Source organism: Halopseudomonas sp. (assembly GCF_036960865.1).
In the GTDB taxonomy this organism is placed as follows: Bacteria; Pseudomonadota; Gammaproteobacteria; order Pseudomonadales; family Pseudomonadaceae; genus Halopseudomonas.
On the sequence record NZ_JBALWE010000001.1, the window covers coordinates 399,688 to 503,301 of the forward strand.

The 103,614-nt window shown below is 59.9% G+C and carries 111 protein-coding genes and 1 pseudogene (1 of these 112 only partly in view); 35 read left to right on the top strand and 77 right to left on the bottom strand.

Annotation, left to right across the window (positions count from 1 at the left end; all coding sequences use genetic code 11):
* On the top strand, positions 1-96 hold the 3' end of the coding sequence (locus V7747_RS01880; protein ID WP_335614359.1) for a pilin assembly protein. 249 nt of this gene lie to the left of the window's left edge; only the last 96 of its 345 coding nucleotides appear in the window; its start codon lies off the left edge, out of view; its stop codon occupies positions 94-96.
* A gap of 73 nt (positions 97-169) precedes the next feature.
* Here V7747_RS01880 and mazG read toward each other — a convergent pair whose 3' ends face one another.
* The 4 genes from mazG to cysM are packed head-to-tail and all read right to left on the bottom strand — an operon-like array spanning position 170 to position 5,507.
* Entirely contained in the window at positions 170-988 is an 819-nt protein-coding gene (mazG, locus tag V7747_RS01885; RefSeq protein ID WP_335614360.1) for a nucleoside triphosphate pyrophosphohydrolase, read from the bottom strand.
* A complete protein-coding gene (gene relA / locus V7747_RS01890) occupies positions 985-3,231 on the bottom strand; it encodes a GTP diphosphokinase (protein ID WP_335614361.1) in 2,247 nt (748 codons plus the stop codon). Before relA ends, mazG begins: the two co-directional genes overlap by 4 nt.
* Positions 3,232-3,261: 30 nt before the next feature.
* Positions 3,262-4,608, bottom strand: coding sequence for a 23S rRNA (uracil(1939)-C(5))-methyltransferase RlmD (gene rlmD, locus V7747_RS01895; RefSeq protein ID WP_335614362.1), 1,347 nt, complete (start codon positions 4,606-4,608; stop codon positions 3,262-3,264).
* Positions 4,605-5,507: a cysteine synthase CysM gene (cysM, locus tag V7747_RS01900; protein ID WP_335614363.1), complete on the bottom strand. Its 903-nt coding sequence runs from the start codon at positions 5,505-5,507 to the stop codon at positions 4,605-4,607. Before cysM ends, rlmD begins: the two co-directional genes overlap by 4 nt.
* Before the next feature lie 102 nt (positions 5,508-5,609).
* Here cysM and V7747_RS01905 point away from each other — a divergent pair, with 102 nt between their 5' ends.
* Entirely contained in the window at positions 5,610-8,387 is a 2,778-nt protein-coding gene (locus tag V7747_RS01905; RefSeq protein WP_335614364.1) for a response regulator, read from the top strand.
* Here V7747_RS01905 and acpS read toward each other — a convergent pair.
* The 13 genes from acpS to rpoE form a co-directional block, all read right to left on the bottom strand.
* Positions 8,376-8,756 (bottom strand): holo-ACP synthase, encoded by a 381-nt coding sequence (gene acpS, locus V7747_RS01910; RefSeq protein WP_335614365.1) that lies wholly within the window; start codon positions 8,754-8,756, stop codon positions 8,376-8,378. The genes V7747_RS01905 and acpS overlap by 12 nt on opposite strands.
* Positions 8,753-9,496: a pyridoxine 5'-phosphate synthase gene (gene pdxJ / locus V7747_RS01915; RefSeq protein ID WP_335614366.1), complete on the bottom strand. Its 744-nt coding sequence runs from the start codon at positions 9,494-9,496 to the stop codon at positions 8,753-8,755. The genes acpS and pdxJ overlap by 4 nt, the downstream gene beginning before the upstream one ends.
* A gap of 49 nt (positions 9,497-9,545) precedes the next feature.
* On the bottom strand, positions 9,546-10,232 hold the full coding sequence (gene recO, locus V7747_RS01920) for a DNA repair protein RecO (protein WP_335614367.1): 687 nt from the start codon (positions 10,230-10,232) through the stop codon (positions 9,546-9,548).
* Positions 10,233-10,247: 15 nt separating this feature from the next.
* Entirely contained in the window at positions 10,248-11,150 is a 903-nt protein-coding gene (gene era / locus V7747_RS01925; RefSeq protein WP_335614368.1) for a GTPase Era, read from the bottom strand.
* Positions 11,143-11,832, bottom strand: a complete 690-nt coding sequence (gene rnc, locus V7747_RS01930; RefSeq protein WP_335614369.1) for a ribonuclease III — start codon at positions 11,830-11,832, stop codon at positions 11,143-11,145. The genes era and rnc overlap by 8 nt, the downstream gene beginning before the upstream one ends.
* The gene (locus V7747_RS01935) at positions 11,829-12,206 is read right to left on the bottom strand and encodes a DUF4845 domain-containing protein (protein ID WP_335614370.1); all 378 of its coding nucleotides are present in this window, start codon (positions 12,204-12,206) and stop codon (positions 11,829-11,831) included. The genes rnc and V7747_RS01935 overlap by 4 nt, the downstream gene beginning before the upstream one ends.
* Before the next feature lie 53 nt (positions 12,207-12,259).
* Entirely contained in the window at positions 12,260-13,141 is an 882-nt protein-coding gene (lepB, locus tag V7747_RS01940) for a signal peptidase I (RefSeq protein WP_335614371.1), read from the bottom strand.
* A gap of 18 nt (positions 13,142-13,159) precedes the next feature.
* Positions 13,160-14,959, bottom strand: coding sequence for a translation elongation factor 4 (gene lepA, locus V7747_RS01945; RefSeq protein ID WP_335614372.1), 1,800 nt, complete (start codon positions 14,957-14,959; stop codon positions 13,160-13,162).
* Between the two features lie 163 nt (positions 14,960-15,122).
* Positions 15,123-16,550 carry a DegQ family serine endoprotease gene (locus V7747_RS01950; RefSeq protein WP_335614373.1) on the bottom strand — a complete coding sequence of 476 codons (1,428 nt, stop codon included), beginning with the start codon at positions 16,548-16,550 and terminating at the stop codon, positions 15,123-15,125.
* 46 nt (positions 16,551-16,596) lie between these two features.
* On the bottom strand, positions 16,597-17,067 hold the full coding sequence (locus tag V7747_RS01955; RefSeq protein WP_335614374.1) for a SoxR reducing system RseC family protein: 471 nt from the start codon (positions 17,065-17,067) through the stop codon (positions 16,597-16,599).
* A complete protein-coding gene (locus V7747_RS01960) occupies positions 17,064-18,011 on the bottom strand; it encodes a MucB/RseB C-terminal domain-containing protein (protein ID WP_335614375.1) in 948 nt (315 codons plus the stop codon). The genes V7747_RS01955 and V7747_RS01960 overlap by 4 nt, the downstream gene beginning before the upstream one ends.
* A 2-nt stretch (positions 18,012-18,013) precedes the next feature.
* Entirely contained in the window at positions 18,014-18,631 is a 618-nt protein-coding gene (locus V7747_RS01965; RefSeq protein ID WP_335614376.1) for a sigma-E factor negative regulatory protein, read from the bottom strand.
* Positions 18,632-18,689: 58 nt separating this feature from the next.
* Positions 18,690-19,265: an RNA polymerase sigma factor RpoE gene (rpoE, locus tag V7747_RS01970; protein ID WP_092288001.1), complete on the bottom strand. Its 576-nt coding sequence runs from the start codon at positions 19,263-19,265 to the stop codon at positions 18,690-18,692.
* A 288-nt stretch (positions 19,266-19,553) separates the two neighbouring features.
* On the opposite strand from rpoE, the gene nadB reads away from it, so the two are divergent.
* Positions 19,554-21,167 carry an L-aspartate oxidase gene (gene nadB, locus V7747_RS01975; protein ID WP_335614377.1) on the top strand — a complete coding sequence of 538 codons (1,614 nt, stop codon included), beginning with the start codon at positions 19,554-19,556 and terminating at the stop codon, positions 21,165-21,167.
* On the opposite strand, the gene V7747_RS01980 is transcribed toward nadB, so the two are convergent.
* A complete protein-coding gene (locus V7747_RS01980) occupies positions 21,136-21,588 on the bottom strand; it encodes a hypothetical protein (protein ID WP_335614378.1) in 453 nt (150 codons plus the stop codon). The two genes, nadB and V7747_RS01980, sit on opposite strands and share 32 nt — an antisense overlap.
* Positions 21,572-21,826, bottom strand: coding sequence for an FAD assembly factor SdhE (locus V7747_RS01985; RefSeq protein ID WP_335614379.1), 255 nt, complete (start codon positions 21,824-21,826; stop codon positions 21,572-21,574). Before V7747_RS01985 ends, V7747_RS01980 begins: the two co-directional genes overlap by 17 nt.
* A 126-nt stretch (positions 21,827-21,952) precedes the next feature.
* Here V7747_RS01985 and ygfZ point away from each other — a divergent pair, with 126 nt between their 5' ends.
* Positions 21,953-22,963, top strand: a complete 1,011-nt coding sequence (gene ygfZ, locus V7747_RS01990; RefSeq protein WP_335614380.1) for a CAF17-like 4Fe-4S cluster assembly/insertion protein YgfZ — start codon at positions 21,953-21,955, stop codon at positions 22,961-22,963.
* 20 nt (positions 22,964-22,983) lie between these two features.
* Positions 22,984-23,817 (top strand): HDOD domain-containing protein, encoded by an 834-nt coding sequence (locus tag V7747_RS01995; RefSeq protein ID WP_335614381.1) that lies wholly within the window; start codon positions 22,984-22,986, stop codon positions 23,815-23,817.
* 16 nt (positions 23,818-23,833) lie between these two features.
* Here the strand turns inward: V7747_RS01995 and V7747_RS02000 are convergent, their stop codons facing one another.
* From V7747_RS02000 to V7747_RS02055, 12 genes are all read right to left on the bottom strand, one after another.
* A complete protein-coding gene (locus V7747_RS02000; RefSeq protein ID WP_335614382.1) occupies positions 23,834-24,649 on the bottom strand; it encodes an enoyl-CoA hydratase in 816 nt (271 codons plus the stop codon).
* A gap of 26 nt (positions 24,650-24,675) precedes the next feature.
* A complete protein-coding gene (gene ung, locus V7747_RS02005) occupies positions 24,676-25,368 on the bottom strand; it encodes a uracil-DNA glycosylase (protein ID WP_335614383.1) in 693 nt (230 codons plus the stop codon).
* Positions 25,369-25,370: 2 nt separating this feature from the next.
* Positions 25,371-25,700, bottom strand: a complete 330-nt coding sequence (locus V7747_RS02010) for a hypothetical protein (RefSeq protein ID WP_335614384.1) — start codon at positions 25,698-25,700, stop codon at positions 25,371-25,373.
* Positions 25,701-25,712: 12 nt separating this feature from the next.
* Entirely contained in the window at positions 25,713-26,993 is a 1,281-nt protein-coding gene (locus tag V7747_RS02015; RefSeq protein WP_335614385.1) for a flavohemoglobin expression-modulating QEGLA motif protein, read from the bottom strand.
* A 150-nt stretch (positions 26,994-27,143) separates the two neighbouring features.
* Positions 27,144-28,649, bottom strand: coding sequence for a lysine--tRNA ligase (gene lysS / locus V7747_RS02020; protein WP_335614386.1), 1,506 nt, complete (start codon positions 28,647-28,649; stop codon positions 27,144-27,146).
* Between the two features lie 61 nt (positions 28,650-28,710).
* A protein-coding gene (gene prfB, locus V7747_RS02025; protein WP_335614387.1) for a peptide chain release factor 2 occupies positions 28,711-29,806 on the bottom strand; the annotation gives its coding sequence in 2 pieces (ribosomal slippage) (positions 28,711-29,733 and positions 29,735-29,806; 1,095 coding nt in all).
* Between the two features lie 162 nt (positions 29,807-29,968).
* The gene (locus tag V7747_RS02030) at positions 29,969-31,591 is read right to left on the bottom strand and encodes a methyl-accepting chemotaxis protein (RefSeq protein ID WP_335614388.1); all 1,623 of its coding nucleotides are present in this window, start codon (positions 31,589-31,591) and stop codon (positions 29,969-29,971) included.
* A gap of 310 nt (positions 31,592-31,901) precedes the next feature.
* Positions 31,902-32,312: a hypothetical protein gene (locus V7747_RS02035; protein ID WP_335614389.1), complete on the bottom strand. Its 411-nt coding sequence runs from the start codon at positions 32,310-32,312 to the stop codon at positions 31,902-31,904.
* A gap of 39 nt (positions 32,313-32,351) precedes the next feature.
* Positions 32,352-34,607 (bottom strand): EAL domain-containing protein, encoded by a 2,256-nt coding sequence (locus V7747_RS02040; protein ID WP_335614390.1) that lies wholly within the window; start codon positions 34,605-34,607, stop codon positions 32,352-32,354.
* Positions 34,608-34,748: 141 nt separating this feature from the next.
* Complete coding sequence (gene recJ / locus V7747_RS02045; RefSeq protein WP_335614391.1) at positions 34,749-36,473, bottom strand: single-stranded-DNA-specific exonuclease RecJ; 1,725 nt, start codon at positions 36,471-36,473, stop codon at positions 34,749-34,751.
* A gap of 5 nt (positions 36,474-36,478) precedes the next feature.
* Complete coding sequence (locus V7747_RS02050) at positions 36,479-37,018, bottom strand: YaeQ family protein (RefSeq protein ID WP_335614392.1); 540 nt, start codon at positions 37,016-37,018, stop codon at positions 36,479-36,481.
* Between the two features lie 80 nt (positions 37,019-37,098).
* Positions 37,099-37,602 carry an MgtC/SapB family protein gene (locus V7747_RS02055; protein WP_335614393.1) on the bottom strand — a complete coding sequence of 168 codons (504 nt, stop codon included), beginning with the start codon at positions 37,600-37,602 and terminating at the stop codon, positions 37,099-37,101.
* A 157-nt stretch (positions 37,603-37,759) separates the two neighbouring features.
* Between V7747_RS02055 and V7747_RS02060 the strand changes: the two genes are divergently transcribed.
* On the top strand, positions 37,760-39,112 hold the full coding sequence (locus tag V7747_RS02060) for a diguanylate cyclase domain-containing protein (protein ID WP_335614394.1): 1,353 nt from the start codon (positions 37,760-37,762) through the stop codon (positions 39,110-39,112).
* Here V7747_RS02060 and V7747_RS02065 read toward each other — a convergent pair.
* A complete protein-coding gene (locus tag V7747_RS02065) occupies positions 39,081-39,995 on the bottom strand; it encodes a DUF808 domain-containing protein (protein ID WP_335614395.1) in 915 nt (304 codons plus the stop codon). The two genes, V7747_RS02060 and V7747_RS02065, sit on opposite strands and share 32 nt — an antisense overlap.
* Positions 39,996-40,198: 203 nt before the next feature.
* Here V7747_RS02065 and V7747_RS02070 point away from each other — a divergent pair, with 203 nt between their 5' ends.
* From V7747_RS02070 to V7747_RS02080, 3 genes are all read left to right on the top strand, one after another.
* Entirely contained in the window at positions 40,199-41,515 is a 1,317-nt protein-coding gene (locus tag V7747_RS02070; RefSeq protein ID WP_335614396.1) for a methyl-accepting chemotaxis protein, read from the top strand.
* A gap of 126 nt (positions 41,516-41,641) precedes the next feature.
* Complete coding sequence (locus V7747_RS02075; protein ID WP_335614397.1) at positions 41,642-42,016, top strand: Rho termination factor N-terminal domain-containing protein; 375 nt, start codon at positions 41,642-41,644, stop codon at positions 42,014-42,016.
* A gap of 67 nt (positions 42,017-42,083) precedes the next feature.
* The gene (locus V7747_RS02080; protein WP_335614398.1) at positions 42,084-43,280 is read left to right on the top strand and encodes a CaiB/BaiF CoA transferase family protein; all 1,197 of its coding nucleotides are present in this window, start codon (positions 42,084-42,086) and stop codon (positions 43,278-43,280) included.
* Between the two features lie 286 nt (positions 43,281-43,566).
* Here V7747_RS02080 and V7747_RS02085 read toward each other — a convergent pair whose 3' ends face one another.
* The 6 genes from V7747_RS02085 to V7747_RS02110 all read right to left on the bottom strand — a co-directional run bounded on the left by V7747_RS02085 (position 43,567) and on the right by V7747_RS02110 (position 51,149).
* Positions 43,567-44,772 (bottom strand): pyridoxal phosphate-dependent aminotransferase, encoded by a 1,206-nt coding sequence (locus tag V7747_RS02085; RefSeq protein WP_335614399.1) that lies wholly within the window; start codon positions 44,770-44,772, stop codon positions 43,567-43,569.
* Positions 44,773-44,788: 16 nt separating this feature from the next.
* Positions 44,789-46,198: an amidase gene (locus V7747_RS02090; RefSeq protein ID WP_335614400.1), complete on the bottom strand. Its 1,410-nt coding sequence runs from the start codon at positions 46,196-46,198 to the stop codon at positions 44,789-44,791.
* 59 nt (positions 46,199-46,257) lie between these two features.
* Positions 46,258-47,208, bottom strand: a complete 951-nt coding sequence (locus V7747_RS02095) for a D-2-hydroxyacid dehydrogenase (RefSeq protein ID WP_335614401.1) — start codon at positions 47,206-47,208, stop codon at positions 46,258-46,260.
* Positions 47,205-48,458, bottom strand: a complete 1,254-nt coding sequence (locus V7747_RS02100; RefSeq protein WP_335614402.1) for an aspartate aminotransferase family protein — start codon at positions 48,456-48,458, stop codon at positions 47,205-47,207. Before V7747_RS02100 ends, V7747_RS02095 begins: the two co-directional genes overlap by 4 nt.
* Positions 48,459-48,547: 89 nt before the next feature.
* Positions 48,548-49,684, bottom strand: a complete 1,137-nt coding sequence (locus V7747_RS02105) for an isocitrate/isopropylmalate dehydrogenase family protein (RefSeq protein ID WP_335614403.1) — start codon at positions 49,682-49,684, stop codon at positions 48,548-48,550.
* A 4-nt stretch (positions 49,685-49,688) separates the two neighbouring features.
* Positions 49,689-51,149, bottom strand: coding sequence for an NAD-dependent succinate-semialdehyde dehydrogenase (locus tag V7747_RS02110; protein WP_335614404.1), 1,461 nt, complete (start codon positions 51,147-51,149; stop codon positions 49,689-49,691).
* Positions 51,150-51,483: 334 nt separating this feature from the next.
* On the opposite strand from V7747_RS02110, the gene V7747_RS02115 reads away from it, so the two are divergent.
* The 4 genes from V7747_RS02115 (at position 51,484) to mdoH (ending at position 55,979) form a co-directional block, all read left to right on the top strand.
* Positions 51,484-51,906 carry a DUF4399 domain-containing protein gene (locus V7747_RS02115; protein WP_335614405.1) on the top strand — a complete coding sequence of 141 codons (423 nt, stop codon included), beginning with the start codon at positions 51,484-51,486 and terminating at the stop codon, positions 51,904-51,906.
* A gap of 169 nt (positions 51,907-52,075) precedes the next feature.
* Positions 52,076-53,620 carry a glucan biosynthesis protein gene (locus V7747_RS02120; RefSeq protein WP_335614406.1) on the top strand — a complete coding sequence of 515 codons (1,545 nt, stop codon included), beginning with the start codon at positions 52,076-52,078 and terminating at the stop codon, positions 53,618-53,620.
* 8 nt (positions 53,621-53,628) lie between these two features.
* Positions 53,629-53,877: a hypothetical protein gene (locus V7747_RS02125; protein WP_335614407.1), complete on the top strand. Its 249-nt coding sequence runs from the start codon at positions 53,629-53,631 to the stop codon at positions 53,875-53,877.
* Positions 53,877-55,979 carry a glucans biosynthesis glucosyltransferase MdoH gene (mdoH, locus tag V7747_RS02130; RefSeq protein WP_335614408.1) on the top strand — a complete coding sequence of 701 codons (2,103 nt, stop codon included), beginning with the start codon at positions 53,877-53,879 and terminating at the stop codon, positions 55,977-55,979. The genes V7747_RS02125 and mdoH overlap by 1 nt, the downstream gene beginning before the upstream one ends.
* A 60-nt stretch (positions 55,980-56,039) precedes the next feature.
* Here the strand turns inward: mdoH and V7747_RS02135 are convergent, their stop codons facing one another.
* Positions 56,040-56,180: a hypothetical protein gene (locus V7747_RS02135; RefSeq protein WP_335614409.1), complete on the bottom strand. Its 141-nt coding sequence runs from the start codon at positions 56,178-56,180 to the stop codon at positions 56,040-56,042.
* Between V7747_RS02135 and V7747_RS02140 the strand changes: the two genes are divergently transcribed.
* Positions 56,179-56,508 (top strand): hypothetical protein, encoded by a 330-nt coding sequence (locus V7747_RS02140; protein ID WP_335614410.1) that lies wholly within the window; start codon positions 56,179-56,181, stop codon positions 56,506-56,508. The genes V7747_RS02135 and V7747_RS02140 overlap by 2 nt on opposite strands.
* A gap of 354 nt (positions 56,509-56,862) precedes the next feature.
* The gene (locus V7747_RS02145) at positions 56,863-58,173 is read left to right on the top strand and encodes a sensor histidine kinase (RefSeq protein WP_335614411.1); all 1,311 of its coding nucleotides are present in this window, start codon (positions 56,863-56,865) and stop codon (positions 58,171-58,173) included.
* Here the strand turns inward: V7747_RS02145 and V7747_RS02150 are convergent, their stop codons facing one another.
* Entirely contained in the window at positions 58,174-58,830 is a 657-nt protein-coding gene (locus tag V7747_RS02150; protein ID WP_335614412.1) for a YoaK family protein, read from the bottom strand. It abuts the gene before it with no gap.
* 144 nt (positions 58,831-58,974) lie between these two features.
* Between V7747_RS02150 and V7747_RS02155 the strand changes: the two genes are divergently transcribed.
* Entirely contained in the window at positions 58,975-59,691 is a 717-nt protein-coding gene (locus tag V7747_RS02155; RefSeq protein WP_335614413.1) for a YebC/PmpR family DNA-binding transcriptional regulator, read from the top strand.
* Between the two features lie 30 nt (positions 59,692-59,721).
* Here the strand turns inward: V7747_RS02155 and V7747_RS02160 are convergent, their stop codons facing one another.
* The 3 genes from V7747_RS02160 to V7747_RS02170 are packed head-to-tail and all read right to left on the bottom strand — an operon-like array spanning position 59,722 to position 62,229.
* Positions 59,722-60,327: a rod shape-determining protein gene (locus V7747_RS02160; RefSeq protein ID WP_335614414.1), complete on the bottom strand. Its 606-nt coding sequence runs from the start codon at positions 60,325-60,327 to the stop codon at positions 59,722-59,724.
* A 25-nt stretch (positions 60,328-60,352) separates the two neighbouring features.
* Positions 60,353-61,429 (bottom strand): mechanosensitive ion channel family protein, encoded by a 1,077-nt coding sequence (locus tag V7747_RS02165; protein WP_335614415.1) that lies wholly within the window; start codon positions 61,427-61,429, stop codon positions 60,353-60,355.
* A gap of 32 nt (positions 61,430-61,461) precedes the next feature.
* On the bottom strand, positions 61,462-62,229 hold the full coding sequence (locus V7747_RS02170) for a helix-turn-helix domain-containing protein (protein WP_335614416.1): 768 nt from the start codon (positions 62,227-62,229) through the stop codon (positions 61,462-61,464).
* Between the two features lie 166 nt (positions 62,230-62,395).
* Here V7747_RS02170 and V7747_RS02175 point away from each other — a divergent pair, with 166 nt between their 5' ends.
* The 7 genes from V7747_RS02175 (at position 62,396) to ypfJ (ending at position 68,667) form a co-directional block, all read left to right on the top strand.
* A complete protein-coding gene (locus V7747_RS02175) occupies positions 62,396-62,665 on the top strand; it encodes a YiaA/YiaB family inner membrane protein (protein WP_335614417.1) in 270 nt (89 codons plus the stop codon).
* A 5-nt stretch (positions 62,666-62,670) separates the two neighbouring features.
* A complete protein-coding gene (locus V7747_RS02180) occupies positions 62,671-63,369 on the top strand; it encodes a PspA/IM30 family protein (protein ID WP_335614418.1) in 699 nt (232 codons plus the stop codon).
* A gap of 147 nt (positions 63,370-63,516) precedes the next feature.
* Positions 63,517-64,410 (top strand): MBL fold metallo-hydrolase, encoded by an 894-nt coding sequence (locus V7747_RS02185; protein WP_335614419.1) that lies wholly within the window; start codon positions 63,517-63,519, stop codon positions 64,408-64,410.
* A 2-nt stretch (positions 64,411-64,412) separates the two neighbouring features.
* Positions 64,413-65,234 carry a LysR family transcriptional regulator gene (locus V7747_RS02190; protein WP_335614420.1) on the top strand — a complete coding sequence of 274 codons (822 nt, stop codon included), beginning with the start codon at positions 64,413-64,415 and terminating at the stop codon, positions 65,232-65,234.
* A gap of 126 nt (positions 65,235-65,360) precedes the next feature.
* Complete coding sequence (locus V7747_RS02195; protein ID WP_335614421.1) at positions 65,361-66,782, top strand: MATE family efflux transporter; 1,422 nt, start codon at positions 65,361-65,363, stop codon at positions 66,780-66,782.
* A 43-nt stretch (positions 66,783-66,825) separates the two neighbouring features.
* A complete protein-coding gene (locus tag V7747_RS02200; protein WP_335614422.1) occupies positions 66,826-67,659 on the top strand; it encodes a CHAD domain-containing protein in 834 nt (277 codons plus the stop codon).
* 99 nt (positions 67,660-67,758) lie between these two features.
* On the top strand, positions 67,759-68,667 hold the full coding sequence (gene ypfJ, locus V7747_RS02205; protein WP_335614423.1) for a KPN_02809 family neutral zinc metallopeptidase: 909 nt from the start codon (positions 67,759-67,761) through the stop codon (positions 68,665-68,667).
* A gap of 3 nt (positions 68,668-68,670) precedes the next feature.
* Here the strand turns inward: ypfJ and V7747_RS02210 are convergent, their stop codons facing one another.
* Positions 68,671-69,546 carry a carboxylate/amino acid/amine transporter gene (locus V7747_RS02210; RefSeq protein ID WP_335614424.1) on the bottom strand — a complete coding sequence of 292 codons (876 nt, stop codon included), beginning with the start codon at positions 69,544-69,546 and terminating at the stop codon, positions 68,671-68,673.
* Positions 69,547-69,698: 152 nt separating this feature from the next.
* On the opposite strand from V7747_RS02210, the gene V7747_RS02215 reads away from it, so the two are divergent.
* Both V7747_RS02215 and V7747_RS02220 read left to right on the top strand, forming a co-directional pair.
* Positions 69,699-70,163: a MarR family winged helix-turn-helix transcriptional regulator gene (locus V7747_RS02215; RefSeq protein WP_335614425.1), complete on the top strand. Its 465-nt coding sequence runs from the start codon at positions 69,699-69,701 to the stop codon at positions 70,161-70,163.
* 145 nt (positions 70,164-70,308) lie between these two features.
* Positions 70,309-70,734, top strand: coding sequence for an organic hydroperoxide resistance protein (locus V7747_RS02220; protein WP_335614426.1), 426 nt, complete (start codon positions 70,309-70,311; stop codon positions 70,732-70,734).
* Between the two features lie 19 nt (positions 70,735-70,753).
* Here the strand turns inward: V7747_RS02220 and V7747_RS02225 are convergent, their stop codons facing one another.
* Genes V7747_RS02225 through coxB form a run of 4 tightly spaced genes read right to left on the bottom strand, consistent with a single transcriptional unit; the run spans position 70,754 to position 75,048 of the window.
* Entirely contained in the window at positions 70,754-71,554 is an 801-nt protein-coding gene (locus tag V7747_RS02225) for a cytochrome c oxidase assembly protein (protein WP_335614427.1), read from the bottom strand.
* Positions 71,551-71,904: a hypothetical protein gene (locus V7747_RS02230; RefSeq protein WP_335614428.1), complete on the bottom strand. Its 354-nt coding sequence runs from the start codon at positions 71,902-71,904 to the stop codon at positions 71,551-71,553. The genes V7747_RS02225 and V7747_RS02230 overlap by 4 nt, the downstream gene beginning before the upstream one ends.
* Positions 71,904-74,420, bottom strand: coding sequence for a cytochrome c oxidase subunit I (gene ctaD, locus V7747_RS02235; RefSeq protein ID WP_335614429.1), 2,517 nt, complete (start codon positions 74,418-74,420; stop codon positions 71,904-71,906). Before ctaD ends, V7747_RS02230 begins: the two co-directional genes overlap by 1 nt.
* A complete protein-coding gene (coxB, locus tag V7747_RS02240) occupies positions 74,413-75,048 on the bottom strand; it encodes a cytochrome c oxidase subunit II (RefSeq protein ID WP_335614430.1) in 636 nt (211 codons plus the stop codon). The genes ctaD and coxB overlap by 8 nt, the downstream gene beginning before the upstream one ends.
* A gap of 120 nt (positions 75,049-75,168) precedes the next feature.
* On the opposite strand from coxB, the gene V7747_RS02245 reads away from it, so the two are divergent.
* Positions 75,169-75,675: a DUF2231 domain-containing protein gene (locus V7747_RS02245; protein WP_335614431.1), complete on the top strand. Its 507-nt coding sequence runs from the start codon at positions 75,169-75,171 to the stop codon at positions 75,673-75,675.
* Positions 75,676-75,683: 8 nt separating this feature from the next.
* Here the strand turns inward: V7747_RS02245 and V7747_RS02250 are convergent, their stop codons facing one another.
* The 11 genes from V7747_RS02250 to ffh form a co-directional block, all read right to left on the bottom strand.
* Positions 75,684-76,115, bottom strand: a complete 432-nt coding sequence (locus V7747_RS02250) for a CopD family protein (protein WP_335614432.1) — start codon at positions 76,113-76,115, stop codon at positions 75,684-75,686.
* A gap of 60 nt (positions 76,116-76,175) precedes the next feature.
* Complete coding sequence (locus V7747_RS02255; protein ID WP_335614433.1) at positions 76,176-76,760, bottom strand: exopolysaccharide biosynthesis protein; 585 nt, start codon at positions 76,758-76,760, stop codon at positions 76,176-76,178.
* A gap of 51 nt (positions 76,761-76,811) precedes the next feature.
* Positions 76,812-78,221, bottom strand: a complete 1,410-nt coding sequence (gene thrC, locus V7747_RS02260; protein ID WP_335614434.1) for a threonine synthase — start codon at positions 78,219-78,221, stop codon at positions 76,812-76,814.
* 101 nt (positions 78,222-78,322) lie between these two features.
* The gene (locus tag V7747_RS02265) at positions 78,323-79,627 is read right to left on the bottom strand and encodes a homoserine dehydrogenase (protein ID WP_335614435.1); all 1,305 of its coding nucleotides are present in this window, start codon (positions 79,625-79,627) and stop codon (positions 78,323-78,325) included.
* Positions 79,628-79,698: 71 nt separating this feature from the next.
* Positions 79,699-80,421, bottom strand: coding sequence for a bifunctional protein-disulfide isomerase/oxidoreductase DsbC (gene dsbC, locus V7747_RS02270; protein WP_335614436.1), 723 nt, complete (start codon positions 80,419-80,421; stop codon positions 79,699-79,701).
* A gap of 47 nt (positions 80,422-80,468) precedes the next feature.
* Positions 80,469-81,389 carry a site-specific tyrosine recombinase XerD gene (xerD, locus tag V7747_RS02275; RefSeq protein ID WP_335614476.1) on the bottom strand — a complete coding sequence of 307 codons (921 nt, stop codon included), beginning with the start codon at positions 81,387-81,389 and terminating at the stop codon, positions 80,469-80,471.
* A gap of 92 nt (positions 81,390-81,481) precedes the next feature.
* A complete protein-coding gene (rplS, locus tag V7747_RS02280; RefSeq protein ID WP_088273285.1) occupies positions 81,482-81,829 on the bottom strand; it encodes a 50S ribosomal protein L19 in 348 nt (115 codons plus the stop codon).
* A 32-nt stretch (positions 81,830-81,861) separates the two neighbouring features.
* Entirely contained in the window at positions 81,862-82,611 is a 750-nt protein-coding gene (gene trmD / locus V7747_RS02285) for a tRNA (guanosine(37)-N1)-methyltransferase TrmD (protein WP_335614437.1), read from the bottom strand.
* A gap of 3 nt (positions 82,612-82,614) precedes the next feature.
* Entirely contained in the window at positions 82,615-83,157 is a 543-nt protein-coding gene (rimM, locus tag V7747_RS02290) for a ribosome maturation factor RimM (protein ID WP_335614438.1), read from the bottom strand.
* 2 nt (positions 83,158-83,159) lie between these two features.
* Positions 83,160-83,408, bottom strand: coding sequence for a 30S ribosomal protein S16 (gene rpsP, locus V7747_RS02295; RefSeq protein ID WP_092287943.1), 249 nt, complete (start codon positions 83,406-83,408; stop codon positions 83,160-83,162).
* Between the two features lie 149 nt (positions 83,409-83,557).
* The gene (gene ffh, locus V7747_RS02300) at positions 83,558-84,970 is read right to left on the bottom strand and encodes a signal recognition particle protein (RefSeq protein ID WP_335614439.1); all 1,413 of its coding nucleotides are present in this window, start codon (positions 84,968-84,970) and stop codon (positions 83,558-83,560) included.
* 167 nt (positions 84,971-85,137) lie between these two features.
* On the opposite strand from ffh, the gene V7747_RS02305 reads away from it, so the two are divergent.
* Together V7747_RS02305 and V7747_RS02310 are read left to right on the top strand one after the other, a co-directional pair.
* The gene (locus V7747_RS02305; protein WP_442909165.1) at positions 85,138-85,938 is read left to right on the top strand and encodes a cytochrome C assembly family protein; all 801 of its coding nucleotides are present in this window, start codon (positions 85,138-85,140) and stop codon (positions 85,936-85,938) included.
* A gap of 35 nt (positions 85,939-85,973) precedes the next feature.
* On the top strand, positions 85,974-87,299 hold the full coding sequence (locus V7747_RS02310; RefSeq protein ID WP_335614440.1) for an HlyC/CorC family transporter: 1,326 nt from the start codon (positions 85,974-85,976) through the stop codon (positions 87,297-87,299).
* Here V7747_RS02310 and V7747_RS02315 read toward each other — a convergent pair.
* The 5 genes from V7747_RS02315 to V7747_RS02335 form a co-directional block, all read right to left on the bottom strand.
* Positions 87,233-87,916, bottom strand: a complete 684-nt coding sequence (locus V7747_RS02315) for an SGNH/GDSL hydrolase family protein (protein WP_335614441.1) — start codon at positions 87,914-87,916, stop codon at positions 87,233-87,235. The two genes, V7747_RS02310 and V7747_RS02315, sit on opposite strands and share 67 nt — an antisense overlap.
* Before the next feature lie 74 nt (positions 87,917-87,990).
* Entirely contained in the window at positions 87,991-89,175 is a 1,185-nt protein-coding gene (purT, locus tag V7747_RS02320) for a formate-dependent phosphoribosylglycinamide formyltransferase (RefSeq protein ID WP_335614442.1), read from the bottom strand.
* Complete coding sequence (locus V7747_RS02325) at positions 89,172-89,390, bottom strand: DUF1289 domain-containing protein (RefSeq protein WP_335614443.1); 219 nt, start codon at positions 89,388-89,390, stop codon at positions 89,172-89,174. The genes purT and V7747_RS02325 overlap by 4 nt, the downstream gene beginning before the upstream one ends.
* Entirely contained in the window at positions 89,390-89,914 is a 525-nt protein-coding gene (locus V7747_RS02330; protein ID WP_335614444.1) for a gamma carbonic anhydrase family protein, read from the bottom strand. Before V7747_RS02330 ends, V7747_RS02325 begins: the two co-directional genes overlap by 1 nt.
* Before the next feature lie 13 nt (positions 89,915-89,927).
* The gene (locus V7747_RS02335; RefSeq protein ID WP_335614445.1) at positions 89,928-90,521 is read right to left on the bottom strand and encodes an NUDIX hydrolase; all 594 of its coding nucleotides are present in this window, start codon (positions 90,519-90,521) and stop codon (positions 89,928-89,930) included.
* A gap of 212 nt (positions 90,522-90,733) precedes the next feature.
* On the opposite strand from V7747_RS02335, the gene V7747_RS02340 reads away from it, so the two are divergent.
* Together V7747_RS02340 and V7747_RS02345 are read left to right on the top strand one after the other, a co-directional pair.
* A complete protein-coding gene (locus V7747_RS02340) occupies positions 90,734-91,285 on the top strand; it encodes an NUDIX hydrolase (protein WP_335614446.1) in 552 nt (183 codons plus the stop codon).
* A complete protein-coding gene (locus V7747_RS02345) occupies positions 91,282-91,770 on the top strand; it encodes a L,D-transpeptidase family protein (protein WP_335614447.1) in 489 nt (162 codons plus the stop codon). Before V7747_RS02340 ends, V7747_RS02345 begins: the two co-directional genes overlap by 4 nt.
* 18 nt (positions 91,771-91,788) lie before the next feature.
* Here V7747_RS02345 and V7747_RS02350 read toward each other — a convergent pair whose 3' ends face one another.
* A complete protein-coding gene (locus V7747_RS02350) occupies positions 91,789-92,112 on the bottom strand; it encodes a YqfO family protein (RefSeq protein WP_335614448.1) in 324 nt (107 codons plus the stop codon).
* Positions 92,113-92,225: 113 nt separating this feature from the next.
* Here V7747_RS02350 and V7747_RS02355 point away from each other — a divergent pair, with 113 nt between their 5' ends.
* Positions 92,226-92,552, top strand: coding sequence for a hypothetical protein (locus tag V7747_RS02355; RefSeq protein WP_335614449.1), 327 nt, complete (start codon positions 92,226-92,228; stop codon positions 92,550-92,552).
* A gap of 3 nt (positions 92,553-92,555) precedes the next feature.
* Here the strand turns inward: V7747_RS02355 and V7747_RS02360 are convergent, their stop codons facing one another.
* Positions 92,556-93,203: a TetR/AcrR family transcriptional regulator gene (locus V7747_RS02360; RefSeq protein WP_335614450.1), complete on the bottom strand. Its 648-nt coding sequence runs from the start codon at positions 93,201-93,203 to the stop codon at positions 92,556-92,558.
* Between the two features lie 75 nt (positions 93,204-93,278).
* Between V7747_RS02360 and V7747_RS02365 the strand changes: the two genes are divergently transcribed.
* Positions 93,279-94,385, top strand: coding sequence for a DUF2855 family protein (locus V7747_RS02365; protein ID WP_335614451.1), 1,107 nt, complete (start codon positions 93,279-93,281; stop codon positions 94,383-94,385).
* A gap of 223 nt (positions 94,386-94,608) precedes the next feature.
* The gene (locus V7747_RS02370) at positions 94,609-95,565 is read left to right on the top strand and encodes a hypothetical protein (protein WP_335614452.1); all 957 of its coding nucleotides are present in this window, start codon (positions 94,609-94,611) and stop codon (positions 95,563-95,565) included.
* Positions 95,566-95,837: 272 nt separating this feature from the next.
* On the opposite strand, the gene V7747_RS02375 is transcribed toward V7747_RS02370, so the two are convergent.
* The 5 genes from V7747_RS02375 to V7747_RS02395 all read right to left on the bottom strand — a co-directional run bounded on the left by V7747_RS02375 (position 95,838) and on the right by V7747_RS02395 (position 98,791).
* Positions 95,838-96,194, bottom strand: coding sequence for a DMT family protein (locus V7747_RS02375; RefSeq protein WP_335614453.1), 357 nt, complete (start codon positions 96,192-96,194; stop codon positions 95,838-95,840).
* A 114-nt stretch (positions 96,195-96,308) separates the two neighbouring features.
* Positions 96,309-96,758, bottom strand: coding sequence for an SRPBCC family protein (locus V7747_RS02380; RefSeq protein WP_335614454.1), 450 nt, complete (start codon positions 96,756-96,758; stop codon positions 96,309-96,311).
* Between the two features lie 86 nt (positions 96,759-96,844).
* Positions 96,845-97,177, bottom strand: a complete 333-nt coding sequence (locus tag V7747_RS02385) for a YnfA family protein (protein WP_335614455.1) — start codon at positions 97,175-97,177, stop codon at positions 96,845-96,847.
* An 88-nt stretch (positions 97,178-97,265) separates the two neighbouring features.
* A complete protein-coding gene (locus tag V7747_RS02390) occupies positions 97,266-98,162 on the bottom strand; it encodes a DNA ligase (protein ID WP_335614456.1) in 897 nt (298 codons plus the stop codon).
* 203 nt (positions 98,163-98,365) lie between these two features.
* Positions 98,366-98,791, bottom strand: coding sequence for a helix-turn-helix domain-containing protein (locus V7747_RS02395; protein ID WP_335614457.1), 426 nt, complete (start codon positions 98,789-98,791; stop codon positions 98,366-98,368).
* Between the two features lie 75 nt (positions 98,792-98,866).
* On the opposite strand from V7747_RS02395, the pseudogene V7747_RS02400 reads away from it, so the two are divergent.
* Positions 98,867-99,358 (top strand): annotated as a pseudogene (locus tag V7747_RS02400) (DUF2938 domain-containing protein).
* Positions 99,359-99,483: 125 nt separating this feature from the next.
* On the opposite strand, the gene V7747_RS02405 reads toward V7747_RS02400, so the two are convergent.
* The 6 genes from V7747_RS02405 to V7747_RS02430 form a co-directional block, all read right to left on the bottom strand.
* Positions 99,484-99,861, bottom strand: a complete 378-nt coding sequence (locus tag V7747_RS02405) for a septal ring lytic transglycosylase RlpA family protein (protein WP_335614458.1) — start codon at positions 99,859-99,861, stop codon at positions 99,484-99,486.
* A gap of 180 nt (positions 99,862-100,041) precedes the next feature.
* The gene (locus V7747_RS02410) at positions 100,042-100,728 is read right to left on the bottom strand and encodes a nitroreductase (RefSeq protein WP_335614459.1); all 687 of its coding nucleotides are present in this window, start codon (positions 100,726-100,728) and stop codon (positions 100,042-100,044) included.
* Positions 100,729-100,895: 167 nt separating this feature from the next.
* A complete protein-coding gene (locus tag V7747_RS02415) occupies positions 100,896-101,354 on the bottom strand; it encodes a DUF4112 domain-containing protein (RefSeq protein ID WP_335614460.1) in 459 nt (152 codons plus the stop codon).
* Between the two features lie 177 nt (positions 101,355-101,531).
* Complete coding sequence (locus V7747_RS02420; RefSeq protein WP_335614461.1) at positions 101,532-101,879, bottom strand: DUF3024 domain-containing protein; 348 nt, start codon at positions 101,877-101,879, stop codon at positions 101,532-101,534.
* Positions 101,880-102,089: 210 nt separating this feature from the next.
* Complete coding sequence (locus V7747_RS02425; RefSeq protein ID WP_335614462.1) at positions 102,090-102,629, bottom strand: metal-dependent hydrolase; 540 nt, start codon at positions 102,627-102,629, stop codon at positions 102,090-102,092.
* 119 nt (positions 102,630-102,748) lie between these two features.
* Positions 102,749-102,994, bottom strand: coding sequence for a DUF2164 domain-containing protein (locus V7747_RS02430; protein WP_335614463.1), 246 nt, complete (start codon positions 102,992-102,994; stop codon positions 102,749-102,751).
* Between the two features lie 299 nt (positions 102,995-103,293).
* Between V7747_RS02430 and V7747_RS02435 the strand changes: the two genes are divergently transcribed.
* Positions 103,294-103,614, top strand: a 321-nt coding sequence (locus tag V7747_RS02435) for an IS110 family transposase (RefSeq protein WP_335614464.1), incomplete at its 3' end; no start/stop codon positions are given.

The following is a 103,614-nucleotide window of genomic DNA, read 5'->3' on the forward strand; positions in this document are numbered from 1 at the left end:
CTGTACAAGGACGAGGGCCCTACGCCGCGCTATCTGGCGCTGAGCCGCAAGCACCTGCAAGAGTTGATCGAGCAACAGCAGGAAATTCAGCACTGAGCTTTTGACCGGCGCTGCGGACCGCACGTCCGCAGCCGTAAGGTATACGCACAATCAACCGATCATGGTGTAATCAGAGGCCCCGAGCCTTCGCTTCATCCCAGAGCGTATCCAGCACAGCCAGATCGCTTTGCTCGACCGTGGCGCCCTGTTCGCGCAGTGCCTTTTCAATGTAACGAAAACGGCCTTCGAACTTGTGATTACCTTCACGCAGGGCATTTTCCGCATCCACGCCCAGATGCCGGGCTAGATTAACGACGCAAAACAGCAAATCGCCCAGCTCCTCGGCTACTGCGTCGGTATCTCCGCTTTTCAAGGCCTCACGCACCTCATCCAGCTCTTCGGCGATCTTGTCGACCACAGGCGCAGCGTCGGGCCAGTCAAACCCGGCACTGGACGCGCGCTTCTGCAACTTCTGCGCACGGCTCAACGCGGGCAGCGCCTGCGGCACGTCATCCAGCAAGGACAGTTGCTCCGGGCGCGCTGCCTTCTCTGCGCGCTCCTCTGCCTTGATCTGCTCCCAACGCTGTTTGATCTGCTCCGGGGCCAGAGTCAGACTACCCGGCGGCGTGCGCAGCTTGCCGTCGGGAAAGACGTGCGGGTGACGTCGCACCAGTTTGCGCGTGATGCCATCCACTACCGCCGCCCAGTCAAAACGCCCCTCTTCCTGCCCCAGCTGGGCGTAATACACAACCTGAAATAGCAGGTCACCCAATTCGCCCCGCAACTGATCAAAATCCCCCTGCTCAATCGCGTCGGCCACTTCGTAGGCCTCTTCCAGCGTGTGCGGCACTATGCTGGCGAAGTTTTGCTCAAGATCCCACGGGCAGCCATGCTGCGGATCCCGCAACCGCGCCATGAGATACAGCAGGTCATCAAGCTGATAACTCACCCGCGCCCCTCCTGACGGTTGCGCCGCGCCTCGATGACATTGGGCAACTGGCTGATGCGCCCCAGCAAACGGCCCAGCAGGTTGAGATTAGGGATTTCGATGGTCAGCAACATGGCCGCGTAGTTATCGTCCTTGTTGGTGCGGGTGCTGACCTCCAGCACATTGATCTTTTCGTTGGCCAGCATCAGCGAGACGTCGCGCAGCAGACCCGAGCGGTCATAGGCCTTGATATAAATTTCAACCGGATAGGTTTGCACCGGCGCTCCGCCCCAGCTGACTTCAATCAGGCGCTCCGAGTCGCGATCTTGCAGCTGCATGGCGTTGGCACAATCGGCGCGGTGTACGGTAACGCCGCGCCCAAGAGTGATATAGCCAATGATGGGGTCGCCCGGTACCGGCTGACAGCAGCCAGCCAGCTGGGTCATCAGGTTACCGACGCCCTGAATGTAGACATCGCCACGGCGCCCGACCTTGCTTGGCTTCTTCGGAATCAGTTCCAGCTGCTCGCTGTGGCGATCCGGCTCAACCAGTTGATGGGCCACGCCCACCACATGGGCCAGCCGCATGTCGCCCGACCCTACGGCGGCAAACAGGTCTTCCTGGCCCTTGATGCCCAAACGGTCAATCAACTGCGCGTAATCTGCCCCATTAAGCGCCAGACGGGTCAGTTCACGCTCCAGCATCAGCTTGCCGGCCTGCACGTTCTGCTCACGTGCCTGCTGCTTGAACCAATGCTGCACCTTGGCCCGCGCACGCGAGGTGTTGACGTAGCCTAGGTTCGAGTTGAGCCAGTCACGGCTGGGATTGCTGTGCTTGCCGGTGATGATTTCAACCTGCTCGCCGGTCTGCAGCACGTAGTTAAGCGGCACAATGCGGCCATTGACCTTGGCGCCACGACAGCTATGACCGATCTCGGTGTGCACCCGGTAGGCGAAATCCAGAGGTGTAGCGCCCTTGGGCACATCCAGCACGTGGCCATCGGGGGTAAACAGATAAATTCGGTCCGGCTCGAAGTCGACGCGCAGCTGATCGGCCAGGCCTCCGATATCGCCCATCTCCTCATGCCATTCCAGCACCTGACGCAACCAGGCGATCTTGTCTTCATAGGCATTGGAGGAGCTGTCGGTATCGGTACCCTTGTAGCGCCAATGCGCGCACACCCCCAGCTCGGCCTCTTCATGCATGGCCTGGGTACGAATCTGTACCTCCAGCACCTTGCCGTGCGGCCCAACCACAGCGGTATGCAGCGAGCGATAGCCATTTTCCTTGGGATTGGCGATGTAGTCGTCAAATTCATTGGGAATATGCCGCCACAGGCTGTGCACTATCCCCAGCGCGGTATAGCAGTCACGCACCTGAGGCACCAGAATGCGCACCGCGCGCACGTCATACACCTGGCTGAAGTCGATGCCCTTGCGCTGCATCTTCCGCCAGATGGAATAGATATGCTTGGCACGCCCGGTGATGTCGCCAAAAATCGAGGCCTCTTCCAGCGCCGCGCGCAACTGCCTCATCACGGTATCAATGTATTCCTGGCGATCCAGTCTACGCTCGTCCAGCAACTTGGCGATCTGCTTGTACTGGTTGGGCTCAAGGTAGCGGAACGAGAGGTCTTCGAGCTCCCACTTGATATGGCCGATACCCAGCCGGTGCGCCAGCGGGGCGTAGATATCGAATACCTCACGGGCAACCCGATAGCGCTTCTCTTCAGGCGCGTCCTTGACGGCACGAATGGCGCAGGTACGCTCCGCCAGCTTGATCAGCGCGACCCGCACATCGTCTACCATGGTGACCAGCATCTTGCGCAGGTTCTCGACCTGCGCATGGGGGCTGAACACGGTGTTCTTGCCGGTATTCTGCGACACGCTGATGGCCGCCATGCGCTGCACGCCGTCCACCAGTTGGGCGACGACCTCGCCGAAGCGATGCTGCACTTCCGCCAGATCGGTCTTGCGTTCACGCACCGCCCGATACACCACGGCGGCGACCAGCGAGTCCTGATCGAGCTTGAGATCAGCAAGAATTTCGGCCATTTCCAGACCGGTCAGGTAGCTACTGGCACCGTCCGCCCAGATATTTTCGGCAGCAATCGCCGCCCGCTCCAGATCACGCGACCACTCGCAGGCCTCACGCAATACCTCGGGCGCCGTGAGATGCAGGCGTTGATCGATGCGCTCGATCCAAGCGTCGATATTGATGCTGCCGTCGTGATTGGTCGGGTGTTCCGCTCTGACCTGTACCATCTTGTTTTCCTCGTCCGGCGCACCAGTGCGCTAGTGCTTCCGGAACAGTGCCATGGCTTCCACGTGCGAGGTTTGCGGGAACATGTCCATCACCCCCGCTCTGACCAGGCTGTAGCCTTTGGCCGCCAATATGCCTGCATCCCGCGCGAGCGTTGCCGGGTTACAGGAAATGTAAAGTATGCGCTCGATACCCAAGGCCGCCAGGTCCACGACCAACTGCTGCGCGCCATCGCGTGGTGGGTCGAGCAGCGCCGCCGAGTAGCCTGAGAAATCCGTCGGCAATTCAAGGGGCTTCGACAAGTCTGCCGAGAAAAAGTGCAATCCCGCCAGACCATTGGCCGAGGCATTGGCACGGGCCCGCGCCACCATCATTTCACTGCCTTCGATACCGGTTACCTGCGCGCCCTGCCGCGCCATCGCCAGAGCAAAGTTGCCGACCCCGCAGAAAAGGTCGAGTACCCGCTCGTCCGCTTGCAGCGCGAGCCAGTCCAGCGCCTGGTTGATCATCGCCTGGTTTACTTCGGCGTTGACCTGCGTAAAGTCCCCAGGGGCGAAGCGCAGATGCAAGTCCTGATCCACGAGCCGATACGAGGGCTCCTTTGCGTTCGAGGTGATCGCCTGCAGCTCGCTATTCTCACCCTGCAACCAGCACACCAGGCCGTGCTGCCCGGCAAAGTCGATGAGCACCTGCCGATCGGCCTCGCCCAGCGCGCGCAGGTGGCGCACCACCATGGCCGGCTCTTCGCCACCGATCAATTCAACATGACCGATCTCCCGAGCCGCGGTGAGTGTCTCCAGCATGGCGGCCAGCTGTGCGATCACCGGTTGCAACTTCGGCACCAGTACGGGGCACTCCTGCACCTGTACCAGCTCACTGCTGGCGCGCTGGCGAAAGCCGACCTCCAGCCGCGCAGCCTTGGGCTGCCAGCGCACCGACACGCGCGTGCGCTGCCGATAACCATAGGCAGCGCCTTGCAGCGGAGGTTGCCAATGCTCGGGCTGGACACCGGCAAAATGCGTCAGCTGCTGATTAAGCGCCTGCTGCTTGAACTCCAGCTGCCGGCTGGACGGCATGTGCTGCACGCTGCAGCCACCGCAGAGCTCGGCGTGGCGGCAAACCGGCTGCAGTCGCTCAGCACTTGCACGCAGTACCTGCTCTTGGCGCGCCTCGATCAGCTTGCTGCGTGCCCGTACGACGCGCGCCTGCACCTGCTCATCCGGCAGGCCACCTTCGACAAACACGGTACGCCCCTGCCAGCGACCAATACCCCGACCATCGTGGGTCAGGCGTTCCAGGCTGAGCTCGATACGCTGGCCAATGGCTGCCGGCGCGTCCGTACTCGGACGTCGCGGCTTACGCTGGCGAGGCCGGTTCATACGTCGCCGTCGTAGATGCCGGTCGACAGATAACGGTCACCCCGGTCGCAGATGATCGCGACGATAACCGCATTCTCTACCTCGGCACTCAGGCGCAGCGCTGCTGCTACCGAGCCGCCAGAGGAGACGCCGCAGAAGATGCCCTCTTCCCGGGCCAAGCGCCGCATGGTGACTTCCGCCTCGGCCTGACCCATATCGATTACCCGATCTACTCGGGTCTGGTCGAAAATGGTCGGCAAATACTCTTTAGGCCAGCGGCGAATGCCGGGGATGGAGGCGCCTTCAATGGGCTGCAGACCTACGATCTGAACCGCCGCATTCTGTTCCTTGAGATAGCGTGAGGTGCCCATGATAGTGCCCGTGGTGCCCATGGAGCTGACAAAATGCGTGATGCTGCCACCGGTATCGCGCCAGATTTCCGGTCCGGTACCTTGGTAATGCGCTTCGGGATTGTCCTGATTGCCGAACTGGTCCAACACTTTGCCCTTGCCATCGGCCTGCATCTGCAAGGCCAGGTCACGCGCGCCTTCCATACCCTGAGACTGGGTCACCTCAATCAGCTGCGCGCCATAGGCAGTCATGGCTGACTTGCGCTCGGCACTCATGTTGTTCGGCATAATCAACACCATGCGGTAGCCCTTCATGGCCGCGACCATGGCCAGCGCGATGCCGGTATTGCCGGAGGTGGCTTCAATCAGCGTATCGCCGGGCACGATGTCGCCACGCTGCTCGGCACGTTCGATCATCGACAGGGCCGGGCGGTCTTTCACCGAGCCCGCCGGGTTGTTGCCTTCCAGCTTGACCAGAATGGTGTTGCTGGTGGCGCCGGGAAGCCGCTGCAGGCGCACCATGGGAGTGTTGCCGATGCACTCGGCAATGGTTGGATATTTGATCGTCATTGTTCACCCTGGGAGCCTGGGCGCGGAGCAATTCAGTCGCCAAGGCTGCGCTTTCTGTTCAGGCAGCCTATGATACCGGCAACGGCGTGGCGGATATACACAATGAACGAGATCGGCATCAAGACCCGTATCCTGCTGATGACACTGGTCCCCAGCGGCCTGTTGGCGCTGGCATTGGGTGGCTATTTCAGCTGGCAGCAGTTGCAAGATCTGGAGCAACAGCTGCTGGAGCGCGGACAGATGACCGCTGAACACTTGCAAGGGCCCGCCACCGAAGCCTTGCTCGCCGGACAGCCAGAGCGTCTGCGCGGCCCGCTGGCGCGCGCACTGAACTACCAGGACGTGCGGGCGGCGGCACTCTACGACAGCGAGCGCCGGCTGCTGGAGCACAGCGGGCCACAGATGCAGCCCACCGAGCGCACTCTACCGGAAAGCAGCCTTGCCGCTGGAACCGGCCTGCAGATTCAGGCCAGCAAACACAGCACCCGCTTCACCCTGCCCCTGCTGGCCAGCCCCGGACTACTGGAAAAGGCCAACCGCCCAGACCTGGAAGCCGATGCACTGCTCGGCTGGTTGGAAGTCGAGCTGAGCCATGGCAATACGCTGCTGCGCAGCTATCAGAGCCTGCTGACGACTCTGGTGCTGATTTTGATCGGTCTGGTGGTAACCGGCCTATTGGTCAGCACCATGGGCCGCCGCATCATCGGTCCGGTGGCCCAGATCAACCAGGCTATCGCCCGCATCAGCAAAGGCCAGCTCGATGTCCGCCTGGCCGAACAGGGCAGCCGCGAGCTGGATGATCTGGCCAGTGGCATCAACACCATGGCGCAGGCACTGCAAAGCGCACAGGGGGAGCTGCAGCAGAACGTCGATCAGGCGATCGAAGACCTGCAACAGACGCTGGAAACCATCGAGGTGCAGAACATCGAGCTCGACATGGCCCGCAAGACGGCGCAGGAAGCCAATCGTATCAAGTCCGAATTCTTGGCCAACATGAGCCACGAACTGCGTACCCCCCTGAACGGCATTCTTGGTTTCAGCAATCTGCTGGAACGCACCGAAATGAGCCCGCGGCAGGAAGAGTATCTGGGCACCATCAGCAAATCGGCGGATAACCTGCTGGCGATCATCAACGAGATTCTCGACTTCTCCAAGATCGAAGCCGGAAAGCTGGTACTGGAGAACATGCCGTTCAATCTGCGTGACCTGGTTCAGGACACCCTGACCATGCTCGCTCCGGCAGCCCACCAGAAAGGCGTCGAGTTGGTCAGTCTGATCTATCGCGATACCCCGCTCAGTCTCAGTGGCGATCAGTTGCGCCTGAAGCAGATACTGTCGAACCTGATCAGCAATGCGATCAAGTTTACCCATGAGGGCTCGGTGTGCCTGCGAACCATGCTGGAGGACGAGGATGACGACCAGGTCACCCTGCGTCTCAGCGTAACCGATACTGGAGTGGGTCTGACGCCGTCACAGCAGAAGTCCCTGTTCAAGGCATTCAGCCAGGTGGACAACTCATTATCACGCCAGCCCGGCGGCACCGGTCTGGGCTTGGTCATCACCAAGCGATTGGTCGAGCAGATGCAGGGCGAGATCGGCCTGAAAAGCGTCGCGGGCGAAGGATCGGAGTTCTGGCTGACCCTGCGACTGAACAAGTCCAGCCAAGCCAGTGACGATCTACCCGCCCAACCGCTGCTGGGATTCCGGGTAGCGGTCTGTGAGCCACAGCCACTCAGCCAGCAGGCGCTCATCCATTGCCTGCAGGATTTAGGCCTGGAGATCAGTCTATTTCCCAGTCTGCATGCGCTCAGTACTGCACTGGCCAGCACCGACGGCGACAACATCAAACTCGTTGTACTGGGCAGTCCCCCGGCCGGCACCCCACTGTCGCCCGTGATCGCCTGCATGCGCGAATGGGCCGACAGCGGCCGCTGCAAAAGCATCCTCATGGCCAGCACCACCGAGCAAAACGAGCATTTGGAAAATCTCCCCAGCGCCCATTGCATGGTGCTTTCCAAACCGCTGTGCACGCGCAAGCTGTTCCGCGCCGCCACCCACCTACTGCAGCCGCGCAATGAGCCTGCCAACCTGATACAGGGCCCAGCGTTCGAACGTCGCGCGAACCCGGATTCGGTAGGCGTACTCTGTGTTGACGACAATCCGGCCAACCTCAAGTTGGTGGAGACGTTCCTGCGCGAGATGGGCACCCGGGTATTGACAGTCAGTAGCGGCGAGCGCGCGCTTGAAGTCCTGCGAGAGCAGCGTTTCGACCTGATCTTCATGGATGTGCAGATGCCTGGCATGGACGGGCGACAGACCACGGAAGAGATTCGCCTTGGAGAGTCACTCAGCGGCCAGAGCCCCACACCCATAATCGCCCTCACCGCGCACGCGCTGGCGGATGAACGTAGGCGTCTGCTCAAGTGCGGCATGAACGACTATCTGAGCAAGCCGATCAGCCCCGCTCAACTGCGCGAATGTCTAAAGAAATGGACCGGATATCAGGTGGGCCAGGCCGCCTCGGACGAAACGCCCCCCTCCGACGCGCCGCCCGCTCCGTTGGTATTGGATCCGGAAGAAAGCCTGCGCCTGGCCGCCGGCAAACAAGATCTCGCCGCTGACATGCTGGATATGCTACTGACTGACCTGCCGTCAGTGCGCACCCGCATAGCGCAGGCGGCGGATCACAAGGATCTGAACGAGCTGCTGGAAGCCGTGCACAAGTTGCACGGCGCCACACGCTACTGTGGCGTGCCCGAGCTGCGCCAATGCTGCCTGCGCGCTGAAACCAGATTAAAAGAAGGCGGCAGTGCTACCACAGAGATCACTGCGCTGATGCAGGCGATAGAACGCCTGCTGGAAACGGCTTCAGTCGAGTGACCAGACTGCGAAGGCCAGCGCCTGCTCCCTCTCGTCACTGAGCGACAACAGCATACGACCGCCGCCACCCTGGGCAAGGAGCTGCGCGGCGACCGCCGTCAAGCGCACCATCGGCGCCCCAGCGGGGTCGTTATCAATCTGCATGTGCTGCCAAGAGAGCCCGTTTGCCAAGCCGGTTCCCAGCGCTTTCAGGATCGCCTCCTTGGCGGCAAACCGCTTGGCCAGAAAACGTGCCGGCTGGCGGTGAGAGGCAAACCGTAGGAACTCGTCCGGCGTGAGAATGCGCTGCGCAAAACGCTCGCCTTGCCTCCCCAGTACCGCCTCTATGCGAGACACCAGCACCAGATCGGTTCCAATGCCACGAATCATGCGCGACCCGCAGCACCCAAGACTAGCGCACGCATATCCTTGACCGCCTGTGCCAACCCCGAGAAAAGGGCGCGAGCGATGATCGCGTGACCAATGTTCAGTTCATTGATACCGGGAATGGCCGCGATCGGCTCGACGTTGTGGTAATGCAGGCCGTGCCCGGCGTTCACCACCAGACCTAGCTTGCGTGCGTAATTGACAGCGACCTGAATGCGCTTCAGCGCCTGCGCCTGCTCATCCCCTTCGGTATCGGCGTAATGCCCCGTGTGCAGCTCGATCACCGGCGCGCCCACTCGCTTGGCCGCCTCAATCTGCCGTGCATCAGGGTCGATGAACAATGACACCTCGGACCCAGCAGCAGCCAGACGCTCAACCGCTACCTGCACTCGCGCCTCATTGCCGCAGACATCCAGCCCCCCCTCAGTGGTCAACTCCTCACGCCGCTCCGGCACTAGGCACACATGTGCTGGCTTGAGCCTCTCCGCGAAGGCAATCATTTCGTCGGTCACCGCCATTTCGAAGTTCATGCGAGTCTGCAGTACCGCCGCCAGCAGCTCAACGTCTCGCTCCTGAATATGACGACGATCCTCCCGCAAATGTACGGTGATGCCATCGGCACCAGCCTGCTCCGCCTCGATTGCCGCTTGTACCGGGTCAGGATAACGGGTGCCCCGCGCCTGCCGCAGCGTGGCTACGTGGTCGATATTCACTCCGAGCAACACACGACTGCTCTGGCTCATGTTTGCACTCTCCTGTCATCGGCGGCGAACAAACGGCGCCGCAAAAAAATTAGGGCTTGCCAGCAAACAGCTGCCGACTGAACAGCGGACGATCGCCAAGATGCACCGCGAGCGCCTTGCGCATCAGGCGCTTGGCTGTGTGCAAGGCAGCAGGATGCTGCCAATCGCCATTGGCCATGGCCAACAGGCCAGAACCGGGCAGTAGGCCGGGTTGGTCGTGCTGGGAGCTTCGCAAACCATGTTCGGCATCCCACTGATAAAGCGCTTGCGGTTGTAACGGCGCGCCGGCGGCATCAACTTCCAAACTGAAACCGTATCCCATCAACTCAAGTAATTGCCATTCGAACTCGCGCAACACCGGCTGCACAGCACGCTCAGTCGCCAATTGCTCAAGCGCGGTTTGATAGGCGGAAAACAGAAGGGTCTGTGGGTCACCACTAGAAAGCAGGCGAACCAAAAGCTCATTGAGATAAAGGCCGCTGAATAGCGCTTCGCCCTGCAGCCGCAGGTGGCTGCCGGCCACCTCTGCTTGCTGCAGGGTTTTCAACTCGCCACGGCCGTAGAGGCTCAACAACAACGGCGTGAAGGCCTGCGGCTTGACGCCGCGCCCCCGCTTTGCACCCCGCCACACTACCCGCTGCATACCGTCTCTCAGCGTTAGCAGGTCAACCAGAGCGCTACTGTCCCGATATGGACGGCTGTGCAGCACATAGGCCGGCTGCAGGTCGAGTGACATGACGTCGGCGTCGCTTCAGTCGTCGAATCGGTAGCCCAACGATCCCAGGGCCCGTTCGTCATCCGACCAGCCGCGACGCACCTTGACCCATAGGTGCAACATGACCTTGCTGCCGAACAGCTTCTGCATGTCCAATCGCGCTTCCTGACCAATCTTCTTCAGACGCTCGCCACTGTCCCCGATGATGATTTTTTTCTGACCGTCGCGCTCAACCAGAATCAGCGCGTGGATATGCAGAATCTTGCCTTCCTGCTTGAACTGCTCGATCTCGACCGCCACCTGATAAGGAATCTCAGCCCCCAACTGACGCATAACTTTCTCACGCACCAGTTCAGCCGCCAGGAAGCGCGAGCTGCGATCAGTCAGTTGATCCTCCGGATAGAAATGCTCGCTCTCCGGCAGGCGCTCGGCTATCAGCTGTTCGAGTACTTCAATATTGCGGCCATGCAGTGCCGAAACAGGCACCACCTCGGCGTTGGGCAGCTGCGCTGCCAACCACTCTAAGTGCGGGAGAATATCGCTCTTGTCGTCCATGCGATCAACCTTGTTGACCACCAGCAATATCGGGCAGGTAACGTACTGCACACGTTCAAACACCATCTGGTCTTCGTCGGTCCAACGTGTACGGTCAACCACAAAGAGCACCACATCCACATCACGCAGCGCCTGACTTGCACTTTTGTTCATGAACCGGTTGAGTGCTTTCTCATTTTCTTTGTGCAGGCCTGGCGTATCCACGTAAATCGCCTGAACCTCACCCTCAGTTTTGATGCCGAGCATGGTGTGGCGCGTGGTTTGCGGCTTGCGCGAGGTAATGGCCAGCTTTTGACCAAGAATATGGTTGAGCAAGGTCGACTTGCCCACATTGGGACGCCCCACAATGGCGACATAGCCACAGCGGCTGACTGCTTCAGTCATCTGCTTTCTCCACACCCAGTGCAATCAGGGCAAGCTGCGCAGCCTGCTGTTCGGCCAGGCGACGACTATTGCCTTCACCGAAAGTCCGCTCGGACAGCAGGTCCACCTGACAATCGACTTTGAAGGTACGGCAGTGGGCTTCGCCGCTGCTTTCGATAACCTCATAACGGGGCAAGTCACTTTGCCGCGACTGCAGAAACTCCTGCAAGCGGGTTTTGGGATCCTTGTTGTTGTCCACCAGCGTCAGCGTCGCAATATGCCCGCCGAGCCAATGCAACACACGCTCACGTACCGCTTCCAGACCGCTGTCCAGATAGATCGCACCAATAATGGCCTCGGTGGCATCTGCAAGAATAGATTCGCGGCGAAAACCGCCGCTTTTTAGCTCCCCAGAGCCCAGACGCAAATACTCGCCAAGGTCAAAGCCCTTGGCCAGCTCAGCCAAGGTAACGCCCTTGACCAAGCGAGCCCGCAAACGAGAGAGCTGCCCTTCACGGGCCTGGGGGAAGTGTTGAAAGAGCATCTCGGCAGCTACAAAATTAAGAATCGAGTCGCCCAGAAACTCCAGGCGCTCGTTGTTGCGGCCACCGAGGCTGCGGTGGGTCAAGGCCAGCACCAACAGGTCCTTGTCCTTGAACTGATAGCCTATCTTGCGTTCCAGTCGGTCTAGCTTATTGCTCACTTTAAGGGTCTGACAATATGGGTTTCATCAAAATGAACCAGCAGGTCCACTGTATTGAGCAACGGCGCGCGTTGCTCGTATTTGATAACGACCGTGTAGGCATTATTGCCACTGGCCGTCACCTTGATCGCTTCTTTGGGATTGATGTCGCGAATACTGTTGACCCGCAAACCCTTTTCGATATGCGAATTAAGATCACGTAGCGATCGGATCTTGATTGTGGGGTCTTCATTAATCGATGTAACAATGTCACGCAGCGCGTAATGATCCATATAGATAGGAACCAGCTTCATCGCAATGACCATAGCAAATATCAGTAGCGCAATAACCGCCAACCAGCCAAAAAACGATGCCCCTTTCTGAGAGTGGCGCATAATAACCTCGTACGTCCGTTGTTGATGTTATGTTGACAACTGCCACCCGCGCCTCAATGGATCAAGGCAACACTCGAAAAACTCGGCAGATTGCTCAGCTTGGGTTCAGGCCAATGCATCCAGACTGCGAAGGCCTTGCCCACAATATAGTTGTCCGGAACCATTCCCCACAACTCCCTGGGCATATCATCTGCATGCCAGTAACGACTGTCATTGGAGTTGTCCCGATTGTCGCCCATCATGAAGTAATACCCCTGCGGCACTACCCACTCTTTTTCAGGCGGCGTCTGTGACAACTGCTTCTGACGAATCAGATGGCTTACCTCACCCAGTTGCTCACGATATATAGCCGCATTAGCCAAAGCCTGCAACGGATGGCCTGCCGGCACCTCGTCATCGGGGATGATGTCAACCAGCTCGTGCTCCACCTTTTTACCATTCACATACAACTGTTTTTCAGCATAGCGAATGTGATCCCCGGGCAAGCCAATGACGCGCTTGATGTAATTGATGGAAGGATCATTGGGGTAACGAAACACCATGACGTCGCCGCGTTGAGGGTCGCCGATGGGGATCACCTTGGTATCGGCGACCGGCAAACGAATGCCGTAAGCGAATTTATTGACCAGAATAAAATCACCGACTTCCAGTGTAGGCTTCATTGAACCGGATGGAATCTGGAATGGCTCGACCAGGAAGGAACGCAACACTAGAACCACCGCCAGCACTGGAAAGAACGACTTGCCGTATTCAACCAGCAGAGGTTCCTTGTTCAGGCGCTCTATCGTTTGCGGGTCTGCAACATCCACCTGAGATTCATAGGCGGCCAGCGCGCGACGACGGCGAGGCGCAAGAAACAACAGGTCGATAAGAGCAAGAAAACCGCTGATGGCCACAGCCAGCACCAGTACCAGCGGGAAATTAATATGCGTCATTGTGTGCGCTTCACGTCCCTAGTTGTCTACTTTCAGCACTGCCAAGAAGGCATCCTGCGGAATTTCTACGCTGCCCACCTGCTTCATGCGCTTCTTACCCGCTTTCTGCTTTTCCAGCAGCTTCTTCTTCCGGCTCGCGTCGCCACCGTAACACTTGGCAAGAACGTTCTTGCGTAGCGCCTTGACGGTAGAGCGCGCAACAATCTGGCCACCCATGGCAGCCTGGATAGCCACATCAAACATCTGGCGAGGAATCAATTCACGCATTTTCTCGACCAGTTGACGCCCTTTGAAGGCCGCGTTGTCCCGGTGCACGATCAAAGCCAGGGCATCTACCTTCTCGTTATTGATAAGTACATCCAGGCGCACCAGCTTGGCTGGCTGAAAGCGATCAAAGCTGTAATCAAGCGAAGCGTACCCGCGGCTCACCGACTTCAGACGATCAAAGAAATCGAGTACCACCTCGTTCATCGGCAAATCGTAGGTAACCTGTACCTGAGTGCCAAGAAAAATCATGTCGTGCTGCACGCCACGCTTGTCGATACAGAGGGTGATAACGCTGCCAAGGTGATCCTGTGGTACCAGAATGTTGGCCCTCACGATCGGCTCGCGCATCTCTTCGATGACCGACGGGTCAGGTAGGTGCGAGGGGTTATCGACGTAAATGATTTCGCCGTCTTTCTTAACCACCTCGAATACCACGGTAGGCGCAGTAGTAATCAGATCCAGGTCATACTCGCGCTCCAGCCGCTCCTGGATGATTTCCATGTGCAACATGCCCAAGAAGCCGATGCGAAAACCAAAACCTAGCGCCTCGGAGCTTTCCGGCTCAAATTGCAGCGCCGCGTCGTTGAGAGTCAGTTTCTGCAAAGCTTCGCGAAAGTCCTCGAAATCATCCGAACTGACAGGGAAAAGCCCAGCATAGACTTGTGGCTTCACTTTCTGGAAGCCGGGCAGCATCGCCACATCGGGCGTAGCGGCCAGGGTCAAGGTGTCGCCTACGGGAGCACCGTGAATGTCCTTGATGCCCGCGATGATAAAGCCCACCTCACCAGCCTTGAGGTCCGGAGTTTCCGAATGCTTGGGGTTGAATACACCAACGCTGTCAACTTGGTGCAGCTTGCCGGTTGACTTGACCAGCACCTTATCGCCCTTCTTGATACGGCCATGCTTGACTCGCACCAAGGAGACGACACCCAGGTAGTTATCGAACCAGGAGTCGATGATCAGCGCCTGCAAGGGAGCATCAATCTCTCCGACAGGACAAGGAATGGTCTTGATCAGGCTTTCCAGCACGTCTTCGACGCCAATCCCGCTTTTCGCACTACACGCCACTGCATCCGTCGCGTCAATACCGATCACGCTTTCGATCTCGGCCTTGACCCGTTCTGGCTCCGCTTGGGGCAGATCAATCTTGTTGAGCACGGGCATCACTTCCAGCCCCTGCTCGATCGCGGTGTAACAGTTTGCCACCGACTGCGCCTCGACGCCTTGCGCCGCATCGACAACCAGCAGTGCGCCCTCACAAGCGGCAAGCGAGCGACTTACCTCGTAGTGAAAGTCGACATGGCCGGGGGTATCGATAAAATTCAGCTGATAGGTCTTGCCATCATTGGCTGTGTAATACAGCGTCACACTATGTGCCTTGATGGTAATGCCACGCTCACGCTCCAGGTCCATCGAATCTAGCACCTGAGCAGCCATCTCGCGCTCGGTCAGCCCGCCACAAAGCTGGATAAAGCGGTCTGCCAGCGTCGACTTGCCATGGTCGATGTGGGCAATGATGGAAAAATTACGTATTAAGCTCAGGTCACTCACAGCGCGGATCATCCAGACGTGGTTGCCAGACATGGCGATGGACGGGAAATATCCCCGAAAACAGCCGGCGAGTGTACCTGATTACAGGAGACGGTGCTATCGCAGCGCCACCCGCTGACGGAGCCTAACGGCGCCGTACAGCGGACAGCATCAGTGCAGAGAATTACTCCGCCAGGCGGAAAGTAATGTAGCTGGCGCGACCCTGACGAATCACGCGCATAGAGACCGAACGATTGCTCGGCAGATCCTTGGCAATGCTCTCGAAGCTGCTGACAGAGTCAACCGACTGGTTATCCAGATTGGTGATGATATCGCCTGCGCGCAAGCCCACCATGGCCCCAGGGCCCTTGGTCACTTCGCGCACCACAACACCGGTGTGGATATCCAAGTTTTTCTTCTGCTCGGCACTCAGCTCAACCACGCTCACACCCAAGCGGTTGTCGGTATTGGCAGGTGTCACCGAGTCGGAGTCACCCAGCGCCGCAACACTGTCGTCTTCCGGCAGGCTACCGATCTTCATGGTCAGCGTCTTGCGCGACTTGTCGCGCATCACGACCATACTAGCCTCGCTGCCAGGGCGAACCCGACCAACGGCGTGCGGCAGATCGGAAGAGCGACTGATCTCCTGGCCATTAAACTCCATGATGACATCACCCACCTTCAAGCCGCCTTTGTCAGCCGGGCCGCCGGGCATGATTTGGGCCACCAGTGCGCCAGCGGGCTTGGGTAGCTCAAACGACTCAGCAAGGTCCTTGTTGACCTCCTGAATCACGACCCCGAGCCACCCACGCTGCACAGTGCCGGTGGCCTTGATTTGCTCAACCACGTCCATTGCAACATCCATGGGGATGGCAAATGATAGCCCCATGAACCCGCCGGAACGGGTGAAAATCTGCGAATTGATACCTACCACCTCACCATCCAGATTAAACAGCGGGCCACCAGAGTTACCAGGATTGATGGCCACATCCGTTTGGATGAAGGGCACGTAGTTCTCGTTTGGCAAGCTACGCCCCTTGGCGCTCACGATACCTTGCGTAACCGAGTAGTCAAAACCGAAAGGGGAGCCAATAGCCAGCACCCACTCCCCGGGCTTGAGGTCTGCAGACTTGCCAATCTTGACCACGGGTAGGTCATCCCCAGCTTCGATCTTAAGCAGCGCCAAATCGGAGCGAGGATCAGCACCAATCAGCTTTGCTTCCATTTCGCGACGATCAGACAAACGCACGTATATCTCATCAGCGTCGGCGATTACGTGGTTATTGGTCAATACGTAACCATCTTTGGAGATGATAAAACCAGAGCCTAACGATTGAGGTGCCGAATGCTCACGCGGCGAAGGCGACTGCGGAAAACTGCGCTCAAAAAACTCGCGAAACAGCGGTGGCATCCCTTCCAGATCCGGCATGCCTTGTGGTCCTGCAGTCGGAGTAGCAGAAGCAGCCTGCTTAGTGCTGATGTTAACGATGGCCGGAGAGGCCTCTTCAACCAACTCGGTAAAGTCCGGCAGATCAACCGCCAAAACCATTGACTGCCACCCCAGCAGAGCGGCACCTGCGGTAGCTACAACCCAACGTCGCACTGAGAACATATGCGTGTCTTCTCCTATTGATCAAACGAGAGAAACTGAAGTGATACTACCCCTCCTGGGCGCGCGTCTCCCATGCCACAGCCCCGCCTGCACGGCCAATAACCTGAGGCTGCAAACGCAGGTCGCCTTGCGCCCGGCGGCTATACCAGCGCACCACCAAAAAGCCAATCAGCAGCCCTGCTGCTGCGGCGAGAATCACAGCGGGCTCGGCCCAGCCGAGCCCCTGCGCAAACAACGCGGCACCAAACAATCCGAAAAGGGGAACCAAATAGACCCAGAACGCACTGCGTACCAGGGCATCTTCAGGAATTCCCACCATAACTTCGTCGCCGACCTGCCATGACTGCCCAGTCAGCGCGCGGACAAAACCCTGAGATGAGCCCGAACCCAGCTTTTGCAACAAGGCCTGACCACAACCGGCCTTTGCCTGACAGGTACCGCAGGTGCTGGAGCGGATCGTCGCCACCCAAACAGCACCTGGCTCGGTACTCAGAACCCGGCCACGCTCTTCAATCACTGCGCTGACTCCGCGTCAGGCTCGAATGAAGCCGCTATACGTTCAGCAGTCTCAGGCGGAATCTCGCCAACTACCGTCGCCAGAAAGACACCATCGCCGGCATTAAGCTTGCGGCTCACCGCTACCGTCGGGCCGAGCTGGGCGCGCAGGTCATTCGCCAACCGATCTTCACCCAGCGGCTCGAAAAACACCGTGAAGCGGGCAATACCATCGCTGTAAACGCGACTGGAAACCGCCGGCTCGTCAACCGAGAAGGCACGCACATCTATCGGCCCGCCAGTGAACCCTGGCGGCAACCAGCCAGGCTGCCAGTCAGTCTGCCCTTGCTCGCCTTTTAACGTCACGCCGAGTTGCAGGCAAGCTGCACCGGGCTCCAGGTTGGCGTCAGCAATGTCGGAGTAAGCCAAATTGGTAAACTGAAAACGTTCCAACAGGGTGCCGCGCTCATTGATCAACAAAGACTTGAGCAGCAAGCCTGTTTCAGTGTCGAGATAGAGTTCATAGGCGTAGCGGAAATTGTCACGGGGTTTGACTGAGACCACAGTCGTTGCGTGGTCGGCAACGCGCGTAGTACCAAGCACTTCAAGGGAGTACCACTGCCCCAGCGAGTCAGGATCCTGTGAAGCCTGGGAGGCCGAGTCCCATACAGGACCTGCAGAATAAGAACTGGCGCATTGCACGTGTCCGTCACGACGAACCCATTCGTGGGGCTCACCGTCGGCCTGCAGCAGACGCTCGGTGATTACGTCACCATCAGCTCGATGCCAGACCTGATGGGTAGAGAAACTGCCGGAGCGTTCGTAAACGAACGCTCCGTTGTAACTTACTTGGTTAGCTGCTTCGGACATCCGCTGCAGCCAAGTTACTGCGTCATCGGCCAGCGCTGAGGGCGAGACCAGAAGAGCTGCAAGATAGCCGCAGCCCAAACCGCGCTTCGATATCACTACTATCGTCCTTCTATACTGGCCGCACGCGCGTAGGGAACCAGTTGCGGTGAGGAGAACTGAGCGCTGTTTTCCGCGTGCTCACGCAGATAACGACCAATGCGCTGCTCATGCCAGGCAGACGGCGCCTGCGCAGTCGCGATTGGCTCAGCACCTACACCCGGTGACTGGGAGTAGCCTGCCAGAACCGCCCCAGATCGCGCGGCACTTACAGCAAAGCTTGGCGCAACAACAGGGGTGTCAGCCGCCAAGGTAGGCTGAGCCGGCACATCGCCTTGGTTGACCATTCGCACGCCTACCAACACCGCCATGGTGACGGAGGCGGCCACAGCCACCCGTGTCATGTTGCGCCACAAGCCGGAACGCGCAGGTGCTGTCGCCTGATCCTGCATTTGCAGCTGAGGCTCATCACGCAAGGCTGCAGCGATGCCGGCAGACAAGTCTACCGAACCCTGCCAATGCTCCTTGTGCAGTACCGAGCGCGCTATCTGATAACGCTCCCAAGTACCGCGCAGAGCGGAATCCTGTTCGGTGGCCTGGAGAACACGGCGCACTTCCAGATCATCAGCCTCGTTATCCATGAGTGCGGAAAGAGACTCCTGCAAGACTTCGCTTCTCATTGCTGTACCCCTACTAATGGCCCAAAGGGCTCGCTGCGTTACGCGGCTGACCTACCCATCATGCTTCCAGCAAGGGCTTCAGCGCTTTGTCTATTGCCTCTCGTGCCCTGAAGATACGAGACCTTACGGTACCGACCGGGCAATCCATTACGTTGGCAATGTCTTCATAACTCAGACCCTCAAATTCACGCAGGGTCAAAGCCGTTCTCAAATCATCCGGTAATTGTTGGAGCGTGCGATTGACAACTTGTTCAATCTCATCGCGCAACATTTCCCGCTCAGGTGACTGATTGTCCTTGAGGATGCTGTCACCCTCGTAAAACTCAGCCTCATCCGCCGCTATGTCGGAGTCAGGTGGCCGACGATTGCGCGCCACCAGGTAATTCTTTGCCGTATTGATCGCAATCCGATACAGCCAGGTATAAAACGCGCTATCACCTCGAAAATTCGGCAATGCCCGATACGCTTTGATAAAAGCTTCTTGAGCAACGTCCTGCGCTTCATGGCTGTCGTGCACGAAACGCGTTACCAATGCCAGAATCTTGTGCTGGTACTTAAGCACCAACAGATCAAATGCCCGCTTGTCACCTTTCTGAACACGTTCGACCAACTGCTGGTCGCTGTGCTCAGTCATGTCCAGGCTCCTGTGCGCAACAGGCCAGCCAGACAGCGTTGTTATGGTAGACCCAAGATGTAACCAAAAGTTCTCCCCTCACTCAGGTACAGAAATAGGAGCCAGCTCGTCACGAAAAGTTCCGCACTATAGTATGCAAAAGAGTACAAATTGCCATCACTCCACTCGCACTCTTTCACAGCACGACGCTGACGCCAGCAGCAGGCAGTATTGTGAGACAGACGGCTTCTATATACTAGGTCGTCGTACCCGCCTCTTCAGCACGACCCAACAGCAAGACGAGAAACTATGACGCAGCAACACGAATATGACGTATTGGTGATCGGCAGTGGCGCCGCCGGACTGACCTTGGCATTGCATCTGGCAAGTGACCTGCGGGTAGCTGTACTTAGCAAGGGTCAGCTTTCGGAAGGTTCAACGTTCTGGGCCCAGGGCGGCGTTGCTGCCGTACTGGACGACAGTGACACCGTTGACGCCCACGTGCAGGATACCTTGATCGCAGGCGGCGGGTTATGCCACGAAGCGGCGGTGAGGCAAATAGTGGGAGACAGTCGCGAAGCCATAGGTTGGCTGGTTGAACAGGGTGTGCCCTTTACCCGTGAGCGTCGCGAAGATGGCAGTGAAAGCGATGATTTTCATCTGACGCGAGAAGGCGGGCACAGCCATCGTCGTATCATTCACGCTGCCGACGCTACCGGGGCCGCCATATTCAACACGCTACTCAAGCGCGCCGAAGCGCATGCAAACATTGAGCTGCTGGACAACCGCGTCGCCGTCGACCTGATCACCTCACAAAAGCTGGGCAGGCCAGGTCAGCAATGCCTCGGCGCGTACATATTGAATCGCTCCAGCGGGCATGTCGAAACAGTTGCCGCCCGGTTTACGGTGTTGGCCACCGGCGGCGCGAGCAAGGTCTACCTGTATACCAGCAACCCCGATAGCGCCTCCGGCGACGGCATTGCCATGGCCTGGCGCGCCGGCTGCCGCGTAGCCAACCTGGAGTTCAATCAGTTTCACCCTACCTGCCTGTACCACCCCAAGGCCAAGAGCTTTCTGATCACCGAAGCGCTGCGTGGCGAAGGCGCTGTGCTGCGGCTGCCGAACGGTGACCGCTTCATGCCGCGATTTGACGCACGGGCCGAACTGGCTCCGCGCGATATAGTGGCACGTGCCATTGACCATGAGATGAAGCGCCTTGGCCTAGACTGCGTGTATCTGGACATCACCCACAAACCGGCAGAGTTCATCCGCAGCCATTTCCCGACGGTGCACGAGCGCTGCCTGGCGTTCGGGATCGACATCACTCGCGAGCCAATTCCCGTGGTACCGGCAGCGCACTATACCTGCGGCGGCGTCATGGTCGAGGCAAACGGCCGCACCGACGTGCAACAGCTCTATGCAATTGGCGAAACCAGCTTTACCGGCCTGCACGGCGCCAACCGCATGGCCAGCAACTCACTACTCGAGTGTATTGTCTATGGCCGCTCGGCAAGCCGCGACATACTGGCTCAGCTTGACCAGGTGAGCATGCCGAAGAAGCTACCGCATTGGGATGAAAGCCAGGTTACCGACTCCGACGAAGACGTCATCATCTCGCACAACTGGGACGAACTGCGGCGCTTCATGTGGGACTACGTGGGTATTGTTCGTACCTCGAAGCGCCTGCAGCGTGCCAAGCATCGGGTGGATATGTTGCGCGGGGAGATTCACGAGTTTTACAGTAATTACCGGGTAAGTCGCGACCTGCTCGAACTGCGCAACCTAGCGCAGGTGGCCGATCTGATCATCACCTCAGCCATGCAGCGTCAGGAGAGCCGCGGACTCCATTACACGCTGGACTACCCCGCCCAACTGGACGAGGCCCTGGACACTATTCTGCAGCCGCCCAGCGCTGCCGACTGAACCGCAACCGCAACCGCAGACGACGCAGGCTTTCTTCCGAAGCCGCGTCACTGGCCAGCACCACCGAGACTGCACGCCAGCGGCCCTGCTCACGCAGCCGCACCACTGTGAGCATGGCGCTCACATAGGTATCGGCCAGCAGCTTGGCGGCGGCTTCGGAGCCATCGCGGCGCAGAATATGCCAGCCTTCACTATCAAAGCGCAGCCCAGTTACCGAGTGTGGATGCTGCAGGCTGATCTGGCGCGGCCAGATCCACAAGCCATAACTGCATACCAGCAGCATGCACAGCACACTGGGTAGCATGCTAAGCGCACTGTGGTACACCGCCAGGCACGCCAGCAAGCTGCTGCCCAGCAACAACAACGCTAGCCAGCGAGAAGGCTGGCGTTGCATGATGAGGTAATCAGTCTGGCTGTACACGATCTAATATGATCCTCACGATACGTTTCAAATCCGGGTCGTCCGGTTCATTGCGCTGCATAAACCAGCCAAACATGTCCTGATCTTCGGATTCCAGCAGTTGCCGGTAACGATCCTTGTCTGCGTCGTCCAGCGTTGGGTAGGCCTCTTGTAGAAAAGGCACCAGCAACACATCCAGCTCCAGCATGCCGCGGCGGCTGTGCCAGTACAAACGCTTCACTTCTATATCGGCCGACATCGGCAACTCCACACTGAGGATTGAACTACGGGACAAAAGCACCATTATAACGGCTAGGGATGCCTGACAAGTACCCAGCATAGCCCCTATGATGTACCACTGACCCCCGAGGGAACAATCTTCAGCATGACAGCACTCTCCACTCTCGCCACCGAACTGACCAACCGCTTCGGCACGCCAGCCGCCGAGAACACCGGCACCAGCCTTTGTTGGCTGACACACGAGGGCGTGGTCGCCGTGGATGGGGCCGACGCAGAACGCTTCCTGCAAGGCCAGGTGACCTGCGATGTTGCTCGCCTGGGCACAGCCCAGACTACCCTAGGCGCACGCTGCAATCCCAAGGGCCGCATGCAGTCGAGCTTTCGACTTCAGCGCAGCGAAAGCGGATTCCTACTGAGTATGGCACGCGAGCTGATCGCGCCGCAGCTGGCTGACCTCAGCAAGTACGCGGCCTTTTTCAAAACCACCCTGTCTGACCAAACCGAAAAGTGGGTACGCCTTGGCCTCTGGGGCGAGTCTGTGGCACAGGCGCTGGCAGCCGTTGAGCTGCCACAGCCTACCGACAACCAGTTGCTGATCACAAACCATGCTCGCCTGATTGGCCTGCCCGACGGTGCTGTCGAAATCTGGCTGGCAGCCGACCACGCGCTGAAGTTGACCGATCAGTTACTCGAACACTGCAGCGCCGACAACACCAACAACTGGCTGTTACGCCAGATTCAGGCCGGGATAGGCCAGGTGACCGGCCCGACGCTTGAGCTATTCATTCCGCAAATGCTGAATTTGCAACAACTCGGTGGCGTCAGCTTCAAGAAAGGCTGCTACACCGGCCAGGAAATTGTCGCCCGCATGCAGTATCTCGGCAAACTGAAGCGCCGAATGTATCGCCTGCTGCTGGCTGGTGACGTCGCCCCCGATCCAGGCACCCCGATTGTTGATCGCGATAGCGGCAAAAGCGTTGGTGAGGTGGTACTCGCTGCCAACGGGCGGAAACTGGTAGAAATGCTGGCCGTGTTGCAGAAGGATGCGGCACAATTAGCGACATTGAGCGCAGGAAATGGCCAAGGGCCACTACTTACCCTGGGCGACCTGCCTTACGACTCGGAAATGGCAGCCACTGAAGAGGCTGCGCAGTAGCAATCACCAAGGGACTACCCATGACAGATCTGGCACAACGCGTACAAGAAGAGCTGATCCAGGCGATTGAAAAAGACCAACTGGTACTGCCAACCCTTCCGGAAGTGGCGCTGCGCGTGCGCGAAGCGGCAGAGGACCCGGATGTCAGCATCCCGCATCTGGTAAAAGAAATCAGCACCGATGCGGCGCTCAGCGCGCGCCTGATCAAAGTGGTCAATAGCCCGTTGCTACGCAGCCGGCAGGAAATCACCGATCTGTCGATGGCCGTCAATCGCATGGGCATCACCTACACCGCCAACCTCGCCACCGGGCTGGCCATGTCGCAGATGTTTCAGGCTACTTCTGACGTGATTGATCGCAAGATGCGCGAGGTATGGAATCGCAGCACCGAAGTGGCCGGCATCAGCCACGTGCTTTGCCGTCACTACACACGCCTCAAGCCGGATCAGGCCACGCTGGCGGGCCTGGTGCATCAGATCGGCGTACTGCCAATTCTGAGTTACGCCGAAGAGAATAATCAACTACTGCGCGATTCCATCAGCCTCAATCTGGTGATCGAGAAAATCCATCCGGTACTGGGTGATCGCATTCTCCAGGCTTGGGACTTTCCCGAGCCACTGCGACACGTGCCGACGGAACATCTGAACTTCGCTCGAGATTCCAGCGCGGTGGATTACGCTGACGTGGTACAGGTCGCGGTACTTCAGTCACTGGCCGGCAGCGCGCATCCTTATGCGCAGATGGACTGGAGCACCATCTCGTCCTTTGCCAAGCTCGGTCTCAACCCGACCGAGGAGCAAGAGGACGAAGACCTGTCAGCGGAAATGGAAGCCGCCATGCAGCTGCTGGGCTAGTCTCCCAGCAGCACCGCTATTTGCCCGTCCATTGCGGCGGGCGCTTGTTGAGAAATGCATCCACCCCTTCGCGGGTATCCTCCAGCGCAAAAAGATCCACAAAACGCTCACGTTCACGCGGCAGCATACTGTTCATTGGCTGCTGTCTGGCCCCCTGAATCAGCTCCTTGCAATAGCGCACTGCAGTGGGGCTCTGCCGACTTACCCGAGCCGCCAAGTGCAGGGCCGCGCCTAGCGCCTGGCCCTGCTCAACACACTCTTCCACCAGACCAATCCTCTCGGCCCGCACGCCGTCGACCCGCTCGCCACACAGAATCATGCGCTTGGCCCAACCTTCGCCGACCAACCAGGCGAGGGCCTGGGTGCCGCCTGCGCAAGGCAAGAGGCCAACACTGGTCTCGGGCAGGCACATCACAGCCTGGCGTTCGGCAATACGCACATCGCAGGCCAGGGCACACTCAAGGCCGCCACCCATGGCGTAACCGTTGATCGCCGCAATGGATACACCGGGAAAATCGCGCAGCGCCTCGAAGGCCTCCCCAAAAAGTCGCGACAGCTCACGGGCTCGGGCTGCATCTCCGTCGGCAAAAAGCTTGAGATCGGCGCCAGCGGAGAAGAACCTCTCTCCACGACCGGTAATAACCAACGCGTAAATCTCGCTGTCTCTAGCCAGGTGCCTGACCAGCTCGGGCAGACCGTGCAGCGTATCGCTATCCCAGGTGTTGGCCGGCGGATTGTCGATGGTCACCAGCGCGGTGTGGCCGACCTTTTGCACCACCAGCTTGTCGGTACGCGGGACCAAAGCGGTATAGGGTTGCAGTGCGTGTTCCATAACACCTCCAGAACGAACCAGACAGGTTATTCGACAGCAGGCAGGCGCCAGTCCACAGGCGTCATGCCGTGTTCTACAAGATAGTCATTGGCAGCAGAAAAGTGTCCATTGCCGATAAAACCGCGATGCGCCGACAGCGGCGAAGGATGCACCGATTTGAGGATGCAGTGCCGCTCGGCGTCTATCTGCTGGCCCTTGCGCTGCGCATAGCTGCCCCAGAGCATGAACACGCAATGACTGTGATGGTGATTGATTACCTCGATCACTTTAGAGGTAAAAACCTCCCACCCGCGGTTGGCATGCGCACCCGCGTTGGCTTGCTCTACAGTGAGCACCGAGTTCAGCAGCAGCACCCCCTGCTCCGCCCAGGACTGCAAACAGCCATGGGCCGGTATCGGCAAGCCTAGGTCGCGCTCCAGCTCCTTCAGCATGTTCTTCAATGAGGGCGGCTGGCGCACGCCCGGCGGCACGGAAAAGCTCAGGCCATGCGCCTGCCCCGGGCCGTGGTAAGGGTCCTGACCAAGAATCACTACCTTGACCTTGTCGAGCGGCGTTGAATTCAGCGCGTTGAAGATCAGCGGGCCCGGCGGGTAGATCTGCTTGCCAGCGGCTTTCTCCGCCTGCAAAAACGCGCGCAGCGACTGCATATACGGCTGCTCGAACTCACCCTCCAGCGCCGCCAACCAACTCGGCTCAAGATCAATGCGTCGCTCAGCCATGCTTACTGCGCCGCCGGGACTGTCTGCTCTATACAGCGCACCACGCGGTCACGGCTGTCCTTGAGAACACCGGCCAGGCCGTTCATATGACTGGCGTGCAGCACCAGAATGCCGTCGACGCATTCGGCCTCGTGCTTGGCGGGATTGCTGCGCAGCTGGCCGGCGTCTTCGGAGCCCACGGTCACCAGACGGTAATCCTCCAACTCCAAGCCCTCTTCCGGCTTGGCAAAATTCAGATAGCCGTACAAGTGCAGCACCACTACGGTGAAAAAGATGCTAGCCATCGCGGTGAGAATCAACGGCAACTTGTTTACTTCACGGGACTCCGACATCAACAGCTCCAGTTACAGGATATTCGCGTAGTCAGCTTCGACTCGCTCAAGACTCAGGTTGTTCAGGAACCCGGAAAAACACATCCAGGCACTCAGGGCATTCAGGTCGGCAAAGGGCGCGGGCAGGTAGCGTGGCGGTACCACCAGACCTTCCTCTACCAGTTGGTTCAAGGTACGCATATCCTCCAGCGTGGTCTTGCCGCAGAACAGTAGCGGAATCTGCTGCAACTTGCCCTTGCGCACTGCCAGTTGGATGTAGTTGTAAGTGAGGATAAAACCTTTGAGGTACACCAGATCTTTGGTAAACGGCAAACCGGTACTGCTGGAGCCACGAAATACGCGACTGGCGTTGTTGTAACCGTCCTCACGCGAATAACCCTCGTCGCGGTAGAACTGGAACACATCCATGAAGTCGCCGCCGGTTTCGGCAATCTGAATGGCGCGAGTGCGACCGGTCAACTTGCGCAGGCGCGCAGGGTAAGAGGCAAAGGTCAGCACCTCCATCAGAATCGCCAGGCCTTCCTGGGTTACGGTAGAAGAAGGCGGGCCCTTGGCCAGGAACGTACATATCGGTTGATGCTGGCCGTTCAGACTGGTCGCCACGTGCACCATACCCTCGTGCACCGCAAGAATGTTCAGATCGCGCTGATTGAACTTGGCGTCACTGCGAATCTTGATGTAATCGGCACCCGCGGCGGCATCTGCCACGATGCCATCCGACTCGAACACCCGCACAGCCTGGTCATCAGGGAAGGCGTCGTTCATGCGCGCCTGCAGGATCTCCACCGCCTCGGGCGCAGCAATCGTCTTGGGTTCGCGGGCGATTTCGGTGCGCGCGATGTTGCTCAAGGATTCGCTCAAAGCAATGCCAAGGTCAGTCAGCGTCGGATCACCGGCGTGAAATGCATCAGAGGCAGCACCGTACAGCTCCTGCGAGATCAGGCCGAAATCCGGATTACCGCGCGCTTCGAGCATGCGAATCACCATGCGGTATTCACGACACATGCGCCGCATGATCTGCCCAACAGGGTTGAATGTACCAAGCTGTCGAGTAATGTCACGCTCGATATCTTGGAACACCTGGCGCAACTCGCCGGGGCTATACCCCAACGGCCGCTGGGCGTAGTAATCGGCCGTGATATCCGGCAGAGCCTTGCAGCGCTTCTGAAAAAAAGCGTCGCGAACACTGTCATCCCACTTGATGGCATCCAGCACCCGAATCGGTGCTTGGGCCTCGACAATGCGATCCGAAAGACTACGAATAACCAGTTGATACTGTTCGTTCTGTTTCACGACGGCTCCCTTCGAACGCAACTGTATGCTGCAAGTACCAAGCTACAAGCGGTTCCCACATTCTGACAGCCTTGCCCGCTGCCGGGAACAACGAACACGCCTCAACTCCGTGCGCGGGCAAATGCCGCGTACAGCTTGCCGCTGACGTGGTTAAACCGCTTCCGGACGCATATGCGGAAACAGAATCACATCTCGGATCGAAGGCGCATCGGTCAGCAGCATCACCAGACGGTCGATACCGATGCCCTCACCTGCGGTCGGCGGCATGCCGAACTCCAGCGCGCGAACGAAGTCGGCATCAAAGTGCATGGCTTCGTCGTCGCCTGCGTCTTTGTCCTTGACCTGGGCGTGGAAGCGCTCGGCCTGGTCTTCCGCGTCGTTAAGCTCCGAGTAGGCATTGGCGATTTCACGACCACCGATGAACAGCTCGAAACGGTCGGTCACACTCGGGTCGTCGTCGCTGCGGCGGGCAAGCGGCGACACTTCGAATGGATAGCGCGTGATGAAGGTCGGCTGCTCCAGACGGTGCTCTACCAGTTCTTCAAAGATCATGGTCTGCAGCTTGCCCAGACCTTCGAAGCCTTTCACGTCGGCACCGGCTTGCTTGGCGATGGCGCGTGCCTTGTCCAGATCGCGCAGGTCGGCAGCGCTGATGTCGTCGTTGTACTTGAGGATGGAATCGAATACCGACAAGCGCGCAAAGGGCTCGCCGAAGTGGAACACCTTGCCCTGGTAAGGCACATCGGTGCTGCCAAGAACCAACTGCGCCAACTCGCGGAACAGCTCTTCGGTCAGGTCCATGTTGTCTTCGTAATCGGCGTAGGCCTGATAGAACTCCAACATGGTGAATTCGGGGTTGTGACGGGTCGAAACGCCCTCGTTGCGGAAGTTGCGGTTGATCTCGAACACCCGCTCAAAGCCACCAACCACCAGGCGCTTGAGATACAGCTCAGGGGCAATCCGCAGGAACATGGGCAGGTCCAGCGCGTTGTGATGCGTCTCGAACGGCTTGGCCGCGGCGCCACCCGGAATGGTTTGCAGCATCGGTGTTTCCACTTCGAGGAAGTTGCGCTCGTTGAGGAACTTGCGGATATGGCCGATGACCTTGGAGCGCACCATGAAGGTGTTGCGCGTATCTTCATTGACGATCAGATCGACATAGCGCTGACGATAGCGCTGCTCGGTGTCGGTCAAGCCGTGATGCTTGTCGGGCAAGGGGCGCAGCGATTTGGTCAGCAGTGTGACCGCCGTCATGTGCACGTACAGGTCGCCTTTGCCGGAACGCGCCAGGGTGCCCTCGGCGGCAATGATGTCGCCCAAGTCCCAGTGTTTGATGTCTTCCAGCGTCTCCGCCGGCAGCCCCTTGCGGTCCACATACACCTGCAGGCGCCCGCTCATGTCCTGCAGCACAATAAAGGCGCCACGGTTGAGCATGATGCGGCCAGCGATTTTTACCGGTATAGCGCTTTCGGCCAGCTCTTCCTTGCTCTTGTTGGCATAAGTCTTTTGCAGCTCGCCGCAGTAGCTGTCGGGACGAAAATCATTGGGGAAGACCGCACCCTTCTCACGTGCGGCGGCCAGTTTGGCTTTGCGCAGTGCGATGAGCTGGTTTTCTTCCTCGTGTTGCGCTTGCGGGTCTTGCTGCTGATCGGTCATGTCGGTGAAATCCCGGAAAATCAATTCAATAGGTTGGCCGCGAAGACGTTACGCGCGACGACTACAGGCCCTGCTTCAGACTGGCTTCGATAAACTCGTCCAGATCGCCGTCCAGCACCGCATTGCAGTTGCTGTTCTCGATGCCGGTACGCAAATCCTTGATGCGCGACTGGTCCAGCACGTAGGAGCGAATCTGGTGGCCCCAGCCGATATCGGATTTGGTGTCTTCCAGAGCCTGCGCTGCTTCGTTGCGCTTCATCATTTCCAGCTCGTACAACTTGGCCCGGAGCATCTTCATCGCGGTATCGCGGTTGGCATGCTGGGAGCGCTGGTTCTGACAGCTAACCACGGTATTGGTCGGCACGTGGGTGATACGTACGGCCGAATCGGTGGTGTTAACGTGCTGACCACCAGCGCCGGAGGAGCGGTAGGTGTCTACGCGCAGATCCGAGGGGTTGATATCGATTTCGATGTCATCATCGATTTCCGGCGCGGCAAACACGGCGGAAAACGAGGTGTGCCGGCGGTTACCTGAATCGTAGGGGCTCTTGCGCACTAGGCGGTGTACGCCAATTTCGGTGCGCAACCAGCCAAAGGCGTATTCGCCCTTGATGTGCACGGTGGCACTCTTGATGCCGGCCACTTCACCTTCGGAGAGCTCGACGATCTCGGTCTCAAAACCGCGCTGATCGGCCCAGCGCAGGTACATACGCAGCAGCATATTGGCCCAGTCCTGCGCTTCGGTGCCGCCGGAACCGGCCTGAATATCCAGATAGCAGTTGCTGGCATCCATCTCGCCGCTGAACATGCGACGGAACTCCAGCTTCTCCAGTGCGACCTGTAGACGCTCCAGCTCGACCACCACATCATCCACGGCGCCCTGGTCTTCTTCTTCGGCTGCCATTTCCAGCAGGTCCGAGGCGTCGGCTAGGCCGCTGCTCATCTGATCCAGGGTTTCCACGATCTGCGCCAGCTGCGCGCGCTCGCGGCCCAGGCTCTGTGCCCGCTCGGGTTCGTTCCAGACGCTGGGGTCTTCCAGTTCGCGCTCTACTTCGATCAGCCGTTCGTGCTTTTGATCGTAGTCAAAGATACCCCCGAATGGTTTCGGAGCGACTACGCAGATCTTTGATGGTGTTCAGAATCGGATTGATTTCCATGTTGACTCGTCCCGGCAGGAAAAAGCCGCCATTGTAGCGGAAATCGGCCGCTGAGTGCAGCGTCTGCTTGCCTGTTGCACAAGCACGCCACACTCACTCGGGCCGCATCGTACAGCCCTCAGGCCAGCACGCGCCGGCCTGGGAACACTAGCTACCTGGGTACTATAGCTTGAAGCGGGCAACCAGCTGGCTCAAGGTCACGGCCAGACGCGAAAGCTCCTGGCTCGCCGTATTGGTCTGCTCGGCACCGGCGGCGGTCTGCATCGACAGATCACGAATATTAACGAGATTGCGGTCCACCTCTCGAGCGACCTGAGCCTGCTCTTCGGAAGCACTGGCAATCACCATATTGCGCTCGTTGATAGAACCCACAGCGCGAGTGATGTCTTCCAGTGCCTCACCCGCCGCTTGTGCCAGCCCCAAGGTGTCATTAGCCTGCCCCATGCTCTTCTGCATCGCGGTGACCGCACCGGCAGCGCCCTGCTGCACCACCGAAATCATGCGCTCGATTTCCTCTGTCGACTGCTGTGTGCGGTGCGCTAGAGCCCGCACCTCGTCAGCCACCACGGCAAAACCACGCCCCTGCTCGCCGGCCCTCGCCGCTTCGATGGCCGCATTCAGCGCCAGCAGGTTAGTCTGCTCCGCCACCGCGCGAATGACATCTAGAACCTGGGAAATGTTGTGGACATCCTTAGCCAGCCCTTCAACGCTGTCGGCGGTCGCAGTCACGTCTCCAGCTAGAGCGTTGATGGAGGCCACCGTCTGACGTACCTTTTCACCGCCATCACGAGCATTATGATCGGTCTCGCGGGAAGCTTCGGAGGTACTTACCGCATTGCGTGCAACTTCTTCTACGGCTGCGGTCATTTCGTTTACCGCCGTTGCCGCCTGCTCCATCTCATGGTTCTGCTGACGCAAGCCACGGGTAGCATCTTCGGTGACCGCATTCAGCTCTTCAGCAGCCGATGCCAGCTGCGTCGAAGAGTTACTGATGCCCTGAATGGTCTCACTAAGGCTGCGCTGCATGTCGCGCAGCGCGCTTAACAGCTGCGCTGGCTCATCGCGACCTGCGATATCGAAGCGCTGAGTCAAATCGCCAGCGGCAATCACCCTGGCAACGCCCAGCGCTTCAGCCAGCGGGCGAACGATGCTACGCGTTAGTAGCAGCGCCAGACCCACAGTCAACAGCAAGGCGGTGAGCGACAGGCCCACCACTATCATCAAACCGCGTTTGTAGCCCTCGTCAGTCGCCTTGGCAGCGGCGGCGGCACCCTGCTGATTGAGCTCAGTGAGATGCCTCAGCTGCAACATCATCTCGTCGGCATACTGATTCAACCCACCAGTGACCGCAGCCTCGGCCTCTTCCTGTCGACCCGCTTCGACCAAGCCGACGACCAGGCGCTGCTGGCTCATGTAACGCTCAGAAGCGGCCTTGAACTGTTCATACGCCATGCGCTCCTGCTCCGAAGCAATTAGCGCTTCGTAGCGTTGCTCAGCAGCCAGCATCTCGCTTTCGGCGCTCTGCACACGCTGCAGTGTATCGGCAAGCTCAGTGCTGCTGAGCGTCATTGCGCGCAACGTCAGAGCACGCACCCGCGCACTGGCGAGCCCCATGTCATTGGTTTCAACAATCGCAGGCAACCAGTTCTCATCTACCTGTTTGGCCATCTGGTCCATACGCTGCATCTGAACCAATGACATTACGCCGAGCATAATCATTAAAAGGGCGAGAACGGCAAAGCACGCAGCGGCTCTCAGGCCAATACTGCTGTTTCTGATCCACATAGTTCCTCCAATCATTGTTCAACAACCCGACAGCATCGGTTGCCAAGCACTCGGGTCAGAGATGGCTTCGAAGCCCGCCCTTTGCCAACAGCATAGGCCAGCCCGTGCCACACGAGCGGAAATGGCCGTGGCCCGCACAGAGCCGCGGCGTTATAACACAATTAGCCGGCGGCGCTTTGCTTATCCATTACGCATGCAAAAAATGCCGCCCACGTGAGTCCGAAAGACCAGTATGAGAGACATTTAGCGTGATAAAGGAGGAACTGTGCCCACCGTTTTCACCAAGGCTCGGCACAATGCCTGAGAAAAGTTATCGCCCGAAACAGCGCAGAAACACCAGTGTGCCAACGCCCCAGAAGCCATTGAGGATAAAACCGATGATGAAACGCGCGGGTAACTGCGCCAAGTTGAAGCCATAGCCCTTAAGGGGGAACACCACCAATAGCGCCACCACCGTCAGAGCGATACCTCCGAATAGCGCAGCCTTCAACCAGACCAGCTGACTACCCAGGCGAGCCAGTACCCACACTAGCACCAGCCCCCAAAGCCCGCCCCAAAAGCTGGCCGACAGCACCGCCGGAACGCCAAGCGGCGCGGTGGCTGCCAACGAAAATGGCGCAAAGGGCACAATGCCAGCCGAATGCAGCAGCCCCAGAGCAACCTGATGAAAACACAGAACCGCCAGAAATCCCGCCGTGAACGCCAGTAGCCAATGTCGCATGAATCACCTCTGATCAATGATTACTGACTATAGCAGCGTTCAGCCAAGCAGCACCTCTTCAGCCGGCGAGGCGTCATAAGCCACCGCTGACAGCTTTACCAGCACCGGGTGAATCATGCTCGCTGACTGAGGGCGACTGAACCAGTATCCCTGCACGAAGTTGCAGCCTTCGGTATGCAGAAAGTCCATCTGCTCCGGGGTTTCAATACCCTCAGCGATCACGTCCATTTCCAGGCCCCGCCCCAGGCCGATAATGGCCCGGCTGATGGCCTTGAGACGGTCGTCATCCGGTGCCTTGGTAATAAAGCTCTTATCAACCTTGATGATGTGCAGGGGATAGCGATGCAGGTAGCCCAGGGAAGAGAATCCGGTACCGAAGTCGTCCAATGCAATGCGCACGCCCATGCTTTCCAGTTCACGCAGCGTAGCGAGGGTATCGGGGACATCTCGCATCAGCAGACTTTCGGTAATTTCCAGCACCAAGCTGGCAGCTGGCAAACCGGTTTGCTGCAATATGCTCGCAACCCGCTGAGCAAAGCCCTCTTCCTGCAGCTGCCGACTGGACAGGTTTACCGAGCAGCGCAACCCCGGCAGGCCGTTCTGCTGCCAGTGTTGCACCTGGGTGCAGGCCTGTTGTAACACCCAGTCACCCACTTCGACAATCTCACCCGTTTCTTCCAACGCAGGAATAAACTCATCCGGCGGCACCAGGCGCTCGCCCTGCCACCAGCGCAGCAACGCCTCGACGCCCACTACATGCGAACGCCCCGCCGATACCTGCACAATTGGCTGGTAATAAAGTTCAAACTGCTGACGCGCCAGCGCCTCGCTCAGCGCGTTCTCCAGGTTAAGGCGCTGATGCACTTCTTCTTGCAGACTGTCGTTATAAAGCGCCAGCTGCGCCTTGCCAAAAGCCTTGGCCCGATACAGCGCAAGATCGGCTTCGCGCAGCGCATCTTGCTGCTCGCCTTCGCCCTTCAGCGGAGCCACGCCAATGCTGACACTGACGCTGAGACGGCGTGAACCGGCAATAATCGGATAGTGCAAGGCGTGCATGATACGTTTGGCCACCAGCTCGGCATCATGCGCCAGCGCCATGTCATCCAGCAGCACAACAAACTCATCCCCGCCAAAACGACACAGGTGATCACCGGGACGCAGGCAGCGCTCGATGCGCTTGGCCACCTGAATCAGCACCTGATCTCCCGCCTGGTGGCCCAGACTGTCATTAATCAGTTTGAAGCGGTCCAGGTCAATGAACAGCACGGCGGCATGCCGCGCACCCGGCTTGGCTTGGCGCTGTAAGGCCTGCGCAATCAGCTGGCTGGCACTTTGCCGGTTAGGCAGACCGGTTAGACTGTCGTGCAGCGTAGCGTGCGCCAACTCCTGCTCGGCCTGCTTGCGTTGACCAATATCTGTCTGCGATCCCGCCAGCAACCGCTGACCATACACGTCAGTACTGACTACACCACGGATCAGCACCCAGACCAGTTGCCCCCAACTATCACGCAACTGGCACTCCAGATGAAGAAAGGCCTGGCGTCCCTCCAGGTGCGCCTGCACGGCCGAACGAAAGCCCAGGCGCTGCGCCTCCGGCATGAGCATGGCCCACTGCTGCAAAGTAACCGGGGCACGCTGACTATCGAGGCCCAACATCGCCAGCCAACGCTCGGATAGATGCAGACGATCATCATCCACATGCCACTCCCAGATGCCATCGTTAGCCCCGCGCAACGCTCTGGAATAGCGATCCTGGCTGTCCTGCATTGCCATCTTGTCGGCGCTGGCGTAGCTATCCACGGTCAGCGCGATGTCAAAAAACGCCGCCTTGAGCAAGCTGGCGTAAAGCTGCTCGGCCACCGCTGGCTGCTCAGCCCAAGTACGACGAATGGCGGCGTGCATGTAATCGAGGTAAAAGTGGAAGGCGCCGAGATACCATTTCAGGTCAAGACCATGGCGCTGATGGGTCAGACCGACCAGCAAGCGCAACCGGGCATATTGCAGATCGTAGGGGCCACGCAGCATCTGACTGAAGTAGCGCTGCTGCTGCGCTTTGAGATACTGCAGACGCTGTGGTTCGCGCAGCTTCTGCGCCGGTGGTTCGAACCCATCAAGATGGGCGAAGAGAGCCTGAACGCAATCAATATGCAGCGCATCCAGCTGCCGCAGGTGGGCGTGTAGCGCCGGCAAACCAGCCTCATTGATCAGCAGCAGCCGCAGGCGCTGACGAATGTCGTCATGGCCCAGCCCAAGACTGCGCTGCATCGTAACCAATTGTTGTTTGAGGTCCGGCACCCGAGACTTCCTTGAACGTGCGTTTTTTCATGTGCCACAGTCAGACTAGGCACCAAACCGTGACGCACTTGGCATTTTTGTACCATCATCAAAGCGGAAAGCAGGCTAGGCGTCAATCCCCCTATTGAGAAGTATACCCATTTAGGTATCGGCCAATGCTTCGACATGGCGCACCATCAGTTGCAGGCTCTGGCGCCCCCGGAACTCATTGATATCCAAGGTATAAGCTACACGAACCGAGGTAGCGTGCGGATTGGGCCAGCACTGCAAATCGATGTTGAAGGCAATAGCATCGTACAAGTCGCTGCCGCCCGGCAACTGTAATAGCATTTTGAGATGACGCTCACCCACAAGGCGCTGCTGCACCAGTTTGAAATCGCCATTGAACAGAGGCTCAGGAAAGTGCTGCCCCCAGGGACCAGCCTCGCGTAATTGCCCTGCGGTCTGCATGCAAAGCTCGTGGCCCTGCAGGTCGCCGTCGGACAGCAACCGACCGGTCAGATCAGCCGCGCTCAACTGGCGTCGCACCTCGGTATCAAAGGCCTGGCGGAAAGCGTCGAAATGCTCGACAGCCAGCGACAAACCGGCCGCCATGGCGTGACCACCAAATTTGCTGATGAGCTGCGGGTGCTGTGCCGCGACTGCATCCAGCGCATCGCGAATGTGCAGGCCCGCGACCGAGCGCGCGGAGCCCTTGATCTGCCCCCCGCCAGCATCGGCGAAAGCGATGACCGGGCGGTGAAAGCGGTCCTTCAGACGGGACGCCAGAATGCCGATAACACCCTGGTGCCACTCGGCGTCAAACAGGCACAGCCCAAAGGGCAGATCAGCCTCATCCAACTGCATGGCATCAAGGGTTTGCAACGCCTGTTGTTGCATCTCCCGCTCGATGCTCTTGCGGTCCCGATTGAGGCCGTCGAGTTCACGCGCCATATCCAGCGCCAGCCCCTCGTCTTCCGTCAGCAGGCACTCAATCCCCAAACTCATGTCATCCAGCCGCCCAGCCGCATTCAAACGCGGGCCAACGATAAAACCCAGATCGGTAGAGACCAGTTTATCCGCGGCGCGCCCAGCGACTTCCAGCAAGGCGCGAATACCCGGTCGGCAGCGTCCGGCGCGAATCCGGGCTAGCCCCTGATGCACCAGGATGCGGTTATTCGCATCCAGTGGCACCACATCCGCCACGGTGCCCAGGGCAACCAAGTCCAGCAACTCCGCCAGATTCGGTTCACCCCCGCCGCCAAACCAGCCCCTGTCACGCAAGGCCGCGCGCAGCGCCAGCATCACGTAGAAGATCACCCCAACCCCGGCCATCGCCTTGCTGGGAAAGCCGCATCCGGGCTGGCTCGGATTGACGATGGCATCAGCCTGTGGCAATTGCTCGCCAGGCAAATGGTGATCCGTCACAACAACCTGCAGTCCCGCCGCTTTCGCCGCGGCCACACCTTCGATACTGGAAATACCGTTATCTACGGTCACCAACAGATCCGGCTTGCGCTCCAGCGCAACAGCGACAATTTCCGGGGTCAGGCCGTAGCCATACTCAAAGCGATTGGGTACCAGATAATCAACACTGGCAGCGCCAAGCGCACGCAGCGCCAGCACCGCGACACTGCTTGCGGTGGCGCCATCAGCGTCAAAATCACCGACAATCAGAATGGACTGGCGCTCAACCAACGCTGTTTGCAATACCTGAACCGCAGCATCGATACCGCGCAGCTGTTGATAGGGCAGCAACGCCTGTAAACGGCGATCGAGCTCGCCGGCATGGGCGACGCCCCGGGCGGCGTAGAGCCGGGTCAGCAAGGGAGGAAGACCACCCAGATCAGGCAGTTGTTCAGGACACGGGCGGGGCTCAATCAACATACAGCTCAGCGCTCACCCAGCAGCCACTCAAGCGCCAGCTCGTGCTGCGCTTCGCCATCACTCACGTAGAGCACCCCGTCGCTGATCATCACGCCCCAGTCGATGGTGCGCACCATGTTCTCGGCCAGCGCATCCAGCTCTTCAACCGGCAACGCGGCGATGTTCAGGTTCTTCAGGCCAGCGACCGCAGGCAACTGTTTGGTTGCCCAGACCTTGGTGTTGCCATAGGCCAGCAATGAGACTTTTTCGGCGCGGCGCGAGCACCAGATCAGCCGTTCCGAGTCCGGCTGTCCGACTTCAATCCAGTGTTCAATTCGATCGTCCAGGCTTTTGTGCCACAGTGCTGCCTCATCCACATCAGAGAGCCCACGGCCGAAGGCCAGCCGCTCCTGATACCACAGTGCGTAGGCCAAAATACGCGTGGCCAATCGCTGCTCGGTCTCCGAAGGGTGGCGCGCCACGGTCATGCGGACGTTTTCATACACGCCCAAATCGGTATCGGTGATATTGAGCTGAACCTTGTAGGGAGTTGCCTGCTGCGCCATGGAAAGAGCTTCCTGAATCGAATAGGGCAGCAGTGTAACCCAACTGCTAGCTGAGCCAGAGCGACTGACGAAAGAATCCGCTACTGGTCATCAGGCGCGGAGGGACGCTTAATTAACAGCGGCACCAGATGCAGGATGATAAACGCCATTCCGGCTGCCAACAGGGCTGTCGCCTCGTGACCAAGGCCGATGGTGACGCCGATCGCGGCGGTGAGCCAGATACCTGCCGCCGTCGTAAGCCCCTTGACCTCATCGTTTCCGTTGCGCTTCAGAATCGTCCCCGCGCCGAGAAAGCCAACACCCGCCACAACGCCTTGAATAACGCGGCTCATGGCATCATCCATGGCGCCGGCGATATCCGGCACCAGCACAAACAGCGCCGCACCCAGCGACACCAGCATGTGGGTGCGCACACCAGCCTCCTTGCCTTGCTGCTCGCGCTCCAGGCCAAGCAAGCCACCCAGCAGCACGGCGAGCACCAGGCGCAAGGTAATGCGCGTGCCCTGCTCGATGTCCGCCAGGTCGGAGAATTCGTCCAGCAGCGTATTACCAATAACCGTCAGCGTTTCCTGCGTCCAGGCCATGTTTATATCCCTTTTACCATTGCTACTGGGTAGTCAGAGTAACCTTAGCACTCAAGGTTCAGCCGTCGCGCGAGCGATACCAAAAAGCCAGTATTTGATCGCGACGCCCCGGTTCATGGGTATACTGGGTTGAAGCACAGCGAAACGACGTCTTCCAATGAACCTGTTTTTGATTGCCTGCGCAGTGTTGATAGCCCTTGGCGCTACCGGCTGGATTCTGCATGCGCGGCGCCAACTGAAACGCTACCGCGCGCTACTCGACATGTCGCCCAATGGCATGCTGATGCTCGACGCAAAGCGCAACGTCATCTGGCATAACCCGGCCGCAGCCAAGCTGCTCAACTGTCGTCGCCAGTCATTGACCGGCAGCCCTCTCAGTCGCTTCCTGCCCATGCTGGACACCTTGCCTGCGCCAATGCAGCGCCAGGAAACCCTGGCGCAGAGCCCACAGGGCGAGCGCCAGCAAGTTGATATAACACGCCTGCCGGACGTTACCCGGCGCACCGCGGTAATACTGATTCATCCCGACCCGGCACACCAAGCCAGCAACGAAGCAATGGAGCGGCTCAAGCGTAGCCAGTACTTTGCCCAGATCGGCACCTGGGATTGGGATATCGGTACCGATCGACTGTACTGGTCAGAAGCCATCTACGGCATGTTCGGCTACCAGCCAGGGGAGGTAGTACCCAGCTACCAGCTGTTCTGTGACAGTGTGCATCCGGACGACCAGGAGCGCGTACTCGAGGGTGAGCGACGCTGCATCGAAACCGGCCAGAACCATGACGAAGAGTACCGGGTGGTTTGGCCCGATGGCAGCGTGCACTGGCTACGCGAGACCGGGAATGTGATCAGCAATGCGCAGGGCAAGCCGTTCAAGATGATGGGGGTGGTACGCGATATCACCGAAGACAAGCGCTCAACCCGTGCGCTGGAGCAGTTAGCCCATCATGACGCCTTGACCGGGCTGCCCAACCGCGTGGCGCTGGAGCAGCAGCTGCAGCAAGCGCTCACCCTGGCGCACAAGCAACAGAGCCGCGTGGCGCTGGTGTTCATGGACCTGAACAACTTCAAGTACATCAACGACCAGCATGGCCATGCCACTGGCGACCAGGTGCTGATAACCGTGGCCAAGCGTCTGCGCACCGCACTGCGCGCCAGCGACATGGTGGCGCGTCTAGGCGGCGACGAGTTTGTGATACTGATGGAGGGCCTGTCGCAGCAGCTTCGTCTTAACGATGAAGCCCATGCTCTCTGTGAAAAGCTGTTTACCGAGCTGGCGGCGCCAGTATTAGTGGAAGGTCGGCAGCATCGTATAGGCGCTAGCCTCGGCGTTGCGATGTTTCCGGACCATGCGCTGACACTGGACAAACTGATTCACGCCGCAGACCTGGCCATGTACGCAGCCAAGCGCAGCGGCAACAATCAGTATCGCCTGGCCAGCGACGTGACCACGCACGCCCATACGTCTGCACTGGAGGTTAACCGCGCCGCAGGCGGCCAATCAGAGTAATCAAACCGAGTATCACCACCCCGGCGACGATGCCGATCCCCGCGTTCATCAGCGTCGGCAACAAGCCGCCCAGCACCGTCCCCACAAAGGGCAGGTCGGTCGCCGAAGCCGCGCTGTGTTCAATCCAGTGGTGAACCACACCCACGCCATGGGCGAGAATCCCCCCGCCCACCATGAACATGGCTGCGGTACCCACGACCGACAAGGTGCGCATCAGCCAAGGCGCAAACCAGAGAATACCGGCGCCCAGTTTCTGCGCTGCCGCACTGGCTTGCCGGGTCAGCGCCAGACCTGCATCGTCCAGCTTGACGATACCGGCGACCAGCCCGTACACCCCTGCCGTCATCACCAGCGCAATCCCCGAGACCACAATCACCTGCTGCATAAACTCCGCCTGCGCTACGGTTCCCAAGGTGATCGCGATGATTTCAGCAGACAAGATAAGATCGGTACGCACCGCCCCGGCAATTTTGGCCTTTTCGCGGACGACCACGTCCTTGGGGTCGTCCGACAGGTTCTGTAACGTTTGCGCGTGCTCTGCCTTGGCGTCGTGCAAAAATTTGTGCGCCAGCTTCTCGGCGCCTTCATAACAGAGAAAGGCGCCACCCAACATGAGAATCGGGGTAATCAGCCAAGGCGCCACAGCACTGATCAGCAACGCCGCTGGTACGAGGATCAGCTTGTTGCGGAACGAGCCCTTGGCCACCGCCCAGACGACGGGTAACTCACGGTCTGCCTTCACGCCGGTGACCTGCTGCGCATTGAGTGCAAGATCATCGCCCAGCACACCTGCAGTCTTCTTTGCTGCAACCTTGGTCATCAGCGATACGTCATCCAGCAGAGAGGCAATATCGTCAATCAGTACAAGTAAACTGGTAGCCAAAAGGGGGCACTCCTTGTTAATGCGATCAGGATCGGTTGAGCCAATTCGAGCAACAGTATGCGCAGTTTGCGGCCCGCGCGCATCCGCTGAGCGCTGCTAGAATGAGCAATTGTGAACTCAAGAAAGCTATCGTCACGCCGATCTATTGCATATGAGCACAGGAATGCGCTCTTTACTCCAACCCGCCGTCTATGAGGTCAAGTATGTTCGGATCAGGTCTGCGCCACGAACTGGATGAATGCAAGTCGGCCCTGCACATGCATGAGCAGATCCTTGCTGCGATCCGGCAGAACCTGGCAGTGATTGAGTTCACCCCCGCTGGTGAGGTAATCGACGCCAATCACGCCTTCCTCAGCTGCATGGGCTATCAGTTGGACGAAATACGCGGGCAGCATCACCGGCTGTTCTGCCCGCCCGATTTATTAGCCAGCGCCGAATACAGTCGCTTCTGGCAGCGTCTGGCCAGTGGCGACAGCTTCAGCGACCGTTTCATGCGTCTGGCCAAGGGCGGACGCCAGGTCTGGGTGGAAGCCAGTTATTTGCCTGTAAAGGATGTCGAGGGACAGGTCGTCCGGGTGATTAAACTGGCCACCGACATCACCAAACAGGTACAGACCGAGCAAGAGCATCAGAGTCTGCTGAATGCGATCGACCGCTCCATGGCGGTGATCGAGTTCAACAACAGCGGCGAGATCATCAACGCCAACGACAATTTCCTGCAGACGATGGGGTATCGGCTGGAGGACGTACGCGGCAAGCATCACAGCATGTTCTGTGATCCGCACGAGGCTGGCAGCGAGGCTTATCGCCGTTTCTGGCAACGCCTCAATAGCGGCGAGTTTATTTCCGACCGATTCAAGCGTCTCAGCAAGGACGGTCGTGAAGTCTGGCTCCGCGCTACTTACAACCCCCTCTATGATGCGAGTGGCAAACAATATGGAGTGGTCAAGTTTGCCAGCGATATTACGGCCCAGGTAGAGAGCCGACATGCCGAGTCAGCCGCCGCCAAACTAGCCTTTGAAATCGCCGCCGAAACCGATGAAAGTGCAAACAAGGGCGCCAGTGCCGTCGAGCAGACGGTGGAGGTAGTACGCGGCATTGCCAGCGACCTGGAGTCAGTGGCAACGCATGTTGGCGCGCTGAGCACCCAGTCCGAGCGCATCAACAGCATTGTCCACGTCATTCGCGGCATTGCCGAGCAAACCAACTTGCTGGCACTAAACGCCGCCATCGAGGCAGCCCGAGCCGGCGAACAAGGCCGCGGTTTTGCCGTAGTGGCTGACGAGGTTCGCAACCTGGCCGCGCGTACCAGCCAGGCCACGGTAGAGATCAACGACGTGGTGCAGCAGAACATGGAATTGGCCCAGCAGGCGGTGAACGGCATGGCGGGCAGCCAGGGCAAGGCGGAACAAGGCGTGGCGCTGGCCAACAAGGCGGGCGAGGTAATGCTCGATATTCGTGACGAAGCTCAGCGTGTGGTCGACGCCATCGGCCAGTTTGCTGATGCCATACATGACTAAGAGGCTCAAGCACGCTTGCCCTTGAGCGCGTGCCGCCCCATTAGCTGACCTCGTTCGGAACCCAGGCTGCCGCTCGCCATCCAACAAGTGGTAACTTCACACTTCGTCAGCGACCGGAGGCAACCCATGTCCCGTGGCAGCAAAGATAAGTACACCGATAAGCAAAAACGCAAGGCAGAACACATCGAAGAGAGCTACCGCGAGGAAGGCGTTTCTGAAGATGAGGCGAAAGCCCGCGCCTGGGCGACCGTGAACAAGCAATCCGGCGGCGGCAACCGTCGCGGCGGCTCAGGCCAGCAGAAAAGCGCGAAGGCCAAGAGGCAGTCGCGCGAAGGCTCGGCACGGCGCGCCGCTGCCAGCCGCCGCGGAGTACCACGCAAGCAGTCTCTGCAGGAAGAAACCGTGGCCGAACTGCGCAGAATAGCGCGGGCCAAGGCCATTCCGGGGCGCTCCAGCATGCGCAAGGCCGAACTGATAAAGGCGTTGCAGCAGGCTGCCTGAAGACGATTTTCCCGCTGGCGGCAATCGCCTACACTGTTCAACCCGCCCCGACTGAACAGGAGATTGCATGGACGCCGCCAAACCCTTGGCAGGACTGAAGGTTGTCGAACTAGGCACCCTGATCGCTGGCCCCTTCGCCGCCCGTATCTGCGCCGAGTTCGGGGCCGAGGTCATCAAGGTCGAGTCACCCAACGGCGGCGACCCGCTGCGCAAATGGCGCAAGCTGTATGAAGGCACCTCGTTATGGTGGTTCGTACAGGCACGCAACAAGCAGTCGCTTACCCTGAACCTGAAGGCGCCCGAGGGCATCAATATCCTCAAACAGCTGCTCGCCGATGCCGACGTCCTGATCGAGAACTTCCGACCCGGCACGCTGGAAAAATTGGGCCTGGGTTGGGACGTGCTGCACGCGCTGAACCCGGGCCTGGTGATGGTACGGCTATCCGGCTTTGGCCAGACGGGCCCCTACAAGGATCAACCCGGCTTTGGCGCGGTCGGCGAGTCGGTCGGCGGGCTGCGCTACATCACCGGGTTTGAGGATCGCCCGCCAGTACGTACCGGCATTTCCATCGGCGACTCCATCGCCGCGCTCTGGGGCGTCATCGGTGCACTGATGGCGTTACGTCACCGCGAAGTCAATCAAGGCAAGGGGCAGGTGGTGGATGTCGCGCTGTACGAAGCGGTCTTCGCGATGATGGAAAGTATGGTGCCGGAATTCGACGTCATGGGCTTTGTACGCGAACGCAGCGGCAACATCATGCCCGGCATTACGCCCTCCTCCATTCACACCTGTAACGACGGCAAGGCCGTCCAGATTGGCGCTAACGGCGACGCCATCTTCCAGCGCTTCATGCGTGCCATTGGCCGCGACGACTTGGCCGATGCCCCTGACCTGGCGGACAACGCCGGGCGCGACGCACGGAGGGACGAACTCTACGCGCTGATCGACAGCTGGGCCGCGCGGCGTACTCAGCACGAGGTATTGGAGATACTCAACCGCGCCGAGGTCCCGGCCAGCAAGATCTACTCCGCCGCCGACATGTTCAGTGATCCGCAGTATCTAGCCCGCGAGATGTTCCTCAGCGCCACCCTGCCCGACGGCAAGGCGTTCAAGATGCCCGGCATTATCCCCAAACTCACAGAAACACCCGGCGATGTGAAGTGGACCGGCCCCGCGTTGGGCGAGCACAACGACGTGCTATTACAGCAACTGGGCTACAACAGGGAGGAGGTTTTGCGGTTGCGCAAGGAAGGAATTATTTGAGGCAGAGGGTATGCGCTAGGCGTGGCGCAACACCCACTGTGGCTGAAAAGGGGCCTAAGCCCCCTCGCGGTATTAACGAAAACCGAGAAACGACAGAATGGCCAGAACGATTACCACAGCGCCTACGATATATACGATATTGTTCATTACGTGTTCTCCTTTGAATGAAGCAACCGCAGTGAAAACCACTGCGGCCACATTCGTAGGACACCCGTATGGACGAAAGGTTGGTTTTAATCTGCGCTTTCGTCGAACAGCGCACAGTTTGAAACGATAAAACGCCGTTTCAACCAAAATCCTGCTTGGCCATCCACGGAATGATGCGCTCGAACGCCTCCTCGATATTCGCCAGCGACGTTGAATAACTCAAACGCAGCGCATTGTTACAACTGTTGCCGAAGGTCTCGCCAGGAATGGTACAGACCCCGGTTTCCTTCAACAGCCGCAAGGCCACATTGGTGCCATTGACGCCTTCCGGCAACGATGGGAACAGATAGAACGCGCCTTCGGGTTTATAGCCAGTGAGATGCGGCGTCTGTTCCACCAGCTCTACCAGCCGATCGCGGCGCCGGGTGTATTCCGCCAGCATATGGTCGGTAAACTCGGTGCCCCCGCGTAGCGCTGCCACCCCGGCCCACTGGAAGGGCGTGTTGGCCACAGTGGTGGTGAACATGTGATAACGCCGCAGCTTCTTGATCGCCGCCTGACTGGCAATCAGCCAGCCGATACGCATACCGGCCATGCTGTACGTCTTGGAGAAACTGCTGACCACCATGACGTGATCCAGGTCGCTGCAGCACGACAGCACCGATGGGTACTCCTTGCCGTCGTAGATCAGGTGATCGTAAACCTCATCGCTGATCACATGAATGCCACGATAGGCCGCCTCTTCGAGAATGGCCTCCAGCGTTTCCTTGGGATACAGGGTGCCGGTCGGGTTACTCGGCGAGTTGAGCACGATGGCATGGGTGTGCGGCTCGATAGCGTCGATCACCTCCTGGGGGTCGAGCTGATGGTTATTCTCGGCGCGCGTCGGGATTTCGGTCACTTCGCCGCCGTTCATGCGAATCAAGGGCGCATACAGCATGAACGCGGGGTCTGGCACGATAAAGTGCCGTCCTGGCGCCGCCACAGCGGTCAGTGCCAGGTAAATGGCTTCAGTCGCGCCGGTGGTAACCAGAATGTTGTCCGCCGTCAGCGAGCGCTGGTAACGATTGCCATAGTAGGTCGCCAATGATTCCAGCAACTCGGGCAGGCCGGCATCCATGGTGTAGCCGGTTTGCCCCGCTTGCAGCGCCTCCACGGCGGCATCGACCACATTATTGGGCGCCGGCAAATCCGGCTGACCGATCGACAGGTGAATCACATCCTCCAGGCTGGAAGCCAGATTGACCATCTTGCGAATGCCCGGAATCGGGATGGTCAGTAGCGCCGGGTTCCAGATCGGGTCTTCGGATTCGTACAGATCTACGTCGCTTGTTCCAAGTGCCATGACAACTCTCCCCTGCTCAGGCGGTAAACAGCTCAGGACGGCGCTCGGTCAGCGGTGCGGCCTGCTGATAGGCGTACCCCGCCTGTAACACCAGAGCGTCATTGAAGCGCGCGCCGACCAGTTGCAAGCCAATCGGCAGGCCCTTGCTGTCGAACCCGCAAGGTACCGACAGCCCCGGCTGACCAGTCATGTTGAAGGGGTAGGTAAAGGGCGTCCAGGTTGGCCAGCGGGTGCTCGGCCAGTCCTCCGGCACCTCGCGACCGGTCTTGAACGCCGTAATCGGCAGCGTCGGCGTGAGCAGCAGATCGTACTTCTGGTGAAACCCGGCCATGCGCTCACGCAGCGCCATGGATTCGTTCACCGCGCCCATGTAATCCAGCATGCTCAGGCGCGACGCCTTCTCTGCCACCTTGATCAGCTCGGGGTCCATGACCGCACGCTTCTTGGCACCGAGATCGCGAATGGCGTTGGCTGCCCCACCGTAAAACAGGTGGCCAAAGGCGGCCAGCGGATCACTGAAACCCGGATCGACCCGCACTACTTCCGCGCCCAACGACTCAAACACCTTGGCTGCTTCCGCCACCGAGGCTTCTACTTCCTTATCTACATCCACGTACCCAAGGTTGGGGCTGTAGGCTATTTTCAGACCTTTCACGCCGTTTTTCAGGTTCGCCAGATAATCAATATTGCGCCGCGGCACCGCATTGGTATCACGATGATCGGCCTCGCAGAGTACGTTCATCATCAGCGCGCAATCTTCCACCGTCCAGGTCATGGGACCGGCATGGGCCAGGGTGCCGAAGGGGCTGGAGGGCCAATGCGGCACCTCGCCGAATGAGGGTTTGAGGCCGACGATGCCACAGAAGGCGGCGGGAATCCGGATGGAGCCACCGGCATCGGTACCCAGCGCGATGGGCGCCATGCCCAAGGCCACGGCGACGCCGCTGCCGCCGCTGGAGCCGCCCGAGGTGGTGTCCGGGTTCCAGGGGTTATTGGTCACCCCGGTAACCGGGTTATCGGTCACGCCTTTCCAACCCAGCTCGGGGGTGGTGGTCTTGCCAATGGGCACATACCCGTGGCGCGCGAGTGCGGCGGTACAGGGGGCGGATTTGCCCATAGTGCTTTGCGGATCTACCGTGTGCGAGCCCTTGATGGTGGGCCACATGGGCGTGAGAAACACATCCTTGACCGCCACCGGCACGCCATCAAGCAGACCGGTGGCCTCGCCGCGCTGGTAGCGCTGTTCGGCTTCGCGGGCAAACGTCAGCGAGGTGTCTCGGTCAACCAGGCAGAAGCCGTTGGTCTGTTTGCCCACCCTGTCGATCTGATCCAGCATCGCCGTGGCGACCTCAACCGGAGACAACTGCTTGTCGGCAAAATGTTCCCGTAGTTGTACTGCTGTCATCTTTAAAATGTCCTGGGACATATCCGCCTCCTTAGGTGGAAGAACGACTGTAGATAAATGAAATTCCCGCTAACGCCCTGTCAGCCTCTCCTCTTTTCAACCTGATTCAACAGGCTCTGACCCGCCAACCAGCGCTCAAGATTGGCTTTAAACTGCTCTGCCAGCGCCCGTCGCCAGCCGACAAAGTCGCCCGACATGTGGGCCGAAATCATCACATTGGGCATGGCCCACAGCGGGTGGCCTTCGGGCAAGGGTTCTGGGTCGACCACATCCAGCGCCGCCCCGGCCAGCTCGCCGCGTTCGAGCGCACTGACCAGATCATCGGTCACCACTACGGCGCCGCGCCCGACGTTGATCAGCACCGCATGGCTGGGCATCAGGGCCAGCCGCTGGGCATTGATCAGTTGCTCGGTGGCCGGGGTCAATGGCGCGGTGACGATCACGAAATCGGCCTGCGGCAGCTCGTTGTCTAACGCTTCGTTGGCCACGATCTGCTTGAAATGCGGCGCCTGACGGGCACTGCGCGCCACGCCGGTGACCTCCAGCCCCAGCGCGTCGAGCAAGCGGGCGACCTCACCGCCAATGGAACCGGCGCCGATGATCAGCGCGCGCTTGCCCTTGATCAGCTCGGTTTCGCGGTGCTGCCACTGCTGCGCCCGCTGGTGGCGCAGATTGCCGAGGGTATCCTTGGCAAACAGCAGCACCGCGCCAAGCACGTACTCGGCAATCCCCAGATCGAATACGCCACGGGCGTTGGTCAGCAGCAAATCGCTGTTGACCAGAGCCGGAAACAGCAATGCATCCACCCCGGCGCTAGTGGCGTGTACCCACCGGATCTGGTGCTGCGCTGGCCAGCAGCGTTCGAGCAGGCCGGTACGGAAGTCGGTTACCACCAGAATATCGGTGCTCGGCAAGCGCTCACGCAGCTCGGATTCCGCACTGACCGTGGTCAGCTCCACGCCCTCGGGCAGGCTTTCCAGGCCCGGCAAAGGCGACTCACCCGATGCCACCAGGACCAGTATCTTGGTCACCCTGCTACCTCCTGCAGCGCATTGGCGAAGCGCGACACAGCGTCGTCAATTTCACTCTCCGAGACCGTCAGCGGCGGCAACCAGCGCACGATCTGCCCATCGGTACCGCAGCGCAGCAGTAACAATCCATGGGCTTCGGCAGCCTCACTCAACTGAGCGGCCAGATCGGCACGCGGGGTACGATAGTCGTCGGCGATCTCCATCCCCAGCATCAGCCCCTTGCCGCGGATGGTGTCGATGCAGCTATAGCGCTGTTGCAGTTCCTTCAGCTGGCTCAGCAGACGCGCGCCCTGCTGCGCCGCGTTGGCCACCAGATGCTGCTCGTCGATCACCTCAAGCGTGGCCAGCGCGGCCGCACAGGCCACTGCATTGGCGCCGTAGGTACCACCCTGCGAGCCGGGCATGCCCTTGGCCATGAGTTCTTTGGAGGCAGCGATGGCCGAGAGCGGGAAGCCACTGGCAAGCCCCTTGGCGGTGATCACCACATCAGGTTGCACGGCAAAATGGTCATGCGCCCAGAACTTGCCCGTGCGCCCGTAGCCAGCCTGAATCTCGTCACAGATGAGCAGAATACCGTGCTGCTTGCAGCGTTCAGCCAGGCCCTGCATGAAGACTTGGTTGGCCGGGTAATAGCCGAATTCGCCTTGTACCGGCTCGATGATCATGGCCGCAGTATCACTGGGGGCCGACTGCGTCTTGAAGATGTGATCCAGCTCGCGCAGGGCAAACTCGGTGGCCTCTTCCTCGGTCCAGCCGTAGCGATAACCGTGCGGAAAAGGTGATACCACCACGCCGGCCATCATCGGATGAAAGCCGGTGCGTACCTTGGTACCCGAGGTTGTAAGTGAAGCGGCGGCCATGGTGCGACCATGAAAGCCGCCGTCAAAGACGATGATGTTGGCGCGGCCGGTCGCGTGGCGCGCAAGCCGCAGCGCGGTTTCGACGGCTTCAGAGCCGGAGTTGGCAAAGGCCACGGAATCGATGGCGCCGGGCATGCGCTCGGCGAGTTGGTCGGACAGTTCCAGCATGGGTTGGTGCGCAACCGTGGTGTACTGGGCATGCACGATCTTGCCCACCTGCTCGCGCGCGGCGGCCACCACTTTGGGGTGACAGTGGCCGGTACTGGTCACGCCGATACCGGAGGTGAAGTCGAGGTAGCGCTTGCCATTCACATCGAACAACCAGCTGCCTTCGCCGCGTTCTACCAATACCTTGCTGGCCTGTTTCAGCAGCGGTGACAAATGACTCATAGCCTGTCTCCTGTCCTTTCAGCGGGCGTCGCGCCCGTAACGTGATAGGTCATCAGCCCGCCAGGCGAGCCGTGACACTGAAGAAGGGGTTACAGGCCGGCAATAATCCCGGCCGTAACCGCCTGACAAGTTCGCTGAGCCCCTGCGGCGGTCACCAGATCCTTGGCAACCGCCATGCGCAGGCGCTCGGCAGCTTGTGCGCAGCCCACCCAGTCCAACATCATGGCTGTGGTGAGCAACATGGCAGCAGGATTGGCTTTCCCCTGGCCGGCGATATCCGGCGCGCTACCATGCGTTGGTTCAAACAGCGCGGGCATGTCCCGGCTGTCTGGATTGATATTGCAGGACGGTGCCAGCCCAAGCCCACCCGAGAGTACGGCAGCCAGATCCGTCAGTATGTCTCCATGCAAGTTGCTCGCCACCACCACGTCGAACGCCCAGGGCGCCTGCACAAATTTCATACAGGCGGCGTCGACCAGCTCGTGATGCACGCCTATTTCAGGGAACTCGCTGGCCACCTCGGCAAATACCTCGGTGTACATATCGCCCCAGAACGGCTGCGCGTTACGCTTGGTGATCAGGCAAACCTGTGCACCAGCAGTGCCCTTCTGCGCGCAAAAGAACGTCTTGCTGCCTTGCGGTCGCGCATCCAAGCGCGCCTGGGCACGGCGGAAGGAGTGGCGAATCAAGCGCTCGGTGCCATGGCGGGTGAACACCTCCAGCTGGGTGGCGACTTCCTGCGGCGTACCGCGGTTCAAGCGACCACCCTGATTGACGTATTCCCCCTCGCTGTTCTCGCGAATCACCAGCATGTCGACCTCGGCCGCACGTGGGTCAGCCAAGTACTGTGGCGCCCCCGGCAGCAAGCGCGCCGGGCGCTCGCAGGCCCACAGTTGCAGCCCCTTGCGAAAGGTCAACAGCGGCGCCAGCGAAATACTGTCGGGCAACAGATAACGCTGCGGGTTGCTGATCGGCCCCGGGTCGCCCAGTGCGCCGAGCAGCAGCGCGTCGTAACGCTGCACCTGCTCAAGCGCATCGGCCGGCATCATTTCACCGTGCTGTTGATGCCAGGCGGTGCTGGGCCACTCCAGGGTTTCCCATTCCAGTGGTAAGGGCTCTATTGCATGCAGCGCCCGGAGCACCGCCTCTGCCGCTGCCATGACTTCGTGGCCGATGCCATCGCCGGGCATTAGCGCGATTTTCTTAACTGCGGCCTGTTCAGCCATCCGGTTACTCCGCGCCCATGCAGAGATACTTGATCTCCATATATTCTTCGATGCCGTGGCTGGAACCCTCGCGGCCCAGGCCCGACTCTTTTACCCCGCCAAAAGGCGCGGCAGCGTTGGAGACGGCACCTTCGTTAACACCGATGATGCCGGCTTCCAGCTCATCCGCCACGCGCCATACCCGGTGGATGTTGGTGCTGTAGAAATACGCCGCCAGACCATAGGGCGTGTCGTTGGCAATCTCGATGGCCTCGTCTTCGGTCTCGAACTTGATCACCGCTGCCAGAGGGCCGAAGGTTTCGTCCTCGCACAGCTGCATGTCGCGGGTCACCCCGGTGATCAATACCGGCTCAACAAAGTTGCCGTTAGCACCCTCCGGCGCGGCGCCAGCCACATGCTTGGCACCCTTGCTCAGGGCGTCGTTGAAATGCTCCTGCACCTTCTTCACCGCCGCGCGGTTGATCAGGGCAGACTGGGTAACACCCTCTTCGAAGCCGTCACCCAGCTTGAGTTTGCCCATGGCCTCAGCCAGCTTCTCGACAAAGCGGTCGTGAATGCCGGCCTGCACCAGAAAACGGTTGGCGCATACGCAGGTTTGCCCGGTATTACGGAATTTGCAGATCATGGCGCCTTCCACCGCGCGGTCCACATCGGCATCGTCGAAGACGATGAAGGGCGCGTTGCCGCCCAGCTCCAGCGAGACTTTTTGAATGTGCTCCGCGCACTGCGCCATCAGTTGGCTGCCAACGCTGGTCGAGCCAGTGAAACTCAGTTTGCGCACGGTTGAACTGCCGGTCAGCACATCACTGATAACCGAAGCCTTGCCGGTCACCACGTTGAACACCCCGGCGGGAATACCGGCCTCGTCGGCCAATTCGGCCAGCGCTAGCGCGGTATAGGGCGTGGCACTGGCCGGTTTGACGATCATCGAACAGCCGGCTGCCAGCGCGGCACCGGCCTTGCGCGTGATCATCGCGGCAGGAAAATTCCACGGCGTAATGGCGGCGGTCACACCAATCGGTTGCTTGGTCACCACGATGTGCTGGCCGGGCTTGGCTCCGGGAATGGTCTCGCCGTACACGCGGCGCGCCTCTTCGGCAAACCAGCGAATAAACGAGGCCGCGTAATCAACCTCGCCGCGCGATTCGGTCAGCGGCTTGCCCTGCTCCAGAGTCATCAGGCTGGCAATGTCGTCCTTGTGCTCCAGCATCAGGTCATGCCAGAGCAACAGCAGGTCGGCGCGCTCCTGCGCGGTCTTCTTGCGCCATAGCTTGTAACCGGCATCGGCCTGTTTGATGGCATCTTTCAGTTCGGCTTCACTCAGCACCGGCACGGTACCCAGAATCTCACCATTGGCCGGGTTATCCACGTCAATGCTGCTGCCATCACTGGCGCCTACCCACTGGCCTCCCACGTAACACTGCTGACGGAAAAGACGTGCGGTTTTCAGGCGAGATACAGACATGGACGAACTCCTCAAAACAGTCATTAGCAGGAGGCAAGGAGCAGCGTCTGGCCAGAGCGCAACGCAAACGGGCTTGCCTCCAAATTGATCAACAGGGCGCTATCACAGCAGCGCAGAGCGGGTCCGCCAACGCGGACAACTGAACTTGATACCCTTCCAGACTAGGCAGATTTGGCGACGGAAGCAAACCGCCAAACGGCAGCGAACCCAATACACTTTCTGCAGTCAGATGCAGGATGGCCAAGGCAGCGACGGTCATAGCAAACCCGTGCGAATCGGCGGCGCCCCTGACTCGCGTCAGACCTCAGGCCGCCTCAATCACAAGGAGTATTCCATGCCAAAGACTCTCACTCGTACCCTGAGCGCCCTGCTACTAGGCTCGCTCAGCACTCTGGCCCTGGCCGACAGTAACGCTGAAACCCCAAGCGCCTTCATCATCAGCCCAGCTGACGGCGCGACGGTGAGTTCCCCGGTTACCGTGCAATTTGGCTTGAGTGGTATGGGCGTCGCCCCCGCCGGCGTCGAGCGCGCTGGCACCGGTCATCATCACCTGCTGGTTGATGCCCAGAGCGTACCGGTTGCCGGCCAGCCGATCCCGGCTGACGACAATCACCGGCATTTCGGCGGTGGCCAGACCCAGGTCAGCCTGGACCTGCCGCCCGGAGAGCACACCCTGCAGCTGATCATGGGCGATCAGAATCACGTCCCGCTGCAACCCTCGGTGACCTCCGACAAGATTACTATCACGGTCGAGTAAGCACGGCCCCCGCCCCTGCCGCAGGCAGCATCTGCCTGCGGCCAACCTGTCCTGGCTCACCAGCGTTCACCGCGGGAACTGTGGCCCATATTCGCGGCCTAATGAGGCAGATATTGATCGCCGGCCGTCACAACCACCGGCACGCCCCCATCCTGCAAGGAGCCAATAAATGACCAAAGGGATTTCGCTGTTCGCCGGCCTGCTAGGCCTGTGGTTACCCCTGTATGCCAGCGCTGCCAGCTTCGATTTTTCCGACGTCGTAGACAAGGCCAAGGCCATGGCCGCCGAGCCTTACCAGGCACCCAAGTCAGTACCCAAGTTTCTGCAGGAACTCAGTTTCGATGACTATCAGGGTATCCGCTTCAAACCCGAAAACAGCCTCTGGCACGAGAGCAATTCCGCCTTTCAGGTCATGCCGGTCCCACCCGGCCTGTTCTACAAATACCAGGTCAATGTGCACATCATCGACGCACAGGGCGTGCATCCTCTCAAGTTCGACAAGAACCAGTTCAGCTATCCCAATTCCGAGGTAGAAAGACTGGTGCCGGCTGACCTGGGTTATGCCGGGTTCAAGCTGACCTTCCCGCTAAAACAGCCCGATGTGCAGAACCAGTTTCTGGTATTTGCCGGCGCCAGCTACTTTCGCGCCGTGGGCCGCGAGAACAACTTCGGGATTTCCGGTCGCGGCGTAGCGCTCAATACCGGCCTGCCCGGCGGCGAGGAATTCCCCGACTTTGTCGAGTTCTGGCTGGAACGGCCCAGACCGGATGCAGACCGCCTGACCTTCTATGGACTGCTCAACGGCAAAAGCCTGACCGGCGCCTACCGCTTCACCGTTATCCCCGGGGACGAGACAGTACTGCAGGTGGAGTCCAGGCTCTTTCCGCGGGACGCCGTCGAACTGCTCGGCGTGGCGCCACTGACCAGCATGTTCTATTACGGCGAGAATACCCATCGGCCGCGCGGCGAGTGGCGCCCTCAGGTTCACGATTCGGATGGTCTCTTGATTCATGACAGCCCCTCCGACGAATGGCTGTGGCGCCCATTGCGCAATCCGCAGACATTGCAGATGGACTACTTCGCCACCCAGAACCTGCGCGGCTTCGGCCTGTTGCAGCGCGATACCGAGTTCCACAACTACATGGACCTGGAAGCCCGATACGACGGGCGCCCCAGTGCCTGGGTTGCGCCCGAGGGCGATTGGGGCAAAGGCAACGTTGTGCTGGTGCAGATTCCCACCCCGGATGAAACCAACGACAACATCGTCGCCTTCTGGCAACCCCAGGCGGCCGTGGAACAGGGTCAGATGCTGACCTACAACTACAGTGTGCGTTTTGGTGACCCCGGTATTACCCGCTCCCCCCTGGGCAGCACCCAGGAGAGCTTCCTCGGTGACGGCATGCGTGTGGGCGGAGGCAATGAAGAAGGCGCTGTTCGTGTGCTTATCGACTTCGCTGGCGGCCCACTCGATAAGCTGAAAGCCGGTGCTCCAGTGGTCGGTGAGGTCAGCATGCAACAAGACGGTGAACTGATTGAGCAGTTTGTCGAGTACGTGGCACCGCTCAAGCGCTGGCGCCTGTCGATTCTGGCCCGTCCGGCCGCTGATCGCCCGCTCGCTCTGCGCGCCTTCCTGAAAGACGAAGAGCAGACGCTGACAGAGACTTGGCAATACGAGCTACCCGCCAATGATCCGCTGCTTGGCGGCGACGAATAGGCCCCGCCATGACGCAAGCTTCCAGCGAACTTCTGCTGCAACGCGTGTTGGCCTACTGGCAGTGGAGCGGCTTGGCGCTGGATGCCGCCACCCAGCAGCATGCATTGGCCATTGTCACTCGCGCTCTGGAAAAACCTGCCGAGCAACAATTGCCTTACTGCCTCCAGGCGATGCAAGCAGCCTTGCCGCCCGCCGCCCCCGTATCCGGCGCCTGGCCGCCCCTGCGCCGTGGCAGCATGCGTTACGGTGATTACTGATGAACCGTCCCGCTGAACTGCCCCCTGAGATATTGCAACGCCGACCACCCTGGCGCCTGGCGGCCACGATACGCCGCGGCCTGCTGGCCCTGGCGGTGCTGATGCAAACGCTGACCGCAACCTACTTCATGCTGTCGGTGTTGCCCTATCACGGTGGCAACTTGGTGGAAGCCAGCATGGCTGCAGTTTTTGCCCTGCTCTTTGCCTGGATCAGCGTAGGCTTCTGGATCGGCTTGATCGGTTTTTGCCTGCGCCGTGCGGGCGGTGATCCACGCAGCTTGCTGCGCCAGCAAGACGCAGCCACCCTGAACAACACCCCGCTGGGCCGTACCGCCGTCGTCATGCCGATCTATCATGAGCCGGTCGGCCGCAGCCTGCAGGGGCTCAAGTCTGTAATACTCAGCCTGCAGCGCACCGGCACACTGGCTCACTTCGACTTTTTCATTCTTTCCGACAGCCGCGACCCCGATGTCTGGCTGGCCGAGCAGGCCGCCTGGCAAGCGTTGCGCGAGGAGCTGGGCTTGCAGAACCAGCTGTTTTACCGACGCCGCCCGCTGAATCTGAATTACAAGAGCGGCAACATCGGCGACTTTCTGCGCCGCTGGGGTAAAGCCTATGACTACATGGTGGTACTGGATGCCGATAGCCTGATGGCCGGCGATACGCTGGTACGCATGGTGCAATTGATGCAACGCCACCCGCAGGTGGGAATCCTGCAATCCAGCCCCAGCTTGCTCAACGGTCGCTCACTGTTTGCCCGCCTACAGCAGTTTTCCAACCAGCTGTATGGCCCGCTGTTCACCACTGGCCTGGCGGCCATCCAGTTGGGCCACGCCGCCTTCTGGGGACACAACGCCATCCTGCGCGTGCAGCCTTTCATGCAGCATTGCGGTCTGCGCAAGTTGCCGGGGTGGGGGTTGTTCAAGGGCCCGGTGCTCAGCCATGACTTTGCCGAGGCGGCCTACATGGGCCGAGCGGGGCTGGAAGTCTGGCTGGAGCCAGAGCTGACCCAAAGCTATGAAGAATCCCCACCCACCCTCTCGGATGAACTGACCCGTGACCGCCGCTGGGCCAAGGGCAACCTTCAGCACCTCTGGTTGATGCTGTTCAGCCGCCGGCTGCGCCTGGCCCATCGCATGGCCTTTATGAACGGCATCATGGGCTACGTCGCTTCGCCCTTGTGGTTCACCTTCCTGGTGCTGACCACTATTGAGGTCGCGCGCTTGATTCTCTGGCCGATCAACTATTTTCCAGAGCAGAATCAGCTGTTCCCGCTGTGGCCGGAATGGCACCCGCAGCGTGCCGTCTGGATGGTCAGCATTACCCTCACACTACTGTTTCTGCCGAAGTTTCTGGCCATCGCCGATGTACTGTTACGCGGGCGCAGAAAAGCCTTTGGTGGCGGCATAAAACTGTTTTTCAGTGTGTTACTGGAGATGCTGATATCTGCCCTGCTGGCGCCCATCCGTATGCTGTCGCACTGCCGCTACGTGCTGGAGGCCCTGTTCAACGTCAACCTGCGTTGGGCGGGGCAAAATCGCAGCGGCGAAACCAGTTGGCTGGCAGCCGCAGTGAATCAGGGGATCGGCAGCTTGATGGCACTCGCCTGGGCCGGTTTTGCCTGGTGGCTGGAGCCCATGTTTTTTCTCTGGTCACTGCCCGTTGCCCTGCCCCTGGTACTGGCCGCGCCTATCTTCGTGCTACTGAGCAAGGTCAGTTGGGGCGAAGGACTGATGCGCCGTCACTGGCTGCAGATTCCCGAAGAAGCTAGCGGCAGCGCCCTGCTAGATGACCTAGAGACACCCAGCACCCTGTTGGCCGCAGAGCAACAAACCGCCTTCATCGAAGCAATAGTGCATCCGCAGATCAACCAGCTGCAGACACGCCTGGCCCATTCGCCCCGCGCCCGTCGGCAGCAGAGCGAGCTGGAGCTGCTTGCCCAGCGCTGCCTGCAGGAGGGCCCCGCCAGGCTGTCCACCGCCGAGCGCAACTTGCTGGCCAGCGATGCCAAATCACTGCAGTGGCTTCATACACAAGTGTGGCAGGCCGCACCGCAGACCCCATGGGGTAACCTGCTGACACAACGGATCAGCCGCAACTAGTTGTTTGCCGGGCAATACCCTGAACAGGGTATTGCCCGGCAAACGCACGCCTCACTAACATCATTGGCGTTTTGCAATCACGCAGCGCGCACCCCACACTCTGCACGGGCCCATGCCACCAAGGCGCATGATCCACACCGCCTCGGCAACGCTGAGCAGCCAGCGGGTGCTGTTATCCATACCGCCAGGAAAATCGAACATGCTCACACGCGCACTTGCACTGCTGGCCATCGGCTGCCTGTTCAGCACCACCGCCGCCGCGTTTAACGGTTACGTGGAAGTGACCAACGACACCGGCTTTGATATCCATTACCTGTATGTCAGCCCGGCCCACGCCAGCGACTGGGAGGAAGATGTTCTGGATGATGACATTCTGCCCGATGGCCATACCGTGCGCGTGACCATACGCAAGGCCAAAGGCTCGATGTACGACATTCGCGCCGAAGATGAAGACGGCGACACCTACACGCTCTGGGATGTCGATATTTCAAAGCGCGACGTCACCTTCACGCTGGATGATATCGACTGACCTGCTGTGACCGGGCCAGTCAACTGGCTGGCCCGTTGACTACGTTCTGCCCCGCGTTCTCCCCTTTCCTGATTGCCCTTCCCCTTACGGGTGCCCCCGCAACTGGCTGGCACCAAGATAAAGCAGCCTGAAGTGCAGAGCCCCGCCAGCCTGCCGGCAGTCACTCCGGCGCTCACCGTAGCGCACCCAGGTGCAGTGACGCAGTCGACAACGGCTGGAAGACGCCGCCTGAAGCAATGAACTAGCGGCGCGCAATGGTCTCAAAGAACCTATGTTTCACCTGCGCAAGGCGGTCAGCGGCGCCCTAGCCCACCGCGCTGCTGCACACGGTTTCAGGACACAGGTTTGCCACACATGAAAGCACCAAAGAAGCGCCAGATCAGCCTTAGATGGTTTGTTGCGCTGGCGTTTCTGTCGCTCGGAATTTTACTGGTGGTGGGTTACACCCTGCTATCGCTCAACTACTTCATCAACGGCATGGACAATGCCATGGGCCACAATCTGGAGAAAGTCGCGCAGAGCTACCTGACCGACCCGGCCACTGCCGCGCAGCTGTTCGACGATTATCCAGTGACCAGCCAATGGCACGAACAGCCGCAGGCCATACAGCAGGCTTTCACCGGGCCACCAGAGCGTGAAGGCATCCTCTACAAAGCACTCGATCAAGCCAATTTTCTGGCCAAGCCCAGCGCCGTCTACTTCGCTATCCGCTTTACCAGCCCCGGCGGGGACCGCTTCCTGAGCCATCAAGTGATGCCCGGCGTTGCCCCCCGCCTGCTGACCGAGCACCGCGGCAGCCTGAGCACGCTACTGCTGATCAGCCTGGCCAGCGCGGTGACTCTGGGTCTGCTTATCTGGCTGGTCATGCACCGCGTTTCCCGCCCTATCAGCGCGCTGGGCCATTGGGCGCACGGGCTCAACGAGCAAACGCTCAAGCAGCCACCACCTAATTTTAACTACCCAGAGCTCAACGACTTCGCCGAACTGGTGCGCAGCAGTCTGTCGACCGCGCAGCGCGGACTGGAACGCGAGCATCGCTTCCTGCGCCATACCAGCCACGAATTGCGTACCCCTATCAGCGTGGTGCGCAATAACGTCGAGCTGCTCAACCGGCTGCAGGAAAACAGCGATAACCAGGTAGACCTGCGCCAACTGCAGGCAATAGAGCGCATCGACCGCGCCAGCCAGACCATGCTGCACCTGACCGAAACACTGCTGTGGCTGAGCCGCGACAATATGGACAGCCTGCCAGTCAAGCCAGTGCAACTGGATGCACTGGTGCACGAACTGGTTGAACAGATGCGCTATCTGCTGCGTGGCAAGGACGTGGACGTGCAGATCAAAACCGACCCATACAGCATGAAACTGGCCGAAGCTCCAGCACGTATCGTGCTCGGAAACCTGATCCGCAATGCCTTCCAGCACAGCAGCGAAGGCGTGGTGAAGATACTGCAACTGCATAACTGCGTGCGTATCAGCAATACCCTCTCAAGCAATGCTCAAGGCTCGGGCGAGGACCTGGGTTTTGGCCTGGGCCTGCAATTGACCACCCAACTGACCACCAAGCTGGGCTGGCGCTACAACAATCAGCAACAGCAGCACCGCCAACTGGCTGAACTCTGGTTGCAACCACCGCATGCAGACGCAGCCGCGCGCCGTGGCTGATCAGCGCCGCAGCAGGTAACGCTGATACAGCACTGCCATCACGGCGGTGAGCAGCGCCGGGAGCAAGAGCACCTGGAAGTGCAGCAGGCCAAATCCCAACGCGCCCACGCAGCCGCCGCTGATGAAGCCGCCAATCAACAACAGAAAAAGCAGCAGCTTGCGACGGTCGAGCGTCTGACCGCGCAGCCGTGCGCCGAGCATCAGCCCCAGATCGGTAAACAGCCCGGTAACATGCGTAGTGCGAATAATCGCACCGCTGTAGGTGGTGACCATGGCATTTTGCAAACCGCAGGCGGCAGAGGCCAGATAATGCCCCGCGACACTGTTGTAGTGCAGCGCCAGCATGGCTAACAGCAGCAGGCCCGTCTCCACCAGCAGCGCCACACCATACCGACGCCCCGATTGCAGGGCACTGCTGTCGATCAGCACCCCGCTGAACAGCGCACCCAGCACGAAGCTGAGCAGCACCAGCAGAAGATGCACCGCGGCGGCAGCGTCAAACCTGGCCAACTCCAGCCCCAGCAAGGTTGAGGTACCGCTCAAATGCGACACCGCCTGATGGCTGAACCCCAGCAAACCGACCGCATTAACGCTGCCCGCCACAAAGGCCAGCGCAAAGGCGCCGCCTTCCACCCAGCGCGGCAATCTGGAAATCATGCGTTATAGCCCCCCGGCAAACCCCCATCTTAAACCAGCTCACAGCGCAAACCCGCTTTCTTTTGCCACGCGTCGCCAGACATGGATATCCGGCGGCAACTGCGGTTAGAATCGCTGTTTTTCGCCAATCGACAGGATACAAACATGGGTCGCGCTTATCAGAACCGCAAAGAGTCCATGGCCAAGACGGCTGACGCCAAAACCAAGGTCTACAGCAAATACGCGCGTGAAATTTACGTCACCGCCAAATCCGGTGGCTTCGACCCCGATGGCAACTTGGCCCTGCGCGGCCTGATTGACCGCGCCAAAAAGGATCAGGTCCCCAGCCATGTAATCGACAAGGCCATCGACAAGGCCAAGGGCGGCGGCGGCGAAGATTTTGCCAAGGCCCGCTACGAAGGCTTCGGCCCCGGCAACTGCATGGTGATTGTCGATTGCCTGACCGACAACCCCAACCGCACCTTTGCCGATGTACGTAACTGCTTCACCAAGACCAAGAGCAAGATCGGCACCGAAGGCAGTGTCAGCCACATGTTCGATCATTGCGCAATTCTGGCATTCAAAGGCGATGACGAAGAAGCCACGCTGGAAGCGCTGATGATGGCCGACGTGGACGTGACCGATATCGAAAACGAAGACGGCCTGATCACCGTGTTCACCCCGCATACCGAGTACTTCAAAGCCAAGCAGGCGTTGGCCGACACCTTCGGAGAGATCGATTTCGAGGCCGACCTCATTCAGTTCCTGCCGCAGACTACCACCGAGATCAGCGGTGATGACGTAGTGATGTTCGAGAAGTTTACCGACATGCTCAACGAGCTGGACGACGTGCAGAACATCTACCACAACGCCGAGTTTTGATTGCACCGGGCGCCGCCAGTCGGCGCCCGGTCAGCTCTGCGAGCGCAACCACAATAACAAGCCCATCGCCGCCAGCGACAACAGCATCACCGCCCCGCTGCTCAACCCACCTCGCCTGGTCGGCATCGCCAACCCCAACATCTCCGCTTCTGCCCGCTTGAGGGCAGCAAAATCCAGCTGCTGCGCCACCAGGGGAGCGCCCGTATAAACACACACGGCATGGGCACCAGCGCCCAGCGCCAACTCACGCATTACCCGATGCCCCACCTGAGTAAGCCCACCTTCCAGCTTCTCCATCGGATGCATGATCACTTTCGGCGACGCACTCAGTAATCCCTTACCCGCCACCTTTTTCAGCATGAGCTGCAGACACTTTTCAGCCAACGCGAAATCAGCTACCAGCATGCGTGGGTGATCAAACGGATTAACCAGTATCCGGCCGGCACCCAGGGGCAGCGCACTGGCCTCGCGCCCCACTGCCAGGACCTGTTTAACCCCCTTGGCATCCGTCTCCAGCGCCATCAAAGTAGGCTCGCTCAGCACCTTGGCGGTTGCTACATTGGTGATGCGAATCTCTCGGCTACCGAGCTGTACATACAAGGTTGGCGCCAGCTTGCTCTGCAGGCTTTTCAGCATCTTCACTTCGTCCCTTACGATTTGACTACTCGCCCTTGCTGCTACCGGCCTTGAGCGGCTCCTCTTCGGCCTTATCCAACTGTTGGCGCTCTTCACGCAGTTGCTCCAGGCGATCTTTCAGGCGCTGTCTCTCATCGCCACCTGCCTGCTTGGCCTGCTGCTCCAGCGTCTCCATACTCTCGGCCAGCTCAGCCTTGCGCTGCTGTAACTGCAGCGCAAGCTCGGCTTTATCAAACAGCACTTTCTCGGCGATTTTTTCCGGCTCTGCGTGCGAGGCCGCGGGACGGCTGCGCGCTGGTGCGGGGATGAAGCTGTAACCGGCGTCGACCGGGCGCTGGTTCATGATGGTCGCCGACATGATTTCAATGCCTGCGCCATGCAGCTGATCCAGAATCGCCTTGTGCAGCTTGGAGCGCGCGGTAATCAGCCCCTTGGCCTCCGGCAGTACGCCTGAAACACGGTAGGTAATCGCGAAGTTGCCCAATTCGAGAATCTGCACGAAAGCGTCCTCGAGCTTGCTGCTTTCTGCGGCCTTTATCAGCAATGGCTCAACCTGCCCATGATGCACATCGTAACCCAGTGAGAGCGACGCCGAGACCAGCGCCCCAGAGCTACGCAGCGCGGAAACCGGGTTGGTCGTGAGATAGGTGTTGGGTAGAGCAATCAGCTCGCCGGTTTCCGACTGGATCTCGGTATCGAACAAGCCGCGTTCAGCCACTCGACCGAAGTGCTCGCCCACCGAAATGAAGTCACCGATAACAAACGGCTTGGTGATCCGCAGCAGAATACCCGCCGCCAGATTGGCAAAGATGTTACTGGACGAGAAGGCAAACACCCCGGAGACCAACAACCCCAGCAGCGCGATGATCTGATTGCGCGAACTCTCGCTGACCGGCAGTGCCAGTATCACCGCCACCATGCCGGCCAGCGTCAGGCCAAGCATGATCAGCTGCCGCGAAAACAGTTTCTCGTTACCCAAGCCACCGTGTCGGCGAATCAGCAGGTAGTCCGCGCCCCAGAGCACCAACGCAACGACCACCAGGGTTTCCAGCAGGGGCAAAACGTGACCAATCAAGGCCATCACATCCAAGGTTAAATCCACGATCGTTGCATCCTTGTTCCGCTCTTTTTCGCTCAGGTATGGGTGTGGCCAGGATAGGATTTTTCAGCATCGGCCCGACGGTACTGCTGAAATACTGACACTTCCCAGGGTCGAATGGCCAATATCATGCTTACGCCGTAACGCTGCTCCAGCGGTAACGCCAGGTCTTCCTGATGGCTATGGCGAAACTCCAGCGCCAGGCGCCGCAGCTTCTGCTGCATGGCCTCGTTGCTGCGTGGTGACAACATGCCGTTGAGAAATAGCCGCAGCTCACCCGGCCGGTTGAAGTGGCACTGAAAGAAATCGGCCTGCACCTGCGACTCGAAAAAGCGTTGGATGGGGCCATGTTTCTGCCAATTGAAGTCATGGGTAATCAGCGGCTTGATGCGGTTGCCCGGCAATAACTCGATCAATCCCATGCGGTCCAGCCGCGCCAGCTTGCTGATCACCTCCGGCTCGGTCAGGGCGTAATTTTCCAGCATCTGCATCAGACTCCAGCGATTCAGCGCACAGATCGCCACCAGCAGCAATTTGCTGTCGGAAACCAGCTCCTGCTCCTGCGCCGGCGCCAAGGCGTCAATGCGCATCTCGTGCTCCAACCGCCTGACCAGGTCGCTGATTTCCACGCCCAGCAACGCGCACACCCGGTCCAGGCGCTGCAGCGAGAACTGCCGCTCGGCAAACAGCCGCTTGACGCTGGCTTCCGACAGGTCCAGCACCTGCGCTACCTGCAGGTAGGTCACGCCCTGCTCTTTCAGCAGTTTTTTCAACACATCAATGATCGCGGCCGTCTGCGCCATGCTCGTTAACCATCCAGAGTGACAAAGAAAGGTAGCGCCCAGTAATACCTACAGCACCTGAAATTGCAACTTTTGCGGTTTATCTCGCCTCCAGGTAGCAATTAACGCAGATTGCTTTCCAGCGGCGACCAACCTGCCGCGCTCAATCAATGCGAGGTAGCAAGCGATGGAAAATGAGATCAACAGCAACTCCAGCGGCTGGATATTCTTCGTCAAGGTGTCCTTTGCCGTGGCACTGCTGGCCACCGGCGCCGGCGTGGTCTTCTCCCCTACCGATCTGTTGGTGAAGGGGTATATGGCGGTCTGCGCGCTCTTTCTGGTGAGCACCACCATCACCCTGTCGAAGACGCTGCGCGACGAACATGAGGGCAAGCGCATCTACAACCGCATTTCCGACGCCCGCGCCCAACAACTGCTGAAAGAATACACGGAGTAATTACCATGACGATCTGGCGAAAGGTAGGCACCCTCTTCCGTGCTGGCGCACAGGAGCCTCTGGAACAGCTGGTCGATGCCAATGCCCTGCGCATCATGGAGCAGGAGCTGCGCGACACCGAGCAAGCCATGCTGCGCGCCAAGCGCGAGCTGGCCAGCCTGATGGCCACCGGCAAGCAGCTACAACGCAGCAACCAGCAGCTTGGCGAAGAACTGGCCCAACGCGAAGAACAGGCCAGCCAGGCATTGGAAAAAGGCGAAGCGGGCCTGGCCTACGAGCTGGCCGAGTGGATAGCCGCGCACGAGAACCAGTTGCAGCAACAGCGGCAGCAGGCCGAGCACTTGACACGCCAGGAAGACAGCCTGCGACAGCACCTGCGCGACGCCGCACACAGCCATCAGCAATACCGTCGGGAATGGCAACTGGCGCGTGCCAACCGCAATGCCGAACAGGTGCTGCGCAACCTGGGCGGCCATACTCAGGGTCTACACGCCCAGTTGGGCGACCTGGCCAGTTCACTGCAGCGCATCCGCCAGCAACAGCACCACTTCAGCGATGTGGACAGCGCTCTACGCGAACTGCAACAGGAAGACGACGGCAGCGCCCTCGACCTCAGATTGCAGCAGGCCGGCATCAACACCGGCGATAGCGACGCCGGCCAGGTACTGGCCCGCCTACGCAACCGACAGGCAAGCAGCAACTAAGGCACCCCGCCCGCGTCAAGCAGGCAACCGAGGCAAGGCACAGCCCTTACCTCGGTTTTTTATTGATCAATACTCAAAAAACACTATTTAACCTATGCTTTAACGGCTGCCAGAGTATGCCTTCATCTCAACCAGGACAGCCACGCCATGAAACGCCTGATCGCGCTCACCTTCTTCGCTCTGCTACTCGGCAGCACAAGCCAAGCCGCAGAACGACCGCAACACCTGCGCATCGCGCTGCTGATTACCGCACACTCGGCGGGCTCACCCGAGGCCTTTACCGTTAGCGGTGGGCGCTGGTCTATCGAGCGCAAGCTGGTGCACCCGGCGCTGCTGGTCGACCACCCGCAGGGCCGCTTTCTCTTCGATACCGGACTTGGCCGTGAGATCGACCACGCCTTCGCCGCCAACAGCTGGCTCAACCGCAAACTGCTGGCCTACGAACAACTTGACCCGGCGCTGGATCAGCTGGAGCGGGCCGGCTATCAGGCCGGTGATATCGACTTTATCCTGCCCAGCCATCTGCACTGGGATCACCTTGGCGGTCTGCCCGACTTCCCTGACACGCCCGTCAAAGTGCTACCCAGCGGCCTGCAGGAAGCCCGCGAGCACGGGCAGCGTCCGGCGTTTCTACCAGAGCATCTGCAAGGCACGCGCGAGTGGCAAAGGCTGCAATTGAGCGACACCCCCTATATGGGCTTTGCCCGCAGCCTGGACCTGTTTGACGATCAGCGCCTGGTGGTAGTCGAGCTTAGCGGCCATACCGCCGGGCAGGTGGGGCTGTTCGTCAACCTCGACTCAGGCCGTCGCCTGTTCTTTATTGGCGATACCAGCTGGACCCTGCGCGGCGTGGCGCAGAACCGCTCGCGCCCACTGTTTGTGCAATGGATTGCACACGTCGACAGTGACCGTGAGGCCAATGCCCACGTGCTGCAGCAGATTCACCAGTTGCACCAGCAGCAACCCGATCTGCTGATTGTGCCGGCCCACGATGAAGAGGTCGCCCGGCAACTGGCTCAGTTTCCACAATTCGAGGACTGACCATGGATTTGCGCAGCCTGCGCTACTTCTGCGCAGCGGCAGAGCTGGGCAGCATCACCGCCGCCGCCGAGCATTGCCATGTGGCTCAACCCTCCATTTCCAATGCCGTAGCGCAACTGGAAGCGGAGTTTGCCCTGCGGCTGTTCAGCCGCAGCCGCAGGGGCGTAAGCCTGACCCCGGCCGGCCGCGACTTTCATCAGCAGGCGCGGCAGTTGCTGCGCAATGCCGAGCAGGTCGAGGCACGCTTCAAGCAGCGCCGTCGCAGCCCGCTGCAGTTGGGCATTCACCGTGAGCTGGCCAGCCGCGATAGCGCCTGGCTGGTTCAACTGCTCAGCCGCAGCCTGCCAGACCACCAACTGGAAGTACGCAGCCAACCGCAACAGCCACCCGCGCTCTGGCTGACCAGCGCGCGCCGTGTGCCGGCCGGCTATCGTTTCGTCAGCCTGCTGGATCAGCAATACCACTTGCTGGCGCCACGCGGCTGGCCGCTACCGCAGCCGCTGGCCCTAGAGGCAGCGCTCGACTACCCGTGGATCGACCGGCTCGACTGCGAGCAACGCGCCGCCCTGCTCAGCCGCCTGCCGCAGCTGTCCGAGCACTGCCTACTGCAGGTCGATACCGAAGATCTCGCCATGAGCCTGGTTCAGCACCAGCAGGGGGTAACCGTGATGGCGCTGAGCGACGATACCGAAGGCCTGCCTGCCGACATCCAAGCGCACAGCCTGCAAGGGTTGGTGCCAGCAGAGCTGCTGGGCAGGCAACTCGGCGTCGCTCTGCGTGAGGACATTGACGCTGGCGTGGCACAGGCGCTTGGGCTGCAGTAGATCGTCCCTGCTCACCCCACGCGCTGACCAGCCAAGCCAGCGGAAAAGCGGAACGGATACAGCTATGCTGGGGTCCATGGGTTGCATGGTCGCCTGGCCTTGCCTGTAACCCGCCCAGAGGACCGCATGCCCAGCCACCGCCAGCAACTTTTCCTTACCGGCTCCATCCCCCGTGCACTGCTCACGCTAGCGGTGCCGATCATGCTCGCCAATATCCTGCAATCGGGCTATCAGTTGACCGACGCCTTTTGGGTCGGGCGGCTCGGCGCAGATGCGGTGGCGGCGGTATCGGTCAGTATGCCGGTCACCTTTCTGGTGATTGCCATGGGCTCCGGGCTGGCGATGGCCGGCGCAACCCTGACTGCGCAATACATGGGCGCCGGGCGACCGGATCTGGTCAATCACGTAGCCGCCCAGACCATGCTGATGGTGACCATTACCTCGATTGTGCTGGGCGCCATCGGCTTTGCGCTGGCACCCCACCTGCTGCGCCTGTTGGGGGTGACCGAGGCGGTCTACGCCGGGGCGCTGGGGTTTATGCGGGTGTCTTTTATCGGCGTCATCTTCGTCTTCATCTACATCATGTTTCAGTCGCTGATGCGTGGTGTGGGCCAGACACGAGTGCCGCTGCTGATCGTGCTGGGCACGGTGATTCTCAATTTTGGCCTCGACCCGCTGTTCATCTTTGGCTGGGGCCCGCTGCCGGGCCACGGCGTGATGGGCGCGGCCATGGCAACGCTCACTACCCAGGCCATTGCTGCGAGCATCGGACTGCTCATTTTTCTGCGGGGGCGCCACGGCATACAGCTGGCCTGGCGCGGGCTGAAGCCGGATATGGTCTATATTCGCAAAGCCTTCTTTCTCGGCTTCCCCGGCTCGGTGGAGCTGTCGACGCGAGGGCTGGGGCTGATGGTAATGTCCTTTCTGGTGGCCAGTTTCGGCACCCTGACCATCGCCGCCTACGGCATCGGCTCCAACATACTGCAGGTCATCACCATTCCCGCCATGGGCCTGTCGATGGCGGTTTCGACCCTGGTGGGGCAGAACATGGGCGCAGGCAACGTGCAGCGGGCCAGCAAGATTACCCAGCTGGCCGCACTCTACGCGTTTATCGGCCTGAGTCTGGTGGGCCTGCTGGTCTATGCAGTGGCACCTCAGATTGTCGCCTTCTTCGTACCGGGCGACGCTGGCGTGATCAGCGAAGGCGCGCGTTTTATCCGCATCATGGCGCTGGCCTGGGGCGGTATTGGCATTCAGCTGTGCGTGGTAGCCGCATTCCGGGCCTCTGGCAACATGGTCAGCGCCATGGTCATCGCGCTGGTGACCCAATGGATGCTGCAATTTCCGCTCGCTTATGTGCTGTCCAAACACACTACGCTGGGCGCCGAGGGTATCTGGTGGTCATTCCCGATCACCAACATTCTGGTCGCGGTCATTTCGCTGTGCTGGTTCGCCCGCGGCAGTTGGAAGAGCACACGCCTGACCGAAGACGAGCGCCAGACCGTCAAGGTGACTGACGAAGCCCTGAGCGAGGAAGGTTATCGTTGAGCCAGGTCATCTGTTTGCAAGCTGGCTCGGCTAGACTACCGACATGAAACACTCCGCCGATAAAACCGATGCTATTTTCCAGGCCGCCCGCAAGCAGGTGCGCAAGGCGCTCAAAGCCCTGCCAGCCGGTGCGACGCCCAGCGATGAGGATATTCACGCCATCCGCGTGTGCAGCAAAAAGCTGCGTGCCCTGCTGCAGCTCTATCGTCCCGGCTGCGCCAAGGCAGACATCAAGCAGGTCGAGCAAGGCCTCAAGCAGCTGGCCGCCTCCTACGCTGGCCTGCGCGACGCCCACGTACAGGAGAAAACGCTGGGGCGGCTGATCACCTGCCTGCCGCCCCAGCAACAAGCCGAAGCACAGCCCTTGTTTGCCTACCTTGCTGCAGAAACCAGTGCGAGCAGCAGCCAGGTCTCGCCACAGGACCCGCACCAAGGCTTTGCCGAGATACTGGCCGACTGGCAAGCCAAGTTGAAGCTCAACCACCGCAAGGACCCGGCCAAGGGGCTGGACTACACCTACAGACGCGCCCGCGCTCTGGCGCTGGAAGCCCACGGCGGCGGTGAAGACGAGACTTATCACCAGTGCCGCAAGTGGAGCAAGTACTACCTCTATCAGGCGCAGCTACTGTGTAACCGCAAGGCCGCCAAAGCCAGCATCGAGCTACTCAAACAGCTGGGCGAGCGGTTGGGCCTGTTTCAGGACCACTGCGTGCTGGAAGACAGCCTGCAGGCAAGCGCTGCGCAACGCCCGGAACTGAGCAGCGCTGTAACGCACGTATTGGCCGCACTGGCAGAGCAAAAACACGCCGACAAGGAGCACGCCAGGCAATTGTTTGAGCAGTTGTATCAACAGCCGCACGTGCCGCTGGACTGTTGAACCGATCCGGCATTGCCGGCAGAAGCCAATTTTTGCTTTGCGCCCAGCCAGCTATGCTGTGCAATATCGTCTCCCCCGACTAAGTGCAGGAGCAGAGCAATGGATTGGCGCGGCAGAAGACAGAGCAGCAACGTGGAAGATCGTCGTGGGCAGGACGTGCAGCGCGCCAGCGGTGGCGGCGCGGCTCTGCTGCTGGTGCGCTTTCTACCGATGATGCTGCGCAGCAAGACCGGGCGCATCGTGCTGATTCTCGGCGCGGTAGTGATTTTCGGCGGCAAGATGCTCGGCATCGACCTGCTACCCATGCTGCTCGGTGGCGGCACCCAAAGCGTCAGCCAGAGTCAGCGCGAGATGAGTCCCGAGGAACAGGAGCTGGCGCAGTTCGTCTCCGTCGTGCTGGCCGACACTGAGACCACTTGGCACCAGCTCTTCAGCGCAGCCGGTAAGACTTATCAGGAGCCACGCCTGGTGCTGTTTTCCAACCGGGTGAACTCAGCCTGCGGCACCGCCAGCTCGGCGGTGGGGCCTTTCTACTGCCCCGGTGACAATCAGGTCTATCTCGACCTCTCGTTCTTCAACGATATGCGCCAGCAGCTGGGCGCACCCGGCGACTTCGCCCAGGCCTACGTGATCGCCCACGAGGTCGGGCATCACGTGCAGAATCTGCTGGGTATCAGCCAACAGGTGCGCCAGGCCGGCGCCGGCAAGTCGCAGCCCACGGTTAACGCTCTGTCGGTGAAGCAGGAGCTGCAGGCCGATTGCTTTGCCGGCGTCTGGGGTTACCACGCCGACAACCAGCGACAACTACTTGACCCTGATGATCTGGAAGAAGCGCTTACCGCCGCCTCAGCCATTGGCGATGATCGCCTGCAGCGCCAGGCCGGGCAGGATGTAGTGCCCGACAGCTTTACCCACGGAAGTTCGGCGCAGCGCGTACGCTGGTTCAAGCGCGGCTTCGAATCTGGCCAGGTAGCCGCCTGCGATACCTTTGCGGCCGCGGCCAAGTAGCCATCAGGACCGCTGCAGCGTCCCGCGCCAGCGGTCCCAACGGGCATTGACCCATAGCGACAGGCCGATCACCACCGAGCCGGCGGCCAATCGCGCAAGATCAGCGTCGTGGTTCCAGATCACCAGGTTGACCACCAGCCCAGCGGGCACCAGGGCGTTATTCATCACCCCCAGCGTGCCGGCATCGACCTGTGCCGCGCCGCGATTCCAGAAGAAGAACCCCAAGCCCGAGGCCACCAGCCCCAACCAGCCCAGTACGCCCCACTGCAGGCTGGTGTGCGGCAGGCGGCTGTGATCACCCAGCAACAACCAGGCTGGCAGTACCACCATGAAAGCGCCAATAAAAAACAAGCCAAAACCCTGCCACTGCACCCGCGCCGGCAGCTGGTAACGGCGCACCATGTGCGCGTAGCCTACCTGCCCGGCAGCAAAGGTGAGGTTGGCCAACTGCATGATCAGAAAACCACGTACATAGCTATCGCTCAAACCGTCGTAGCGGATGATACCCGCGCCCACCACCGCGATACTGGCTGCGACCAGCGGCCCTAGACTGAAACGCCGGCGAATCAGGTTATCCACCAAGGCGATATGCAGCGGCGTGAAGATGGTGAACAGCAATACCTCGGGTACAGAGATGAACTCGAAAGAGAGATAGAGGCAAATGTAGGTGACGCCGAACTGCAGCGCACCGACCAGCAGGAGGCCGCCGATCATTGGCCGGGGCAAGACGCGCAGGCGCAGCAAGGGCAGAAACAGCAGACTGGCCAGCGCTGTACGGGTGAGCACGGCAAAGTAGCTGTCGACCTGTCCCGCCAGGTATTCACCAATCAAGCTGAAAGACAGCGCCCACAGCAGGGTAACCGCAATAAGAAAAGGCATGGCATCTCGTCAGACAAAAGACGCGAGTATACCGGCAAGCCAGCTTGAGCTCAGAGGATATCGCCAGCTTGCCGGGCAGATACCTATCTGCCAGACTATTTGCGCGCTAAAATTTTGCCCCGCACGCCTCTTTACACCATCAGGACACCCCAATGCCGAAGCCACAAGCCTGCCCTGAACTCATGCTCGACAACCAGCTGTGCTTCGCCCTGCATTCCACCTCGCTACTGATGACCAAGGTTTACAAGCCGCTGCTCAAGGAGCTGTCGCTGACCTATCCGCAGTACCTGGCGATGCTGGTGCTGTGGGAAGCCGATGGCATTACCGTTGGTGAAATCAGCAAGCGTCTGCTCACCGACCCTGGTTCACTCACGCCTCTGCTCAAGCGGCTGGAGGCCGAAGGCCTGCTCAAACGCCAGCGTAGCAACCAGGATGAACGCGTGGTCGAGTTGTTCCTGACGCCCGCCGGCGAGGCCCTCAAGCAACGCGCCAAAGCTGTGCCTCGCTGCATTGTCGAAGCTTCCGACCAGTCTCTGGATCAGCTGGTTGCGCTGCGCAATCAGCTGCTTGATCTGCGCCAATCCCTGCAGCGTAGCTTGAACGGCAGCGACGGCTGACCCTCCAACTACTGATCCGACAAGCGACAACCCACCGCCTATCCATAATTCAAGATTTTATCTTGCGCGCAAAACAAACTACGGCTAATCTCTGCAATTAATTAGCGCGCAAATATTTTGCGCAATACAAACAAGGAGAACCACCATGTCCGTAGAAAACGTTGTGTACCGTGCTTACGCTGAAGCCACCGGCGGCCGCGACGGCCGCGCCATTTCATCCGACGGTGTGCTCGACGTCGAGCTGACCACACCCAAGGAGCTGGGCGGCGCGGGCGGCAAGGGCACCAATCCCGAACAGCTGTTTGCCGCAGGGTACTCGGCCTGCTTTATCGGCGCCATGAAGTTTGTTGCCGGTCGCGACAAGCTGGCAATGCCAGCAGATGCGTCCGTTGAAGGTGTAGTGGGTATTGGCCAAATTCCGAACGGTTTCGGCATTGAAGTGGAACTGCGCATCAGCCTGCCCGGCATGGATGACGCACAAGCCAGACAGTTGATCGATAGCGCACACGAGGTTTGCCCCTACTCCAACGCGACCCGCGGCAACATCGACGTTACCCTGACGCACGTCTGATCTTCAGAGCAGGTTCGGCTCAGCGGTTGAGCCGAACCTGCACCTGTCGATACCAGCGATAACCTATCCAGGCGGACGCCAGCAGATAGGGAAAGGCCCCCAGCACCCACATGATCATGCCAGCCAGTTGCTGATCCGCCAACGCGCGCTCCGGTCCGTAAAGCGACGACTGGGCAAAGGTCAGCATGGCACCAAGAAACCCGGTATGCATCAGGGTAAACAGCAGCGCAAACAGCGCCCAATGCACTCGACGGGGGCTACTTTTCAACACCGCCCACCAGAACAGCCCCGCCGTCAGCAAAAAGCAGGCGTGCTCGAACACGTGCCACCAGGGATTATCCAGCGCCAGCACATAGAAGCGCGGCACATGCCAGAACCAGATCACCAACCCGTGCAGATAGGCGGCCAGCATCGGATGCTGGGCAAGGCGCAGCAACGGATTCCAGATCAGCGACCCGGCACGCGCTCCTCCGGCGGCCATCTGGGGCAGGGGACGAGCCAGGACAAACAAGGGCGCTATCACCACCATAAAGAGCATGTGCTGCACCATATGCCAGCTGGTGCTGGTCTCCGCCCAGGCGTCCAGTGGTCCCAGCACGGCAGAAAACGCCAGCAGCACACTCAGGCTGAATAACCCCAGTGACAACCATGCCGGGCGCACCCGCCAGGCACCCACAAGATAAACCACCCAGACCGCCACCAGCACCAGCGCACTCAGCAGCGCCGCCAACTGCTCCTGTCCGCCACCCGAAACCGGGCTGTGCGCCCAGGCCGTCGGCGCAACCAGCATCAGTAAAGTCAGGCCAAGGCGCAGCATCATAGACAGGGCGCCATAACAACGCTGGGCAAGGTCAGGGCGAACGCGGCCAGTGCCGAAGTCAGATAAACAGCCGCAGCAATGCGCGCCACAAAGCGGCCGCTGTCAGTGCCCTGATCGGTGGCCGGTGCCGCCCGCCAGCAGCGCCTGGCAAGCCAAAGCAGGAGCACAGCCACTGCCGCGCCAAGTAGTAAAATCAAACCATTCAGCCAGGTCATGGCGCCGCGTTCTTCCGCTGGCGGGATCAGCTCGCAGGCAACCGACAGACCGCCGTACAGCAGCACAAACCAGCCACTCCAGATCACCAGCCCAAACACCAGTTGGGCCGGATGTAGTGGCAGCCAAGGCGACATCAACCAGCCCCCCATACCATCGGCAGCAAGACGAAGGCTGCAAAACTCATCCAGAACACGCCAAGCGTGTAAATCCAGAACGGCTGCACCACCACAGGCTCATAGGGCAAGCGCAAGCTGACATAGCCGATTCGGACGCGCATTGCCTGCAACGCGGTAAAAATCGACGCCAGGCCGCCATGCAGCAGCAAGTAATAAAGCATGACGGTGAGCACCGCATCATGCGCCAGGTCACCCGGTGTCAGCGGCGCTGATATCAGCACCCACACCAGCAGCGCAAAGTGCAGTGCCCCTAGTCCCGCCGCTATCCAGAGCAAGGGTTGCAACCGCGCATCACTGCCATCGCGCAATTGCGCAACGCTTCGGCGATAGACCAGTACAGCCAGCGATAGCGCCACGCCGCTGGCAAGCAAGGGCGCCAGACTGATCGGCGCTTGCGCGGGCATCGACCACTGCGGCGCCGCTGTCCACAAATAGAACCAGCCAAACAACAGCGACACGTAAAGGGTGCCATTGGCCATCAGACTCACCACCATGCCCCACAGACCCGGCCCATCGAAGGTGCGCGAGTGCAGCGGTGGATCGACCGGATCATCGTCACGCCAGGGCGAGGCCACCGGATGTGCGCCGTTATGCCAGCTCCAACGCAGTGCGAAAAACAGCACGCCCAGGCTGGCCGCCAACGCCAACGGATAGGCCTTGACCAACAGACTGATACAAACCACCGCTATCACGGCTGCGGTTTGCAGGGGCAGCCAGGAGTTGGTCGGCAAGTGAATTACTTCACGCACCTTGCCGGTAATGGCATCCGAGCCAAAGATATCCCGCCGCTCGTACATCACCTCACTCAGACCATGGTGCCCCTGCTCGATGGTGTGCGGTAGATCCGGGTGCTCCCACATCGGATGCCGGGTGTCGATATCGGGCAGGCTGGCAAAATTGTAGGCACTGGCCGGCATCGGGGTTGCCCACTCCAGGGTATCGGCGTTCCAGGGGTTGCAGGCTGCCTTGCGGCCAAAGCGGAAGTGCAGCGTGATATCCAGAATGATCACCGCCACCCCGATGGCCATGACAAATCCCCCAACCGACGACAGCAGGTTCAGCCACCCCCAGCCCATCTCGGCATCGTAGGTATACACCCGCCGCGGCATCCCCAGTAGCCCGGTCAGGTGCATCAGCAAGAAGGTCAGATTGAAGCCACCAAAGAACAGCCAGAAACCCCAAAGACCCAGGGTATCCGAGGGCATCCGCCCGGACACATGGGGTAGCCAGTAATAAAACCCGGCCAGTAACGGAAACAGCATGCCGCCCACCAATACATAGTGCATATGGGCGACCACAAAGTGCGTGTCATGGACCTGCCAGTTGAACGGGACCAGAGCCAGCATTACCCCAGTCAGCCCGCCCGCCACAAACACGATCAGAAACCCCAGTACCCAAAGCATGGGCAAACGGAATGCGACTTTGCCGGTCCACAAGGTCGCCAGCCAGGCGAATATCTGAATGGCGGTAGGGATAGCCACCAGCATGCTGGCAATCGAGAAAAACGCCAGCGCCAGCTGCGGAATGCCCACGGTGAACATGTGGTGCACCCAGAGACCGAAACTGATGAACCCCATGACGATAATCGCCAACACTATCCAGCGATAGCCCACCAGTGGACGCTGCGCAAAGACCGGAATCAGCGTGGAGACGATACCCGCAGCGGGTAGAAAGATGATGTAGACCTCAGGATGGCCGAACAACCAGAACAGGTGCTGCCAGAGCAACGGATCACCGCCACCCGCCACATCGAAAAAGACCCAACCGGCGGCACGCTCCAGCTCCAGCAGGATGCTGCCGAGAATCAGCGGCGGAAAGCCGAAGATGATCATCAGCGCCATCGCCAGTATGTACCAGCAGAAGATCGGCATCTTGTTCAACGCCATGCCGTTGGCGCGCGTCCGCAGAATCGACACCACCAGCTCCACCCCGGCCGAGATGGCCGAGATCTCGACAAAGGTAATACCCAGCAGCCAGAAATCCGGGCCCTTGCCCGGCGAGAACTCCGCGTTGCTGAGTGGCGTGTACATGAACCAGCCGGCGTCGGGGGCTATCTGCAGAACCAGACTGGATAGAATGATCAGCCCGCCAAACAGGTAACAGTAGTAACCCAGCGCACTGAGCCGCGGAAATACCAGATCCCGGGTCCCTATCATCTTGGGTATCAGATACATGGCAGCGCCTTCCAGCACCGGAATGGCAAACAGGAACATCATCACGGTGCCGTGCATGGTAAACAGCTGGTTGTACAGCTCCGGTCCGATAATATCCTGCTCGGGCAGTGCCAGCTGCGTGCGCACCAGCATGGCCAGCAAACCGCCCACCAGAAAAAAGCCCAGCCCGGTCACTACAAACCGCAACCCGACGGTAGTGTGATTGACCGCCGATGCCGCGCGCCAGCCAGGCTGATTACCCCAGACGCGCTCCAGCTCTTCATGCAGTTCTTCGGCGGGCTGGTTGGTACGTTCAGTCATTGCCTTGCTCCTGCTGCAACCAGAGTTCGAAATCGGCCGGCAAGTGAGCTTCAACCACAAAATGCATGCGCGCATGCCCTACCCCGCAGAACTCGCTGCACATACCGTGATAGGTCCCGGGCTCATCGGCTTCCAGCCGAAGTACATTGGTGCGGCCGGGAAACATGTCCATCTTGCCGGCCAGACGCGGCACCCAGAACGAGTGCACCACATCGTCGCTGATCAGTTGCAGGTCGACCGGTTGTCCGGCAGGAATATGCAGTTCATCTTTCAGTACCACACCGGTATCGGGATAGCGTACCTCCCACCACCACTGATGCGCAGTCACCTCAATACGCAGCGGCTCCCCGTCTTCCAGCGGCAGCACCAGCATGCGCTGGCCCAGAGCAATACCCACCACCAGCACGACACTGATACTAACGATCGGCAACAGCAGACCGCCCCCGACCACCCAGCGGTTCTGCAGCCGCTGCGCCTCACGATCACTCACCTGCCCTGGGTCGCGACGCATTGCATGAATCCACAGCCACACCAGCGCGATCAATACCAGTGAAAAGAAGGCAAACATGCCCCACCACAACCAGGCACTAGCCTGGGCACTGGGTCCGGCCGGCTGCAGGGTCGACATGGGGCCCTCGCAGCCGCTCAACAGCAACAGGATGCCAAGTGCCGGTGCGCCTGCTACTCTGCCAGCCAAGGTTACTTTTTGCCGGTCCAGCCCCGGCCTGTATACACGTTGGAGAATCCGATGGCATCTGCTGCAATCATCAGCAAAATGGCGATTGCCGGTCACCCCTTGCACCCTATGGTGATTCACTTCCCGGTGGCTGCCTTGCTCGGGCTGATCGGTAGCGATATCGCTTACGCGCTGACCAACGACTTTTTCTGGGCGCGCGCCAGCCTCTGGCTGGCGGGCATCGGCGTACTGGGCGGCTGGATTTCCGGCAGCATTGGCTTGCTGGATTTGCTGATCGTGAAGCAGATACGTCGGTTGATTACCGCCTGGTGCCACGCCATCCTTGCCGTAATGCTGCTCTCGCTGGCCACGCTGAACTGGCTCAGCCGTCTGGGCCAGCCGGAAGCCCTCATTGTGCCCTGGGGGCTGTATCTGTCGCTGCTCAGTGGCCTGCTGATTGCGCTCGCCAGTATCCTGGGTGGGCAGTTGGTTTACGATCACGCGGTGGGCGTCGCGCCGGAGAAGACCGCCGAACGAGCGGTTCGTGATCGCAAGATCAAACAGGCGAAGGAGTCCTGAGCCCGGCATTAAAATAGCTCCAGCGGCGGTTTGGCCAGTACTATCCAGAGGATCAATGCCATCAGCACGGCGGCCGTCAGCCCAAGTAGCCAGCACCAGGTGCGGACCGGTTTGGCATTGCGCGCCTCCAGCCTGAGTACCAGCAAACCCAGCCCCGTGTGCACAAAAACCAGCCCCACCACCAGCGTCAACTTGGCAACCAACCAAAGCGTGACAGTATGGTCAATGACAAACAAGAGAGTCCCGGCCGCAATAGCCAATAGCGCAGCGGGTGTGGCGATACGGGTGAAAATGAAACGGGTAATGGAATCGAAAGGGTCAGGATTGTCTTCTATCGCTGCCTGATCGCGGCTGATCCCGGCGATCAATGCCGGCAAATAAAGCAGGCAGGCACCCCAGAAAAGCAGCGCAGCAATATGCAGAACAAGAATCCAGAGCATCGCTCAGACAACTCCTTGTATGCTTTTGCGAACTCCAGCCCCGGGCCGATAAACCCCGAACTACAGCAGCTTGGCTGCCAGCAAGCCTCCCGCCAGCAGAATGAATGCAACCGCAATCAACACCAGCAAACCGTCACGTGCCACCAGTGCCAACCCCAGAATAGCCAGAGCCAGGCCAACAATGGAGGACGAAAACGGGACCAGTTCAAGAAAGGGCAAGCCAGCCGCGACCACGACGCATAAGCCAGCTAATAAATAGGTAGAGGAAGGGTGCAGCATAAAGTTCAGCCGCGGCTTGATCAGGCGATCAATCCGGCGAGCTGTCGGCTTAACCCAGTTGATCGCCTTGACCAGCTTTTGCTCGGGTACCGAGCGATCAAGAATAAACGCAGGTAACCAGAAATTCTTGCGTCCCAGCAACATCTGTACAGCAATCAGCATCACAAACAGGCCGGCAAACACTGCCATGCCGGGTATGCCGCTGAGTGGCGAAAACAGCGTGACCCCCATCACCAGCAGCAGTGGACCAAAAGAACGGCTGCCCACCGACTCCACCACCTGTCGCATAGAAATGCGCTGCTGCTCGCCGTCCAAGCCGGCGATGTGATCGAGCATCTGTTCCAGATTCTGTGGTGAGTTGGCCACCGGCACTACTCCTTGAACGGCCCGGAGCTAGGCTCCGGACCGTCAGATTCCCTACAGCGGCTTGCCGCGATTGCCGTGCGCAGCAACAAACTGCTGGACCGCGGCCAGACTATTGTCCAGTACGGTGCAGCGCTCCTCGCGCTCAAACAGATCACTCAAGTGCGCCGGCAGGTGCAGTTCCTGGCCCACGCCCGCTTCACGTACCGCATCCGGGAATTTGACCGGATGCGCGGTGCCCAGCGTCACCATAGGTGTGCTCAACGAACGGCGGCATTCACGCGCCGCGTGCACGCCAATGGCCGTATGCGGATCCAGCAATTCACCACTCTCGGCATGGACCTTGGCAATGGTCGCGCAGGTCTGTTCATCATCCACCGCCAGCGAGTCGAACAACTTGCGCGCCTCGGTCCAGCGGTCTTCCGCTACCGACAGTTTGCCGGTCTGCTTGAACTCATTCAGCAGTTCAGCGACCAGAGCGCCGTTGCGCCCATGCAGGTCGAACAGCAGACGCTCGAAGTTGGACGACACCATGATATCCATCGACGGTGATAGCGAGGGGTGCAGGGTGTCCTTGTTGTACTGGTTACCGCTCATGAAGCGATGCAGGATGTCATTGCGGTTGGTCGCAACCACCAGCTGACTGATAGGCAAGCCCATGTTGCGCGCCAGGTAACCGGCAAAGATATCGCCGAAGTTGCCGGTCGGTACCGAGAAGGCAATGGAACGCGCCGGGCCACCCAACTGCAGGGCCGCATGGAAGTAGTAAACGATCTGCGCCATGATGCGCGCCCAGTTGATCGAGTTGACCGCGACCAGACGAGTACCCTTGAGGAAGCCCTGATCGGCAAAGCTGGCCTTGACCATTTCCTGGCAGTCGTCGAAGTTGCCTTCGATGGCGATGTTGTGGATGTTCTCGCCCATGATGGTGGTCATCTGACGACGCTGCACCTCAGACACCCGGTTATGCGGATGCAGGATGAAGATATCCACGTTCTCGCAGCGGCGGCAGCCTTCGATCGCTGCCGAGCCGGTATCGCCGGACGTGGCGCCCATGATGACTACGCGCTCGCCCCGCTTCTGCAGGAAATAATCAAGCAGGCGGCCAAGCAGTTGCAGTGCAAAGTCTTTGAACGCCAGCGTCGGACCGTGGAACAGCTCGAGCACCCACTCGTTGCTGTCAAGCTGGCGCAGTGGGGCCACGGCACTGTGCGCAAACACGCCGTAGGTTTCCTGCAGAATCTGCTTGAAGTCAGCGTCCGGAATGCTCTCCGTCACGAACGGACGCATGACGTTGAACGCCAGTTCGTGATAAGGCAGATCGGCCCAAGAGGCTATCTGCTCCTGGGTAAACCGCGGCAGGTTCTCGGGTACATAAAGACCGCCATCAGAGGCCAGACCGGCCAGCAGAACATCTTCAAAATTCAGGGCCGGAGCCTGGCCACGAGTGCTGATATAGCGCATTTCTACAAACCTTAGGCTTGAGCTACAAACAACAAGCTACAAGCAACAAGAGCTCCCTACAGGAATCCCTTGCGGCTTGCGGCTTGCGGCTTGCCGCTGATTTAGTTCAGTTGTTCTACCCGCACCCGCATCAACGGGCCGGCGATATCATCCAGTGCTTCCAGTGCCGCGATGGCAACATTCATGTCACGCTCATGCACACGGTGCGTCAGCAAAATGATCGGCACCAGGCCGTCCTGCTCTTCCGCTTCCTTCTGCATGATGGATTCGATATTGATGCCACGCTCCGACAGAATGGTCGCCACCTTGGCCAGTACCCCAGGACGATCCTTGGCCTGCAAACGCAAGTAGTAAGCAGTCTCTACCTGTTCAACTGGAAGCACCGGCAGGTCCGACAGCGCATTGGCCTGGAACGCTAGATGCGGCACGCGGTTATTCGGGTCGGTGGTTAGCGTCCGGACCACGTCGATAATATCAGCCACCACCGCAGAGGCGGTCGGCTCGGCACCGGCGCCCGCACCGTAATACAGGGTCGAACCTACGGCATCGCCATTGACCATGACCGCGTTCATCACGCCGTTAACGTTGGCCAGCAAACGGTCCGCAGGAATCAAAGTGGGATGCACGCGCAGCTCCACACCATTGCCGGTACGACGCGCCACGCCCAGATGCTTGATGCGATAGCCCAGGGCTTCAGCGTAATTCACATCAGCGGTGGTCAGCTTGGTAATGCCTTCGGTGTAGGCCTTGTCGAACTGCAGCGGTATGCCAAAGGCGATGGACGCCAGAATGGTCAACTTGTGGGCTGCATCGATGCCCTCCACGTCGAAAGTCGGGTCCGCTTCGGCATAGCCAAGCGCCTGCGCTTCGGCAAGTACATCTTCAAAGGTGCGGCCCTTGTCGCGCATCTCGGTGAGGATGAAATTGCCAGTGCCATTGATGATGCCGGCCACCCAGTCAATCTGGTTGGCCGCCAGGCCTTCACGCAGCGCCTTGATGATCGGAATGCCGCCAGCGACCGAAGCCTCGAACGCGACCATCACGCCCTTCTCGCTGGCAGCGGCAAAGATCTCGTTGCCATGCACGGCGATCAGCGCCTTGTTGGCGGTAACCACGTGCTTGCCGTTGGCGATGGCGCCCATGACTACGTCCTTGGCCAAGGTGTAGCCACCGATCAGCTCGACGACGATATCGATCTCGGGGTTATTGACCACCTCGAACACATCGTCCGTGGTTGGCGTAACGCCAATGTTGCAGGCCGGGTTCGGGTGACGGGTCGCAATCTGCGCCACATCAATACCACGCCCCGCGCGGCGGGCAATTTCCGCCGCATTGCGCTGCAGGACGTTAAAGGTTCCACCGCCGACGGTGCCCAAACCACAGATGCCTACTTTGACCGGTTTCAAACGTTGGTCCCCACTTGATTGTCTGTTCGAATAGGATTGGCCACTCGACGGCAACGCCGCCGGTGCCGTTATTACTCTTTGTTTTCCAGCGCCAGCGCTGCCAACTGCTCGGCCGGCTGGTAGCCTGGAATCATCACGCCGTTGGCGAGAAAGATGGCCGGGGTGCCCTGCACACCCAGCTGCTGACCCAGCTGATACTCCTGAGCTACCGGGTTGGCGCACGTCTTGTCTTCCACACTTTTACCCTGCTTGGCCGACGTCATGGCCTTTTGGCGGTCGTCCGCACACCATACCGACTGCATCACCTGTGCCGCCGGCGACTGCATCCCACCACGCGGGAAGGCCATGTAGCGCACTTCAATGCCCAGGTCGTTGAGCTGCTCCACTTCACTGTGCAGTTTGCGGCAGTAGCCGCAATCCACATCGGTAAAGACGGTTATATGGGTCTTGGGCTGCTCTGGGGCAAAGACCACCATATCCTTGGTCTCGACCTTACCGAGCACCTGACCAATACCACGTGCTTCTGCGGCCGATGTCAGGTTACGCGGCTGACCGTCGTTGACTTCGATCAGCGTGCCCTGCATGAAATACTTGCCGTCGGCGCTGGCATAGAGCACCCGACCGGTTTCCAGCTGCACCTGGTACAAGCCTTCCACGGGGGTTTCCGCCACGGCTGTTACCGGCACATCAAATTTGAGTTTCGCCAGACCGTCGGTAATTGCAGTCTGGGTATCTGCCATCGCGTGCGAACCCCACAGGGCGAGCAGGCAGGTCACGCCGTATCTCAGTCGCATAATCCGATCCTCTAGAAGACGGCAAAGCTTATCATGAAACATCCTCGTCACCCACGCGGATGGTGCTCTGCGTGCATATCGCGCAGGCGCTGGCGGGCGATATGTGTGTAGATTTGTGTAGTCGACAGGTCACTGTGTCCCAACAGCATCTGCACCACCCGCAAATCCGCACCATGGTTAAGCAGGTGCGTCGCAAAGGCATGCCGCAGGGTGTGCGGCGATAGCGCAGAACTGATACCCGCCTGCTGGGCATGCAACTTGATCCGATGCCAGAAGGTCTGCCGCGTCATCTCACGGGCCAACCGACTGGGGAATACCACATCACTGGGCTTGCCGGCGAGCAGCGCAGGCCGCGCCAGGCGCACATAGCGCTCCAGCCAGAGCATCGCCTCCTCACCCAGCGGCACCAACCTTTCCTTGTTGCCCTTGCCCGTAATGCGCACTATACCCTGGCGCAGGTTGACCTGATCCAGCCGCAACCCGACCAGCTCACTGACCCGCAAGCCGCAGGCATAGAGCACCTCCAGCATACAGCGATCGCGCAGCCCCAGGCTGTCCTCGACATCCGGCGCCGCGAGCAGGCGCTCAACATCTTGCTCGCTCAAGGCCTTGGGCAGCGGCCGGCCCAGCTTGGGCATGGCCACATCCAGAGTGGGGTCGGCAGAGAGCCGCCCCAAGCGCACCAGATGCCGATAGAAGCCGCGCAGGCAGGACAGCAACCTTGCACTGGAACGCGCCTGATAGCCCTGCGCAATACGCCAGCCAAGATGCTCCATCAGATCACCGCGCGAGGCCTGCAACAGATCACTGCGGCGCTGCCCCAGCCACCCCGCCAAGAGGCTCAGGTCGGTGCGGTAGGCGCTCAGGGTATGCTTCGACAACCCGCGCTCCAGCCACAGACTGTCGAGAAACTCGGCAATCAACTGCTGATCAGCCGGTGCAACCGGCGCGGAGCTGTCTGCGGGCATGATCTGCTCACTGTGCGGGGGAATAGCCATTAAAAACACTCGCCCACAAAAAAGCAGCCCTCAGGCTGCTTTTTTGTGGGGAAGGCGTCCGATCAGGACAGCTTTTCCTTGATACGTGCTGCCTTACCAGACAGGGCACGCAGGTAGTACAGCTTGGCTTTGCGTACGTCACCGCGACGCTTGACAGAGATGCTGTCGATCAGCGGCGAGTAGGTCTGGAAAGTACGCTCAACGCCAACACCGCTGGAGATCTTGCGAACGGTGAATGCAGAGTTCAGACCACGGTTACGCTTACCGATAACCACGCCTTCAAAGGCCTGCAGACGCGAGCGATCGCCTTCCTTCACCTTGACCTGGACGATTACGGTATCACCCGGCGCGAACGCGGGGATTTCCTTGGACATCTGTTCAGCTTCAAGCTGGGCAATAATATTGGACATCGTTGCTACTCCTGCACAGGCCGTCGGACCTGTTAATGGTTATCGGTTTCCTGTTCGCGGACGTATTCCGCCAACAGCTTCTGCTGTTCTTTGCTCAACTCCAGCTCTTCGAGCAACTCTGGCCGACGTTGCCAGGTTCTTCCCAAAGACTGCTTGAGACGCCAGCGCCGGATCAGTTCGTGATTACCGCTGAGCAGCACCTCCGGTACGCGCTGCCCGTCAAACTCTTCCGGCCGAGTGTAGTGTGGGCAATCCAGCCACCCCGCCGAAAACGAATCTTCTACCGCAGAATCCGCATGCCCCAGTACGCCGGGAATCAAGCGGGTTACCGCGTCCAGGAGCACCATGGCACCCAGTTCACCACCGGACAACACGTAGTCACCGATGGAAATCTCTTCATCGACACAGCGCTCAATGATGCGCTCGTCGATACCTTCGTAGCGCCCGCACAGCAAAACCAGGCTGTCCAGTTCAGCCAGCTGCTCGACCCGTTTCTGAGTGAGTGGCTGCCCCTGCGGTGATAAATAAATCACCCGGGGTGGCGAAGGTGCCTGCTGCTTGATAGCCGCAATTGACTCAAGCAAGGGCTCTACCTTCATCAGCATGCCGGGGCCGCCGCCGAAGGGGCGATCATCTACCGTACGGTGACGATCATGCGCATGCTCACGTGGATTACTGAAAGCAACTTCCAGCTGTCCGCGCTTGACGGCCCGCCCGGTTACCCCAGACTCGGTCAGCGCTGCAAACATCTCGGGAAACAGGGTTACTACACCGGCCCACACCGGTCAGAACTCCGGATCCCAGTCGACCTGAATCACCGCAGCATCCAGATCAATATTCAATACAAACTGGCCCGGCAAGTAGGGCAACAACCGCTCACGCTGGTCAATACTGCCTGCGCAGGGCTTGACCACCATGACGTCGTTGGAACCGGTTTCCAGCAAGTGATCTACCTTGCCAAACAGCTGGCCTTCCAGGTTGATTACCTGCAAGCCTTCCAGCTGGTACCAGTAAAACTCGCCTGACTCGAGTTCGGGCAAGGCCTCGGCCTCGACACTGATCTCGAAATCAACCAGTTCCTCGGCCTGATTGCGATCGTTCACACCCTTGAGCTGAACGATCAGCACGCGCCCCTGAAGGCGACCACCGAGAACGGACACTGTGCGCTGCTCGGAACCTCTGGTGAGGGTCCATTCGGCGTAATCCAGCACATTGTCCAGCGGGTCGGTATGCGAATAAACCTTAACCGCCCCGCGCAGCCCTTGAACCGAAACAATCTTGCCGAGAATCACCCGTGGTGATTCTGTCGATTCAGGAGCAGCAGTCATATTCAGGCAGCGGCCTGAGCTTCCTTCAGCAGAGCAGCAACGCGCTCGGAAGGCTGTGCGCCTTGACCCAGCCAGTACTGAACACGCTCTTCATTGACCGACAGACGCACTTCGGCACCGGCAGCAACCGGGTTGAAGAAACCAACGCGCTCAACAAAACGACCGTCACGGGCGTTACGGCTGTTGGCAACAGTCAAATGATAGAAGGGGCGCTTCTTGGAGCCACCACGAGCAAGACGAATGGTTACCATGTGGACATTATTTCCTGTGTTTGAGTAACGCTACAAAATTCATCACGGGCAGCGCAGCAATTATGCATACACCTATAGCCCGAAAGGTCGCGTATTCTACGGAATATCGCGACCGATGAAAACTCTTTTTTGATTAAAGCCTGAACAGCTCAGAATCGGGGCATACCGCCGCCGGGCGGCAGCATCCCACCACCGCCGCCCATACCGCCGCCGCCCATGCCACCCATACCGCGCATCAGCTTGGCCATACCGCCCTTGCCGCTGACTTTTTTCATCATCTTCTGCATCTGCTTATGCTGCTTGAGCACCCGCCCGATGTCCTGAATCTGCGAGCCGGAGCCCGCGGCGATGCGGCGCTTGCGCGAGCCGCTGATGATGTCGGGGTTACGGCGCTCGGCCGGCGTCATCGAGTTGATGATTGCCTCCATGCGCTTGAACTGCTTGGTTGCTTCGGTCTGCGCGGTTTCCATCTGCGCTGCGTTGAGCTTGCCGCCCATCATCGGCAGCTTTTCCATCATCGAGCCGAGGCCGCCCATGCTGTTCATCTGTTGCAGCTGATCACGGAAGTCTTCGAGATCGAAGCCCTTGCCCTTCTTCAGCTTCTTGGCCAGTTTCTCGGCCTTGTCCTTGTCGAGCTTCTGCTCAGCCTGCTCGATCAGGCTGAGCACATCGCCCATGCCGAGAATCCGCGAGGCCACACGATCAGGGTGGAACACCTCAAGGGCGTCGACCTTCTCCCCCATACCGAGAAACTTGATCGGCTTGCCGGTGATATGCCGCACCGAGAGCGCCGCACCGCCGCGGGCATCACCGTCAACCTTGGTGAGAATCACCCCGGTCAGCGGCAGCGCCTCGTTAAACGCCTGAGCGGTATTGGCTGCGTCCTGACCGGTCATGGCGTCAACCACAAACAGGGTTTCCGCCGGCTTGGCCGCTGCGTGCACCTGCTTGATCTCGGCCATCATCTCAGCATCGACGTGCAAACGACCGGCGGTATCGACGATCAGCACATCCATAAACCGGTTTTTGGCTTCGCGCAACGCCGCCTCGACGATGGCAACCGGCTTCTGCTCAAGATCAGACGGGAAGAAGGTTACATCGACTTCACCCGCGAGGGTTTCCAGCTGCTTGATGGCCGCCGGACGGTAAACGTCGACGCTGACCACCATGACCTTTTTCTTTTCGCGCTCACGCAGCGTCTTGGCCAGCTTGGCCACACTGGTGGTCTTACCTGCGCCTTGCAGACCGGCCATCAGAATCACCGCCGGCGGCGACACGGCCAGGTTCAGACCTTCGGTCTGCCCCATGACGGCTTCCAGCTCGGACTTGACGATCTTGACGAACACCTGCCCCGGCGACAGGCTGCGCGACACCTCATGACCAACAGCACGCTCGCGCACCTGATCGACGAAGGTCTTGACCACGGGCAGCGCCACGTCTGCCTCAAGCAGCGCCATGCGCACTTCGCGCAGGGTGTCCTTGATATTGTCTTCTGTGAGTTTGGCCTGACCGGTCACGCCACGCAGGCTGTGTGACAGGCGCTCGGTAAGATTCTCGAACATCTCTAACTCTCCTGAGCTTCTCGACCCCCGCCGCAGGGGCGAAGCAGTTAAGCTGCGCAGTATACCCGCGTGCCTTGGGTGATGATAGGGAAGCCCATCGAAGCGCTTTAACCGGCGCGCGGCTTGTGCCACACTGCGGGTTTGTTGATAACCGCTCTCAAGGACGTATGACAGCCCTTACTCCCAGCCTGCTGGCCGCCTTTTTCTACTTTGGCGGCATGCTTTACCAGATGCGTTGTCTCGGCAAGCGCCTGACGGTCAATACCGGGCTGTTACAGGGCATTGGTCTGGTGGCGCTGGTCGCCCACGCTGCCAGCCTGTATCTGCAGTTGATGACCGACCAAGGGTTTGCCCTGGGGCTGTTCAACATTGCCTCGCTGATTGCGTGGCTGATCGTGGCCCTCACGCTACTTTCCAGCCTGCGTGCACCGGTGACCAGCCTGCTGCTGGGACTCTATCCGCTGGCCCTGATTACCGCCCTGCTGGCCGGCTTCTTTCCGCATGAGGCCACTACGCTGCCGTCGGGCGAGAGCGGCCTGCTGGTGCATATTCTGCTCTCGGTGCTGGCATACGGCATTCTGACCATCGCCGCCTTCCAGGCAACATTGCTGGCCATTCAGGACTATCAACTCAAGCACAAGCACCCTACTCGTTTCATCCGCACCTTTCCGCCGCTGCAAACCATGGAACGCCTGCTGTTCCAATTTCTGCTCTGCGGCGAAGTGTTGCTCACCCTGGCACTTATGTCCGGCTTTGTGTTTCTGGAAAACATGTTTGCCCAGCATTTGGTGCACAAAACGCTGCTTTCCTGTCTGGCCTGGGTGGTCTTTGGTGTATTGCTCTGGGGTCGCCACTTCCGGGGCTGGCGTGGCAGCAACGCCATACGCTGGACACTCGCCGGCTTCCTGCTGCTGATGCTGGCCTACTTTGGCAGCAAGCTGGTCCGCCAACTGCTGGTCGGCGTCTGATCTTCCTTTCATACCAACCTGTTTGAGGCACGCTCTTGAACGAATCCCATACTGGCCTGCTGCTGCTATTACTGGCGCTGCTGATCATCCTGTCTGCGTTTTTCTCCAGTTCGGAGACCAGCATGATGAGCCTGAACCGCTACCGCCTGAAGCACATGAGCAAGGAGGGGCACCGCGCTGCCAAGCGCGCCTCGCGCCTGCTTGAACGCCCTGATCGACTGCTGGGCACCATCCTGGTCGGCAACAACATCGTCAACATTCTCGCCGCTTCCATCGCCACGGTCGTTGCCGTAGAGCTCTGGGGCGAGGCGGGTATCGCCATCGCGACCATGCTGCTGACCGTGGTGATTCTGATTTTTGGTGAAATCACGCCCAAGACCCTCGCCGCCCTGCGGCCGGAGCTGATCGCCTTCCCGGCGAGTGCTGTGCTCGCGGTGCTGCAGCGCCTGTTGTACCCGGTTGTCTGGGTGTGCAGCGCCATCAGCAACATGCTTTTGCGCCTGATTGGCGTTAACCCGAACGACAAGGATGGCGACCAGCTGACCACCGAAGAGCTGCGCACCGTGGTTCGAGAGGCCGGACTGGGCATCACCCGCAGCCGCCAGAACATGCTGCTGGGCATCCTCGACCTGGAAAAGATGACGGTCAACGACATCATGATCCCGCGCAACGAGGCCGTAGGCATTGATCTGGAAGACAGCATGACGGTGATCAACCAGCAACTGCGTAGCTGCCATTACACGCGGCTGCCGGTATACCACGGCGACATCAACAACATTACCGGCCTGGTGCACATGCGCTCCATTGCCCGCCTGTTGAGCCGCGGCGAGCTGACCAAGGAGGCCCTGATCGGTGCCTGCAAGGAGCCCTACTTCATTCCGGAAAGCACGCCGCTCCATACCCAGCTGTTCAATTTCCAGAAGCAGAAGCGCCGCATCGCCATCGTGGTGGACGAATACGGGGATGTGATTGGCCTGGTGACCCTGGAAGACATTTTGGAAGAGATCGTCGGCGAATTTACCACTGACATGCTGATCCCCAGCCAAGACATCCACCCACAGGAAGACGGCACCTACGTAATCGACGGCAGCGCCGCCATTCGCGATATCAACCGCCACCTGCACTGGAAGCTACCCGCTGATGGCCCCAAAACGCTCAACGGCCTGATTACCGAGCAACTGGAAAGCATTCCGGAAACCAGCGTCTGCCTGACCACCGGCGCCTATCGCATGGAGATCCTGCAGACCAAGGACAACATGGTGAAAAGTGTTCGGGTATGGGACCGTGCGCGAGATCAGTTGCCGACACCTATCGCTGCGTCAGAACACTCGCCATCCGGAGAGACCGGCAGCGCCAGCTGACGAAGAATACCGCTGGCCCAGAGGCGGTAGCCTGCCGCCGACGGATGGAAGCCGTCGCGAGCCAGATAAGCGGGTTTGAAGGACATGTCGAGCGCGAGGTAGACCGCCCGCTGCTGCGCCGCCACCGCACGCAGATCGGCATCCAGCAGGCTTGCTCGCAGCCCAAACCAACTCCGTAGGGGCTGCGGCAGGGCGTTGAAGTACCCTAGCGGCGGCACGGCGGTTACCCCCACTTGCGCAGCGCAGCCATGCAGGCCGACGATCAGTTGCTGCAAACGCCGGCGCCAGTGTTTTCTCAAGGTCAGATGGGTCGTGTCGTTTACCCCGAGCACCAACAGCGCCATATCCCATTGCTGATTCAGCACCTGAGGTAACAGCGCCTGCAACACAAGGCGCGCATCCGCGCCATTGCGACCGACCGCCTGCCACTGCACCGCACGCCCGGTGGCGGCCGCCAATTGCCCCGCAAGCTGGCCAGCCAGCCCATCCGCCTGCCGCTCTACCCCCACACCGCTGACAGTAGATTCACCGAGCAACAATAATCTGAGCGGTGGTGCCACCGACTTGCCACCGTCAACCAGGCCATGCCAGGGCGGCGCGGCGTCAGGCAGGCGCAAGGCGTTGCGCTTGACCCAAAGCGCCTGCGGCAGCAGCAGCGGCAGTGCCGGTGCGGCCAGATACCACCAACGGCTCAGAGCTTAACCTGCACCGCAGCGGCAGCACGCACGGCCTTCTCGACCGCTAACTCGATGCTCTCATCCCTCGCCAGGGCAACCCCCATGCGGCGCTGACCATCGACCTCCGGTTTGCCGAACAAGCGCAGCTGGGTATCCGGCTCGGCCAGCGCCTCGCGCAAATTGCCGAAGCTGACATTCGCGGACTGACCCTCAACCAGGATGACCGCAGAGGCCGCAGGCCCCTGCTGCCGAATCGCCGGAATCGGCAAGCCAAGAATAGCCCGTGCGTGCAGCGCAAACTCGGAGAGGTCTTGGGATACCAACGTCACCATGCCCGTATCATGCGGCCGCGGTGACACCTCGCTGAACCAGACCTGATCGCCCTTGACGAACAACTCAACACCAAACAACCCCCGGCCACCCAAGGCCTCGGTCACGGCGCTGGCCACACGTTGCGCCTCAGCGAGCGCCAATTCCGACATGGCCTGGGGCTGCCAGGACTCACGGTAATCGCCGGCCTCCTGACGATGGCCAATGGGTGCGCAGAAACTGGTGCCGTCTGCATGCCGTACCGTCAACAAGGTGATCTCATAGTCGAAATCGACAAACCCCTCGACGATCACCCGCCCCTTGCCGGCGCGACCTCCCGCTTGGGCGTACTCCCAGGCGGCCTCGATATCGGCACTCTCGCGCACCAGGCTTTGCCCTTTGCCGGAGGAGCTCATCACCGGCTTGACCACGCAGGGCAACCCAACGGCCGTCACTGCGGCGCGGTAGTCCTCCAAGGTCTCGGCAAACTGGTAGGCGGAGGTCGGCAGACCCAGAGTTTCGGCAGCCAGCCGGCGAATACCTTCGCGGTCCATGGTCAAGCGCGTCGCCTCGGCGGTCGGCACCACGCGGTAGCCCTCACCTTCCAGCTCAACCAGCGTTGGCGTGGCGATGGCTTCGATTTCCGGCACTATGTAATCGGGCTGCTCAGCTTCGATGACCTCTCGCAGCGCCTGCCCATCCAACATGCTGATCACATGGCTGCGGTGCGCCACCTGCATGGCCGGCGCATTGGCATAGCGATCCACGGCGATCACCTCACAGCCGAGGCGCTGCAGTTCGATAGCCAGTTCCTTGCCCAGCTCACCCGAGCCCAGCAGCAGTACGCGGGTGGCGTCTTCCGCCTGTGGCGTGCCGATGATTACATTCATGCCTTGTGTCCTTGTTGGTTAAACGTGCCCAGCCACAGCCCCTGATCACGAGCACGCACCTCGCAGCGCCGCAGCACTTCGCGGCGCTGCGCCTCACTCATACGACCCCAGGTGGCAATCTCCATACCGCTGCGCTGGCAGCCGGTACAGATATCGTTATCGTCCAGCGCACAGATACTCACACAGGGTGAGCGCACCGTGGACTGGGCGCTCATCAGTCTTCCTGCACTTTCAGCTGTTCACGAAAGCGTTTGGCATTTTGCACGTAGTGCGCCGCGCTGAGTTCGAGCATTTTCTTTTGCTGATCGCTAAGGGTCTTGACCACCTTGCCGGGCGAGCCCATAACCAGCGAGCCGTCCGGAATTTCCTTGCCCTCGGGGATCAGCGAGTTGGCGCCGATGATGCAATGTTTGCCGATCTTCGCACCGTTGAGCACCACAGCGTTGATACCGATGAGGCTGTAATCTCCCACGTCGCAGCCATGCAGCATGGCGTTATGCCCCACGGTAATGCCCTTGCCCAGCACCAGAGGTACGCCACGGTCGGCATGCATCACTGCGCCATCCTGCACATTGCTGTGTTCGCCGATGGTGATCTGCTCCACGTCGCCGCGAATTACCGCACTGAACCAAACGTTGGCGCCGGCTTCCAGCTTGACCTTACCGATCACGGCGGCCGAGTCGGCAATCCAGGCGTCATCCGCCATTTCAACGCGGTCATTTCCCAGGCTGTACTTCATAGCTTCACCTCTTTTACTTGTGGCGGTCGTAGGGGGTATGCAACGGAATCTCTGCACTGAAGCCGGTGTTCATCAGTTCGGCCAGCATCAGCGCAGTCAAGCCCCAGATCTTGAAGCCTTCATAGCGATAACTTGGTACGTACCAACTGCGCCCCTCGTAGTCGATGCGGTGAGTCATCTCGCGTGGGTCGTCGAGAAAAAACTCGACCGGCACTCGAAACACCTCTTCAATCTCGCCGCTGTTGGGCACCAGGTCGAACACGTCCGGCACTATGCCCACATAGGGCGTCACCTTGATGCCGTAGCGCGACACCAGAGAGTCCATGGGCCCGACCACATCCACCAGTTCAGGCAGCAGACCGATTTCTTCGTGCGCCTCGCGCAGGGCGGTGAAACACAAATCAACATCCCCGGGGTCACGGCGCCCACCCGGAAAAGCCACCTCACCAGAGTGGGTGGAAAGCCGCTGTGAGCGTAGCGTCAGGATAATCTCGGGGCGATCATGCACACAGGTAATGGGAATCAACACACCCGCCTCCGGGAGACCGGCGGCCTCAACCGTTCGGGGGGAGTGCTCCTGTACCCGCATGCGCATTTTGTCCAGCATGCATAGGTCCTCGGTTATTTTTGCAATGATGGCATGATCACCTGGGCAGAACCAGACGCACAGCGGCGTGAATACCCCTTGATAGCCACGCCGGCAGACAGCCGACGGCCCGCCTGCCGTAAAGCGCATTTGTGCCCTTTGTCTCTTGCCCAAGCGCGCATTGGCACGCAAGATAGATTGAATTCGAGCACCTACCCAGCCGGGAAAACACCATGAAGTTCTGTAGTGAGTGCGGCCAAAGCGTTTCCGCACGCATCCCCTCGGGCGACACCCGATCGCGGTTCATCTGTGACCACTGCGAGACCATTCATTACCAGAATCCACGCATTGTCGCCGGGTGTCTGGCAACCCACGAACGCCGCGTATTGCTGTGCCGTCGCGCTATCGAACCGCGCCTGGGATACTGGACCCTGCCGGCCGGCTTCATGGAGAACGGCGAAACCACCGAACAGGCCGCGCTGCGCGAAACCTGGGAAGAGGCCCGCGCCAACCTGCAGAGGCAGGAGTTGTACATGTTGTTCAACCTGCCGCACATCAATCAGGTCTATATGTTCTTTCGCGGCGAATTGGCTGATCTGGACTTCTCTGCTGGCGAGGAGAGTCTGGAAGTACGGCTGTTCAGTGAAGACGAAATTCCCTGGCAGGAACTGGCCTTTCCGACCATCGGCAAAACGCTCAAGCAGTATTTCATCGACCGCCAGGATAACCAGTTTCCGGTGCGTATCCGCGACATCCTCTATCGTCCACAGGTCGCCACGCGATGAGCCGTCTCCTTGCCCTCGCGCTGCTGTGCCTGTGCAGCCTGACTGCGGTCGCCGCCTCCCCGGTAATCGATAAGGTGGTTGTACACAAGGCTGAACGCCAGCTGCAGTTGATCAGCAACGGCGAAGTACTGCATCAGTACCGCATCTCGCTGGGCCGTCAGCCAGTGGGGCACAAACGCCAGCAGGGAGATCAGCGCACGCCAGAGGGTATTTACACCATCGACTGGCGCCATGAGAGCCCGGCTTACAACCTGAGCATGCACCTCGATTATCCCAACCTCAAAGACAAAATGGCGGCTTACAAAAACAATGTCGACCCAGGCGGCATGATCATGATCCACGGCACCCCCATCGATGAAGAATATCCGGAGTGGTACTTCGAGGGGCTGGACTGGACCAACGGCTGCATCGCCCTGGGCAACGCCGAGATGCGCGAGGTTTGGAATCTGGTGCCCGATGGCACCCTGGTCGAGATATTGCCCTGAGCTGACAGCCTGGCTGCCCTACAAGCCCATCAACTCGGCCTCCAGCCGCCACACATCAAAAGCCGGCTCTTCATAAGGGTGGGCTGAACGCAAGGCCGCAATGGCAGCACGAACATGCTCGTCAGCGCAAAGCATCTCGACTCGGTACTCCGCCACCTGCTCCACCTGGCCATGCGTACCCAGATGCGGGGTACTACCCGCCAACGGGCGGAATTGCCCCTGCCCCAATACTTGCCAACTGCAGCTGTCATAATCACCCAGGCGCCCTGCGCCTGTGGCAAAAACCGCCTGCTTGACGTGATCAACATGACTCTGCGGGACGAAAAAACACAACTTGAACATGCTCTGCTCCTGAAAATAATCCGGGCAAACTGGCTGCCAGTGCGCATCACCGGCAGCGGCTTTCAACTAGACTGAGACTCAAACAAGCCGCCTGCACCGGCAAGGAGTCCACCATGACGATCGACAGCAACCGTTTGCTGCTGGAGTTTGAAAAGCTGCGCCGCGAGATCAACCATAACGTGCTCAGCCCTGCCCTGCCCGAACTGAGCCTGACCAACCTGCAACCCCTGATTACCCTGGTAGCAGGCGCACGCCGAGACTACCTCACCTGCCTGCTTGAGCTGGCCGAGCGCAGCAAGGGGCAGCCGCCATCGGCCGAACAAATCAGCGAGCTCAGGGCACGCCGGGAGACCTTCGATGAACTGGTCAGCGCCGCCAATGCGCTGGAAACCGCAATTCAGCGCGACTATCTCAAAGTTCGCGTGAACCGCCGCGACTGAACCTCACCCTGCCGAGGACTCGTCCGTCGCCACTGCCTGTCGACAGAAACGCTCCATCTGCTGCGCCCACCGGCTCATGGCCGCCTCGTCCAGTTGCACCAGCATGGCGTAACGACGGCCGCCCCACACGGCCAGGTGCATGGCTTCAAGCGTCGCGTCGCGCGGTTTATGCGGCAAGTCGCTGGCGGCATCAAACACCCGTCGCCAGGCACTGAGCAGCTCGTCATAGGCGCGCCGTTGGTGTTTCTGCTCTGCCACCAGCGGCTCCAGCTCCAGCATCTCCGGGTGAAACCACGACACCTGCCCCTCTGCACCGCACATCAGCCGCACAAGGCAGCCCAGGCGCTGCTGCCAGCTGAGGTCATCAGGCGCGACGGCCTGCTGCTCAATTGCCTGCAACAACGCCTCGATGCAGTGGCGCACGTAACCGGAGTGCAGCGCCTGCTTGCTGGGGAAGTAATCGTACAGCGTGCCGACCGCCACCCCCGCCTCCAGCGCAATGGCACGCGTGGTGATGCGCTCCCAGCCGTCGCGCTGCCAAATCCGAACATAGGTATCAAAAATGGCCTGCACCGTGGCCTTCGCGCGCGACTGGGTAGGCCGTTTAAGCGGCTTGGGACGTGGCTGAGGGGTGGGTGTTTTATTGGTCATGGAATCCGAACCCATAAGGCAGGCAGACAGGCTACAGTCATTTACATCGCGTTTCACCACCCGAGGAGCCCATCAATGAGCAACATCCTGCAACTTCAAAACAACAAGGCCGACCTGCAGCAAACCCGTCTGCACAGTGAACCCATGCCCCAACTGCACGAGGGCGAAGCCCTGCTGCGCATCTGCCGCCTGGCATTGACCACCAACAACATCACCTACGCGGCCTTCGGTGAAACACCGCACCTGCGCTACTGGAATTTCTACCCGACCACAGACCAGGCCTGGTTTCACATGCCTGCCTGGGGCTTTGCCGAAATCGTTGAAAGCAGCGTCGGAGGCCTCGCCAAGGGCGAGCGTTTTTACGGTTTCTGGCCGATTGCCAGCCACGTGGTAATGAAGCCGGTACGGGTAGGCGAGCGCGGCTTCTATGACGGCGCCGAACACCGCCTGGAGCTGACCTCCGCCTATAACCAGTACCAGCGCATCAGCACTGACGCAGCCTACCGCGCGGAAGATGAAAACTACCAGATGCTGCTGCGTCCGCTGTTCATCACCTCCTTCATGCTGGCCGACTTCCTGGAAGACAACAACTTCTTCGGTGCCAAGCGTATCGTCGTCTCCAGCGCGTCCAGCAAAACCGCCTACGGCACCGCTTTTTGTCTGGAAAACAATGCGAACGTCGAACTGATTGGTCTGACCTCCAGCGGCAACACCGACTTTGTCGACAACCTGGGCTGCTACGCGCGTGCAATGGCGTACGACGACGTTGAACAACTGGATGCCAGCGTGCCCACGCTCTACGTCGACTTTGCCGGCAACAACGCGCTGCGCAACCGCATCCATGACCATTTCAAAGACAACCTGATGCACAGCTGCTTTGCCGGCTCCTCCCAGAACCACGAGCACCTGAGCGCCGCGGACGCACCGACCCATGGCCCTGCGCCGCAGCCCTACTTCGCGCCCTACCAGATCAAGAAGCGCAACGCCGACTGGGGCGCCGCCGAGGTCACGCGCAAGTTTAACGAAGCGCAACTGGCCTTCATTCAGCGCACCAAGAACCCGCAGCAGCCGTGGATGCTGGTCAACGAACACCAAGGTCTGGGGCAGGCGCAGCAACTGGTGGAGGATCTGGTTGCCGGGCGTATCGACCCCAAGGAAGGCCACGCCGTCGTCCTGGGCTAATCTGAATAGCGGCGCCGCCCCGCGCGGTGCCGCACCGACCTGAAAGCACACCTTCCCCCACACCCGCCGTGCCGGAATTGAGCTGCACCATCGGCTTCGTTCCGCAGCCCCTTACACCCTCACCTGCAATTCACACCCGCCCCCCACAAAGCCTGGTCTATGCTGAACTCAACTCGCCCGAGCGTGGCGGTACACAGCCCCTTTGGAGAGCAGTCGCTTGATCGTGAAGACCCTTCGCCCAGCCCTACAGCATAGAATCCAGCCCATCGTAGCGGCGCTGCTGGCGTGCACCGCCAGCTCAGCCCAGGCCGACCCCGCCTTAATGCAGCGCTGGGTGCAGCAGTTTGAAGACAGTGAGATCGTGTTTCAGCGCGGCACTACCAAGGTGCCCTTTCAGCCCTTGGCCTTCGTCGATACCACCCATTACGGCGAAAGCGACATCCGCCGTGCTGATGGCAGCACGGTCAGCACTCGCCAGACCACACTATCGCAAGGCGCGGTGCTGCCTTTTCTGGTCACCCCGCGCGATGCCTTTCTGATAGGCGATTGGGTGGGCTGGTCGCGTTTTGACTCCACCTCCAATGAGCAGGAGTCCTTCGACGTACTTTCTGCTGGCGTGCCAGTGGGCTGGTTCCGTCAGGTCAACGCCCAATGGCAAGCCGGTGGCTTTGTCATGCCGCTGGGCCACAAGGCCTCCGGCGAAGACTGGAGCTGGGAAACTATGGCCGGCGGCTTCGCCCGCTACGTACAAACTGACCGCCTGTGGTGGGCCTTTGGCCTGTACGCTGACTTCAATCCGGGGGATGACCTCTACCTGCCCTATATCGGCGCCTCGTACGCGATCAACGACCATTGGACCCTTAGCGCCGTGATGCCTTGGCCGGTTGTACTCTATGCACCGGATGACCGCACCCTGTACCGCCTTGGTGTATCACCTTCGGGGGCCAGTTGGTCGAGCGACAACGGCAAAGATGATTTGCAGTACGAGCTGGACACCTGGGATTTCGGCTTCTCGGCAGAGCGCCGCGTGCACGGCAACCTGTGGCTCGAAGGCGAGGTGGGCGTCACCGGGTTGACCGGCATGAGCATTCGGGGTGACGACTGGGAGGAGCCCGCCTTCGATGTGAGCAACAGCCCCTATTTCAGCATCGGGATCAATTTCAGACCCGGGCTGAATTAACAGACCGTGCACAGAAGCCCGCCCGATGGCCGGCAGCGTGATGGTTGGGAATATTACCCTGCCCAGCCGTGAGCTGATCGCTACCACGTGGGCCCGGCCTGAATGTGAAACGCGGCCTCCTACTGGCCACATAAAGCGGCGCAAAAGGTACTTTCTTCATCCATCACTCTCAGCCTCAGCTACCTCGGCGCAACACTCCGCCTCCGATCGGGCGCGGGGCTCAGGCTCGACTGGAATCCAGGGGCAGCGTTATGCAGGGGGCGGCAGGGGCCTCAGACGACGCCCCACTTGCTGCGAAAGATGAAATAGGCAGCGCCGAGAATACACAGGCCGGCCCAGAGGTAGTCCAGCTTGAGCGGCTCCTTCATGTAATACACAGCGAAGGGTACGAAAACCGTTAGCGCGATGATTTCCTGCAGAATTTTCAGCTGCCCCAGCGACAGCACCTCGTAACCAATGCGGTTGGCCGGCACCTGCAACAGGTACTCGAAAAAGGCGACGCCCCAACTGATCAGCGCCGCAATAATCCAGGGCTTGCTGCTCAGCTCCTTGAGGTGGGCATACCAGGCAAAGGTCATGAAGACGTTGCTGAGCGACAACAGCAAAACGGTGAAACCTATCTTGTGCATCAACAACACCTCCGGCAAGCCCGTCCGATAGCCACCGGCGGCGCGCCGGTCAGCGCGATTCTAGCCGCGCACAGGAAGTGCAGCCAAGACCTTGCTGCTAACGGTCTGCCGACTTCAGCCCTCGTCAGGAATTTCCGCCTGTACCAACAGCGCCAGCAGGGCAAGCGACTCCTGCCAGCCCAGATAACAGGATTCGGCGGGAATTACATCGGGGGTACCTTCCTGAGTGATGCGCAACTCGGTACCGCAGGCAACAGCGCGTAGCTCCACGGTGTTGCGCAGCGTGCCGGGCAGGTTGGGATCGTCAAAGCTGTCATCATTGACGATGCGCTCGTTGGGAATCAGCTCAAGGTAGGTACCGCCAAACGAGTGGCTGCTGCCGGTACTGAAGTTGGTAAATGACATACGGTAGCGGCCGCCTACGCGGGCGTCGTGCTCGTGCACCTTGCCGGTAAATCCGTGTGGCGGCAGCCATTTAACCATGGCCTCAGGATCGAGGAAGGCGCGGTAGACGCGCTCGGGTGGGGCCATAAGAACGCGGTGCAAGCGAATGGTACTGGGCATGACATCATCTCCGTTATGACAGTAAACCAAGGTCGTCTGAGCGCAGCGTTTTTCGACAATTGAGTGCTACTGGCCGCACCTTGCCCTCAGGCCGTTCGCGGCGCGAACATGATGATGGCCATGCCCAGCATGGCCACAGCCGAGCCCAGCAGATCCCAACCCGTAGGGCGCAGGCCGTCCACCGCCCACAACCAGAGGATGGCGGTGAAAATATAAACGCCGCCATAGGCGGCATAGACCCTGCCAGCGGCGGTAGGGTGCAACGTCAGCAGCCAGGCAAACAGGGTCAGGCTCAGCGCCGCAGGCAGCAACAGCCAGATCGACTTGCCCTGACGCAGCCAGAGATAGGGCAGATAACAACCGACGATCTCCGCCAGTGCTGTCAGTAGAAACAAACCCAGGGTTTTCAGTTCCGGCACGCGGCGACTCCAGAAAGAGAGCAAGGATTGCGCGCCATCATGCACCGCAACCTTTGCGCAGCTCAACCAGGCCTGAAGCTAGCGGGCCTCACCCATCGTGTTTGGCACCAGTAACCGTGTCATCGGGCGAGGCCGTCACGCCCTGCAGCACCTCGCGCACGCGCAGAAAGCGCGCAAAGCGTGGTAGCCCGGTCGAGGTGAGCCCGTTGTAGCGATAGGTCACCCAACTACCGATGGCGGGCGGGTTGGCGCGTTGCACGTCGCTCAGGCCGCTACCCAGCCGGAAGCGCCGCCCCGCAGGATCCGCGACCTCAAGCGCTCCGACCATACCCAGATACTTGCCCTTGCCCGGCGTATAACCGATCACCTGGGCTTCGGCGTCCGCATAAGGCTTGTATTTCAGCAACGCGGCGCTACGGCCGGGCAGATACTGCGCGCTCTGATGATGCAGCATCAGCCCCTCCGCGCCGGCGGCCACCAGACTGGCCAGGCGTGCATCCAGTTCATCGGCATTGGCCACACGAAACTGCGGCACCGGCTGCAGCGTTGGCAGATTCAGCGCAGACAACTGCCGCATGGCCGCTACCCGCTCGCTGAAACTGCCGCCGTGCTGCGGCAGATCAAACACCATCAAACGAACCTGCTGCCACTGCGCCGCGTCGGGCTTAGCGCTGCGCACTATGCCACTCAGCTGATCAAAGGTGCCGCGCCCCAGCCACAACTCCCCTTCCATCGCCATGCTGGGCCAGCCAAGGGTGAACTCGGCAGGTGCGGCGATAGGGTATCCGCCACGGCTCCACAATGCCTTGCCGTCCCAATAGGCGCGTACGCCATCGAGCTTTTCACTGACCCAGTAGTCGGTGACAGCGGCTTCATCGGCATACACGCTTGCCAGCATGGGTTGGTGCGCCGGCCCCGCGGCCAAAGCGAGTGGCGCGGCCCCAACCAAAAAGAGCGCAAAAAGAAAAAAGTAGAACTGCCGCATTGCAACGTCCCTGTGCCTTACCCACCTGGCCGGCCCATCCGGCGCGCGCCAACGGCGGCAGTGCAGCAAATCCCTGGATCAGAATGCTGGATGAGCCGGCGCGAGCGGTGGTGGTCTGTGCGCACTTTTTCATCTCGCAGCCCAACAAACCAAATAGTGCTGGGCTGAACTGCGGCGCAGATCACCCTTGGCAGGTCACGCAATCAAGGCAGAGCAGAGCGCGGTTTGTTTCTAGACCGCCTGTTGGCACCCGCTGCCGCCATACCCAGCAACCGGCGGAAGGTGGGGCACTCCATGTGGCTGGGCGCCGAACACACGGCAGCGTGGCGTAAGCCATCGCGCATGGCAGTGAGCTTGCGGACGGTTGCATCAAGCTCATCCGCCTTGTCGCTCAGCAGCTGGCGGTCGATCTGCGGCTGGCCGTTAGCCCCCAGCATGCGGGCAATCTCATCCAGCGAAAAGCCGGCTGACTGCCCCAACGCGATCAGTGCCAGACGCTCCAGCACGTTGGCGTTGAACAATCGCCGCAGCCCGCGTCTGCCCACCGAGGCGATCAAGCCTTTCTCTTCGTAATAGCGCAGCGTAGAGGCCGGCACACCCGACCTTTTCGCCACTTCGGCAATGTCCATTTCAGCCCCTTGACTTAAAGTCGACTTGAAGTTGTACGCTGCCTCCAACTTCAAATCAAGCACTGGGAGAGCACCATGGAACACTTGCCAGCCACCCTATTCATCGGCGTCGGCGCGACAGCATTAATGGATGTTTGGGGGGCCGTTCGCCAACGCCTGCTCGGCATCCCACCAGCCAACTACGGCCTGGTCGGACGCTGGATCGGGCACATGCCGCGCGGGCGCTTTCGTCATGAAGCCATTGCCAGTGCGGCACCGGTGCGCGCTGAGCGTGCGCTCGGGTGGGCCGTGCATTACCTGATCGGTATTGTCTTCGCTGGGCTGCTGATCGGGCTGGTGGGGCCTGGCTAGCTGGTGCAACCCAGCTTGGGCCCGGCACTGGCGTTGGGCATCGCCACGGTGGCAGCGCCCTTCTTGTTGATGCAACCGGGAATGGGCGCTGGCATTGCCGCCAGCAGAACCACGCACCCCGCGCAGGCCCGCTTGCACAGCCTGCTTACCCAAGCGATTTTCGGTTGCGGTTTATACGCGGGAGCCAAGGTGGCGCAGCTTGCCCACCTGGCCTGAAACCCACTCGCCATGGCAAGGGCCACGATGGCAGTAACGCAGTCTTAGAATCCTGCCCATCGCCTTTCCCGCCGTCGCCATTGTCGCGCCCTGGGCAAGAGGCGTCGCAAGCAGCATCACGGCCGCTAGCGCAGCACTTCAATCCTCACATTGAGCAGCCCCGAGGACAGGCTGCCAATGCGGCTGAACGCGGTTTTTGAAAGATCGATAACCCGCCCACGCACGAAGGGTCCGCGATCATTGATGCGCACCACCACACTCTTGCCGTTGGCAGTGTTGGTTACCTTGACCATGGAACCAAAGGGCAGCTTCTTGTGCGCAGCGGTAGGCAAATCATGCCGGTAGGGCTCGCCACTGGCGGTGCGCCTGTTCTGAAATTTGTCGGCATAGAACGACGCCTTGCCGGATTCCTTGTGCCCGGCCCAATCGCCCGCCGGCCCCTTGGGCGCGGTGCTGCAACCAGCCAGAATGGAAAACAACACAACAAGCAGCAAACATCTCACGTGAGGCACCTTGACGAGTAAAGAACAACAACGTTCGAACAGCCCAACGGACCGTCTGGCGCAGCGAGCACACCGGCCCGCCAGGTGCCACGCAGCCCTGCGGGTCAGGCTCCGACCCACAGACTCCTGCAGCGTAATTCCGTTCCGCCGGTCACTGCTTACTCGCCGGAATCTACATCGTTATGCGACCGGCTCGGCAAAACCGAGGAAGCTGGCCACCTCGTTCACCGGCCGACGTCGGGACACCACCGCATTGGCCGGAAACGCCTCATCCGGGTAACCCATGGCCACGCAGATCATCACCACCTGATCCTCCGGGATCTGCGCATGATCGCGAACCACCGAGGAATGCATGATGCCTTGGCTATTGACCACGCAGCCCAGACCGCGAGACCAAGCGGCATTAACCAGAGCATTAACCAGGGCGCCGCAATCAAACTGGGCAATATCACCCTCACGCAGCACCTTGTCGTAGGTCACCACAATGGAGACCGGCGCATCAAACTGACGAAAACCACGCAGCACCCAGTCCTGGCGCTTGGCCTTGTCGTCACGGGCGATCTCCATGGCTTCAAACAGTTGCACGGCGATTTCTATCTGCCGTTGCCGGTGGTCACCCTCATAGCTGCCAATACCTCTGCTTTCCTTGGCGGGCGGCACGCCATTGAGCATGCGTTCGGTATTCTCGGCGCGAATACGGTCCAGTGGCTCGCCCGTGAGCACATGCAGATGCCAGGGCTGGGTGTTCATGGAGGAAGGAGCCCGGGTTGCCAGGCCAATCACCTCTTCAAGCACGCTGCGGGGTACGGCACGCTGCTCAAAGGCGCGAATACTGCGACGGCCAAGCACAACCTCATCGTAATTCATTGCTGGTCTCCTGCTGAGAAGGGGGCTCGGCGCGGTTACACACCGCGCCAAGGCTGAGGAGCCAGACGTTAGCATATCCGCGCGCCTGCTCAGCGCAGCAGCGGTTTTGAGTATGCAGGCTTATCAACGCGCTCTATGGCCCAGCCAGCGCGCTGCACGGCAGCAGCTTAAAGCAGCAGTGCCAGCCCGCCGACAATGACGGCAAAGAGCGCAGACAGCCCAATCAGCGTGGGCCAGGGAAAGGGGGCGGATTGCGGCTCGGGCCGCAGCTGCTTATCAAGATAGGCCTTTAACAGGCTGGTGTTGCGGGTGTTGGCCTTGTAGATGGCATCAAAGGCATCGCCCACCACCGGCACCAGCCCGCCAACAAAATCGATAGCCACATTGCGCAACATCTTGCGCTTGAGCGCCTTGTCGGCACCTGCCCGTTGCGCCTCCAGCAGCACATAGCCCGACATGGCCAGTCCCGCCAAGTCACCCACCACAGGGACCAGACCGACAATAGCCTCAGTGCCGATGCGCAGACGGGTGAAAGGTATGCCGATGTTGCTATCGGTGAAACGGCTGAAACGTTCCAGGCGCGCGAGTATGGCCCGCTGCCTCGCCTCCGTTGTTGCTTGTGTCATGCCATCTCCGGGATGTTGAAAGCGTCAAAGGGAGGCCCTCATACTTTGTAGCAGAGTCATAACAGCGCGCATAAGTTCAGCTTTATGCCTTCACAGGGGCTGCGCCGGTGTCTGCCCGTGTCTGCGCGTTTACGCCTCCAGGCCATCCAACGCGAGAAACCCGCAACGCCCATAACCCTAACCAAAGAAGCACGCGGTCTCATCGGCGTTAACCAGAGCGAAGAAGGCGTCGATGGACGCCACCTGCGGCTCTGGTTCGTAGGCATGCCACGCCAGGTCGCTGGCCATCCAATAGACTCGCCAACCCTGGGCCTCATCAACATAGTCGGCCTTGGCTGTGGGCGACTCCACCGCCTTGGACAGATCGCTGTGATGGGGCCGAAGCTCGACCACCTCGACACTGTGCTCGTTGATGCGCACCTGCAGGTCAACCTGGTGGCGCACGCCGGCAGGCGGCCTGCGCGCCTCCAAAAATGCCGCAGCTGCGCGCTCGATTTGCTTTACCTCAAACTCACTGAATGCCATGCCCGCTCCCTGTTTTAGCCCGGAGAGTGCAGCCCTACCGGGTGGTGAATTGGCAGCAGCGCCAGGCTGGCCCTACAGCGCTGCCACGGTGGCGCAAGGGGATAGAGCGTGGCTCCCGTCCCTTCGCTATCAGTGCGTTCGACCTGCTAGGCAACGCTGCTGTTCCTCAAACAGCCCGGCAAAAGCTAAGTGGCGACCGCGCAGGCCTGCTCAATCAAGGGCACTGTCGCCGCCAGACAGAGCCGGATCACCCGCAGCAAGCGGTTTGCAACGCCATAGGTAAATCGCCCACGCCACTACCACCAGTTCAAGCGCGAAGGTCCAATGCAAGAAGAAGTTAAGCCACCAGGGGGTATAAACGGCTTGCACGGTGAACAGCACAAAGGGCTGATCTATCCAGGGTGCCAACCACCAGACATCCCCCACAATCGAATCGAGCAGCATATGAAGACACCCGTTGAGGGCAAAGATAACCCCCAGCGCCGCCCGTGATCGATCGCGCGCTAACCCGAACCAGAGACTGGTGACCAGCAACAAGCTGAACCAAATCACCGGAAAGTGCGGCCAGTAGGTGTGATGGTGGTGTTGCCGGTTATCGATCAGATAGAAGTAGAACATATCCAGATCAGGCGCGATGGCGCCAAACATACCCGCCAGCATGAAATACCTTGCCGTCACCCCCGTGCGGGCAAAGCGACGGAACAATAACCGGGTGGCGACATAGCCTGCAGGCAGGTGACCGATAAACATAAGCACTCCCTTGCGCTGAATCCCTGATGAGTGGTGCGAAATTGAAAGTGAAGCAACGGATCGTGAATGGCGCATCGATAGCAGTGCTACCGGCAAATATCACCAAGACCGCCCAGCCACTAGCCTTCCGGCTGCTCCAGCTCCTGTATCACGTACCCCGCCTCTTCCAGCTTCTCGTTGAAAACCTGCTGCGCATCAAGAATGCCACGATTGTAGAAACTGGGCCCCAGCTCCTTGGCAAAAAAGTCGATCAGAAACTCGGCTTCAAAAGCGCCAATGTCCTGCTGCAGCTCGGCCTGAAAGTAGGCTTTGATCTTGCCTACCATCCGCTCTTTCTGTTCTTTGGAAAATGCGATGTCTTTCATGCCTTGGCCTGCGGTTTAGTACCAAAAAAATAACGTTTGGTTAAGGGGCGGGCTTTAGCCCGTCCCAGTGAGCGGAGCGAACGGTTTGAACCACTTGTATGGATAATTTCTGCCGTGTTTGGGTAAATTGAGGCCCACCCCCGACGGCCATCGGGGGCCTTCATGCAGTAGCTCGGTGTAGCGCCGGCTCCTCTTCCGAGAGACCGATAACAAGTGGGTAGCGCTGCATGACTCTCAAGCGATAACTCGAACAGTCATCGGGGCCTCGAGCCCGTATAGCAAGGCAGAGTCAGCTTATTATGAACACTCCAGAAAACCAAACCCTGATCAACATCGGTGTCGACGTCGGTAAAGCTAACCTCGATATCGCCCTTCATCCGTCCGGCCAGTCTTTTACCATTCCGAACAGCACCACTCATATCCGAGAGCTTGTGAAGATACTCAAGGGCTACGCCATTGAGCGGATCGTTGTAGAGGCAACAGGCCGCTACGAACATCCGTTGGTTCAAGCCTGCAGTCAGGCCGGTCTACCCATCATTGTGGTCAATCCGATCAGTGTGCGGCGCTATGCCCAGGCTATCGGTGTGCTGGCAAAAACTGATCGCATCGACGCTCAGGTC

Excerpts from the sequence above, each read along its gene's own strand:
- relA (WP_335614361.1), bottom strand. The coding sequence starts at position 3,231 with ATGGTACAGGTCAGAGCGGAACACCCGACCAATCACGACGGCAGCATC.
- rlmD (WP_335614362.1), bottom strand. The coding sequence starts at position 4,608 with ATGAACCGGCCTCGCCAGCGTAAGCCGCGACGTCCGAGTACGGACGCG.
- cysM (WP_335614363.1), bottom strand. The coding sequence starts at position 5,507 with ATGACGATCAAATATCCAACCATTGCCGAGTGCATCGGCAACACTCCC.
- V7747_RS01905 (WP_335614364.1), top strand. The coding sequence starts at position 5,610 with ATGAACGAGATCGGCATCAAGACCCGTATCCTGCTGATGACACTGGTC.
- acpS (WP_335614365.1), bottom strand. The coding sequence starts at position 8,756 with ATGATTCGTGGCATTGGAACCGATCTGGTGCTGGTGTCTCGCATAGAG.
- pdxJ (WP_335614366.1), bottom strand. The coding sequence starts at position 9,496 with ATGAGCCAGAGCAGTCGTGTGTTGCTCGGAGTGAATATCGACCACGTA.
- recO (WP_335614367.1), bottom strand. The coding sequence starts at position 10,232 with ATGTCACTCGACCTGCAGCCGGCCTATGTGCTGCACAGCCGTCCATAT.
- era (WP_335614368.1), bottom strand. The coding sequence starts at position 11,150 with ATGACTGAAGCAGTCAGCCGCTGTGGCTATGTCGCCATTGTGGGGCGT.
- V7747_RS01935 (WP_335614370.1), bottom strand. The coding sequence starts at position 12,206 with ATGCGCCACTCTCAGAAAGGGGCATCGTTTTTTGGCTGGTTGGCGGTT.
- lepB (WP_335614371.1), bottom strand. The coding sequence starts at position 13,141 with ATGACGCATATTAATTTCCCGCTGGTACTGGTGCTGGCTGTGGCCATC.
- V7747_RS01950 (WP_335614373.1), bottom strand. The coding sequence starts at position 16,550 with ATGTTCTCAGTGCGACGTTGGGTTGTAGCTACCGCAGGTGCCGCTCTG.
- V7747_RS01965 (WP_335614376.1), bottom strand. The coding sequence starts at position 18,631 with ATGAGAAGCGAAGTCTTGCAGGAGTCTCTTTCCGCACTCATGGATAAC.
- rpoE (WP_092288001.1), bottom strand. The coding sequence starts at position 19,265 with ATGACTGAGCACAGCGACCAGCAGTTGGTCGAACGTGTTCAGAAAGGT.
- nadB (WP_335614377.1), top strand. The coding sequence starts at position 19,554 with ATGACGCAGCAACACGAATATGACGTATTGGTGATCGGCAGTGGCGCC.
- V7747_RS01985 (WP_335614379.1), bottom strand. The coding sequence starts at position 21,826 with ATGTCGGCCGATATAGAAGTGAAGCGTTTGTACTGGCACAGCCGCCGC.
- ygfZ (WP_335614380.1), top strand. The coding sequence starts at position 21,953 with ATGACAGCACTCTCCACTCTCGCCACCGAACTGACCAACCGCTTCGGC.
- V7747_RS01995 (WP_335614381.1), top strand. The coding sequence starts at position 22,984 with ATGACAGATCTGGCACAACGCGTACAAGAAGAGCTGATCCAGGCGATT.
- V7747_RS02000 (WP_335614382.1), bottom strand. The coding sequence starts at position 24,649 with ATGGAACACGCACTGCAACCCTATACCGCTTTGGTCCCGCGTACCGAC.
- ung (WP_335614383.1), bottom strand. The coding sequence starts at position 25,368 with ATGGCTGAGCGACGCATTGATCTTGAGCCGAGTTGGTTGGCGGCGCTG.
- V7747_RS02010 (WP_335614384.1), bottom strand. The coding sequence starts at position 25,700 with ATGTCGGAGTCCCGTGAAGTAAACAAGTTGCCGTTGATTCTCACCGCG.
- lysS (WP_335614386.1), bottom strand. The coding sequence starts at position 28,649 with ATGACCGATCAGCAGCAAGACCCGCAAGCGCAACACGAGGAAGAAAAC.
- V7747_RS02030 (WP_335614388.1), bottom strand. The coding sequence starts at position 31,591 with ATGTGGATCAGAAACAGCAGTATTGGCCTGAGAGCCGCTGCGTGCTTT.
- V7747_RS02035 (WP_335614389.1), bottom strand. The coding sequence starts at position 32,312 with ATGCGACATTGGCTACTGGCGTTCACGGCGGGATTTCTGGCGGTTCTG.
- recJ (WP_335614391.1), bottom strand. The coding sequence starts at position 36,473 with ATGTTGATTGAGCCCCGCCCGTGTCCTGAACAACTGCCTGATCTGGGT.
- V7747_RS02050 (WP_335614392.1), bottom strand. The coding sequence starts at position 37,018 with ATGGCGCAGCAGGCAACTCCCTACAAGGTTCAGCTCAATATCACCGAT.
- V7747_RS02055 (WP_335614393.1), bottom strand. The coding sequence starts at position 37,602 with ATGGCCTGGACGCAGGAAACGCTGACGGTTATTGGTAATACGCTGCTG.
- V7747_RS02060 (WP_335614394.1), top strand. The coding sequence starts at position 37,760 with ATGAACCTGTTTTTGATTGCCTGCGCAGTGTTGATAGCCCTTGGCGCT.
- V7747_RS02070 (WP_335614396.1), top strand. The coding sequence starts at position 40,199 with ATGTTCGGATCAGGTCTGCGCCACGAACTGGATGAATGCAAGTCGGCC.
- V7747_RS02075 (WP_335614397.1), top strand. The coding sequence starts at position 41,642 with ATGTCCCGTGGCAGCAAAGATAAGTACACCGATAAGCAAAAACGCAAG.
- V7747_RS02080 (WP_335614398.1), top strand. The coding sequence starts at position 42,084 with ATGGACGCCGCCAAACCCTTGGCAGGACTGAAGGTTGTCGAACTAGGC.
- V7747_RS02085 (WP_335614399.1), bottom strand. The coding sequence starts at position 44,772 with ATGGCACTTGGAACAAGCGACGTAGATCTGTACGAATCCGAAGACCCG.
- V7747_RS02090 (WP_335614400.1), bottom strand. The coding sequence starts at position 46,198 with ATGTCCCAGGACATTTTAAAGATGACAGCAGTACAACTACGGGAACAT.
- V7747_RS02100 (WP_335614402.1), bottom strand. The coding sequence starts at position 48,458 with ATGAGTCATTTGTCACCGCTGCTGAAACAGGCCAGCAAGGTATTGGTA.
- V7747_RS02105 (WP_335614403.1), bottom strand. The coding sequence starts at position 49,684 with ATGGCTGAACAGGCCGCAGTTAAGAAAATCGCGCTAATGCCCGGCGAT.
- V7747_RS02110 (WP_335614404.1), bottom strand. The coding sequence starts at position 51,149 with ATGTCTGTATCTCGCCTGAAAACCGCACGTCTTTTCCGTCAGCAGTGT.
- V7747_RS02115 (WP_335614405.1), top strand. The coding sequence starts at position 51,484 with ATGCCAAAGACTCTCACTCGTACCCTGAGCGCCCTGCTACTAGGCTCG.
- V7747_RS02120 (WP_335614406.1), top strand. The coding sequence starts at position 52,076 with ATGACCAAAGGGATTTCGCTGTTCGCCGGCCTGCTAGGCCTGTGGTTA.
- V7747_RS02125 (WP_335614407.1), top strand. The coding sequence starts at position 53,629 with ATGACGCAAGCTTCCAGCGAACTTCTGCTGCAACGCGTGTTGGCCTAC.
- mdoH (WP_335614408.1), top strand. The coding sequence starts at position 53,877 with ATGAACCGTCCCGCTGAACTGCCCCCTGAGATATTGCAACGCCGACCA.
- V7747_RS02140 (WP_335614410.1), top strand. The coding sequence starts at position 56,179 with ATGCTCACACGCGCACTTGCACTGCTGGCCATCGGCTGCCTGTTCAGC.
- V7747_RS02135 (WP_335614409.1), bottom strand. The coding sequence starts at position 56,180 with ATGTTCGATTTTCCTGGCGGTATGGATAACAGCACCCGCTGGCTGCTC.
- V7747_RS02145 (WP_335614411.1), top strand. The coding sequence starts at position 56,863 with ATGAAAGCACCAAAGAAGCGCCAGATCAGCCTTAGATGGTTTGTTGCG.
- V7747_RS02150 (WP_335614412.1), bottom strand. The coding sequence starts at position 58,830 with ATGATTTCCAGATTGCCGCGCTGGGTGGAAGGCGGCGCCTTTGCGCTG.
- V7747_RS02155 (WP_335614413.1), top strand. The coding sequence starts at position 58,975 with ATGGGTCGCGCTTATCAGAACCGCAAAGAGTCCATGGCCAAGACGGCT.
- V7747_RS02160 (WP_335614414.1), bottom strand. The coding sequence starts at position 60,327 with ATGCTGAAAAGCCTGCAGAGCAAGCTGGCGCCAACCTTGTATGTACAG.
- V7747_RS02170 (WP_335614416.1), bottom strand. The coding sequence starts at position 62,229 with ATGGCGCAGACGGCCGCGATCATTGATGTGTTGAAAAAACTGCTGAAA.
- V7747_RS02175 (WP_335614417.1), top strand. The coding sequence starts at position 62,396 with ATGGAAAATGAGATCAACAGCAACTCCAGCGGCTGGATATTCTTCGTC.
- V7747_RS02180 (WP_335614418.1), top strand. The coding sequence starts at position 62,671 with ATGACGATCTGGCGAAAGGTAGGCACCCTCTTCCGTGCTGGCGCACAG.
- V7747_RS02185 (WP_335614419.1), top strand. The coding sequence starts at position 63,517 with ATGAAACGCCTGATCGCGCTCACCTTCTTCGCTCTGCTACTCGGCAGC.
- V7747_RS02190 (WP_335614420.1), top strand. The coding sequence starts at position 64,413 with ATGGATTTGCGCAGCCTGCGCTACTTCTGCGCAGCGGCAGAGCTGGGC.
- V7747_RS02195 (WP_335614421.1), top strand. The coding sequence starts at position 65,361 with ATGCCCAGCCACCGCCAGCAACTTTTCCTTACCGGCTCCATCCCCCGT.
- V7747_RS02200 (WP_335614422.1), top strand. The coding sequence starts at position 66,826 with ATGAAACACTCCGCCGATAAAACCGATGCTATTTTCCAGGCCGCCCGC.
- ypfJ (WP_335614423.1), top strand. The coding sequence starts at position 67,759 with ATGGATTGGCGCGGCAGAAGACAGAGCAGCAACGTGGAAGATCGTCGT.
- V7747_RS02210 (WP_335614424.1), bottom strand. The coding sequence starts at position 69,546 with ATGCCTTTTCTTATTGCGGTTACCCTGCTGTGGGCGCTGTCTTTCAGC.
- V7747_RS02215 (WP_335614425.1), top strand. The coding sequence starts at position 69,699 with ATGCCGAAGCCACAAGCCTGCCCTGAACTCATGCTCGACAACCAGCTG.
- V7747_RS02220 (WP_335614426.1), top strand. The coding sequence starts at position 70,309 with ATGTCCGTAGAAAACGTTGTGTACCGTGCTTACGCTGAAGCCACCGGC.
- V7747_RS02225 (WP_335614427.1), bottom strand. The coding sequence starts at position 71,554 with ATGATGCTGCGCCTTGGCCTGACTTTACTGATGCTGGTTGCGCCGACG.
- V7747_RS02230 (WP_335614428.1), bottom strand. The coding sequence starts at position 71,904 with ATGTCGCCTTGGCTGCCACTACATCCGGCCCAACTGGTGTTTGGGCTG.
- ctaD (WP_335614429.1), bottom strand. The coding sequence starts at position 74,420 with ATGACTGAACGTACCAACCAGCCCGCCGAAGAACTGCATGAAGAGCTG.
- coxB (WP_335614430.1), bottom strand. The coding sequence starts at position 75,048 with ATGTCGACCCTGCAGCCGGCCGGACCCAGTGCCCAGGCTAGTGCCTGG.
- V7747_RS02245 (WP_335614431.1), top strand. The coding sequence starts at position 75,169 with ATGGCATCTGCTGCAATCATCAGCAAAATGGCGATTGCCGGTCACCCC.
- V7747_RS02250 (WP_335614432.1), bottom strand. The coding sequence starts at position 76,115 with ATGCTCTGGATTCTTGTTCTGCATATTGCTGCGCTGCTTTTCTGGGGT.
- thrC (WP_335614434.1), bottom strand. The coding sequence starts at position 78,221 with ATGCGCTATATCAGCACTCGTGGCCAGGCTCCGGCCCTGAATTTTGAA.
- dsbC (WP_335614436.1), bottom strand. The coding sequence starts at position 80,421 with ATGCGACTGAGATACGGCGTGACCTGCCTGCTCGCCCTGTGGGGTTCG.
- xerD (WP_335614476.1), bottom strand. The coding sequence starts at position 81,389 with ATGCCCGCAGACAGCTCCGCGCCGGTTGCACCGGCTGATCAGCAGTTG.
- rplS (WP_088273285.1), bottom strand. The coding sequence starts at position 81,829 with ATGTCCAATATTATTGCCCAGCTTGAAGCTGAACAGATGTCCAAGGAA.
- rimM (WP_335614438.1), bottom strand. The coding sequence starts at position 83,157 with ATGACTGCTGCTCCTGAATCGACAGAATCACCACGGGTGATTCTCGGC.
- rpsP (WP_092287943.1), bottom strand. The coding sequence starts at position 83,408 with ATGGTAACCATTCGTCTTGCTCGTGGTGGCTCCAAGAAGCGCCCCTTC.
- ffh (WP_335614439.1), bottom strand. The coding sequence starts at position 84,970 with ATGTTCGAGAATCTTACCGAGCGCCTGTCACACAGCCTGCGTGGCGTG.
- V7747_RS02305 (WP_442909165.1), top strand. The coding sequence starts at position 85,138 with ATGACAGCCCTTACTCCCAGCCTGCTGGCCGCCTTTTTCTACTTTGGC.
- purT (WP_335614442.1), bottom strand. The coding sequence starts at position 89,175 with ATGAATGTAATCATCGGCACGCCACAGGCGGAAGACGCCACCCGCGTA.
- V7747_RS02325 (WP_335614443.1), bottom strand. The coding sequence starts at position 89,390 with ATGAGCGCCCAGTCCACGGTGCGCTCACCCTGTGTGAGTATCTGTGCG.
- V7747_RS02330 (WP_335614444.1), bottom strand. The coding sequence starts at position 89,914 with ATGAAGTACAGCCTGGGAAATGACCGCGTTGAAATGGCGGATGACGCC.
- V7747_RS02335 (WP_335614445.1), bottom strand. The coding sequence starts at position 90,521 with ATGCTGGACAAAATGCGCATGCGGGTACAGGAGCACTCCCCCCGAACG.
- V7747_RS02340 (WP_335614446.1), top strand. The coding sequence starts at position 90,734 with ATGAAGTTCTGTAGTGAGTGCGGCCAAAGCGTTTCCGCACGCATCCCC.
- V7747_RS02345 (WP_335614447.1), top strand. The coding sequence starts at position 91,282 with ATGAGCCGTCTCCTTGCCCTCGCGCTGCTGTGCCTGTGCAGCCTGACT.
- V7747_RS02350 (WP_335614448.1), bottom strand. The coding sequence starts at position 92,112 with ATGTTCAAGTTGTGTTTTTTCGTCCCGCAGAGTCATGTTGATCACGTC.
- V7747_RS02355 (WP_335614449.1), top strand. The coding sequence starts at position 92,226 with ATGACGATCGACAGCAACCGTTTGCTGCTGGAGTTTGAAAAGCTGCGC.
- V7747_RS02360 (WP_335614450.1), bottom strand. The coding sequence starts at position 93,203 with ATGACCAATAAAACACCCACCCCTCAGCCACGTCCCAAGCCGCTTAAA.
- V7747_RS02365 (WP_335614451.1), top strand. The coding sequence starts at position 93,279 with ATGAGCAACATCCTGCAACTTCAAAACAACAAGGCCGACCTGCAGCAA.
- V7747_RS02375 (WP_335614453.1), bottom strand. The coding sequence starts at position 96,194 with ATGCACAAGATAGGTTTCACCGTTTTGCTGTTGTCGCTCAGCAACGTC.
- V7747_RS02380 (WP_335614454.1), bottom strand. The coding sequence starts at position 96,758 with ATGCCCAGTACCATTCGCTTGCACCGCGTTCTTATGGCCCCACCCGAG.
- V7747_RS02390 (WP_335614456.1), bottom strand. The coding sequence starts at position 98,162 with ATGCGGCAGTTCTACTTTTTTCTTTTTGCGCTCTTTTTGGTTGGGGCC.
- V7747_RS02395 (WP_335614457.1), bottom strand. The coding sequence starts at position 98,791 with ATGGACATTGCCGAAGTGGCGAAAAGGTCGGGTGTGCCGGCCTCTACG.
- V7747_RS02410 (WP_335614459.1), bottom strand. The coding sequence starts at position 100,728 with ATGAATTACGATGAGGTTGTGCTTGGCCGTCGCAGTATTCGCGCCTTT.
- V7747_RS02415 (WP_335614460.1), bottom strand. The coding sequence starts at position 101,354 with ATGACACAAGCAACAACGGAGGCGAGGCAGCGGGCCATACTCGCGCGC.
- V7747_RS02420 (WP_335614461.1), bottom strand. The coding sequence starts at position 101,879 with ATGGCATTCAGTGAGTTTGAGGTAAAGCAAATCGAGCGCGCAGCTGCG.
- V7747_RS02425 (WP_335614462.1), bottom strand. The coding sequence starts at position 102,629 with ATGTTTATCGGTCACCTGCCTGCAGGCTATGTCGCCACCCGGTTATTG.
- V7747_RS02430 (WP_335614463.1), bottom strand. The coding sequence starts at position 102,994 with ATGAAAGACATCGCATTTTCCAAAGAACAGAAAGAGCGGATGGTAGGC.